The sequence below is a fragment of the Pseudomonas sp. VA159-2 genome (genome assembly GCF_024126635.1).
GTDB classification, from domain to species: Bacteria; Pseudomonadota; Gammaproteobacteria; order Pseudomonadales; family Pseudomonadaceae; genus Aquipseudomonas; species Aquipseudomonas muyukensis.
Genome location: NZ_JAMYBV010000012.1, coordinates 1 through 115,343, shown reverse-complemented (window position 1 = coordinate 115,343; position 115,343 = coordinate 1). Strand labels below are relative to the sequence as shown.

The window sequence follows — 115,343 nt, the reverse complement described above, 5'->3', positions numbered from 1 at the left end:
GTGTTCGGCTTCTTGCTGTCCACCACTGGCGCCATCGCCTTGCTGGTGTACCTGGTGATCGCCGTGTCGCAGTTGCGCATGCGTGCCCGCGCCGAGCGTGAAGGGCGCAGGCTGGAGTTGCAGATGTGGTTGTTCCCGTGGCTGACCTGGTTGGTGATCGGTACCATCCTGGTGGTGCTGGGCTACATGCTGTTCAGCGATGCCTATCGCTACGAAACCTTGATGACGGCCGGGGTTACCCTGTTCATCTTGCTGGTGTCGCTGACCCAGCGGCGCAACCGGGTCGGCGTGCTGCTCAACACCTGAACGCCCGCCATGCACCGCGTTGGCGGGTTCGCCAGCAAGGCTGGCTTGCTCATTGGCGTAAGGGGGGCGGGGCGCTACCATCGGTCTGCGCTGCCTGCCCAACGCCAACCAATACAAGGACGCCCATGAACGACTCCCTGCAACACCGCGCCGCCCCCGACGGTATCTGCTACGGCTGCGGCTGTGCCCACCCCAGCGGCCTGCATGTGCAGAGCCACTGGGACGCCGACGGTATCCACCTATTGTGCCGGCATACTCCGGACGCGACCTTCACCGGCTGGCCCGGGCTGGTCTACGGCGGCCTGCTGGCGATGCTGGTCGACTGCCACTCCAATTGGGCCGCCATGGCCTACCACTACCGCGCCGAAGGCCGCGAGCCGGGCAGCCTGCCGCGCATCGACTGCGTCACCGGTCAACTCGGGCTGACCTACCTCAAGCCCACGCCGATGGGCGTCGAGCTGCTGCTCAAGGCGCGCGTCGAGGGCGAGCTCGGGCGCAAGAGCCGGGTGATCTGCGAGGTCTGGGCTGGCGATGTGCTGACCGTGCGCGCCGACTCGGTATTCGTGCGGGTCGACACCGAACAACTCAAGCTACAGGCCCATCGACAGGGCCAGCGCTGAGCGTCAGGTCATCTCCAGGGCCGCCCCTTGTTGAAAACCCCTACAGCCTACTGTTGAAAAGTCCTATTCGGCTGCCTGTTCGCTGGGAATAGTCTTACCCAGCTTTTGCAACAGTCTGTCATTGGCGCTCTCGATTTCCTTACTGCGAACCCATTCGACCTACGAGTGCGGTCGCTTTCTTGATGAGCCGCTCAGACATTTCCCGCGCTTTGCCGTGATCAGCGATGTTCGCCGATCACCCCAGCGCGAGCGCAGCCAAGGAGCTTTTCCATGCGTGTCCGTTTCAATCGCAAGACGTTGCCGCTGGTCGGCATGCTCATGATCATGGGCGGCTGTGCCAGCGTGGTGGTGCCCACCGAACAGGTCGAGCTCACCCGCAGCGCCGTCCATCGCGCCGTCGCCGCCGATGCTACCCAATACGCGCCGCTCGAGATGCGCGCGGCCCAGGACAAGCTCGGTGCCATGGACCGTGCCCTGGGCGAAAAACAGTACGAACAGGTACGTACCCTGGCCCAGCAGGCCGAGGCCGATGCCCGCCTGGCAGAAACCAAGGCCCGGGCCTCGCGTACCGAAGAGCAGTTGAACACGGCGGAAAAAGGCATCGATGTGCTCAAGCATGAACTGCTGAGCGAGCCGAATGCCGTGCCGACCCAGCCTGGCCAATAAGGAGCCGAACATGTCGAAACGTTATCTGTTGCCGGCCATGACCGTGCTCGCCCTGGTGATCGGCGGTTGCGCCGCCACCCCGGAACATCCAGGCCTGGTGCAGGCCCGTGAGGCCTTCACGGCGTTGCAGGGCAAACCGCAGGCGCACCGCATGGCCGCCCTCGAGACCCAGCAGGCGCAAGCCGCGCTGGGCAAGGCCGAGGCGCTGTCGCTGAGCGATCGCAAGGCGCCCGAGGTCGAGCAGTTGGCCTACCTGGCCAAACGCCAGATCGAGACGGCCGAAGCCACCATCCGCCTGCGCCAGGCCGAGGCCGGCATGCGCGGGATCGAGGCCCGTCGCGCCGAGGCACGCCTGCAGGTGCGTACCGCCCAGCTCAATGCGCTCAAGGCCCTCAAGGGCCAGCAGAGCGAACGCGGCACGGTGGTGACCTTCGGCGATGTGCTGTTCGACAGCGGGCGTGCCGAGCTGCGTGGCCGCAGCCATGACGATATCCAGCGCTTGGCGCAGTTCCTGCGCGACAACCCCGAGCGCCAGGTGCGGATCGAAGGCTTCACCGATTCCACCGGCGGCGACGCGCTGAACCTGCGCTTGTCGGAGAACCGTGCACTGGCCGTGGCCCGTGCGTTGCAGCGCCAGGGGGTGGCGCCTGGGCGTATCGCCACCAGCGGCTATGGCAAGGCGCACCCGGTGGCAAGCAACGGCGATGCCCATTCGCGCCAGCTCAACCGGCGGGTGGAAGTGATCATCTCGCAAGGGGCGCAGGCAGTGCGGGCCCGTTGAGTTCCGCCACAGGCGACCCGGCACGTGCCGGGTCGCCTTTTCATTTGCAGCGCCCGGGCTGGGCTGGCATTGTCGCAGGCAATCCGGCTGCTCGACAGGATGTTGCCATGCCCTACCAGATTCGCCCGGCCCGCGGTGACGACTGCGTGGCCCTGAGCCAGGTCGGCCAGGCCACCTTCGCCCTGGCCAGCCCGCCCGACAGCGCGCCCGCGGCGCAGCGACACTACATCGCGCACAACCTGCAGCCCGAGCATTTCCAGGCCCACCTGCGCGACCGGCACAAGCGCCTGCTGGTGGTGGAGCAGCTGGGCCAGGTGCTGGGCTACAGCATGCTCGACCTGGCGCCCAGTACCCTGGGTATCGCCGACGCCGACCTACTGGTCGAGATATCCCGTTGCTATGTCATGCCCTGTGCCCACGGGTTGGGCGCGGCGCAGCAGCTGCTCGAGGCGACCCTGGCCCAGGCGCCCGGCGCGGTGCGCTTGACCGTCAACGAAGGCAATGCCCGGGCGATCCGCTTCTACCAGCGCAACGGTTTTCGCAAGGTGGGGGAGGCGATCTTTCCCTGCGGCGATGAGCGCCACCGTGACTGGGTGATGGTCAGGACGCCTGCGGCCGATTAGATTGAACCCTTCCCATTGCCAAGGCGCGACCATGTCTGAGCTCAACGCATTCCCCATCACCGGCAAATGGCCGGCCCGCCACCCGCAGCGCCTGCAACTGTATTCGCTGGCCACGCCCAACGGCGTCAAGGTGTCGATCATGCTCGAGGAGATCGGCCTGCCCTACGAGGCGCACAAGATCAGCTTCGACAGCGAGGAGCAGCTGAGCCCCGAGTTCATCTCGCTCAGCGCCAACAACAAGATTCCGGCGATCCTCGACCCTGCGGGGCCGGGCGGGCAGCCGCTGGCGCTGTTCGAGTCGGGCGCGATCCTGCAATACCTGGCGGAAAAGAGCGGCCAGTTGCTCAGCCACGACCCGGCCCAGCGCTACCTGACCCTGCAGTGGCTGATGTTCCAGATGGGCGGCATCGGGCCAATGTTCGGCCAGGTGGGGTTCTTCCATTTTTTCGCTGGCAAGGCCTACGAGGACAAGCGCCCGCGCGATCGCTACGTCAACGAGTCCAAGCGCTTGCTGGGCGTGCTCGACCGTCATCTGCAAGGCCGCCAGTGGATGGTCGATGACTACAGCATTGCCGACATCGCCATCTTCCCCTGGGTGCGTAACCTGGTGGAGCGCTACAACGCCCGGGACCTGGTGGAGTTCGAGCGTTTCAAGGAGGTGCAGCGCGTGCTGGCAGCCTTCCTCGAGCGTCCAGCCGTGCAGCGTGGCCTGAAGATTCCGGCCTAAGGGGTTGGGTTGGGCTTGTCGGGGCCGCTTCGCGGCCCTTTCCGACCGGTCCGACGCCTCGGCAAGGCCGCTCCTGCAAGAGGCCCAGGCTGCCTGTAGGAGCGGCAAGTCCTCAAAGGATCTGGTTCAACAACCAGTACAAGCCTCCTGCCAGCAACATCGCCGCCGGCAGCGTCAGTACCCAGGCCATCAGCAGGTTCACCAGCGTGCGCCGCTGGATCCCCGAACCATTGGCGACCATGCTCCCGGCCACGCCCGAACTCAGCACATGGGTGGTCGACACCGGCAGGCCGAACAGGTCCGCCGCGCCGATGGTGCACATCGCCACCATCTCCGCCGAAGCCCCCTGGGCATAGCTCAGGTGGGTCTTGCCGATCTTCTCGCCCACCGTCACCACGATGCGCCGCCAGCCGACCATGGTGCCCAGGCCCAGGGCGATGGCCACCGCCACCTTGACCCACAGCGGGATATAGCGGGTGGCGTCGTCCAGCTGGCGCTTGAACAGCTGCACATGGCGCCGGGTGTCGGCGTCGAAGGCGAGCAACTGCTGCTTGTCGAGCAGGCGGATCGCTTCGCTGGTCAGGTACATGTCGTTGCGCACGTTGGCCATGGCCTCGGCCGGGACGCGGTTCAACGAGCCATAGCCTTTTACCTCCTCGCCGATCATGCCGGTCAGCGCGGCCAGGGCCGGGACCAGTTCGGTGCTGGCCCGGCCCTGGCCGATGAACGCGGTGAGGACCTGGCGCGGATCGGCCGGGGCCGGTTCCGGCGCCGCGCGCACCAGCGCCTGGCGGGTGACTTCGGCCACGGCCGAGAACTGCAGGGCCTGCTCGCTGGGCATGGTCTTGTTCAGGGCGTAGGCCATCGGCAAGGTGCCGACCAGGATCAGCATGATCAGCCCCATGCCCTTTTGCCCGTCGTTGGAGCCATGGGCGAACGACACGCCGGTACAGGTGAGGATCAGCACGCCGCGGATCCACCACGGCGGCGGGGTCTGCCCCTGGGGCGCCTGGTACAGCTCGCGGCGCTTGACCAGCGCACGCAGGGCCAGCAACAGCAGGGCGGCGCAGGCGAAACCGATCAGCGGCGAGAACAGCAGGGCATAGCCGACCTTGCTGGCCTGGGTCCAGTCCACGCCGCTGCTGCCGTCACGCCCGTGCATCAGCGCGTTGGCCACGCCCACGCCGATGATCGAGCCGATCAGGGTATGTGAGGACGACGCTGGCAGCCCCAGCCACCAGGTGCCGAGGTTCCAGATGATCGCCGCCAGCAGCAGGGCGAAGACCATGGCGAAACCGGCCGAGGAGCCGACCTGCAGGATCAGTTCCACCGGCAGCAGGGCGATGATGCCGAAGGCCACCGCGCCGCTGGAAAGCAGCACGCCAAGGAAATTGCACAGGCCCGACCAGACCACCGCCACCGGCGCCGGCAGCGAGTGGGTGTAGATCACCGTGGCCACGGCGTTGGCGGTGTCGTGGAAGCCGTTGACGAACTCGAAGCCCAGGGCAATCAGCAGCGCCAGGCCAAGCAGCAGGAAGGGCGTAAGGGTGGTGACCGTGGTGCCGCTGGCGCTGACGTCCTGCTTGAGGCTCCAGAAGGTGTAGGCCAGGCCGGCCAGCAGCAGGCCGAAGAACAACACCAGGGTGGCACGGCCAGGCGTGTGCTTGAGTTGCGGGCGCGGGTGGCGCTGGACCAGGCCTGGTGGGTGGGCCAGGGAGGGGGTAGCCATGGGGGCTCCGGTGAGGCGGGCGTTGATGCCGAAGGCAGAAGCATAGAAACAATTCGTGACCAGGGCGTGACCTCCGTCAATGAAGGTCTTAGGCTTGCAGGGTAACGATGTCGCAGGAGCCCCCCGATGATTCGCTGCAAACGTGTCTACGAGGCCATCGAGGATCAGGACGGCCAGCGCGTGCTGGTCGACCGCTTGTGGCCGCGCAACAAGCGCAAGACCGACCTGCACGGCCAATGGCTGCGCGAGGTGGCGCCGTCCGATGAGCTGCGCAAGGCCTTGCATGCCGGCGCGCTGGACTTTGCCGGTTTCACTCGGCGTTACCAGCAGGAGCTGGCCGCCCATCCCGAACATTGGTACCCCTTGCTGGATTTGGCCGGCAAAGGCGACCTGACCTTGCTCTACGCTGGCAAGGACACTGTCCACAACAATGCCCAGGTGCTGGCCGAGTGGCTGGAGGCCGAGCTGGACCGCCGAGGGCCGGGGAGTTCCCCGGTCTGTTATGGCCAATGAGCGGCGTACCCAGCCCTGGAGCATCATGCCCCTGCAACTGACCCCGGCCAATGACAGCCACCGCACATTCGCCCGCGACCTGACCCGCCGCGCGATGCTGGCGTACTACCGTGAATTCGACTTGCTGTGGATCGAGGAGGCTTTCGACCAGGCCTGGGGCTGGCGCGAGCAGTGGCTGGTGGAGGAGGACGGCGAGGTCCTGGGTTTTTGCAGCCTCAGCCAGGACCGCCAGGCGCTGTTCATCCGCGAGCTGCACCTGTTGCCCGAGCATCGCGGACGGGGGGTGGGCAGCTGGGTGCTGGAGACGCTCGCCGGCTGGGCAGTGCAGCGTCGCTTGCCGCTGCTGCGGCTGATGGTATTCAGCAGCAACCCGGCGCGGCAGCTGTACCTGCGCCATGGTTTCGTGGAAATGGGCGCGGATGCGTGTTTTGTCCGTATGCAGCGCGCGGTTGCAGGGTAGGCCCAGCGTGAAAGGCCAAGCCCGCGCCCACGCGTTTCAGGCTATTGCTGGCGCACCCGCGCCATCCGCCCCTGTGCCACCGTCGCCTCCAGCACCGGCCCCTGCACCGGCAACAGATCACCGATCAGCAGGTTCTGCAGCAGTGCCTTGCCAGCGAAGGTGTTGCCGCCCAGCCACACATCGTCCACCCCTTCGACCCGTACCAGGGCCTTGCCCACCTGGCCCAGGCGATTGCCGCTGACCAGCAGCGGCCCAGGTTGGCGCGTGCTGTTGCGCAGGCTCAGGGCATATTCGGGGGTATTGCCGATGCGGTTATCCACCAGGGCCATGCCGGTCACCTCGGCGGCATCTATCGCGCTGCCCTGGCTGCTGGCCAGTAGATTGGCGTCGATCAGCAAGGGGGCTGCCGCGCTGGGGGCCAGGTTGCGCAACTGAATGCCGTTGCCACGGCTGTCGCCGATCCGGTTGCCGGCCAGCAGCACCGCGCCGCGCTGGTCGCTGATCTCGATGGCGGCCTTGGCCGCGCCGAGGATCAGGTTGCCCTCGAGCAAGGCGCGGGTCTGGCCGCGCAGGCGCACGCCGCTGTTGTTGTCGATGCCGCGCACCTGGTTGTCGCGCAGGCTCAGCTGGCTGTCACGGGCGTCGATGGCGTACTGCTGGGACTGCTCGAAGCGGCTGGCGCTGATGAGCGCCTGGCTGTGCTGCAACTCCACCGCGCTGGACAGTTCGCTGAACTGGCTGGCGTCCACCCACAACGTGGCCGGGCGGGTGCCGGCCGGTTGCTGGGTGCTGAGCGCGGTCGTCAGGCCGCGGGACAGGTTGGCGTTGTAGCCCAGGCGCAGCAGGCGCGCGTCGATCAGCTGGGTGTGGCTGCCAGCCCAGGCCACCACGAACGGTCGCCAGGCCCGCTGGGTGGCGCCGGGCAGGTCGCCGCGCTTGCTGGTCAAGGTTGCGCGCTGCACGCCCAGCCAGCCCTGATTGATCAGCGCGGTGCCGGAGAAGCTGTAGAGGTAGAGGTGGGTGTCCTCGATCAGCAACCCGGCGTCGGCACCGATCAGCAACGGATAGCTGAGCAGGTAGCCGTCCTTGTAGCGCTTGAGGATGCGCGGGTCGTGCAGGGCGTCATGCAACTGCGCCAGGGTGATGCTGCCGCCACGCAGCACCACGGCCTGCGGGTGGTGCGCCTGGTAACCGGCGATGGCACGGAACAGGCCGTTGTTGACGAAGGGCTCGAACGGCCAACTGCCGGCCTGGGCCGAGAACATCGGCTGCAGGCTGATGCTGGCGCGGCCGGCGGGTTGCGCGCGGGTGACCGGCGCCAGGGCCACCGCGGCGCGGGCCTGCTGGCGCAGTTGGGCGATGTATTGCTGGTGCTGGGCCGGGTCGATGGGCTCGACGCTGGGGCTGGCTTGCGCGGTGCCGGCCAGCAGCAGGGCGGCCAGGTAGGTGAGGGCGAAGCGGCTGAGCGGTGCCATGGGGGCGTCCTTGTTCAAGGCAGGTGGGGGTAGGCCGGCTTCAACGGGCCGCCAACCTGGCTGTAGTCGTCGACCTCGCCCTGTTCGCTGTCGTACAGCTGGCGGGCCAGGCGGTGCTGGGGCTGGCGGGCGAGAAACGGGATCAGCCAGGCCAGCTTGTAGGGGGCGACAGTGGCCTGGCTCCGGCCCTGGAGTTCGGCCAGGGTGTCCGGTTCGAGCACACTGCGGGCGGCGAAGCTGGCCAGTTGCTCGAGGGTGCGCTGGTCGGCCTCGGTCCAGGCCAGGCCGTTGGCCCGGGCCGACTCGCTGAGCAGCACCAGCGGCACCAGGGCGTACTGGCTGTAGTTGGCGGCCAGCTTGCCGCGCGCCACTTCCAAGGGCAGGTAGGCATAGTCGTCGTGGCGCACGGCCTGGGCCAGGCCGCGGCGCAGGTTGCCATCGGCCCACTGGATGAAGTCCTCGCGGCCCACCAGCATGCCGGCGGCGGCCACGGCCCAGGCGGCCCAGTAGTCGTGGTTGTTGAAATACACCCTGGTGGCGTGGCGGCGTGGCGCGTACTCGGCAATGACCTGTTCGCCCAGGCGGGTGAACCAGCGCTGCTGCGCCGGGCTGAGCGGGCGCTTGCCGTCGGCCGCCGCCTGGGTCAGCAGCACTGCGCCGGCCATGGCCGCCAGCGCCCATTTGCGCGCGGCCATGCCGCTGGCCGAGGCGTCGGGGTCGAGCAGGGCATCGGCTTGCGCCCAGCGTTCCAGCCACTGGTCCTGGCAGGCCAGGGCCAGGTTGGCCTCCTGGGGTTTTTTCGCCCGCTGGAAACGCTTGCCGGCGTAGATCAGGCCGCCGATGTATTGCTTGACCTGCTTGGCGATGCGTTCGCTGTCGGCGTCGGGGCTGGCACGCAGGGTCGACTTGCTGGCGTCGCGCTGGTCGTACTTGCTTTGCAGGCGCAGGCTGCCGGTGTAGGGCGCGGGTGCTGCTTTGTTGCAGGCAAGGCTGCGGTAGTCGTCGATCATCGCCGATTGCGCGGTGGCGCGGGGCGGCCAGATCGACTGGGCGGCGTGGGCCTGGGGCGTGAGCGGCGCCAGGGCGAGGGACAGCAGCCAGGGGGCCGCCCTGCGGCCCAGCGTCGCCAAGCCGGCTGCTGCAGGGATAGCTGCGGCTACGACCAGGGGCTTCACAGGCATAGCCGCGTCTGCACTTCGGTGGCCGCGGTGCCGGCCTTGGTCGGCTCGAGGAACACCGACAGCAGGTTGGCCCCGGCGAACTCGGGCGCCTTGCTCAGCTCCAGGTAATACTGGCCGCCGCTTACCGCCGCTTCGCGGCGAAACCACACCTTGTCACGGGCCCCGTTGTCGTAATAGACGATGATGTAGAAGTCGCGCACGTTCTTGTCGCTCAGGCGGATATCGAGAAAGCCCGCGTGCAACGACTGCCGGGCGCTGCCGGCATTGCTCAGCAGCTCGATGCGCTCGCCCACCTTCAGTGCCGGGCGTTGCAGCCTGGACCCCAACACCTCGCTGGACGCCTTGCAGCCGCCCTGGATCGCCGGCACCAGTTGCCGGTACATCAACGGCGAGTCCAGCCGGTAGTTGGCCGGCAGCTCCCAGATCAGCAGCTTGGGCGGCGCCTCGGGCTTGTAGTCGGCCGACAGCAGGTACTCCAGCAGCGAGCCGTCCTCGCCGACCCCGGGCAGGGCATAGTTGAGGATGTCCACGCCCAGGTACTGCTTGAGGTAACCGTCGAAATTGAACTGCTTGCTCTCGTCCTCCCGGGCCGCGGCGTTACTGTCGCCGACCAGGATCACCTCGGGGTCGGGCGCCTCGTCGAACAGCGCCTCGCTGCTGTCGGCCACCGGGATGGTCTGGTAGCCGCGCACATACTGGAAACCGTAGTTGTTGCCGCAGATATAGCTCAGCGCCAGGTTCAGGGTGCCGTCCTTGGGCACCATCACCCCCGGCTCGGTGCGGTACTGCTTCTTGCGCAGCCCGGCGTAGAACGGCTGGCGGCGGACTTCCTCGGCCAGCAGTTGCGCCGTGGCCTCGGCGCCGGTGGGGGTCCAGTGGTGGTCGCGGCGGAAGAAATACTCGCCCTTGGGCGGCGTGCGCACCAGTTGCATCATTGGCGCGACCAGCGCGCCACCCTGGCGCAGCTGGCCCAGGTAGGCGTCGAAGTTGCGGCTGGCACTGGTATGGTCGAAGCCATGCAGCTGGTCGGGGTAGAGCTTGTCGCGATGCATCAGCCCGCGGGTCGGCTGGATGGCCATGGCCACCTGGATGCCCTGGCGGTGGAAGGCGGCCATCAGGCGGGCGAACTCCGGGCGCATGGGCGCGGGGATACCGAAGTCGTTGGTCAGGTCGACCATCGAGCGGAACAGCCAGCGCTCCTTGCCCGGGACGATCTGGCGCATCAGCTTCATGCGCCCTTCGGCGTAGCGCTGCGGCTCGGCCAGCGCCGGGCAGACCATGCATTGCAGGTTCGCGCAGGCGCCGCTTGCGGCGGCCTCGGCCGCCTGGGCCGGCAGGCTCGACAGCGCCAGGGCGCTCGCCAGGCCGAATCGAAGGAGGGGACTCATGGGCGGCTCACTCGGTCGGGTCGATGCTGTTGGCCAGGCTCAGGCTGCGGTTGCCCGGCAGCAGCACGTAGCTGTAGGAACGGCCTTTCTTGAGGAACAACTCGTCGAAGCTGGCCACCTCCTGGTTGCCGACGTAAGCGGCGAAGTCGATCTTGATCTCGTTGACCATGCGCGCGCCGGTCTGGCCGTTGGCCAGGGCCTTGACCACCTCGTGCTTGCCATCGGCGGTGCGCAGCGTGGCCTGGGCGGGGGTGAGGTTGTAGAAGGCGACCTGGGCCTTTTTCGGCTCGTTGACGTACTGGTCGGCGATCAGCCGCAACTGCTGGCCGTCGTAGACCACGGTGCTGGCGGCGTTGGCTGCCAGGTTCGGTTCGATGGCCTTGGCGCCGATGCCGATACGGTGCGTGCCGGCGGGGACGAAGCGGTAGCCGCTGAGCTGGCCTGGGGCGACCTTCTGCGGGTTGAGCTTGCCGCTGAGGCTGACGTCGACGCTGGCCGTGGACAGGTTGAGCACGCGCACGAATGCCGAGTCGGCCGGGGCCACGGCGTCGTACAGGTCGGCGTTGCCGTCGGCGGCCGCGGCGGTATGGCTGGCGACGGCCAGGGCGAGGGCGGCGAACAGGGGCGAGATTTTCATCGGGTTTCTCCTTGAAACGTCAGAAATGCGCGGGCTGGGTAGGGCCTGCGAGGGTGCCGGGACGGTGGGCAAGCAGGGTGCGTAGCGGGAACTCCCAGATCACGGTGTCTATCTGCGGGTTGCGCGATTGCTCGCTGGCGAGGAACTGCTGCATCGCCTCGAACGGCCCACGGGCTTCGACGGCGATGCTCAGCAGGTCGCGGTTGAGCGCTTCCTTGAGAAAACCAACGAAGTTCCAGTCGTCGATCTTGCTGTAGCTGGTGCCCACCAGCAGCAGGCTCTGGCGCTGCTCGGCGAACAGGTCGTCGCTGCTTTGCGCGGCCTTGAGGGTTTCATACAGCTCGATGGTGCTGGCGCCGAATTGCGGGGCGAGGCGGGCATGGTCGAATTGCAGGTAGTTCATCAGGTCGCCCTTGACCTGCTTGGTGCCGGCCTGGCGCGACACGTACACCTGATCACCGAGCAACTGCGGGCGCTGGCGCGCCAGCTCGTAGGCCGACAGGCGCGCGCCGTCCGGGCTCCAGTGGGTATCGGACTTGAGGAACAGGCGCGGGCCGGCCAGGTTGCGCAGGTACGCCTCGCGCAGCGGCACCACATCCAGCTGGCGGGCCTGCAGGTCGGCGACGAAGCGGTCATAGAGGCTCTGCACCCGTGGGTCGAAGGCCCGCGCGGCGTGGGCGGCGTAGACATCCAGCTTCATCGGCAACGGCAGCAGCAGCAGATGCTTGCCGCGCGCGGCCAGTTGCCGTTCGATGTCGGCGATCTGCGCCAGCTGGCTGTCGAGGTTGGCGTCCAGGTCGTTGGGCACGCGGTATTCCTGGTTGCTGTAGAGCCAACCCTGGTTGCCCAGCACCACGCCCTGGGTGCCCTCGCCGAACAGCTGGAACTGCGCATCGGCCCACAGCGTGACCGAGGGTTCGCGCAGGAAGAAACGCTTGTCGTAGGCCTGCTCGAACCTGCGCAGCAGCTTGCCGTCGACGAACAGGTGCCAGGCGTCGCCCTGGGTGCGGGCGAAGCTGAACACCGGCGGCAGCGAGTAGACGAACATCGCTGCCAGCACCAGGGCGAAGATCACACCATTGGCCTTGCTGGCCGAATTCATCACCGGATACACGGTGTTCTCCTAGAACTGGAAGTACAGGAACGGCGAGAACGAACTGGCCGCCAGGCTGCTCAGGGCCAGCAGGAAGCCACCCCACAGCAGCAGGCTGTGCAGCACGCCCACGTGACGCATGAAGTAGCCCTGCTGGTTGCCGGCGTAGAAGCGCAGGTTGTTGAGCCCGGCCAGCAGCAGCCAGGCGACTGCCACCAGGGCGAAGGCCATGGCCATCTTCGAGGCGCCGAGCACGTACAGCTCCAGCGAGCCGAGGCCGTTGAAGCCGAACAGCGCCTGGTAGATGGCCAGGCTGTGGCGCAGGTCCATGGTGAAGAACAGCGGCATGCTGAGGATGACCAGCAGCGCGGTGCGCAGGTTGCGCCCCAGGTGGTAGGGGGTGTTGACCTTGGTGGCCAGGCCGAACTTGCGCTCCAGCACCATGCCCAGGCCGAAGAACAGCCCCCAGCAGATGAAGGCGAAGCTCGCGCCGTGCCACAGGCCCGACAGCAGCATGGTCCAGACCAGCGCCGGCAGGGCGCCGGCCACGCGCTTGCGCACCAGCGGCATGTACACGTAGTCGCGCAGGAAGTGCGCCAGGGTCATGTGCCAGCGCGACCAGAACTCGGTGATGCTCTGCGACACATAGGGCTGGTTGAAGTTTTCCGGGAAGCGAAAGCCCATCATCAGTGCCAGGCCCAGCGCCATGTGGCTATAGCCGGCGAAGTCGAAGTACAGCTGCAGGGTCGAGACCAGCAGGCCGAACCAGGCATCGCTGAACTGCAAGCTACCCTCGCCGATGAACAGCAGGTTGATCGGCGCCAGGCGATCGGCGATCAGCACCTTCATGATGAACCCGAGCATGAAGCGACAGACGCCCAGGGAGAACAGCTCCAGCGAGTGGCTGCGCTGGCGCAGCTGCGGCGCCAGTTGGCTGTAGCGCAGGATCGGGCCCGCCACCAGGTGCGGGAACAGCGCGACGAAGGCGGCGAAGTCGATGAAGCTGCGGGTGGGCGTGGCATCCTTGCGGTAGATGTCGACGATGTAGCTCAGCGCATGGAACACGTAGAACGAGATGCCCAGCGGCAGGAAGATGGTCTCCAGGGTCCAGGTGTTGATGCCCAGCGGCGCCAGCAGCACGGCCAGCATCTCGGCGCCGAAGTTGGCGTACTTGAAGTAGCCGAGGGTGGCCAGGTTGCCGGCCACGCCAAGCCACAGCAGGCGCAGGGCCCCGCGCTTGCCGCCGGCGTCCAGGCGCGCCTTGATGGCCAGGCCGAAACCGTAGTTCCAGGCGGTGATGGCGACGAACAGCAGCAGGAAGTCCGGTCGCCACCAGGCATAGAAGATGTAGCTGGCAGCGACGATCACCAGCGAACGCCAGCGTGGCCGGGCCAGGTAGTAGAGGGCCAGGAACAGCGGCAGGTAGAGGAACAGGAACACGTTGGAGGCGAAGATCATGCTGGGCGGCCCTCAATAACTGATCACGATGCCGACGCTCAGCTGGTAGTCGTCACCGGTGTTCAGTGCGCTGCCGGCGTTGAGGTAGCTGGCGCTGACCAAGGTGTTGACGTCCAGGCGCTTGCCGTCGAGGGCCACCGGGAACATTTTCCAGTAGTAGTTGAGGTCGATCATCTGGCCGACGTTGTCGCCCTTGCCCTGGCCGGTGGCCAGCGCGTCCTGGCGGCGCGCGCGGTAGTCGGCGCCCATGCGGATCGGCAGCGTGCCCTGGGCGTCGCGCAGGTTGAGCTGGGTGACCCGCAGGTCCAGCGCGCTGCGTGGCGTCGGCTGGGTCTGCAGGGCCAGGCCGTAGTAGCTCAGGTTGCGCAGGTCGAGGGCCACGAACGAACTGGTCAGGCGCGTGCTGTACGAGCCCTGGCGGGTGATGCGGTCGGACTGGATCGGGTTGAGCCGGAAGCCATCGTTGTCGTCGCCGGGCTTGTCGGTGAGGCCGCCGCGCAGGGCGAGGCGCGGCGTCCACGGCAGGGTGTCGAAGCGCTTGCCGACTTCGCCGAGCGCCGCCCAGCCACGGCTGGAATGGCCGGTGCTGGTGACGCCGTTGCCGGCGGTGTTGTCCATCGTGCCGTCGAGCGCCGCCAGTTCCAGGTGATAGTCGCTGTCCAGTGGCAGGTGCTCGCCCTTGAAGAACAAGCCGTAGCGCCAGCCCTTGAAGTCGTAGCGATCGTCGCTGTCGTGGTCGCTGCGGTCGTTCTCGTGCATCAGGCGCACGCCGACCTGGTTGTTGCTGCTCCAGCGGTAGGCGTACTGGCCCATCAGGTAGAGGGTGCGCGCTTCGCTGGCCGGCAGCGAATTGACGTCGGTGTTGTAGTTGTGGAATTTCTGGCCGACGGCAATGAACGCGTCGCTGAAGCTGTCCTGGTAGTTGAAACGCAGCGATTCCAGGCTGTCGTCCCACCAGATGCCGTAGTCGTCGTTGAAGCGCTGGCGGCCGAACGACAGCGAGAAGCGTGGGTCGTCGCCGATCAGGTTGCGCTTGACGTACAGCTCGCGCAGCTCGGCGTACCAGCCTTCGGCTTGTTCGCGGGCGTTGTTGTTGGTCGACTCGTTCGCCAGGTTGCTCGATTGGCTGGAATCGTAGTTCAGCCACAGGCGGCCATAGACCATCCACTTGGCCCAGCGTTTTTCCGGCCAGTACCAGGCGAACGATGGTTCATAGCGCAGGCTGTAGAAGCTTTCGCGGTCGCGGCCGACCTGGGAGTCCTCGGGGCCGTAGCCGGTTTGCACGGTGAGCTTGTTGAAGAATTCCGAAGTGATCACCGGCTCGCCGCCGATGGCGGCCAGGCGGACCGGCGCGCGGCTGTCGGCCTCGGGGCCGGTGACTTCCTCCAGTGCCAGCGCCGCCGGCAGTGGCGCCAGGGCGAGCAGGGCGCCGAGCAGGGGATGGTGCGCTTTCACAGGGAGGCCTCCTTCAACAGATCGCCGCGCGCGGCCAGGGCGCGCTCGATGTCATCCTTGGGCAGGGTCTTGTCGAGCCGTTTGAGCAGGCCGCGGGCGCGGGTCTCGCCCAGGTCCAGGGCGATGCGGGCATAGGTGTAGGCCTTGACCGGGTCATGGCAGATCGCCCGGCCGCGCAGGTGCACGGTGGCCATGCGGTACCAGGCCGCGGTCGAGCCTTGCTCGGCCTGCTGGCGCCAGATGCGCAGGGCGCGCTCTTGGTCGGGTTGGTCGAGGCCGCCCTTGCTGTACAGGTCGCCCAGCAACAGTTGGGCATCGGGGTAGCGGGCCGCGATCAGTTCGTCGATCAGCCCCTGGGCTTTTTCCGGGTCCAGGGTCAGCCAGTTGTTGACCATGTAGAACGACGCCTCCAGTGCCTTGGCCTGGGTCGGCGCCTTGGCCCGCACCTGGGCGATCAGTGCCTGGGTTTGCTCGGCGTTGTGCTCGGTGGGGTTGGAGATCATGAAGTTGGCCTTGGACACCAGTGCCGGCAGATAGCCGCGAGCGACGGCGTTGTCCAGCCAGCGCTGCGCCTCGGCGATACCGGCGGCGCGCAGCTTGTCGTTGGCCTGGTCGCGGGCGATCTGCGCGGGTGTCGGTTCCTGCTTGGGGCCCATGGCCTGGCCCAGGCGCTGCTCGCGCTCGGCATCCAGTTCGGCGCGGGTGACGCTATGGATGTTGTCCACCAGAGCACCGACGCGCTGCACGATTTCCACCGCCAGGCTGGCCATTTCCGGCTCCAGTTGGCGGGCAAAGGCAAGGAACGCGCTGTCCTGCTGTGCGCCGAGGAAGCGGTAGTAGCGGTCGACGGCGCGTGGGTCGATGCGCGCGGCTTGCTGGTACCAGCGTTCGGCCGCGCCGCGCTCGCCCTGGCGCTCGGCGACCACCGCGTGATACAGCTCGGGTCGGCAGTTGAGCAGGCAGCTACGTTCGTACAGCGCTAGCAGTTCGGCGGCACGCGCACCGTGGAACAGTTGCGGGTAGACCAGGAACACTTCCAGGCTGGTGCTGGTGCTGCGTGGATCGAGATCGTTGGGGTAACGGTCCAGCGCCTGGCGCATCCAGGCCTCATGGCGGCGCTGCAAATTCGGCGTGCGATCGAGCAGGCGCGCCAGCGACGCCAGTGCCGGGACCTGCCCGTGGCCGTCGGCGAAGGCCTCCTGGTACAGGCGGATGATGTCCTCCCGGCTGGCACCGTCACTGCCGGCCAGCACGTCGCCGAGCAGCTGCTTGGCGGCCAGGTCACCGCGCTCGGCGAGCACGCGCAGGTCGGCGCTGACGTTGGCATTCGGGTCCTTGTACAGGGCGTAGCGCACCTGCTCCAGGCTCTGGCCGGCGCAGACGCTGCCGGCCCAGGCCAGGCCCAGGCCGGCCAGTAGCAGGCGCGGGGCGTTCTTGGCGTTCATGGACGGCCCTCAGTTGCCGCTGCCGAACGGCAGGCCCAGGTACAGGTCGACGGCGACGGCTTTCTGGTAGGCCGCCGCGGGCAAGGGCTGGTCCGGTTGGATGGTCAGGGCCAGGTTGCGGTTGACCTCGTCAGAGCGGGCGTCCACCACCTTGCCGGAATAGTGCTGGTCCAGGCCGAACACCTGCAGGTCCACCGAGCGCACGCGGCTGACATCGGCAAGCTTGTCGAACGGCACGTTGGCGCGCACGAACAGGCCCTGGTCCTTGGGTAGCAGGTGCATCAGCGGTGCGGCCTTGTAGCCGAAGCCGTCGAGGGGCGGCGAGGGGTAGTAGACCTGGCAGTCGCACGGGCTGTTGATCACCGTCTCGAGCGTGGCGCGTCCCAGCAGCGCCTGCATGTCGGCAGGGGCGAGGTCGGCCAGGGCCTTGATGTCCGCCGGTGTGGTGAGTTGGGTGGCCAGTTGCGTGGAGATGCTCGCCAGCGGCTGGCCGGCCTGCACCTCGGTGGCGCCGGCAGGCAGCAGGTATTTCACATAACCGTTGTCCGGCATGCTGATCACCTGGGCGTTGGTCGCCACGGTGGCCTGCAGCGCCGGGATGCGCAAGAACAGCAGGTAGCTCTTGTAGCCGACGAAGCCTAGCGCGGCGAGGCCCGCCGCGGTGTACAGCGCGGTACCGGCCAGGGCCTTGAAGCGCTCGCCCGGGGTGCGCGCGTGGGCCTGCTTGTGCTTGCGCTCCTTGATGTAGTTCTCGCGCTGCATCACGTTGAACAGGCCGTTGATGTCGGCGATCTCGCCAGACAGGTAGGCGCTGATCAGGTAGCGCAGGATGTCGCGTTTCTGCGCGTCGAGGTCGACGAACTGGGCACCGACCTCCTGGCCGCGTTGGGAGACGATGCGCACCTTGGCGTCGATCGACAGGTCGACCTGGTTCAGGCGCAGCTGGATCGAGGCGTCGTACAGCGCGCCGATGGTCAGCGGCGCGCCGTGCAGCAGGCCGATGCCGCCCAGCGAGATATCCTGCAGGTCGGCCGTGAACGGCTCGCGGCCGTTGCCGGACAGACTTACCCGGGCGTTCATCCGGGTGCGCACGTACTGCCGCTCGTCGATGGCTTCGTGGACGATGTTGGCCGCCGTCTTGCCCGGGGCCGATGGGGTGTTCGAAGTACTCATGGCAGGCGCCTTTCCTTAACGTTGCGTGAGTTCCAGCAGGACGGTGATGACCCCGAAGAAGATCGCGATCGACGCGCACAGCATCGCCTTCGAGGACCAGCGGTTCAGGCGCGCGTCGAAGTCGACGCTGCCGTTGGCCAGGGTGGTCTGCTGGCGCGTCCAGCGTTGCTGGTCCATGTGGAACAGCGCGTAGACCTTCATCAGCGAGCCGACGATCTGGTTGTAATAGAGAACGAACGGGTACATCGGGCTGACCGGGTGCCCGGCGAAGACGAACAGCACCGTCACCAGGCTGCGCGAGACCAGCACCCAGAACAGGTACACCAGCAGGTACTGGATGCCGAACACCAGGCCGGCCACCAGCGAGGCGGTCAGGCCCATCAGGCAGGTCCACATCGACACCCGCTGGTCGAGCAGCACGTACAGGGTGAACAAGCCCAGGCGGGCGCGGCCGAGCAGGGCGGTGGCGCGAAAGTTCTGCCGCAGCGAGTTGCCGTACCAGCGGAACATCAGCTGGCGGGTGGCCACCCAGAAGCTGTCGCTGGGTGGGTGCTCCACGGTCAGGGTGTGGCTGTCGGGCACGTAAAAGGTGTCCCAGCCGGCGCGCATCAGGCTCAGCCAGCTCGACTTGTCGTCGCCGGTGAGGAACTGGAAGCGGCCCAGGCGCCAGTGCTCGAGAAAGTCCGCCTCGACATCGCGGATGAACGTCGGGTCGGTCATCACCCCGGCACGGAAGAACGACAACCGCCCGGTGAGGGTCAGCACCCGGTGCGACAGGGCCATCGAGCACATGTTGATGTGCCGCTGGACGAAGCGCATCGAGTGCCACTGACGCATCCAGCGGCTGCCCTCGACTTCGCAGAACTCGTTGGTGGTCAGGCCGCCGACCCTGGGCAGCACGGCGAACAGCTTGACCGCCCGCTCGACGCAGCCGGGCAGCATCATGGTGTCGCCGTCGACCACGCCGACCACCGCGTCGTCCAGCGGCATCTGCCGCGACAGCGCGCGGAAGGCGTGGGCCAGGCCATCGCGCTTGCCGGTGCCGCGGGCGCGGACGATCACCAGGTCGATGTCGTCGCGCTCGCGCACTTCGTTGCGCAGGATGTCCTTGATGAACTGCTCGTCGCCTTTCTCGACGATCGAGGCGATCACCGTGCACGGCACCTTCAGCCGCTGCACCTCCTGGAACACCGACTGGTAGACCTTGAAGGTGGTATGGGTGGGGATGCGGAAGCTGGTCACCACCATGAACAGGTGCGCCGGCAGCGCCGCGTCGCCCAGGCGTTCGACCTGGCGGCGCAGGCGCGGGAAACGCCAGTGCAGGAAGTACATGCCGCGCAGGTAGTGGACGATGGCATTGCCATAGCGCCACAGGCCCAGGGTGCCGATGATGAAGATGAACAGGTGGTGGTTGGGGTCCAGGTACTGTGGCGCGACCATCTGCGAGGCCAGCGCGATCAGCCCGGCGAGCAGCGCCCAGGCGCAGAAGCGGGCGGCCGCGCGCAGGTGGGCCGGGGCCGCGAAGGGCCGCTGTTGCTGTCGATCCATGGCGCTGTAGCTCCTGTTGTCGGGTACCCGCCACGGCCGTGGCGGGGGGCGGCGTGGTTTACCAGCAGATGCCCTGATGACGGGTGTCGCTGGTGCCGTTCATGAACCCGACCAGGTCGACCACCTGCTTGCCGCTGCCGGCATCCAGGGCGCGGGCGAAGCGCTCGTCGTTGTTGCCCAGCACGATCACCTCGGCGTCGTCGATCACCTGTTGCAGGTCGCTGCGCAGCAGCGCGCTGACGTGGGGGATCTGCTGTTCGATGTACTGGCGGTTGGCGCCATGGCGGCGGGCGTGCTCGACATTGGCGTCGTAGATGCGCAGCTCGTAGCCCTTGCCGATCAGTTGCTCGGCCAGGGTCAGCAGCGGGCTTTCGCGCAGGTCGTCGCTGCCGGCCTTGAAGGCCAGGCCGAGCAGGGCGATGCGCCGCTTGCCGGGGCGGGTCACCAGCTCGAAGGCCTGGCGTACCTGATTGCGGTTGCTGTCCATCAGCGAGGCCAGCAGCGGGTGGGCGACATCCAGCTGGCCGGCGCGGTAGGTGAGGGCGCGTACGTCCTTGGGCAGGCACGAGCCGCCGAAGGCGAAGCCCGGGCGCAGGTAGTAGCGCGACAGGTTGAGCTTGTGGTCCTGGCAGACCACGTCCATCACCTCGCGGCCATCGACGCCGGAGGCCTTGGCGATGTTGCCGATTTCGTTGGCGAAGCTGACCTTGGTGGCGTGCCAGACGTTGCAGGTGTACTTGATCAGTTCGGCGACCTCGACCGACTTGCGGATCACCGGCGCGTCCAGGCCCTGGTACAGCGCCTCGAGCAGGTCGCCCGAGGCGCTGTCGAGTTCGCCGATCACGGTCATGGCCGGGAAGTCGTAGTCCTGGATCGCGGTGCTTTCGCGCAGGAACTCGGGGTTGACCGCCACGCCGAAGTCGATGCCGGCCTTCTTGCCCGAGGCGCGTTCCAGGGTCGGGATCACCAGGTTGTTCAGCGTGCCCGGCAGCACCGTGCTGCGCACCACCACCGTGTGGCGGCTGGCCTTGTCGCGCAGGGCGGTGCCGATCTCGCGGCACACGGCCTGCATGTACGTCAGGTCCAGGTCACCGTTGGGCTTGCTCGGCGTGCCGACGCACAGCAGCGACAGTTCGCTGGCCAGGATCGCCGCCTGCACGTCGGTGGTGCCGCGCAGGCGGCCCTGGCGCACGCCGTCGAGCAGCAGTTGCTCCAGGCCTGGTTCGACGATGGGGGAGCGTCCCTGGTTGATCATGTCGATCTTCGCCTGATCGATGTCCACGCCCAGCACCTGGTGCCCCCGTGCCGACAGGCACCCGGCGCAGACCGCACCCACATAGCCAAGTCCGAAGATACTGATGTTCATAGGTCCCTCTCCCCAGGCGCGGCACACGGCCGGCCGAGATATGCCGTTCATGGAAGTTGGTAAAGACAGACGCGCAGGATCAAGCCGCGCTTGGATATGGCGAAGCAGGCTGGTTCTTGGTGGTCTTTTTACATCCTAATGAGGTTTTTCTTAGTGGGGCAAGTGTTGTTTGGTTGTTGTTTGGTTTATTTGTTTTTTCTTGGGTTTTTAGTTTGAAAATCGTTATAAATCAATTGATTAAAGTTTGTGAGAAGTTCGGCGTCAAAAAAATGATTACCCTGTTTGTGTCGATATATTGGCGTCAAAGTCGGAGTGGGAGTCTTGTTCAAGGGGTTGCTGGCTTTTTGCGACTGGTCTTTTTAGCGATGTTTTTAGAGGTTCTATGTGGGCGCTGATGTAAGTTGTGATGTTGTTGAAGGGGCGATCGCGTGAGGGCGGCGAGGGGGTTGACGAAAGTCTTGCAGCGCCTGTGAGACCGAGCGCCGCCCGCGCGGCGCATCGCGACGCAAGGCCGCTCCTACATTTGTTTCGGGCCAGTTATGCCTGTGAAAGTTTCGGCGCCTGCCTTGGTGCATGTCGTGAGTCGTGTGGGGCAGCGTCAGCGCCCACCCTGAAACCGCGGCGTTCCAACAGGGCGGACCAGGTAATGGCGCAGAAGAGATTGGCCCGAAACAAATGTAGGAGCGGCCTTGCGTCGCGATGCGCCGCGCGGGCGGCGCTCGATCTCGTAGGCGCTGCACTACTTTCGGCGAACCTCCCTCGATCCCACCTCCCAATCCAAACCCAATCCCAAACCATGACTTGCATCGATTGGATCCAAAAGGCATAGTGCCCAGCGACCAAGCAAGCATTCACACGGGTGCCGGATGCGCCCGTGTTCCACTCATGCAAAGGAGGCAATGCAGATGAACGGATTCGGTCCGCGACTCAGAGAAGAACGCGAACGCCTGGGCCTGACCCAGCGCATTTTCGGCGACATCGGCGGCGTCGAGCCCAACGCCCAGGGCAAGTACGAAAGCGGCGAGCGCACGCCGCGCATGGACTACCTCGCGGCCGTGGCCAACCGCGGTGTCGATGCCCTCTATGTGCTCAGCGGCGTGCACACCCCCGCGCCGCTGGACAGCCTCACCGCCGACGAAGACCGCCTGCTCGGCGCTTTTCGCCGTTTGCCCGAGGCCGACCAAGCCGCCGTCTGGCACCTGCTCAACCGCCTGGCCGGCGAAACCGCTGGCCAGGATGCCCTGCGGATCCGCCGTCCCGACCGCCAGGCATATTTCCATGACGCTTTGCGCTAGGTTGGTTGTGAAAAATTTTGTTAAGGTGGCGGGATCCAATCGCCCCACTGACGAGGTGTCTGCTTGATTAGGGTCCTGGTGGTCGACGATCACGATCTGGTGCGTACAGGCATCACCCGCATGCTGGCCGACATCGATGGCCTGCAGGTGGTGGGGGAGGCGGACTCCGGCGAGGCCGCCCTCAAGCTTGCCCGTGAGCTCAAGCCCGACGTGGTCCTGATGGACGTGAAGATGCCCGGCATCGGTGGCCTGGAGGCCACGCGCAAACTGCTGCGCAGCCACCCGGACACCAAGGTGGTCGCGGTGACCGTCTGCGAGGAGGACCCGTTCCCCACCCGGCTGCTGCAAGCCGGTGCCGCCGGCTACCTGACCAAGGGCGCGGGCCTGGACGAAATGGTCCAGGCCATCCGCCTGGCGTTCGCCGGCCAGCGCTACATCAGCCCGCAGATTGCCCAGCAGTTGGCGCTCAAGTCGTTCCAGCCGCAGGGGTCGCCGTTCGATGCGCTGTCCGAGCGGGAAATCCAGATTGCGCTGATGATCGTCGGCTGCCAGAAGGTGCAGATCATCTCTGACAAGTTGTGTCTGTCGCCCAAGACCGTCAATACTTACCGTTATCGAATCTTCGAGAAACTCTCGGTCACCAGCGACGTCGAACTGACCTTGCTGGCTGTCCGTCACGGTATGGTCGACGCCAGTCTGTAAAAGCACACCTCATGTCTCAAACCTTTGACGCAAGCGCGTTCCTGGCGACCTGCAGCGGTCGCCCGGGCGTGTACCGGATGTTCGACGGCGAAGCCCGCCTGCTGTACGTGGGCAAGGCCAAGAACCTCAAGAAACGCCTGGCCAGCTACTTTCGCAAGGCCGGCCTGGCGCCGAAGACGGCTGCCCTGGTGGCGCGCATCGCCCAGGTCGAAACCACCATCACCGCCAACGAAACCGAGGCGCTGCTGCTCGAGCAGACGCTGATCAAGGAATGGCGGCCGCCTTACAACATCCTGCTGCGCGACGATAAGTCCTACCCTTATGTGTTCCTCTCCGACGGCCAGTTCCCGCGTCTGGGCATCCACCGTGGCGCGAAAAAGGCCAAGGGCCGCTATTTTGGCCCGTACCCCAGCGCCGGCGCCATCCGCGAGAGCCTGAGCCTGTTGCAGAAGGCTTTCTCGGTGCGCCAATGCGAGGACAGCTACTACGCCAACCGCACCCGCCCGTGCCTGCAGTACCAGATCAAGCGCTGCAAGGGCCCCTGCGTGGGCCTGGTGGAACCGGCCGAGTACGCCGAGGACGTGCGCCACTCGGTGATGTTCCTCGAAGGCCGCAGCCAGCAGTTGGGCAATGAGCTCAACGCCGAGATGGAAACGGCGGCCATGGCCCTGAACTTCGAGAAGGCCGCCGAGCTGCGCGACCAGATCGCCTTGCTGCGCCGGGTCCAGGACCAGCAGTACATGGAAGGCGGTTCGGGCGATGTCGATGTGATAGCCGCCTTCGTCAACCCAGGCGGCGCCTGCGTGCACCTGATCAGCGTGCGCGGCGGGCGGGTGCTGGGCAGCAAGAACTTCTTCCCCCAGGTGGGCATCGAGGAGGACGTGTCCGAGGTCATGGCCGCGTTCCTTTCCCAGTACTACCTGGGCAACGCCGAGCGCGAGCTGCCCGGCGAGCTGATCGTCAACGTGCTGCACGAAGACTTCGCGACCCTCACCGAAGCCGTGCAGACCCTGCGCGGCCGCGAGCTGAGCATCAGCCACCGGGTGCGCGGCACCCGCGCGCGCTGGCAGCAACTGGCGGTGACCAACGCCGAGCAGGCGCTCAACGCCCGCCTGGCCAACCGCCAGCACCTGGCCGCGCGCTTCGAGGCCCTGGCCCAGGCGCTGGGCCTGGATGACGTGCCGCAGCGCCTGGAGTGCTACGACATCAGCCATTCCAGCGGCGAGGCCACCGTGGCCAGCTGCGTGGTGTTCGGCCCCGAGGGCCCGCTCAAGTCCGACTACCGCCGCTTCAATATCGAAGGCGTCACCGCCGGCGACGACTACGCCGCCATGCATCAGGCGCTGATGCGCCGTTACGGGCGCATCAAGGAGGGCGAGGGCAAGTTGCCCGACGTATTGCTGGTGGACGGCGGCAAGGGCCAGTTGAACATGGCCCGCGACGTGATGCAGGCGCTCGGCCTGAGCGATCTCACCCTGCTCGGCGTGGCCAAGGGCGTGACCCGCAAGGCCGGTTTCGAAACCCTGTACCTCAACGATGTGGCCCACGAGTTCACCCTCAAGGGCGATTCCCCGGCGCTGCACCTGATCCAGCAGATTCGTGACGAAGCCCACCGTTTCGCCATCACCGGCCACCGCGCGCGGCGCGGCAAGGCCCGGCGCACCTCGAGCCTGGAAGACGTGGCCGGGGTAGGGCCCAAGCGCCGCCGCGACCTGCTGAAACATTTCGGCGGCCTGCAGGAGCTCAACCGCGCCAGTGTCGACGAGATCGCCAAGGCCCCTGGCATCAGTAAAAAGCTTGCCGAGTCGATTTATGCCAGCCTGCATAGCGAGTAGAATGCCGGGTTCAACCCGCAGCCAGTCGTACCGATGAATATTCCAAACCTGCTCACCGTTCTACGCGTCCTGCTCATCCCGATCTTCATCCTGCTGTTCTATGTGCCCTATCACTGGAGCTACATGGCCGCCAGCACGGTGTTCGCCATCGCCGCCGCCACCGACTGGCTCGACGGCTACCTGGCGCGTCGGCTGCAGCAGAGCACGCCGTTTGGCGCCTTCCTCGACCCGGTGGCCGACAAGCTGATGGTGGCCGTGGCCCTGGTGTTGCTGGTGCAGGTGCACGCCAACTTCTGGCTGACGCTGCCGGCGGCGGTGATCATCGGCCGCGAGATCGTCGTCTCGGCGCTGCGCGAGTGGATGGCCGAGCTGGGCGCCCGCGCCCATGTGGCGGTGTCGAACCTGGGCAAATGGAAGACCGCGGCGCAGATGCTGGCGCTGGTGATCCTGCTGGCGAACCCGCCGCTGCTGACCTTCTGGGTGGTGCTGGGCTACGGCCTGCTGCTGGTGGCGGCGGGGCTGACCCTGGTGTCGATGGTGCATTACCTGCTGGCCGCCTGGCCGCACCTGCGCGAAGGTTCGGAGCAGAAGTAAAAGTTTTTTTGAATCAAGGGGTTGACGCCATTCTGTAAATCGCTAGAATGGCACCCATCACGACGCGGGAATAGCTCAGTTGGTAGAGCACGACCTTGCCAAGGTCGGGGTCGCGAGTTCGAGTCTCGTTTCCCGCTCCAAATATTGGCTCAAAGAATTCCATAGAATTCTTTGAGCTCTCGAAAAAAGACGCTTCGGCGTCTTTTTTTCGTTCTTGTCAAAGCCATCTGTCGGTTTTACTGTCAATCAATCAGCCAACCCGGATCACCCTCGACCAAGGTTCCGCCATGGCTGGTGGTGTCTCCCTCCCTTGCCGCCGGTTGGCCCTCGATGATCGTGCTGCCAGCACCGGTTTCGATGATAGCGCCACAACTGATTCGGTCGCCGACGCGCGCTATTGCCCTGCCATCCACGAATGCTGCGCTTGCGCCTGTTTCTACGGTGCCTTCGCCATGGATAGGGCAACTATGACGATGGCCTACGAGTACGATGGGTTTCATTTACGCTTTCCTTTTTTTAGTTGAACAGGGGCTTGGTCGAAGGCCTCTGGCGGGGGCGGTGCTGCCCGGACATTGAAGAGGCGGCACACGCCGTACCAGCAGAGGGCAAGGCCGAGGTTGTAGGGGAACAACACGGCCCAGAACGGCAGTTGCCAGTTTTTCTTACCCTGCATTTCTCCGGGCTCGCCGGTTCGCCAGGGGGCGTAATGGCGCCAGGCTTCTGCCGGAGTCAGGCAGATGGCATGAAGCGGCCGGTGCCACCAGTTGGGTTCGCCGGGAGGTGGGAGTTTGGCCGGGCCGTGGTTCATGAACTGGCGAATGTATTCCCAGACTTCTGCGACGTGTTTGAAGCCCGGTTCGGTAGGCTCGTTGCTGTCGACCCAGAGGCAGTCTTTTTGGTGAAGGCTGCCGTCTTCTCTGTAGGGAGCAAACGCAAGTGCATAGGAAGTACTGAAGGATGCGCCACCGTACTCAGTGCGTTTGAAAACGCCACCAGCGATAGCACTCCACTCGAAAGTGATTAGCTTTTTTCCTCGCTGGTAGTGGATTTTTTTGGTTGCGCGGTTGAAATAAAATCCGGAGAGATTCTTTATAAAATAGATTCGATAAAGCAAGAAGGGGAGAAAAATGAAGGGTGAAAGTGCCATTGTAGCTATGAAAGCAAGGTCGAGGGTGCCGAGGTTTAATATTTTGATTGATAGAAAATTTGGGTAAATGCCAATCATTACTCCGATGATTAATGCGGTATACAGTTTCCCCATAAAAACGGAGTCTGTTACCCAGGGGTTTCGTAGGCATAATGTATCTCCAGAGAGACTTGCTAATTGTCCAGTAATGGCGGGTTTGTATCCGGAGCTCGAATTTATATTGAGTGCCCAAATAACTGACATGATTAGCGCTCGAGATGAAAAATTGAATTAACCTCATTTCCTTCATTCAAGCCTTGGTTGGAGATATAGGCTAGATGCAGTGAGGCATGGTTTTGGTTGTTAATCGTGTTCTTGAAATTCAAAATTAAGCCGGCGCCTATAACGTAGCAAACAGCAGTAAGTGGAAAGACGACCATTTCTCCGTCTTCACGAAGGCTGCTCAAACTAGCTGACCATTCGCTTGTGCCTACGATAAAGCCCGGTAGGAATACTGTGAATTCCACGGTGGGTTGTGGGGTGGTGACTTCGTTATGGGTGATAGCGGTCCAGTTTGCTGGCGCCCAATAATTATTTTCATGCCAACCGCTGTCGACCCCGGTTATACCAAAGGATTGCGCCTCTTCTGCAGATATTAACCTTGGTCCGTAATGCACATCGTGCCAAGCTTTGAGTTCTTCTTGAGTTGAAGGAAAAGCGGGGGAGTTTTTTTTCATGATCCAGAACGATTTCGGAACGCACCTCTCCATCGTTTTTACGATTGCCGAAAATGCTCCGCGCTGCCCAGAACTCAATAGGAGAGTGCAGGTGCGCATGTGCCTGGGCGTGAAGGTATAAGCCTCCGACAATAATCGCTATTCCGAGAAGCACTAGCCCAGCTGCGGCCCACCCGGCAAAGGGCACTACTGATGTAGCTCCCGCAACTGCGAGTCCCGCCTCAAGGGCGACCACAGAACCAGCGGCCATCGTCAGTCCAGCGCTAGCTGTATAGACAGTGGCAGTTAAATTACCGTTGTTGTACTGGCGAAACGCTTTTAAGCCGTCTGAGACTATGCCAAAGCCAATTGCAGGGTAGCCTGCTAAACGAGCAAACAGATTACTGCTCAAGAACTTGACCACCCCGTTACCAAACGCCATCCCCGGCGCTGTCGCACTCAATCTCAGCATCACGGCTTGCTGCGTTTTCCTCACGCTGACCAATGTCGCCGCGGCCGCACCGATCACACCGAAAATCGATGCCGCAAACCCGGCGGTGTATTCTGGCGCATTGCTTTTCTGCAGGCTGTTATAAGCCGTCTTCAGCGAGATCACGTTGAACCACAGCATCCCGGCGTTCAGACCACCGCCCCCGCCCGATGTAAGCAACCCGAGAAAGTTGGGTTTAACCCGCGCAGTGGTGGTCAACTCAACCGCCACCGTCCGATTGCCCGAAATACGCAGCTGCTTCATTTCCTCAACCTGCGCCATGCCGTTCTTCAAATACCGCTCCACTTCCTGGCTGAACGGGTTTTCCCGGATGGCCTGGTCGGTGATCTGGTAACGCGCCGCCAACAGCCCCAGCGCTTTCTCGGCATTGGCCTCACGTGCCGCCAGCAATACTTGCTGACGCAGGGTATGGCTGGCATCCCAGCGGGTGTGACCACGCAGGCGTTTGAGCACCACGGCGTTGACGGACTGGGCAGTGAGATCGGTGATGTCGGCAATGGCCGGAAAACGCCCGGCCAGCCCTTCGATCACGTTGTTGGCCGCGCCCAACAGGCTGCCGACCGCATCGGCTTTGTCCTTGAAGGGGTTGAACGGCGCCAGGGCGGTGTAGAGCGGGCTGGTGTCGGCCCATACCCAGCCCATGCTCTGGCTGGACAGGTAGCGCTCGCGCAGGTGGTAGTCTTTCAGGCCCTGGTAGCGCAGCTCCCGGTAATGTCCTTCGCCGTCGTACTCATGAATGACCAGTTTTTCGCCCTGAGGACCTTTCATGAACACGTAGATGTAGCCTGGGCGCAGCGCGCGCAGGGTGTAGGACGAGTGCTGCAGTGGGGCGAAGTCTTGTTCCAGATTGAAGCCTGCGCTTGCGTAGCGGCAGGCCGGGGCATCGCCCGTACGCGGCACGATGGCATAGCGCACCGGCAGGATGGGCACGCGTGGGCTGCAGGCAGTGCCGGAGGTGGCGCTGTTGGCAGAAACGTCGGTCATTTACGCTGCCTTTTGGTTGAGCGTATTGGGGGTTGCTCGAAGGCCTCAGGCGGAGGCGGTGCTGCCCGGACATTGAACAGGCGACACACGCCATACCAGCAGAGGGCGAGGCCGAGGTTGTAGGGGAACAACACGGCCCAGAACGGCAGTTGCCAGTTTTTCTTGCCCTGCATTTCTCCGGGCTCGCCGGTTCGCCAGGGGGCGTAATGGCGCCAGGCTTCTGCCGGAGTCAGGCAGATGGCATGAAGCGGCCGGTGCCACCAGTTGGGTTCGCCAGGTGGCGGTAGATTGTCTGGGCCATGGTTCATGAAATGGCGAAGGTATTCCCAGACTTCGGCGACGTGTTTGATGTCGGATTCAGTGGGTTCATTGCTGTCGACCCACAGGCAGTCCTTCTGGTGGAGGCTGCCGTCTGCTCGGCGAGGGGCGAAGGCGAGTGCGTAGCTGGTGGTGAAGGACGAACCGCCGGATTCGATGCGTTTGAAAAGGCCGCCTGCTGTGTTGTGCCAATCAAAGACCAAAGTCTTACTCAAGCGTTTGTAGTAGATTTTTTGGGTGGAACGATTAAAATAAAAACTTGATAAACTTTTGATCAGCCATATTCTATAAAGAAGGAATGGAAAAAATATGAAAGGTGTAATTATCATCCCGGTTAATAGTAAGGGGTCGCGTGAGAGGTGCTCCCACGCATTGTTGGAAAATAAGAATGGGTAGAATCCGATTGCTAAGCTGGATGTGATTGCGCAATATAATTTTCCCATAAATACTGAATCGGAAACCCAAGGGTTTGTTAGGAGTAATGTTGTTTTTGATGTGCTTGACACCTGTCCTTTAATGGCGGGTTTGTAATTTGAGTTTGAAGAGGAATCGAATAGCCAGAAGATTGACATGTTACCGCTCGAGTTGAAAGGTTGAAGTGATCTTGGTGTCTTCTTTTAATCCTTGGTTGCTACTGTAAGATAGGTGTAGTGAGACTTGGTTGTTATGTGTGAGTGTTTTTTTAAAGTGCAAGACTAAACCGGCTTCTGTGACCAAGCTGGTGGGGGATGTTGGAAATACATCAATTCCGTTGTCATCACGATGACTGCTGAAACTTCCGGACCACTCGCTAATTCCTATCGCAAAGCCAGGGAGTAGTACTGTGAATTCAGCGGTTGGCTGAGGCGTTACTACCGAGTTGTTGGTGATGTCTGTCCAATTTGGTGGTGACCAATCGTTGCTCTGATGCCACTTGGTGTCTATACCAGTTAGGCCAAGTGAAAGAGCTTGCTCTGCCGAAATTAGCTTTGGTTCATAGTGCTCAATATGCCAGGCTCTGATTTCTGCTTGCAGCGAGGGGAATGCTGGAAGCTTTTTATCATTGTCCAGAATTATATTAGGATGCGCTTCGCCATCGTTTATACGATTGCCAAAAACGGAGCGGGCTACCCAAAGCTCAATCGGGCGATGAAGGCGTTCATGTGCCTTGGCATGAAAGTACATACCTCCAGCAATGATCGCTGTGCCTGCGAGCACCAATGCAGCTGCGGCCCATCCGGCGAAAGGAATTATCGACGTAACCCCTGCGACTGCTAGTCCGGCCTCGAGGACGACGACGGAGCCAATAGCGATGCTCACTCCGCCGGCCAGTGTATATCGGGCCGAAGTTAAATCGCCGTTAGCGGATTGACGTTCTGCTTTAAATAAATCAGAGAATAGTCCAAGCGCTATTGCAGGGTATCCCGCTAATCGCGCGAAAAGATTACTACCCAAGAACTTTACAATGCCGTTGCCAAAAGCCATACCCGGCGCTGTCGGGCTCAATCTCAGCATCACGGCCTTTTGCGTCGCCCGGACGCTAACCAACGTCGCCGCAGTCGCACCGATTACACCGAATATTGACGACGCAAACCCCAGTGTATATTCCGGGGCAGAACTCTTCTGTAGGCTGTTATAAGCTGTTTTCAGTGAGATTACGTTGAACCACAGCATTCCCGCGTTCAACGCTCCGCCACTGCCCGACGTCAGCAGCCCGAGAAAATTGGGTTTTATGCGCGCGGTGGTGGTCAGCTCGATCGCTACCGTGCGGCTGCCCGAGATGCGCAGTTGCTTCATCTCTTCAGCCTGGGCCATGCCTTTGTTCAAGTACTGTTCCACGGCCTGGCTGAACGGATTATCCCGAATGGCCTGATCAGTGATCTGATAGCGCGCCGCCAATAACCCCAATACCTTCTCGGCATTGGCCTCACGCGCTGCCGCCAGTACTTGCTGACGCAGGCCGTGGCTGGTGTCCCAGCGGGTATTGCCACGCAGGCGCTTGAGCACCACGCTGCTGACCGCCTGCGCGGTGAGTTCGGTGATGCCGGCAGTGGCCGGGAAGCGGCCGGCCAATCCTTCGATCACGTTGTCGGCCGCGCCCAACAGGCTGCCGACCGCATCGGCTTTGTCCTTGAAGGGGTTGAACGGCGCCAGGGCGGTGTAGAGCGGGCTGTCGTGCTGGTCCAGCCACTGTTCCAGGCGTTTGAAGCGCCGGTCTCGGTCTTCGGTACCGGGTGTCGGCTGGCCCATCGGGTAAATCAGCAGGGCCAGGGAGATTTCCAGGCCACGGGCCGAGATGCGTTCGTCGCGGTCATAGCACGCCAGTGCGGCGGCCAGGCTGTAGGGGTCATCGATATGCGCGGCTTCGGCCGTGGCCAGCCACGCGTCGTGATCATGACTGGCTTGCAGGGCAAGGTTGCGCAGGCCTGCAATGCGCTGCTCCAGCTCATCGCGTTCGGCAAGGAACTGCAGGTATTTGTCGGTATCGATGCGCAGCGCCAAGCGCGCACCGTTCGGGGAATAGTCCTCGTGAGTGAGCGCCCGATAACGTGCCTCGGCCGGGGGGAGAGGGCGTCCGGTGCGGGTGGACTGCAGCCTTGTCTCGACCACTTCTGTAGAGGGCATATCCGCCGGGTACATCGTCTCCAGTGTTTTGTTCAGCAACAGGGCGACCAGGTTGCGATGGTGAAAATCGCGGCTCTGCTGACTGAGCCGTTCGGCATCGAGCTGGTAGCACGCCGGTACGCCTGCCTGCTCGGCGCCTTGCGCGGGCTTGGTGTGTTCGAGCTGCTCGGCGGGCAGGAGGTCGCGCAGTTGGTGCTGGTAGGCCGAGACCGACAGGCTCAGGTCCAGGGCCATGCCTTCAGCATCAGCCAGCGCCATCACCACCGGTATTTTCGGCTGGGTGCTGGGATAGTCACGGGCAATGGCGTTGAGCCTGCCGACGGACAAGGTGGTTGTGGGTGCGTGGCTGCTCCAGGTCAGGGACATACGCCGGCTTGCCGGTTTGTAGTCTTCGACCCAGTTTTGCAGCGCACTGAGCGGCAGTACATGGGGCTGGGTAGAGGGGGCCGGATTGCCGGCAATCAGCTCGGCCATGTCCAGCTGGCGCATATGCCGTTTGCGCAGGGCTGCTGAAGCGGTGATGCGGGCAGTCGTGGCGTTGGTCCACAGGTGCGGGCTGTAGCCGATCCACACTTCCTTGGCAGTGTCCGGGCTGGTGTCGGCCCATACCCAGCCCATGCTCTGGCTGGACAGGTAGCGCTCGCGCAGGTGGTAGTCTTTCAGGCCCTGGTAGCGCAGCTCCCGGTAATGTCCTTCGCCGTCGTACTCATGAATGACCAGTTTTTCGCCCTGAGGACCTTTCATGAACACGTAGATGTAGCCTGGGCGCAGCGCGCGCAGGGTGTAGGACGAGTGCTGCAGCGGGGCGAAGCCTTGTTCCAGGTTGAAGCCTGCGCCTGCGTAGCGACAGGCCGGGGCATCGCCCGTGCGCGGCACGATGGCATAGCGCACCGGCAGGATGGGTACGCGTGGGCTGCAGGCGGGGCCGGAGGTGGCGCTGCCGGCGGCAGTATCACTCATGGTTGGATTCCTTGATTTGGACCAGTGCGTGCAGCTCGCGAAGACGGGCCTGGGGCGACTCGTTGAGGTTGGTGTAGATCTTCGTAGCCTGGTCACTGCTCATCAGCCACATGTGCCCGGCCATCAGCCGAATGAACTGACCTGCACTTTCCTCGTCGCGAAAGTTGAGGGACTTCAGCTGCGGCAACAGGGCTTCAATCCATTCCCTAATGGCGGCTAACGTTTGGGCGGCATGGGGTGGCATGGCCAAGACTTCGTGCGCCAGCGTGAGGATGAAGTGCTCGCGTATACCTGCGTGCAGCCGGTCCAGTTCATGTACGCGAAGGCGCAGCGGTGCTTGCGATATCAGGCGGGCAGTAGTCGGGGGGCGTTCGAGGGTTTTCCATTCATGGGCCGGCCCCCAGTTGACTCGCCAGGCCAGTGACGACACAGGCCCAAGCCAGGTGGCGCGATGATCGTCGTCCAATGCATCGAGCCAGGCTGCAAGATGATCCGGCTTTAAATAAAAATTAGCTGCTCCCTGATCCGGGAGCGTGACCTGGGTAAGGCTGGTGAAATGGTCCGCTAGCACTGCGAGGCAAGCGTCACTATCCAGTGCTATGGCCCCTCCAACGGGCATCCAGGTGGTGATTGCATGGGCAAGCAGTTCGGGCGCTTCTGAAACGTCGACCAGCAAAGGGCCAAATTCGTGGCGGTCGTCCAGCGCGCTGCGCTTCCATAGCCATGCATGTTGAGTATTTCGGCTGACGTTATGGATAAGGTCGAGTATTGAGGGGGCATAGGCCGGCACCAATTCGCCTTCTTGCGGTATGGGCCGGTAGGCCCAGTACTCGAGCTCGCGGGTCATGAGCAGCATGAAGCGAAAGGGATGTCCGAGAGGTTCGCCGGACAGCTGCGAGGGTGTTGTATTCATTGGACTGGCCCTTTGATACAGCGGCAGTCGGTCAACGGGCAGGTGCCATCGGGGCGCCGCCCGCATAGCCGCTCCAGAGGTTTGCCAGTGATGGGTGCGCTGCTGATGGAAAAGGGGTTGGTGCTACCGCTTGGAGATTGGAGCAGGACGCCGTTGATGTGTATGGTCGGGCTGTCAAGGGTGATGCCCTTGTCATCAATCCGGATGGAGCCTCCAGGCCCTTGGATGATTACAGCTTCCGCTGTTCGAAGGTCGTAGCGTCGGGTGCGCCTGCGGATTTCCAGTCCCGCCTCCAGCTCTGCATGGCCCTCGACCTGCTGCTCAAGATTGCCGCCGACGCTGATGTGGTGATTGGCTGTGATCCGGTCGTGGCGATGATTGCCGACGGCCTCTATACGGTCTTTGGCGATGTTTATTTTCTGATTTCGGCCTATATCGACAAACGTATCCTGGCCAATCCGGACCCGCTCATCATTGCCCACCGTTTGGCTGCGGTCATGCCCGATACTGAGTGTCTCGTCATGATCGACCTGTTCACTGCGGTCATTGCCGACGAAAGTGGTTTCGTTGTGTTTGACGACGTTGTTCTGGTCCTTTTGCGCATGGATAAACACCTCCTGGCGGCCCAGCTCATCCTCGAACCGCAGCTCGTTGAAGCCATCGCCCTTGTGGGTCTGGCTCTTGATGGTCATGCGGGTCTTGTGGTCGGGCAGGTCGTAGGGCGGCAACTGGTTACCACAATAGGTGCGCCCGGTGATCATCGGCTGGTCGGGGTCGCCGTTGACGTACTGGATGATCACGTCCTGGCCGATACGCGGGATAGCCATCGACCCCCAGCTGCCACCTGCCCATCCCTGGGATACCCGCACCCAGCAGGAGCTGAACTCGTCGTTGTTGCTCTCCCGGTCCCAGGGAAAGCTGACCTTGACCCGACCCCATTCGTCGCAATAGATCTCCTCACCGGACGGCCCGACCACGGTGGCCATGTGAGGACCGTCGACGCGGGGCTTTTTGAGCGGAGCAGGGCGCCACTCGGTTCTGCCGGGCACAAGCTGCGCGGTTTGCTCGTAACGTGTGCTCTGATCGAGGCCGGCGGCTTCTTCCTGCAGGCTGGTGAACTGGCTGCCCTTGTGAACCACGCTGTTCACGCGCCAATGCGCATTCAGATCATCACGTGGGTGGCCTGTGAGCGTGAAGCTGAGCCCAGGCTGCAGCCTTACGTCATCGCCCTGCACTTGCGCAATGCGCACATCATGGCGCAGGGCAGTGATCCGGTTTTCGGTGAACGGTTTACCCACGGCATCGCGTTTGTAGCGGCCGGGGTAGTCGAAGCGTTCGTACTCGGTGGACTGGTGTTCCAGGAAAGGGCCGCAAGCACGGTGTTCCTGGCGATACGCCGGGTGAGTGAAGGTGTAGTCGCGCTGGACCTGTCGCGAGGTTCGTACCTGCTCGCTGTAGCGCAAGCGCCGAAGGCAAGGTGTGGCCTGATCACCGCCACTGTTGGATTGATACAGGACGGTGTTGGGGTCGAAAACGTCCTCGCTATCGAGGAAGCCTTCGTCATCGTTATCGGTCTTGAGCGCCCCATGGCTGATCAGCCCAAGGGATTGCAACTGATCCGTGATGATCAACTTATGTAGTTTTGCACTGTGCTCGAAGCGATAGACGAAGCTCTCTTCAGCCGCCAGGCGGGCGATGAAGTCGAGGTCGGTCTCGCCCGCTTGCACACAGAACTCGCGCACCTGGTGGTCCAGGCTCGCGCGAAGCTCGTATTGATCGATGCCCTGACGCTGGAGCATCAGCTCAAGAATCTGCGGGACGGTCTTTTGCTGAAAGATGCGCCAGTTCGAGCGCAGTCCGGCGCGGGCCAGTATGGGCTCGACCAAGGCGTGGTAGTAGGTACGGAAAAAGCCGCTTTCACCCTGGCTGAATCGGCTGACCAGCCCATGCACGTGGCGCAGTGGACCTTTGCCATCCCAGATCGTGAATACGATGGGTTTATCCAGCAGTTGGCCGAAATCGATGTCGGGCTCGAAGCTGATCAATTCCAGCTCGAGAGTGAAAGGCGCGCTGATTTCTTCCTTGAGTTCAAACGACACCACTTCAAACTCGGCATTGCCAACGAGTGGCTCGAAGGTGTACCGCAAATCAGATTGGCTGGGCATGAAAAGTCCTTACGCCGTCTGAGAGTTCAAACGCCCCCGGCAGAGCCTGCCTGCCAGGGATGTTCAGCCGGGTTAGACGACGGGTTTACGCCAGTCGTCGGAGCCTTCGGTGCCTGCGGTGACGTGTGTCCAGGAGATCTTGCGGTATGACATCGATACCTCGATCAACTGGGTGAAGTCGGCGTTCTCCTTGTTTTGTGCATGAGGCAAGGTGGTGTTGATGTCGACGATGGTGGCGTCCTCCAACTTGGTGGTGAAGAAGTGCTCCTGCTTGCCCTCAACCGAAGTGCGATACCAGTTGACTTCAACAGTCGGCAGCATTTCGCCGCTGGACAGGGCCTGATACATCAGCGGTGTCGCCTTGTTCAGGGCGCTGGTGAAGATGAAGGGTTTGTGGACCCGTTGGCCTGCAGGTTGGCCACTTTGCGGGTCGGTAGGTACGGTCACCTGGTGCTTGATCTCCTGCACCAGAATCTCGTCTTCGTGGCCCTCGACAAACACGTTGCCGACCGAATCGGAGGTGAAGGCGCCCGCGGTGATGTTGCCTTGGGTCTGGCCTTCGATCTTGATGTAAGCGGGTGTTGGCATGACAGTTTCTCCTGCGTCCATGTGGATAAGCACGCGCATAAGCGGCAGCGTGGCCATCGGAGTCGATGGGCTTTTTCTGCGCGGCAAACGCCGCGTCAAATCGTTGAATACGGTTGTGCCGACTGCCGGCGGTTCACTGCTGCAAGATGCCATTGAGCGACTCCAGCACTTCTGTGGTTATCAGGTGCAGGCGGTAGCTGTAGAGGCCGTAGGCCGTGGCCATGGCAATGGCGGAAATCACCAGCGGGCTCCACCAGGGCCATTGCCGATTCATGCGGAAGTTGCGCGGGGCAACGTTGGTGTAGGGGTCGCAGACCGTTGTCGGCGTGGGCCCTCGTAGTTCACGGATGATTCCGTGGAGTTGGTGAATAAGGGTGTTCAGCGTCTCTGCGCCTTTGGGCGCGAGGGCGTACTTGCCTTTGAGCCCCAGGCACAGGGTGAAGTACATGAACTCCAGCACGTCCTTGTAGCGCTGTGGTTCTTGCATCAGGCGCGAGATAACGGTGAAGATCTTTTCGCCGCCAAAGGTTTCGCTGTGGAAAATGCTGAGCAGGGGCTCCTGGCTCCAGAGGCTTGCCTGGCCCCATGGCCGTTCCATCACGGCCTCATCGATGAACAGGCACAGGCCGTATGAGTACGCCAGAAGTTGCGTGGTCTCGTAGCCGTGCTGGCGCATCTCTTGCTGGATGTTTTCAATCTGGTTGCGTACCTGTTGGTGCACTTCCTTGATGTTGGGCAAGGTATCGAGCGTGCGTAGGCGCATGACCAGTCCAAGCAACGGTGTGGCTGCGTCCAGCATCAGGTTGTCGTAGCCGCCCCGTAGTTGAAAGTCGGGATCGGCGGGGTAGCCCTTGTAATCAGGAGCGGGCTTTGGTGTGGTTGCCTCGCAGGCCACGGTCCCAGTGGGTAAAGACTTCCCAAGCATCGATGGCAACTGCTCAGCTTGAGCTGATGGGGTTTCATTGTGTGCGAGGTTGCTCTCTTGCATCTCATTCACTCCTGATCGCCCAGAACTGCAACTCGAGCCCAGGGAACTCCCCCGCGATATGAATCCCGAAACCGTTGGCCGTCTTCATGCAGACCCAGGCCGGGTCGCGGCGATCGAGCTCGAAGTAGCTGAAGCCCGCATGGAAGGGCAGATCGCGAGGGGCCACAGGCAGCGGATTTAGCGCAATGCCGGGCAATTGCTTATGCACCAGGTCATTCAAGGTCTCCAGGGATGTGACCTTGGCTTTCTGCAGGAACAGCCGGCGCAATGTTGGTGGTGGCAGGTCCGCGCGCACGGCGAGAATGAAGTCCGCGTCATCGATCAGGCGGCGGTCTTCGAGCGTTGTTGTCATCACGCCGTAATCCAGCGCGTCTAGCGGCAGCGAGATGGCTCGCGGTTGCAGGACCGTTCCCAGGGCGCGGCGTAAAATGTCCTGCAGTGGCTTGAATGACGTGCGCAAGGCGGTGTGCTGATAGGTGGGGAATTCTGGAGGCAGCCGGCTTTCGTCGGTGAAGGTCACGAACTCGCCACAGGCCTGGCTCATATGCAGGTACAACTGCTCGGGGTGTGTCTGCCCCTGCCTGGCCAAGTGCTGGAAGCACGGCCACCAGCGGTTCATGGCCTGCAGCAGGTTGAAGTCGCGGATGTCGGCAATACCGGACTGGCCCGATGCGCCTATCCGGCTAGCCAAGTTGCGCGAGCGTTCGCGCAGGGTATTGGTGATCTCCTCGAGGTAACGCTGGAGTGCCGGCACCGCCCGTACCGAGACGCTGGTCGGGTAGAACCCCTCATCCAGTTGCAGGCTGCCATCGGGGCGCCGCTCCAGAATACGTGTGACGGCCAGGCGGGTGTAGGCGCTGCTGTCGTCGGCCTTGCGTTTGAGCTGCAGGTTGGGTACCGCCAGGTCGACTTGGACCAGGTCACCGTCAGGGCTGTGGGTGTCCTTGATTTCCTGGGCCTGGGCGCTGTAACGGAAGTTGGCGGCGTTGTCGGGCCAGCTCACCTCGCGGCCGCCATCGGTACGCAGCGGCAGGCACAGGTAGATCTCGCTGTCCTTGGCGCCGTCGTCCTCGATCATCAGGGGTAGCGGTGGTGGCAGGTCGGCCGGGATATCGAACACCGTACCGTCCGGCATGACACCGCGCGCACGGGTTATCGCGATCTTGCCGAGGCTCAGGTACTCGTCATTCAACTGCAATTCGCTGAAGCCGTAGAACGCAGCATTGAGGCTGCCGAGGCGTTGGTGCAGGGCTGCTTCGCTGGCCCGGGCCGCCTGTTGGAAATGCTGCGGTTTGACGAACAGGCCTTCGGGCCACAGGACAGGGTTACGTGAACTCATGAGCGCTCCGTGTCAGCGTGAGTAAGTGTGGCCATCAGTCTTCTTCCTTGAGCAGGACCTGCGTGTCGTTGAGCAACACCGACAGGATGAGCTGGTGGCCGCGAGGGGGGATGCGCAGCACCTGGCTCCAGGTGGCGTTTTCCTGGCTGCGGTAGTCGGCGATCACCGCGACGAAGCGGGTCTCGGGTTCGATGGGCGCAAAGGGGATGAACTTGAACTGGCCAGGTCGTACCAAGTAGTCGTCATCGCGGATGTAGGTGCTGCGCAAGGCCTTGGCTGGGTCCTTGTCCAGCAGTTCGTAAACGCTGTTGCGCAGCAGAGAGTCGTCGCGCAACTGCAGGATCTTGATGGCCATGGGCGTGGCGATGGACTCGGCGGCCCAGGCGGTGTCGTGGGGGAGGCTCAGCACCACGGTCGGATCTTCGTAGTGGCCGGGCGTGCTCTCTTCCATGGGGGAGCGCGGCAGATCAGCGTCCTCAATCACTGGCATCGCGATGGGCGACATTGCCGGGAACTGTTCCTGAAGGTATTCGAACAGGGCCCCGACTTTTTCGGTCAAGGCGTAAGGATCACCGGCGCTCAAGCTGACCGCGTAAGGGTTGGGGGCCAGCGCGCCTGGCTGCTCCTCGACCGGCACCTCGACGCTGTGAGGGTTACCGTTGAGCGTCGGGCTGGCGTTGATGCTGAATGCAACTTGGGTGGGGTGTTCCTTGGGTGGCCCGACGGGCACCGAGGGATCCTTGATCACCTGGCCGATCTTGCTCAGAGACGTGCAACCCGAAAGCCCTATCAGCACAGTCAGTAGACCGGCCACGAATGAGTAACGCGTCATGGGTGTGCTCCCGCTTCCAGGGACTGCAAAGGATCGACTTGCCCAGTACCGGTGCCCGCCACTGCATCCAGCGCAGCCAAAGGGTCATTGCCAATGCCTGGGTCGAAGACCGAGCAGATTTCAACGGCGACCTCACGGGCGGTTGAGGCGGGTTGCCAGGCTTCGGCGGGTGCATCGAGTAGCCAGTGATCGAGGGATCGCTGATCAGGGCTGAACAGATCCTCCAGTGAGCGCACATCCGCCTGTGAGCGTTGAGCGAGCAGCCGCAAAGCGCCAATGCGCAGTTGGTCACCTTCGAGCAATCGCCTTGTGTTGAGTGGCCCCACGCTGTCGAAGTTGTCGTTCAGGTAGGTGCGCTGGCAGCAGTCGATGACGCAGAAATCACCCTCGATCCAGCGAATCTCGCAGTGGATTGGTGCAACTGTCTGTTCACGGTCATCGATCAGCCAGGTGGCGCCCGCACTGCCGATGGTGCCGCCGCTGTAATCGAACTGGTGTCGGGCCGTGACGTTGTGCTTCAACTGCCCAAGGTTGGTGATGCTCAAGGTCAATAGGCTCATGAGCGCCCCCGGAACCGTACGACAGGGGCGATCTGGCAGTGACGATCAGCGACGAAGCTGGTCCAGCCCAGGTAGGCGCCCTGGCTTGGGTGCAGGCAAAAGGGCGATAGGGCGTTCTGCTTGAGGCGTAGTTCCAGGTCATAGGCCAGGCCATCGCGCAACAGGAAGTCGATCAGTGCACGCAAGCGATTGAAGTTGATGCCGCTGGGCAACAGGGCATGCAATTGTTCCTGGTCGAGTTCGCTGATCACGATGGTGAACTTGCTGCTGCGCGTGCGCGTGCGGCTGCCGACCATGAAAGAACTGCCCAGCTCGCCGTTGCTGCGCCCCAGGCTGACCAGTTGCCTGGCCGTGGTGGTGACCGAGCGGGTTTCGAATTCGCGGATGTGCACCTGCTTCAAGTCGAAGCAGTGGGCGATGATGCCGGCGACGGTGCCCGGCGCACGGCTGCGACTGGCGATGACACCGGCGAAGCTGAGCAGCCGGCTCCAGGGCAGTGCCGTATCACCGCGCAGCTGTTTGTCGTTCAAGCCGAGCAGGGCAAAGATGTACTGGGAGAACCCATCACCGGCACCGGGCTGGAAACGAATGTAGTAGCGGTACTTGCGCCAGATGCGGTGCAGCAGGCTGAGCAGGTAGTGATTGAAGAAGTCGAAGAACGCCGGCCGTACACCGATGCCCTGTGCGTGTTCATACGCGACCTGATCAAGGTAATAGGTGGGCAACGGCGAGTCGGTGCCATGCAGGCCCATGAACGTGGTGTACACGCGATAGCGGTCTGCTTCCCCAGGGATGCGTTCGGCCTTGTATACGTCCGAAACCGGGAAGGTCAGTCGTGGGTCACAGGCCAGGCGCACGCGCTGTCGGGTGCCCGGATCTGGCCAACGCGGTTCCAGGTCATCCCCGTGCAAACCGTGTAGGCGTTCCAGCAACTGGAAGAAGTTGTACTGGTGCGCCTCGGCGAGCAGCTTGTCGGCTAGATCAGCGGTTGCTTGCCGGTCTGGATGGGCCATGTGTAGTGCTCGTTGTTGGTGATGTTGATCACTTCCAGTTGATGGAAGGAATTGATGCTGGCGTACAGGGCGAAGAAGTGCGCGAGCACGCAACCGAACAGGTACAGGTCGCCCTCGCAGAGGAAAGCGGCCTGATCCAGCTTCAGCCGTGTTCGTAGCCCGCGAATGGGTTGGCCCTTGATTAGCCAATCCAGAGGCTGGGTCTGAATATCCCGAATACCTTCGAGGCGTTTTTGGGTGGTGCGCGTCTGCTGCAGGTCGTGCAAGGCCACGAAGTCATAGGCGCGAATGACCGCTTTCAGCGGTTCGGATGAAAGCAGCGACAGGTAGTTGAGCGACATGTTGGAGATCAGGGCCCACTGCAACTGGCCGTCCAGTACCGGTCGATAGGGGCGGGTTGGCGCACAGATATTGGTGTACGTCACCAAGGGTGGGGTGGCTTCAGTGAGGGCATTGATGTCATTGATGCCCAACGCCAGTGGCAGGTCGCGGTTGGTGCACGTCAGGTCGATGGATGCGGTTTCCAGCTCGCCGATGTAAGCGTTGGCATCCGCTCGTACGAAGGCTATGCGGTGGGTGACGCCACTGCCACGCAGTGAGTCTTCGAGGCTGTAGCGGTAATACAAGGCCGTGCGGCCTTGAACATGCTCGATCTCATGGGCGAACGATTCGAAGGGGCGGAAGGTGCGCAGGTGTTCGCCGGTGCTTCCGTCGGTTGTCGTACGGGTACTGATCACCCGATCGACACTGAATATTTCATAGGCGTGCCGCTCTTTGCCCCTGGGTATCAGGTCGGAAGGGGCGAGCCGGTTGGAGAGGTCGATCGGTTCGGCGCTGTGGCTGAACAGGTTTACAGCTGGGGTGCAGAACAGGCTGAAGTCAGCCTTGCTGATGCGTAGCGAGGCAGGTAGCTGGCGGCAGAATTGAAACTCGAGGCCCACCTGCGCAGTGGCTTGAGCGGGCCAGACTTTCTCCAGCCCGGTTACGCTGAAGAAGTGGAAGCGCTTTGGGAATACAAAGTACTCCTGCAAGGTCCGATAGCCGTCGAAGACGTTCTGTGGGTAAGGCAGCAGCCCTTCGTTTGAGCTGAAGCCTGGGAAGTGGATGCTGCTGGCTGGCAGCCGGTGGACCTCGCCATTGATCGTCACGGCGACATGCTTGAGGTATTGAGCGATCCATAGATACAGGGTGCGTGCAGTCTGGGTATCACCACCTAGGTGAAAATCCAGGCTGTCGCAGCCGAGGGTGTTCATGGGGCGCTCGACCAAGGTGCTGAGGTCGATGCGTACCACCGAACTGTCGAGTGTCTGGGTGGCGCTCACCGATTCGATCTCGAACGGATGGATGTCCACCGCCATGCAGGTGCGAAACTCGCATGGCACGCCATCCACGGGTTTGGAGAACAGCGATGAGCCTTTGGCAATGCGTTGCGACTGGCTGAGCGCTTGCTTGCGTGGCGTGAACTGGATGATCGTGGCGCTCGGCAGCGGCCGCAGGTAATTGGGCCACAGCAGCTGCAGCATAGGGTGCGTCAGCTCTGGCAAGTCATCCTCCAACTTCAGGCGCAGCTTGGCCGTGAGGAAAGCAAAGGCTTCCATCAGGCGTTCGACATCCGGGTCGCTGCCACCCTTGCCGAGCAGTCGGGCAAGCTGTGGGTTGTCTTTGGCGAAGTCGTTCCCCAGCTCATGCAGGTAACGCAGCTCTTCGCTGAATCGATCCTTGAGTGACATCGGTCACCTCACTCGGGTATGGCGGCTATGGCCGTTGACCAGCAGCTCCAGTTGCAGCTGCTCCTTGTGGTTGTTGACCTGCACCTGGCAGTCCAGCCTGAAGTGCAACTCCAGCGGGGCGTGACAATCGGGCATGGCCTTGAGCGAACGCACGTGCACGCGCGGTTCGAAGTGCCGGAGGGTGCGGCGAATGTCGGTGCTGACCTGCTTGAGCAAGTCGCCACTGCTTGCGTCGTACCCATTGAAGTCACGCAGCCCCAGCTCAGGGCTGCTTTGTGAGCAGCCCTGGCGCGCGTTGAGCAGCGTTTCCAGGTGACGCTTGATGGCGGCAAACTTCTCGGCAGCGTTCTCTTGCCGAGAGGGCGTGCGACGTTCAGGCTGATCCGTCACCAGGCGATCAAAAAAACCACTCATTGGGTATCAAGCCGACCGACCAGGGAAATCTCGAAATTCGCGCCCATGTATTTGAAGTGCGGGCGCACGGCGAGCGAAACCTGGTACCAGCCCGGGTCGCCGGCAACGTCCGACACCTCGATCCTTGCCGCACGCAAGGGGCGTCGGCTGCGCACATCAGCGGAAGGGTTCTCCTGGTCGGCGACGTACTGCTTGATCCATTTGTTCAGCTCGGACTCAAGGTCCTTGCGCTCTTTCCAGCTACCTATCTGCTCGCGCTGCAGCACTTTGATGTAGTGGGCCAGCCGGTTGACGATGAACAGGTAGGGCAGCTGGGTACCGAGCTTGTAATTGGTCTGCGCCTGCAGCCCTTCCGGGGTCTTGGGGAAATTCTTTGGTTTTTGTACCGAATTGGCCGAGAAGAACGCGGCGTTGTCGCTGTCCTTGCGCATGGTCAGGGCGATGAAGCCCTCTTCGGCCAGCTCGAATTCCTTGCGGTCGGAAATCAGCACTTCGGTCGGGATCTTGGCCTGCAGTTGCCCCAGGGACTCGTACAGGTGCACCGGCAGGTCTTCGACGGCACCACCCGACTGTGGGCCGATGATGTTCGGGCACCAGCGGTAGCGGGCAAAGCTGTCGTTGATGCAGCTGGCCAGCAGGAAGGCGGCGTTGCCCCACAGGTAGTTTTCGTGTCGTCCGGCGATGTCCTCGGCGTAGTGAAAGCTCTGGGCGGGATTTTCCTGCGGATGATAGGCAGAGCGGAGCATGAACCGCGGGCCGCACAGTGCAGCGTGGCGCGAATCCTCACTTTCACGGAACGCACGCCACTTGGCATGCCGTGGGCCGGCGAAGATGTCCTTGATCTCTTTCAGGTTGGGCAGCTCTTCGAAGCTGCTCAAGTTGAAGAACTCGGGGGATGGGGCTGCGAGGAAGGGCGCGTGCGACATGGCACCAACGGCCGCCATGTAACTCAGCAGTTTGATATCGGGGGAAGCAGGCCCGAAGTTGTAGTTGGCGACCATGGCCGCAACCGGTTCGCCACCAAACTGGCCGTAACCCGCCGTGTAAACGTGCTTGTAGATGCCGCTGCAGGTGATGTCGGCCGCATTCTCGAAGTCATCGAGCAAGTCGTCCTTGCTGACGTGTAGGATTTCAAGCTTGATGTTCTCTCGGAAGTCCGTGCGGTCGACCAGTAGTTTGAGGCTGCGCCAGGCGGATTCAAGTTGCTGGAATTCGGGATGGTGCAGGATGGCATCCATCTGTTTGCTCAGTACCCGGTCCAGCTCTGCAATCATCTGATCAACGCGATGTTTGTTGATTAGTTGGTCTGGATCATTGCTTTTGAGTATTTCCGCAATGAAGGCGGATACACCCTGACGAGCAACTTGGTAGCCCTCTTGTGCGGGGACCAGTTTGGTCTCGGCCATGATCTGGTCGAGCAGGGTGGCGTTACTCAGTGTCTCGCCCGTCGTTTCAACGGCGACTGTAGTGCTGGTTGGCCTTGGCATGGGACGCTCCGTTGTCTCAGTCTTCTTTTGGTGCCTCAAGCACCAGGTCCAGTTCTGCGGCGAGTTGTTTGCGTGCTTGCTCGTTGTTCAGCAAATGCTGCAACTGCTTGCGAAACGCGGGCACGTTGCCCAGCGGGCCCTTGAGGGCGACCAGGGCTTCGCGCAACTCCAGCAGCTTGTTCAGCTCCGGCACCTGGCGGGCGACGCGGTCGGGCCCGAAATCGTTGATCGACTTGAACTGCAGGCTGACCGCCAGCTCTGCATCGGGGGCAGTACAGAGCAGGGAAGGGACGCTCATGGCCAAGCTGACCTCGGCGTCGTTCAACACGTTGTTGAAGCTGTGTTTATCGATACGCATGACCGCACGGTCTTCCAGGGCGCGAGTGTCATCCAGGCCAAAATCACCCAGCAGCAACATCTTGTGCGGCAGCTCTACTTCGGCCTGTTCATCGCCAGTGGCGGGTACATACTTGATATTGATGCGCTCTTTGGGTGCAACGGATCCTGTGGATTTTGACATGGCAGAATCTCTAATTTGTTGGTGAGGTAGTTCTGGTTAGTGCTTGGTTGGTTTGGAGTTTGTTGTGTAGGAAATTTCCATGATTTTGATTTTGGAAATAAACAAGTTCGCAGCGCGTGTTGCGGTTCTCTAAAAAACAATGCCTTCGATGTTGTTATGTAGTCGAGTGCAAAAATGTAAGAAAGTATTTGTTTGTGTTTGGTGATTTTTATGGGATAGGCTCTCGCCGGATTATGTTTCGGGGGTGGCCGGTAGTGGGTTTTGTAATCCATTGTCTGAGTAGGGCATATGTACTATTGAGAGGAGAGCATTCGCAATGTTTGGTAAGAAAACGTATGGCGTAAGTCTCTCGTTGATACTCGGTTGCATGCCGATGTCCGCGTATTCCAATCAGGATTGCCCCCGGATAGTGTCTAACCTTGAGCGCCTGGCTTGTTTCGACAAATCAGCCGGAACCCCTGCTCATCTTGGACCGGTGCAGTGGTCTTTGCCCGAACAAGGCTCGCCCACGTTGCACCGTGTGATGATCCATGAGGCGGGGCGGGCGGCAGATAACCTGATGTTTCGTCTGAGTGCTACAGAGCATGGGCTCATGATCGGCGCACCTGCGATCGCTTCGGTCGCGCCGCATCCCTACTTGGTGATCAGCTGTGTGCAGAACATCTCCAGGTTGCAGTTGGTCGCTGCGCAGCCGATCAATGCTGGATGGGTGAAGATCCGACTGCGGGGTGAGCGTGACGCGACGGCCCCTACCCCCTGGCAGGTCACTGAGAACGGTCAGGTACTTGACGCTGGTAGAGGCTTGCCAGGCATCGAGCAGATCAAAAAGCTGATCGGAGCCCAGCGCATCCTGGTTGAAAGCGACAATCCAGCCGTTGATGGGCTGGTCTTCGATGCTCAAGGCCTGGACCCGCTCATCGGCGAGGCGCGCAAAACATGTCGCTGGTAGCGCAGGTCGACGCGCAGGAAATTGCCCGGCTGCTCGCTCCCATCGACGCGGATGCGCCTGCCGGCCTGTTCGATGTCGAGGACGAAACCTATCAGGCCATTGACCAGGAAATGGTCAAGCTGGGCGGGCTGCAAGAGTCTTCCATCGACTGGCCCTACATCGAAGAAGCGTCCCGCCAGTACTTGGGTGAGCAGAGCAAGCATTTGCGCATCGCCGCGCACCTGAGTGTCGCCTGGCTGCGCAGCCGGTGCTGGGAACGCTGGGGTTTTACCCTGGCAATGCTCGCCGGCCTGGTTGAACAGTATTGGCAAAGCGCATACCCGAAACCCGGCCCTAAAGGCTTGCTGGGCAAGCGCAAGCTGGTGGCCCTGATGCTCAAGCGTTTGATCGAGGCGCTGCCACGGCTGGACCGTTTCACGTATAGCCCCGCTCATGCGGCGGCAGCCCAGGACGCGTTGCAACGCTTGCAACAGCAACAAGCTGTCGCGCAGTTGGATGAAGCGGTCCTGGGCGAACTACAACGGCTGCTTGGCAAGTACAGCGAGCTTGCCAGCGGCGTGGGCGAATCGGCCTCGGCTGCAACTATCAAGCCTGCACCGCTGGCCGATGTCATCGCGACACCGATGCGTCGCGCATCGCCTGGCAACGCGCGTGAGTCTCGAAGGGCCATGCTGGCCATGGCCGAGCAGATCAATCAGCAAGACCCGTACGACCCGACCGGCTATCAGCTACGCCGGTTCGGCGTATGGGCCCATATCCAGGCGGCGCCGCAAGCCAAGCAAGGTAACCGCACAGAGCTGATGGCAGTACCACAGGATATTGCCGGTGATTATGAAGATGCCATTGCGGGCACCGCGATTGACGCGGCCTTGCTCATGCGGATCGAAAAGAGCGTGACGGCTTGCCCCTACTGGATACGCGGCAGTTTCCTGGCGGCAACCGCCGCCACGCGGCTGGCCATGGGCGAGGTGGCTGAGGCTATTCGTGCTGCGACCGCGCGCTTTGTGCAGCGTATGCCAGCCCTGCAGCAGCTGTGTTTCAGCGACGGCCGGGTATTTGTCGATGACCAATGCCTGGGGTGGCTCAAGGGGGCACAAGGCGCATCCGAGCAGGGCGCGGCCGTCCATGAGTTTGTCAGCCTGCGCGAGGAACTGCTCAGCCAGCTGGAAACGGGTGGTGTCGAGCCCGTTCTGCTGCGGTTGCAAGGGATGCACGCGCAGCTCCAAGCCCCCCGTGAACGCTGCCATACCACCGTTATCGCAGCTGACCTGCTGGCCGCTCGGGGCGTGTCCTGGCTGGCCCGCGATTTGTGCGCGGGTGTAGCCAGAACGATGCAGGAAACCACCGCCAGCACTTGGGAGCCAGAGGTGTTTCAGCGCCTCCAGCAGTATGCGGCACCGTACATGCAGACTGATCCGAACAAGGAACGGGAGTCACGATGAATCAACTGTGGAAGCACCTCAAGCGATGGGGCTTGCCCCTGGTGACCCGTATCGGTCTGGCCATGCCGCTGCTGCTCGGATTGGGTGCTGCACTGGTGCTCGTTGCCATCTGGTGGCTCGGCCCGCAATGGACGTGGCGTGAACAGCAGCCGTTGGCCAGCATGGCCCATCGAGGGCTGGCCAGTCTGGTGCTGGTACTGGTACCACTGCTGTGTTGGCTCGTTGTGCTGCGCAGACGTTATCGCCGTCTGCGGACAGAGCGCGATCAGGCAGTGGCCACAGAACTGGACCGAGTACTGCCGTTCGTTCAGGCGCAAGAGAAGGCGTTGGACCAAGGGCTTTCGCGTCTCCTGCATAATGCTGGCGGGCGACGCGCCTTGTACCGATTGCCCTGGTACCTGGTGCTGGGCGAGCAGCACGCAGGCAAGACCAGTTTCATCGACCGTACCGAACAAAATTTTTCCCTGACCCGTATCGACAAGGCACAGACGCGCGGCCGACAAGCACAAGCGCTGGCCTACCCGATTGGTTGGTGGGTCAGCAACGACGCGGTGATCATCGACCCGCCGGGTGCTTTCATCAGTCAACAGCCGCGGCCAGGTTCGCCAGCCGGTGAAGTCGGCGCATCGCAAGTGCCGGGCGCGCCGGCCAGGTTGTGGCAACACCTGCTGGGTTGGCTGCTGCGCAACCGCAGCCAGAGAGCCCTCAACGGCGTGTTGCTGGTTGTCGACCTGCCCGCGCTATTGCATGGCACGCCGGAACAGCGCGTTGCCCTGGCGCATGTGTTGCGTACACGGCTGCACGAGGTGAGCAGTCAACTGGGCTCGCGGCTGCCGCTGTATGTGGTGTTGACCAAGTTCGATCTGCTGGAGGGTTTTGACCAGCTCTACGCCGGGCTTCCCGTTGCCTCGCGGGAAAAACTGCTGGGTTTCACCTTCAAGCTGGAGGCGATGGGGGCGTTCGACGCCTGGCTGGACGAGTATGGCGATCATTACGATCGATTGATCAGTCAGTTGTTTGAGCAGGTGCTGGACCGACTCGATACGTTGGGCGGTGCGCCACTGCGAGCGCGTCTCTTCTCGTTGCATGCCCAGTTGGTCGGGCTGCGCCCGATTCTGCTGGGCTTCCTGAAAGAGACACTGGCAAGCGACCGCTTCACCACGCCTGCCTTGGTACGTGGCCTGTATTGGTCTTCGGTGGTACAGCAAGGCGACATGCTCAATGCGTTCGTTCGTGAGGCGGCACAGCCCTACAAGACCAAGCTGCCATTGCTTGAAGGCAAGGCGCAGGGCAAGGCGCTGGCCTACTTCATCCAGCACGCATTCGGGCGCGTCATCTATCCGGAATCCGGACTTGCCGGGGACAACATCAGAGTGGCGCGCAGTAAGCGCCAACTGCTCTGGGTCGGGTCTGGCGTAGGCGTCCTGGCGTTGTGTGTCGGCATCGCCAGTTGGCAACGCTACTTCGATATCAATGGCGCCAAGGCCGCCAACGTGCTTGCCAAGAGCCGGGAATACAGTCATCACGAAGTCGACCAGCGCCTGGACCCGACCGGGCGCAACCTGTTGCAGCCATTGGACCAGATCCGCGACGCAGTGTCGGTGTTTGGCGACTATCGGGCCGCGTGGCCGGGCGTCGCTGATTTAGGCCTGTATCAGGGGCGCGCCATCGGTCCTCGCGTTGATGAGGCCTACCTTAGCTTGCTTTCCAAGCGCTTCCTGCCCGCCTTGGCCAGTGGGGTAGTCGATGCCATGGATGCGGCCCCGCCAGGCAGCGAGCAGCAAATGGCTGCCCTCAGGGTTTACCGAATGCTGGAGGACCGCCAGAACCGCCGGCCCGAATGGGTCGAGGACTGGATGGCCCGTCGGTGGCAGCAAAAGTTCCCAGGCCAGGGGCAATTGCAACGCGACCTGATGCGGCACCTGAAGTATGCCCTGGCCTATGCCGATACTGATCTGCCCCAGTACCGCCAGCGTATTGCCGAGGTGCAGCAGACCTTGCGCAGGGTCCCGCTCGCAGAGCGGGTCTATGCAAGCCTTAAACAGCAGGCCGGGGAGCAGTTGCACAGCGGCTTGGACTTGCGTCTTCAAGTCGGGCCGGCCTTTGATGTGGTGTATCAATCGTCTGCCGGCGCCAGGCAACATGATGATGCCTTGTTAGCGCCGATGCTCACCGCCAAGGGCTTCAAAGAATACTTCCTACCCCGCAGTCAGCGGTTCGCTGAACTGGCGATGGTCGATGAGTGGGCGTTGGGCGAGCGCGGCCATCTGGATTACTCGAATGCCGACCGTGAGGCGCTGGCAGAACGGCTTCGTAACCTGTACAGCGCCGACTTTATCGACAGTTGGCGGCGAGCATTGAATGCCTTCTCGGTGGCTGATTTTCGCGACCTGGATCACGGGGTTTCGATTCTGCAGCAGTTCACCGGGCCTGCGGCCCCCTTGCATCGGTTGCTGGATACCGTGAGGGACAACACCGCGCTTTCATCCGCTGTGGGCGTCGATGTACCCGAGGAGACTGAGGAGCTGCGACCGACAACCGGCAGGCCAGAGCAGCAACAGGCGTGGGCAATTCAGCGTGCCTTTGCAGGGCTGAGCGCGATGCTGCGGGCAACGGGTGAGAAGCCCAGCTACTACGACGAAACCCTTGGCGCCATTGGCGCAGTCCATGACTACGCCAAGGCGGTGCAGGGCAGCCCGGACAGAGGCAAAGCAGCACTTCAGGCCGTGCATCAGCGGTTCTCGATGACCGGGCATGACCCTATCAGCACCCTGCAACGCGTTGCCACCGGCTTGCCAGAGCCGATCAACCACCAGGTCAGGAAAGTGGCCGAGCAAACGGCGCAAGTGCTCAATGTGGAGGCCCTGCGCGAGCTTGAACGGCGTTGGGATGCCGAGGTGTACAGCTTCTTCCAGCAGCGCCTGGCTGGGCGCTATCCCTTCGTGGTGAAAGCCCCCGATGCCTCGCTGGATGACTTTGAGGCGTTCTTCGGGCCGAAAGGGCGGCTGCAGCAGTTCAACGATCAGTACCTGAAGGTGTTCCTGAAGGACAACCGTGAAGCCCTGCAGGCCGGCCAGCAAGGGCACTCGTTGATTCGCAGCGATGTACTCGAACAGCTGGAGCGGGCAGACCTCATCCGCGAAACGTTCTTCGATCAGCGCGGCAACCTCAGCGTGCAGTTCAGCATCGAGCCGTTGGGGCTTAGCGCTAACCAGCGCACAAGCGTGTTGGACCTGGATGGTCAGTTGATTTCCTATACCCATGGTCCGCGCCAGATCACCGGTATCGTCTGGCCCAATACCTTGGGGCAGCAGGTGCGCAGCAACCTGACCTTGCTCAGGCAGAACGGCAATAGCAGCAGCCTGGAGTATCGAGGGCCGTGGTCGATGTTCCGCTTGCTCAGCCGTGGCTCGCTCAATGGACGCACGGCTACCAGCGTGGACCTGAGTTTCCGCACCGGAGAGGGTGTGATGCGCTATCGGCTGAATGCCGAAAAGGCCTTTAACCCCATCACGCAAGAGCCGTTCAAAGGCTTCAAGCTACCGCGCGGTTTGTTGCAGCAGCCACCCAGGCTTGCACAAGCCTGGTAGACCGACAAAGGCTGCGGCTTGTGCACAGTACGCCTGGGCAGCTGGTTGGTCCCCGTGGCGATGATCATCCGGCAAGCGCTGCTCGCAATCGCTTCCCAGCATAGAAGAAGAGGCCCAAAGGCCTCTGTCTTCCCACACTTGGACGCTACAGCGGCGCGCCGGAGCTCGCTTCAGGCGCCGAGGTCAGATGGATCGCCGAACACAGCAGGCGCAGGGCGATGCGGTCGCGTTCCGGCAGGGCGCGGAAGTGCTCGAGCAGGTTCGACTCTTCTGCACTGAGCGGGTGGCAGGAGGGGGTGGCGCGGCCCTGGGGCAGTTTGCGTAAGAGCTGGATCAGGTAGTTATTCTTGAATGCCATACATCACCTTGCTTGTGTCTCCATCCCTGGGCGATTGCTCTGTGTCCTTGCGTGGGCGCGATGCCCAGACAAACACGTGGCGGAATTTGCAGTGTAGAGGCATGTAGCCATGCCCCGCATCCCGCGCATCATTACATTTGTTTTCCACACCCGCTGGCCAGGTTTCATGCAGCGCGGTGCAGCGAGCAAGAAACAGAGTGTGCTGCCCATCGCCCTCCCTGAAAGTGCTGTTGCCAACCCAACAACCCTTTCAGGATGAGGACCGATCATGCAATTGACAGGCAAGGTAGCCATTATCACCGGTGCCAGCTCGGGTATCGGTCACGCCGCCGCGCTCTTGTTCGCCCACCAGGGCGCACGGCTGGTGCTCAGTGCGCGACGGCAGGCGGCGCTCGAGCAATTGCTCGAGACGCTGGGGCGTGAAGGTTATCCATCGGCGGTGGCGGTCGCGGGGGACATCAACGACCCCGGCCTGGCCCAGGCGCTGGTGGATACCGCCCAGGGGCATTTCGGCGGCCTGGACATCGCTTTCAACAATGCCGGGACCCTGGGCGAGCTGGCACCGTTGCCGGCGTTGTCGCTCAGCGCCTGGCGGCACACCCTCGACACCAACCTCACCAGCGCCTTTCTCTGCGCCCAGGCCCAACTGCCGGCACTGCAGGCCCGAGGTGGCGGTGCGCTGGTGTTCACCTCCAGCTTCGTCGGCCACACCCTGGGCATGCCTGGCATGGCCGCCTACGCGGCCAGCAAGGCGGGGCTGATCGGGCTGACCCAGGTCATCGCCGCGGAATATGGCGCCCAGGGCATCCGCGCCAATGCGTTGTTGCCGGGTGGCACCGACACGCCCATGGGCCGCAGCGTGGCGAACAGCCCCGAGGCGTTGGCGCAGGTGGCGGGGCTGCACGCGCTCAAGCGCCTCGCGCAGCCGCAGGAGATCGCCGAGGCGGCGTTGTTCCTGGCCTCGCCAGCGTCAAGCTTCATGACGGGCGCGGCGTTGCGGGTGGATGGCGGGATATCGATTGTGCGCTGAGCGGGCAAGCGGGCGTACCTGAGCATGGCGAGGCGGCTGGCAACGCCGCCTCAACCCGTATCGAGGTTGCTGGTACAAGAAGGGCCGCCATGCGGCCCTCGGGGTGGAGGTCAGTCTGCCTGCTTGGGTGCGAAACGCAGGATGCCGCAGGCGATCACCGCCGACAGCAACGAGCCGAGCAGGATGCCGATCTTGGCGGCGTCGACCTTGTCGGGCTGGCCGGGGAAGGCCAGCTCGCCAATGAACAGGCTCATGGTGAAGCCGATGCCGCACAGCATCGCCACGCCGTAGATCTGCAACCAGCTGGCGCCACGCGGCTTGCTGGCCAGGCCGCTTTTCACCGCCAGCAGGACGCCGGCGAACACGCCGAGCTGTTTGCCCAGCAGTAGACCCAGGGCAATGGCCAGGGGCAACGGGGCGAAGATGTCGGCCCAGCCCAGGTCGCCGAACGAAACCCCGGCGTTGGCAAAGCCGAAGGCCGGTACGATCAGCAAGCCCACCCAGGGAGCCAGGCCGTGTTCCAGCTTGAGCAGCGGGCTGGCCTCGCGGGCCTTTTCAGTGCCGGTGCTGTAGGGGATCAGCAGCGCGCCGACCACCCCGGCGATGGTGGCGTGCACGCCCGACAGCAGGGTCACGTACCACAGTGCGGCGATGCCCAGCAGGTAGGGCCACAGCGCGACCACGCGCAGGCGATTGAAGGCCAGCAGCACGGCGATGATAGCGGCGGCGCCAGCCAGCGCCAGCAGGTCGATCGACGAGGTATAGAACACCGCGATGATCGCCACCGCGCCCATGTCGTCGATGATCGCCACCGAGACCAGCATCACTTTCAGCGACAGCGGCGCGTGGCGCCCGAGCAGCGCCAGGGCGCCGACGGCGAAGGCGATATCGGTGGCGGCGGGGATCGCCCAGCCGCCGGCCAGGCCGGGCTCGCCGCGGGACACAGCCAGGTAGATCAGCGCGGGAACCGCCATGCCCATCAACGCCGGCAGGGCCGGCAGGCGGCGTTGCTCCCAGCTGGCCAGGCGGCCGTCGACCAGCTCGCGCTTGATCTCCAGGCCCACCAGCAGGAAGAAGATCGCCATCAGGCCATCGTTGATCCACATGTGCACGGTCATCGGGCCGAGCTTGTCGGTCAGGGTCGGCCCCACGGGCAGGTGCAGCAGGTGCAGGTAGGCCTCGGCCCAGGGGCTGTTGGCGATGACGATGGCCAGGGCGGCGGTGAACATCAGCAAGACGCCGCCGGCCGCTTCGGTGGCCAGCAACTCGCGCAGCATCGAGCGCTTGTGGGGTAGGGGGGCATGCATGGTGCGGTCCTCGTTCATGACGTCGCCCTCGCGAAGGCAGCGGCGCGGCGGGCAACAGGCACGGCGAGACGATGGCGCCGATTGCGACGGGCCACTGCGGCGATGAGCGAGAAGAAGGATGGGTAAAGCGGCGCGGCAAGCCATACCGTGAACACACGGGACGGAAAGCGCCATGGGGATAGCAGGCATGCGTGCAACATGGTCGAGTCTCACGGAAAACAAATGAATGTTCTCCGTATTCGGGAAGGGCTCCCGGGCGCACGCAGCACACGCCAGGCGCACATTCTAGCGATGCGGATGGGGCTTTGCCTCGGTTATTTGCGTCCAAATGTTGCCAGGCGCGCTTGTCAGCCCATCGGCGCTTGCGTAGCATCGACCGCCAGGAGATGGCATTCCTCCTTGAACCGCCTTGGGCTTTGCCTACAGAGCCTAGTGCTGATGATGCCTGCGCCAACCCCCAGTGGAGGGGTGCGCAGGCGCTTGCCTGTCTCTCCATGGGGGTCTTAACGACCTTTGCTGGAGCTTGTCGATGTACCTGTCCTTATTTTCCGTTGTCGTCGGTGGCAGTGCCGGTTGCGTGCTGCGCTGGTGGTTGGGCCTGCGCCTGAATTCGCTGTTTGCCGGCATGCCCATGGGCACCTTGCTGGTCAACCTGGTCGGTGGCTTGATCATTGGTGCGGCGATGGCATTGTTCCTGCGGTTTCCCAACCTTGACCCGGCCTGGCGCCTGCTGATCACCACCGGTTTCTGCGGTGGGCTGACCACGTTCTCGACCTTTTCCGCCGAGGTGCTGTCGATGCTCATGCATGGCCGCGCCGGCTGGGCGATGGCCACGGTGCTGGCGCATGTGCTGGGTTCGCTGTTGATGACCTTCGCCGGGTTCGCCTTGGTGCGCTGGCTGGGTTGAGGTTGGCGCTGCGCGCGAGCACGGCGCCAAGCTCGGTAATCACGGCCGGCACATCAAGCGCTGGCGCTCGTAGTTCACCGCCCTGTCCCGCTCCGGCAACTGGTAAGGCGCCGTGCAGTGCTGCTCGCCCCACTTCAGGCTCAGCTCGCCCTGGTCCTGCTCCAGCAGCACCAAGGCCTTGCCGCTTGGGTCGGCAATCGCCAGCTGGCGGCCTTCGGCATCTTCCACCGAGGCGCCGAACGGCAGCGGCTGACCGCTGCCATCGAACAGCTCGAACTGCACGCGACGCCCGCTCTTGCCGGTGTAGCGGGCCAGCACCACGGCGCCGCGGCGCGGTACCAGCTGCTGGGTGGCGTTGTCGATCTCGATGTCGCCGCCCAGGTCGCGGGTGTCCAGGCTGATCCAGTTGACCCGGTACGGCTGGGCGTTGGGGATCACCGCATAGCCGTTGCGCCCGGTTTCCACGCCGCTGTAGCTGCTGATCTTCGCGCCCTTCACCCCAGGCACCTGGGCCAGGGCGAAGGTCTCGCTGACGGTCTGGCCGAGGTTGATGCCGCCACGGTGGGCCACCACCGCGCCGGCCAGGTTGAGGTTCTGCGAGTCGTAGCCACGGCCCTGGCTGTAGCCCAGGCTGATGTCGGCCACCGAGGTGCGGGTGTTCAGGTTGGCCGAGGCCGAGCTGCCGCTGGTGCGGCTGTGGCCGCCCTGGATCGAGTAGAAGGTGTCGCTGGTTTCCGACAGGTAGCCGTTGACGCCGGCTTGGGTGGTGTCGTTGCCTTTCTGCGTGCTGGTGGTGACGAAGGCACGCGGCGCGCGCACGCGGCTGCCCAGCGGGAACGACACCGAGAGGTTGAACTGGGTGTCGTCGCTGGTGGGGCCGGCGTTATCCAGGTCCTTGGTGTGGCTGACATCGAGGTTGTAGGTGACCTCGCCCCAGTTGTTGCTGTAGCCGGCCGACAGGCTCTGCGAGCCGCCGCGGTTCCAGTAGCGCTGGTCGATGGCGGTCAGGTACAGGCTGCCGAACTCGCGGTTGCGCCCTAGGCTCTGGCTGATGGTCAGGTCGGTGCGGGTCTTGGAGTTGCCGCTGCGCCGGCGCACGTCGGTGCTGAGGTCCTCGATGTGGTTGGTGAGGGTGCGAAAGCCTTCGGTGGAGTAGCGGTAGGCGGCCAAGGTGAAGTTGGTGTCGGTGCCGGTGAAGGTCTTGGCGTACAGCGCCCGCAGGCTGTTGCCCTGGGTGGTCTGGCCCTGGGCCTTGCTCGAGGAATGGGTGACGTCGAGGGAAAACGCGCCCAGCAGGGTATTCAGGCCGCTGCCCACGGCCAGCGCCTTGTAGTCGTCGGTGGCTTGCAGGCCGAGCACGCCGGTCAGGGTGTTGGACAGGCCGTAGGCCAGCGTGCCGCTGAGCATCTGCGGCGTGGCCAGGCCCTCGCTGTTGCTGTTGTAGCGCCCGGCGGACAGGCTGTACTTGACCTGGCCGTTGCGCACCATCAGCGGCAGGCTGGAGAACGCCTGCACGCTGACCCGGCGGCGACCATCGGCCTCGATGATGGTGATCTCGAGGTCGCCGTTGGAGCCGCTGGGGTAGATGTCGCTGATCTCGAACGGCCCGGGCGGCACGCTGGTGGTGTACAACACGTAGTTGTTCTGGCGGATTTCCACGGTCGCGCTGGTCTGGGCCACGCCACGCACAACGGGGGCGTAGCCGCGTTCGCTGTCGGCGCGCATGCCTTCGTCCGAAGCCAGTTTCAGGCCGCGGTAGCGCACGCTGTCGAACAGGTCGGCGTCGCTGAAGATCTCGCCGGCGCTGAACTGGCCCTTGAGCGCGGTGACGTCGTGCTGCAGGTAGCTGCGGTTGCTCTTGAAGGTATCCGGGCGGCCGGTGCCGCTGCTGAAGTTGGACTCGTTGCGCAGCCGCCAGCCGCCCAGGTTGAGGCCATTGCGCAGGCTCAGGTTGTTGGCGGTGCGGGTCTGCTCGTCGCTGCTGCTGCGGCTGGTGTTGAACTGATAGTTGATGAACGCCGCGGAGACACCCTCATCCCACAGCTGTGGGTCGACGTAGCCGCGCAGGCCGCGCTTCATGGCCAGCTGCGGAATGCTCGCGGCCAGGCGCAGGCGGCTCGAATCGAAGCTCAGGCTGGCCTGGTCGATCAGCGTGGGCAGGTCGTGGCAAGCCTGCGCGGTGTCCAGGCGCCCCTGTGCCCTGAGCTTGTCCATGTCGATGCCCAACTGCTCGAGCAGCTCCAGGGTCAGGCAGGGTTCCACCCGCCCGGTCTGGTCGTTGCGCTTGAAGTCGATGTCACGCCGGCCCACCAGCACCTCGTTGCTGTACAGGTCGACCCGGTAGTTGCCCGGCAGCACACTGTTGGCCGACAGCAGCAGCTGCAGGTCGACCGTCGATTGCGCGCCCTGCAGGAAGGTGGTGTTGAAACCCTGCAGTTGCGTGTCGGCGTCGGCGGCGGCCAGGCCGGGCAGGGCGGCGCCGATCACCAGCGACAGGGCGTTGCGTTGCCAGGTCGGGCGGGGCGTGCTGCGCTTGGACGCGCGCGCGCCTGCGTCGGCCCCGCGGACGGGGCGGGCTGCGATGGACAGAGACATACGAGGAACCTATTTCATGTCCCGGCACGGGCTGGGCACGGGGAGGCCGCACGCAAACCGGCGCGCGAGCTAGGGCGCGACGGTTTTCAGAAGGCGATGGTGGGTTCTGCGGGCTTGGCGTTCGCCGGCTGGGCGTTGTCTAGACGCGCCGAATATTTATGTTGTGCGCCATAGTCGTTGATGTTCTTGAAGGTCAGGGTCAGCGAACTTTGTGTCGGCGAAAGTGCGCTACCCAGGGTTTTTTGCGCACCGGGCGCAATCATGGTCGAGTCGGCGCTGAAGACCGTTTGTTTACCCAGCTTCAGTTCGATATCGGCCATGGACACGTGATACAAACTGGGGTTCTTCACGGTCAATTGCGCTTTGCCCGCGTGCGCGGTGAGTTGCCAGACCAGTTGTTCCGGTGCCAACAAGGCATTACCGGGCAAGTTGGCCGGGCGGAAGAAAATCTTGATGCGTTGGCGTACCGCCAACTGCAAGGTATTGGCTTGGCCACTGGCTTGTGGAATTTCCTGGACATTCAGCCAGACCACTGATTCGCGATCGGTCGGCAGGCCTTGGCCTTCATACAGAATGCGCAGCAATTGCTCTTGCTTGGGCAGTACCCTGGCCAGCGGCGGGGTAATGGCGAACGGCACTTGCGCCAGTTCGCTGTCGCCACCATCGACCCAGGATTGCACCAGGACTTCCTGGTTGCCATTGCGCACGGTGACGTTGGCTTCCTTGTGCGCGCCGTCGAACACGACGCGGGTGGCGCTGAGGGAAATGCTGGCGGTTGCCTGGGCGGCGGCGAGCATGCCCAGCAAGCCGAGCACGGGATACACGGAACGACGCAACATGGTCGGGCACCTTGCGGGATGAACAAGTGGCGAGGCTTTGCAGCCTCGCGCATGGGGCACCTGCGGGGCGATTACTCGTACTGCAGGATGAACGGCAGGGTGGCGTCACCACGACCGGCGGTGGCGGTGCCGGCAGCGCCGGTGGTCACGTAGGCGGCGGAGAAGCTCAGGGTGGCGTCGCCGCCCTCGGCACCGGTGCCGTGCACGTCGCTCTGGATCTTGGCGGTGGCCGCCGAGCTCAGGTCGATCAGGTTGCCGGCTGGGTCGAGCAGGGCGATACCGACGTTGGCGGCGGTGCCGGTGCCTTTGGTCAGGGCCAGGACTTTCTTGCCAGTCACCAGGCCCGAACCGCCGCTGTTGGCGTCAAAGACCATGGACACCTTGGTGCCGACGTTGCAGTTGACGTTGAGGTTGAAGTCCTTGCCGGTAACGCGGCCCGATGCCGGGTTCTCGGCGGTGCCCATGTCCTTGATCGAGACAGTGCCCATGTCCACGGCGATGACGCGGTCGGCATTGGCGCCGTCGACCGAGCAGGCGTCATTGTTGATCACGCCGGTGAAGGCGATCTTGCCGCTGCCGCCTTTGGTCGGACCGGTAGGTTCGGCGGCGAAGGCGCCGGCGGAAGCGGCGATCAGCGACAGGGTCAATGCGGCCAGGGAGAACTTTTTCATTTTGATGTCCACGCGATTATTGGTAAGTGCTGCATGTGAAATGCACGCTTACGATAAGTCGCGTGGGCTTATTACCACATCAGACGAATCTGAATGCTAGCCGGGTGCCATTGTTTCAATTGAACACATTGCCCGCCAGGCAATAGGCCAACAACTCCTGGTCACTATTAACCTCAAGTTTGCGCATGGCCGAAACTTTCTGCGCGCTGATGGTTTTGGTACTGCGGTTTTGGCTGCGGGCAATTTCACTGACACTTTGTCCGGCCACGAACAGGCGCAATATTTCAAACTCCTTGGGCGACAGGCTCTCCACCCGCTGATCGAGCGCGGTGGTGCAGGCGATGACCGAGTTGCGCGCAGGGGCTTGCGAGCGGTAGGGATTGTTGCGAGCGACGGCATTGAGGGCTTTTTCGATTTCGCCGTGCAACTGGCTTTTCTGGATGACGCCGTCCACCCCCAGTTCGTGCAGCCGCGTGAGGATCAGCGGGTTGGAAATCATGGTCAGGACCAGGATTCGTATCGCCGGGTAGTGGCGCTTGAGGTAGTCGATCAGTTTCAGGCCGTCGCCATAGGGCGAGTCGGCCGGCATGTTGTAGTCGGAGATGACCACGTCTACCGCTTGCGCTTCGAGCAGATCGATCAGCCCTTGCGAGCAGACCGCTTCGCCGACCACGCAAAAGCGCGAGTCACGCTCGACCAGTTCGCGCACGCCGAGCAGCACGATGGGGTGATCGTCGGCGATGATGACCTTGAGTTTTTCCATAAAAGACGACCCGTTAGCCGGTGCGGATGGGAGGGGTGTTTCCATTGGTGTTGAGCGCTTGGGGGATTCTATTGGAGTGTGGCCAGGAGTGCCGCCAGCCTGGCCAGCACCTCCTCCACGCGCCCGGCCAGGGGCGCATCGAGTGGCGCGCCAAGCAGGGCATTTTCCAGTGCGCAGCATTGCTCGGCCAGGGCTCGGGCCTGCACGGCGCCCAGGGCGCCGGCGATGCTGTGCAGGCGCTCGCCCAGGCGCTGGCTGTCGTGCTGTGCCAGGGCCTGGCGCAGATGATCCATGTCTTGCTGCAAGGTACTGACGAACAGCGCGCGCATGGCCGGCGATAGCTGCACGGTGTCGGCTGGCACGGGCGCCTTCGGTGCGACCAACGTCTCAGGTGCGTCGCGGCTGGGGCCGTCGGCCAGGTTTGGCTGGCACAAGCGCACCAGGTGGCTGCGCAAGGTTTGCAGGCTCAATGGCTTGACCATCCAGGCATTCATACCCACCTCGAGGCAGCGTTGGCCTTCCTCGCGCAATGCATTGGCGGTGACGCCGACGATCGGCAACTGGGCATCGTGCTGGCGTAGCGTCCTGGCCAGTTCATAGCCGTTGATCAGCGGCATGTTCACATCGGTCAGCACCGCGTCGAACAGGCCGGGCTGCCAGCGTTGCAGGGCTTGCTCGCCATTGGCCGCGAGCACCGTGGTGCAGCCCAGCGCTTCGAGCTGTTCCTGAAGGATCGCCTGGTTGATCGGGTTGTCCTCGGCCACCAGGATATGCAGGCGCAGGGCGGCGCGTTGTTGTTGCAGCGCTTGCTGGTCATCTGCCGCGCCGCCCTGGCGCACCAGGGCAATGAGCCGGGCAATGGCGCGCACATCGTGCATGTCCACTTGCCAGCGACCATCGACCCAGGTTGCGGGTACGGGGCCGTCGCTGCTGGCGCAGATGCGCGTGCCTTGCCAGGGTTCGGCGTCCGGGCAGTCGAGCAGGTCCACCCGCAGGGCCTGGGCGTTGTCCTGCTCCTGCGCGGGGATCGTCAGGGTGGCGGCGATGCCCAGGCGCTGCAACCAGTCGACGCAGTGCTGGGCCAGCTCCGGTATCGGCGCGCGGACGTACACCGGGCTCGGCTCGGGCACCAGTTGCGGACAGTCGCCCAGTGCGCCCGCGGCCAGCGGCAGGCTGACCTTGAGCGAAAAACTACTGCCCAACCCTGGCTCGCTGACCACCTTGATCTGCCCGCCCATCATCTGCGCCAACCAGTTGCAAATCGGCAGGCCCAGGCCCGCGCCGCCCTCGCTGGTGGCATCCATGACCTGATAGAACAGCTCGAAGAGCCGGGCCTGTTGCAGCTCGGAAATCCCGATGCCGCTGTCGGTCACCTGCCATTCCAGGCTGACCTGGGTGGCGTCGATCGCCAGCACGCGGGTGCGCAGCACCACTCGGCCGGTGTCGGTGAACTTGATGGCGTTGCTCAGCAGGTTGTTGAGGATCTGGCGGATGCGTATCGGGTCGCCGACCACCTGCGCCGGCAGCTGTGCATCGGTGCAGGCATATAGCAGCAAGCCCTTGCGCTGGGCAAAGGCGCGATAGGTGCGCAGGGTGTCCTCGAGCATGTCCAGCGGGCAGAACGTCACGGGCTCCAGGGCCATTTGCCCAGACTCGATCTTGGACACGTCGAGCACGTCGCTGATCAGCTGGAACAGGGTCGCCGAGGAACGCTGGATGGTGTGCAGGTAGCCCTGCTGGCGGCTATCCAGCGGGGTCAGGCCGAGCAGTTCGAGGGTACCCAGCACGCCGTACAGCGGGGTGCGGATTTCATGGCTCATGGTCGCCAGGAACAGGGTCTTGGCCTGGTTGGCGGCGTCGGCGGCGCGGCGTGCGTCTTCCAGTGCCTGGGCGTCCTCGACATGGCGGGTGACATCGCTCAAGGCGAGCAGCTTGACCTCCTCGCCGTGATAGCGGGTCGAGACGAAAGCAACCTTGAGGTGGCGGCCGTCGATCTGCGCGTGATGCTCGCCGCTGCGGCTGTTGTCCAGTTGCGGCGCGAGCCTCTTGATCAGCTCGCCGTTCCCTTGCCACTGCTGGGCACATTGGTTCTCCAGGAGCACGGCATGGTCGGCGTTGCGCACCACGCACAGCCCGGTCGGGGCGGTATCGATGACCACCCGGCTGAAGGCCTCGCTCTCGGCGATGGTTTCGTGGGCCGCACGGGCGGGCAGGATGACCCGTTGCTGGTACCAGCGGATGGCCACCCGGCCCAGGCCGAAGAGCACCAGGAAGGTGATGGCGAGGCTGGCCAGCGACCAGAACGCGTAGCGGAAGAAGTGCTGGTAGGTCACGGTGTAGACCGCGCTCCAACCGCCGTTTGCCTGCTCGTGCAGACGGAACACCAGGCCGTTGGCCTTGAAGTTCAGGCCTTCTTGCAAGTCGGCCAGCGGCAGGGACTCGCCGATCAGGACGCTACCGGAGGGGGCGAACAGGGTGAAGCGGTCATATACGGTCCAGGCCATGATGCGTTCGAAATCGTTGATCTGGGCCAGGTCGACCAACGACGCCACCTGGAAGCGTCCGGCGCTGGCCCGCGCCGGGTCCTGGGCAATACTGGCAAACGCCAGTACCCGCGCCGGCGAGGCCTGGTCGGGATGGGCGACGTAGCTGCGCCAGAGGACCACGTCTTCCTGCGCCCAGGCAGCTTCATCGGGCAGGCGTGCGGCCACCTGGCCGATCACCGCCACGAAGGGTTCGTTGCCACTGACCGTCTGGCCGCGGCCACGGCCGGCGGCGGGCACGGCGATGTCGTAGTGCATTCCCGGCGAGAACAAGATCACCTGGGGCGAGCGGTAGTGGGCAGCCGACCAGAAGCTGCTGTAGAAGGCGGCAAGGTTCGCGCCCTGGCTGAAGATGCGCAGCATCTGGCTGCTATCGACGCGCTGGTGGTCGAGCTTGACGCTGAACGGCAGGGTGAACGAGAACGCCTGGCCTTCGTAGATTTCCGGGCCTTCCGCGGCCAGGGGCGTCAGTGCGGCCTGCAGGGGGCGGTGCCGCTCGAGCAGCTCGCCCTCGACGCTTTGCCGCACCAGGGCTTTCAGGAAGGACTCCTGCTCGCGGATGTTCTCCATCAGGCGGGCGAAGTGAATGTTCACCGTGTCATGGTGTTCGTCGACCAGCCGCTGGACCGACCAGATGCTGAAAGCCACCAGCAGCAGGGCCAGCCCCAGCAGTGCGGTCATGCCTTTGTTAAGGCGCAGTGAGCTGCGGGCAAGGTTTTCCAGCAGGGCGTTGTACTGTTTCATGGGGGCAGCGGAGTCCGAAAGGCCTGGGAGGCGTCGATATCAAATGGATATTACCTCCGAAGTTCGGCCTTCACAGGGGTAATGCGGATCAATAGGCCGCGGGCGGGCCATCGCTGTGCAGCAGGTGCTGGAACTGCTCGGCCGACACGGCGTGGGAGATCAGGAACCCCTGTACCTGGTTGCAGTCGACCTTGCGCAGCATTTCCAGCTCCTGGGGCGTCTCGACCCCTTCGGCGACCACGGTGAGGCCAAGCTTGCGGCCCAGGGCGACGATGCTGGCCAGGGCCGAGGCCAGGCTTTCGCTTTCATCGCAGCGCTGCACCAGCGCGCGGTCGATCTTGAGCTCGGTGAAGGGTGTCGAGACCAGGCTCATGTAGGAGCTGTAGCCTTTGCCGAAGTCATCCTGGGACAGGCCGAAGCCCTTCATGCGCAGGCGGCAGGCGCCAGCGTAGAAGTTGCTCAGGTCCTCGGGGATCGAGCACTCCATCAGCTCGAAGCACAGCTTGCCGGGCACCCCCTGGTGGTGCAGGACGAAGGCCAGCAAGCGGTCGGCCAGGTCGTGGCTGTTGAGCAGGTGGGTCGGCAGGTTGATCGACACCGGGATGTCATAACCCTGTTCGCGCCAGCGCACCTGGGCGTCCATGGCCTGCTTGAGCATTGCCCACAGCAGGCGCTCTTCCAGGCCGAAGGCGTTGAGGGTCGGCAGGAAGGTGCCAGGCAACAGCACGCCTTGTTCCGGATGCATCCAGCGCACCAAGGCCTCGGCGGCGACGATGCGGCCGTTGTGCAGGGATTTCTTGGGTTGGAACCAGGCCTGGAAGGCGCGGTTGTTGAGGGCGTCGACCAGGGTCTGGCGGTCGAACTCGAGGGCCGCCGGGGCGCTTTGCGTGGTGGCCTGGCGGCGCAACTGCAACTGGTCGATCAGGCTGCGCAGGGCGGCGGGTTCGACCGGCTTGGAAATCAGCCCGAGCACATCCACGCCCAGGTTCTTGGCCACCAGGCTGGCGGCCATGAGCATGCGCCGCGAGGCGGCGCTCATGATCGCCAGGCCCGGCTTGTGGCGCAGGCCGGTGAGGTGCTGGATGAACTGCACGCCATCCATGCCCGGCATCAGCAGGTCGGTCAGGACCAGGTCGAAGTCACGCAGGCGCAAGCGTTCCAGGGCTTCCTGGCCATCCCGCGCGGCCTCCAGGTGGAAGCTGCCCAGCTCGCTGAACAGGTGCTGCAGGTACATGTGCTGGAACGGGTGGTCTTCGACGATGAGGATGTTAAAGGGCTTCAAGACGGCTACCTCGATACGGGGCCAGGCAGTTGAACAGGGCTTGCAGGTTGAATGGTTTGATCAGGCAGCGGTCCATGCCGGCGGCCAGGCACAGTTCTTCCTCGCCGCGCAGGGCGTTGGCGGTGGCGCCGATGATGGGCAGGGTGCAGCCTTGCTGGCGCAGGGCCCGAGCCAGGGCGTAGCCGTTCATGCCGGGCATGTTGACGTCGCTCAGCACCAGGTCGAAGCGCTCGTGCTGCCAGGCATGCAGGGCCTGCTCGCCATCGCCGGTCAGGGTCACGCTGCAGCCGAGTTCCTTGAGCTGGTCGCGCAGGATCAACTGGTTGATGACGTTGTCCTCGGCGACCAACACGTGCAGCCCGAGCGGCTCCGGCGCGTCGGCGTGCGTCAGGGTTTCGCCGCGCGCACGGTGCAGGCCCTGGGCTTGGCTGACGGCGTGATGCAGGGCGCCGAGGTCGGTGAGGTTCACTTGCCATTGGCGTACGTCTTCGCGGGCCTCCCAACTGCCGAAGGCACTGGCCAGGATGCGTGGGCCAAGCCATTGGGCCAGCAGCGGCTGCTCGAGGCTGCCGGGGTGCAGTTCGAGCAACAGTTCGCAGGTTGCCGGGCCGGTAGTGGGCGGCATGCCCACCTGGGCCCGTGCGCCCCAGCGGCACAGCCAGCCGGCGAAAGTCTCGGCCAACTCGTGGATGGGCGAGACCACATGGATGCGCTCGGCCAGCAGGTTGAAGGGCGCAAGGGCAGGGGCGCTGGCGGCCGAGGTGACTTCCAGGGGCAGGGTCAGGCTGAAGCTGCTGCCCAGGCCCAGCTCGCTGACCAGGCGCAACTGGCCGTTCATCAATTGTGTCAGGCGCTGGCAGATGGCAAGGCCCAGGCCGGTGCCGGGCACCAGCTGGGTATGGCCTTCGCTTTGGTAGAACGGGTCGAAGATGTTCGCGTGGTCCTGCTCGGCAATGCCCTTGCCGGTGTCTGCCACCTGCCACAGCACCGAGCAGCGCTCGCCCTCGCGGTTGAGCAGCCTGGCGCGCAGCACCACGCGGCCACAATCGGTGAACTTCACGGCATTGCTCAGCAGGTTGTTGAGGATCTGGCGGATCCGGTTGACGTCGCCGATCAGCCGCTCGGGCAGGTGCGGATCCAGGCAGCCATAGAGCTGCAGGCCCTTGTTTCTGGCTGCGGCGCTGTAACTTTGAATCACTTCCATGGCCAGTTCCGCGACGCTGAACTCGCTGCGCTCCAGGGCCAGTTGGCCGGCCTCGATCTTCGACACGTCGAGCACATCGCAAATCAGTTGCAACAACGTCGCCGAAGAGCCTTCGATGGCTTGCAGGTAGTCGCGTTGCTGCCCATCGAGGGTCGTGCGCGACAACAGCTCCAGGGTGCCGAGCACCCCGTACAGCGGCGTGCGGATCTCGTGGCTCATGGTGGCCAGGAACTGGGTCTTGGCTTCGTTGGCGCTGTCGGCGGCGCGCCGGGCATCCTCCAGCGCCGCCTCGATCTGCTTGCGCGCGCTGATATCGCTGAACACGCAGAGCACCACGTCCTCGCCCTTGTAGCGGGTCGGTGCGCAGCTCAGGTAAAGATGGCGGCCGTCGCGGGTTTCGAAGTCATCGCCGCAGGCGACACAGGGCTCGGCGAAGGCCTGTTCGATCCAGGCCGCGCTGCGCGAGACCCGGGCTTCGCCCAGCCACTGCTGGGCCAGGCGATTTTCCAGCACCACCTGGCCGTCGCTGCGGCGCAGGACGCACAGCGCCACCGGCGCGGTCTCGATCACGTCGCGGTTGAACAGCTCGCTTTCGACCAGGGCGCGGATGCGTTGCACCGTCGGGCTGATGAAGCGCTGTTCGAAGCGGCGTATCAACAACAGCATCAGCCCGATACTGAGCAGGCAGAACAGCAGGGCGCCGACAATCTGCAACCAGAGCCCGGAGAGGATGGCGAGCAGGTCGATGGCATACACCAGTTGCCAGTCCGACGACATCAACGGCTTGTTGATGACCAGGTACTCCGGCAGCAGCCCTTGGCCGACGAAACCGAAGAAGTCACTGCCCTGGTGGGCGAGCAGCAACTGGCTCAGCGCCTGGTCGGAGCTGTTGCTGAACACCAGCATGCCATCGGCGTTGTACATCATGAACTTGCCCGACGTCGCATCGTCCAGGGTCGGCGAGACTTCGCGGCTGTCGATCTCCAGCCCCAGCCAGCCGGAGTCTGGGTCGCGCTGGTCGAGACGCTGGAAGATGTACAGGTGCGTGTGCTGCTCGTCCTGGTCGGCCAGCCACAGTTCATCGACCGCCGCGGGCTGGCGCGCCTGTTCGCCCTGCAAGCGCCGTAGCAGGGTGGCAGAGGGGGTGTGGGCATGGGCGATGGCGCTGTACAGCCAGCGTGCCTGGCCCTGGGGGCCGGCGCCGACGTACAGCAGGTTGACCTGTTTGGCGCGCAGGTAGTCACACATGCGCGGGGTCAGCCACAGGCTCCATTGCTTGCCTGGCTTGTCGCCCAGCAGCAGGTGCACTTCCTCGCTGGGAATAGTTGCCATTGGCAGCTTGCCCGGCGTGGTACGGGCAATGGCGGTGAGGCTCAGGCTTTCCAGCAGCGCTTCACGGTTGGTGAAGAAGGTGTGCGCCTCGGCGATCGCACTGCTCATGTAGCCGCGGCGCTTGGAAATGTCGGTATTGAAGCTGAGCAGCAGGAAACTGTAGGCGCCGCCGAGGATGCCCGCTGATAGCACCAACGCCAACAAGCGAAGCAGGTGGCGCGCCGCTTCGGGGTTGGAGAGCAGGGGGTTGATCTGTTGCAGGTAGGTTTTCAGTCGCATCGGGCGACTTTAGGCGGGGGGATGGCAGGACGATATCAGACGATCCTTAAAGCCAATTGCGTCCCAGTGGCTCAGGTAGAGGTCTTTCGTTGTTCGCTTTGTGATGGGTGTCACACCGGCCTCCGTGTCCAGTACCGCTTATCGGATAGGCTGGGAGGTACAGGGTTCACCAGGGAGAAACACGATGGGCATCAAGGCATTTGCAGTGTGTGTAGTGGCCTGTCTGGGGTGGGGGGCGCAAGCGCAGGCAGCCACGGCTATCGGCTCGGGCGTGCTGCAGTTCACCGGCAGCATCGTCGAGTCTTCCTGCCGGGCAGAGGCTGGGGCCATGGGGCTACGGGTGGCGGATTGCCCTTCGATGGCGCAGCGTAGCCAGGTCGATGTCCAGCGCGCGGATCGCCAGGCCGAGCAGGTGCAGGCGATACGGGCTGATGCGCGGGGTGAGCTGTATCGCCTGGTCGATATCAAGGGGCAACCGCTGGCCCAGGGCAATTATGTGGTGATTTTGACCGCGCCTTGATGATCAGCCTGGCACCGGCAAAGCCGGTGCCATCCACCGCAGCGCCTGGCTCGCCAGCAAGGCTGGCTCCTACTGCGATCAGCGTGTGCCGTCGCGGCGTTTTTTTGCCGGTAGTTTAGCTTTCGGCGGGCAGGCCGGCTTCGGCAGCCAGGCGCTCGCGCTCGGCCTTGCAGATGTACTTGGGCTTTTTCGGGGCGAGCTTGGCGCTCGCCTTCTTGGCGTGGGCTTTCAACAGCTGGTTGATCTTCTTGCGGCGGTTCATGTGCGTCCTCTGCCCACGGTCATGTGGGGGCGGGGATTGTACATGGGCTCAACGGCGATAGTAGCGGTAGTCTTGCTGGTAGCGGTGGTGCATGGCCCGCTCGTGGTGGCGCTCCCAGTAGCGCTGGCGCTCTAGCTCGCGACGATGCTGTTCGCGGCGCCATTGCTCGCGTCGCCACTGTTCGCGGCGCCAGTCGTCACGCCGGTCGTGCCAGCGCTCGTCGTGGCGGTAGCGATCGTCATGGGCGAGCAAGGTGGTCGCGGGCTGGGCAGTCAGCTCGGCAAGGTCCGGCCAGGGGCTGGCGGCGCGGGTGGCGGCTGCGGGTTGCTGGAGGTGGATGAGCGGTGCTGCCGCTGCCGAACCCGCTGCCACGAGGGCGAACAGGCCGAAAAGCAGCGTGCGCGGGGAAAGGATGGTCATGGACGGGGCAGCCTCTGCGGAACAGTGGGTCGATGGACGGAGAAATAGACCGCGCCCGTGGGAAAAGTTCGAAGCCTGCCGCCTGGGCGCGGGCACCCCGCCACCGCTGGTACCGTTGCCTAATTGGTCACCAGCAATTCCGGCCCCAGGTAGTCGTTGATCTGGTCGATGTCATCATCCCCCAGGCTGCCCACCGTCGAGGCCAGGCGCAGGCGCGCCATCAGGTAGTTGAGCTTGGCCTCGAACAGGTCGTGGCGGGCGACGAACAGCAGTTCCTGGGCATTGAGCACATCCGAATTGGTACTGGTGCCGCCCAGGGTGAAGCCCTTGCGCGTCGACAGCAGCGAGCGCTCGTTGGAGGCCACCGCCTTTTCCAGCGCGTGCACGCGCAACGCGCCGCTCTGCACGCCACGGTACTCGCGGGTGGTGCCGCTGATGACTTCCTGGCGGGTGGCATCGAGCTCGTCCAGGGCCTTGGCGCTGTTGGCGCTGGCCTGGCGGGTCAGGGCGCTGACGCCGCCGCCACTGTACAGCGGAATGTTCAGCTCCAGCCCGATCGAGCTGTAGTGGTTGCGCTGGTTCAGTTCGGAGATCGACTGGCTCTTGCCTGCGGTATAGCCGGCGACGAAGTCCAGGGTCGGCCAATGGCCGGCGCGGGCACGCTTGACCTCTTCCTCGGCCAGCGCGTAGTTGTGCCGGCGTGCGTGGATCAACGGGCTGTCGGCCTGGGCCTTGGCCAGCCAGGCCTGGAGGTTGTCCGGCAGCAGCGGCGGGGTGGCGAAGTCGGCCTGCAGGGTGGTCAGCGCGTCGGGGGTTTCACCGATGTACTCGGCGAGCTTGCGCCGGGCGTTGACCAAGTTGTCCTGGGCCTCGATCAACTCGGCTTCGGCCAAGTCGCGGCGGGCCACCGATTCGTCGATGTCGGTGACGGTGCCGTCGCCCAGCTGCAGGCGCCGTCTCGCCGAGGCCAGCTGTTCCTCGAACGCGCCCAGCTTGGCCTTGGCCAGGGTGATGGTCTCGCTGGCCAGGAGCACGTCGAAGTAGCTGTCGGCCAGGCGCACCGCGGCGTCCTGGCTCTTGGCATCGAACACCGCCACGCTGTAGTCGGCGCGTTGCTGGCCCTGGCGGTACTCGGCCATCTTCTGCTTGTTGAACAACGGCTGGCGCAGGCGCACGTTGGCCCCGGTGGAGTCGTAGTCCAGGTCGTTGTCGATGCCGTTCTGGCGCTGGCTGCCGTTGATCTTGTTGGCATAGGCCGACGCGTTGATCTGCGGCAGCAGGCCGGCCTGGCCGATGGCGCGGTTCTCGGCCCCGGCTTGCTGTTCGTGCACGGCGGCGCGGTAGATCGGGCCCTGGTACTGCAGCAGGTCCCAGGCTTGCTTGAGGTCCATGGCGCCCGCTGGCAACGACAGCGCCAGGGCGCACAGGCACAGGCAATGACGGTTCATTTCATTGCTCCTTGAACGCGGCATCCACGCGTTCGAGCATGGGTTTGAGCAAGTAGCTGAGCAGGTTGCGCTCGCCGGTCTTGATGGTCACGGTGGCGGGCATGCCGGGGCGAATGTGGTTGCTGCCCAGCAGCGCCATGCCGGCGCCGGTGACTTCCACCTGGGCCAGGTAGAACGGCTGCTTGCTTTCCTCGTCGAGCAGGCGGTCGGCCGACACGGTCTTGACCCGCCCGGGGATGTTCGGTGTCTGCGCGTGGTTGAAGGCGGGGAAGGCCAGGTCCACCGGCAGCCCGGGGGCCATCTTGTCGATCGCCTGCACCGGGATCATCGCGTCCACCTGCAGCGGCTGGTCGAGCGGGATCACCTCCATGATCTTGCTGCCGGGCTGGATCACCCCGCCGACGGTGGCGATGCCCAGGGCCTGGACCATGCCGTCGATGGGCGAGCGGATCACCGTGTGGCTGACTTCGTAGTCCAGGGCGCGCAGGCGGTCGGCCAGGGTGGTGCTTTCCTTGGCGGTGTCGGTCAGTTGCGACTGCACCTCCTTGAGGTAGTCGTGGCGGCGCTGGAGGATGCGCAGCTTGATCTCGGTGGTCTGGCTGCGCGCCCGGGCGATGTTGTTGAGGTTCTCGGCCTGGCCGGCGGACAGCTCGGCGTTGCTGCGCTCGAGTTCGAGCAGGCGATTGCGCGGCACATAGCCTTCGGCGGCGAGCATGCGCGTGCCTCGCAGTTCCTGGTCGAGGAAGCTGATCTGCGCGGCGCGGGCGCCATACACCTGTTGCAGGCCCTTGAGCTGCACCGCCGAGGCGGCGAGGTTTTCCTCGAGGATGCCGACCTCGCCGGCCAGGCCGGCGCGGCGGGTGTCGAGCAGGTGTTGTTGCAGGGCCATGGCCGCGCTCAGGCGCGGATCGCCGGCGTAGTGCTCGAGCAGCGCCGGGTCGAAGCGGATGCTGGCGCGGTCGTCGCGCTCGGCCTCCAGGCGGTTCTCCACGGTCTTGCTGACGATGTACTGGGCGCTGACCGCGCCTTGCTCGGCGATGGCGGGCAAGGCATCCAGGCGCACCAGCTCCTGGCCTTTTCGCACCACCTCGCCCTCGCGCACCAGGATCGCCTCCACGGTGCCGCCGGTGAGGTGCTGCACGGCCTTGCGGTTGCTGGTGACCTTGACCGTGCCGGTGGCCACCACCCCGGCATCCAGTGGTGCCAGCCAGGACCACAGGAGGAACCCGCCGAAACCGGCGAGCACCAGCCACAGGCCCCAGCGTGCGGGTTTACCGACGTCCAGGTCGATCACTTCGCCGGCGTCGGGGCGAATCATCTCGGTGTGCGGGCTCATCTGCATGGTCGGTTACTCCCGTACCTTGACGGCGGCCAGGGGCGCTGCGGCGCCGCCAGGGATGACGCTGGCGGTGCGCAGGGCGGCGAACACTTCGTCGCGGGTGCCGAGCATCTGCACGCCGCCGTCACGCAGCATCAGCACCTTGTCCACGGCGCACAGCACGTTGGGCCGGTGCGAGATCAGCACCACCGTGGCGCCGCGCGCCTTGAGTTCGGCCAGGGCCTCGACCAGGGCCTTTTCGCCGAGGTCGTCGAGGTTGGCGTTGGGCTCGTCGAGCACCACCAGGTTGGGTTCGCCATACAGCGCCCGGGCCAGGGCGATGCGTTGTTTCTGGCCGCCGGACAGCGGGCTGCCGTCGGCGCTCAGGCGGGTGTCGTAACCCTGGGGGAAGCGCAGGATCATCTCGTGCACGCCGCTGCTGCGGGCGGCGCGGATCACCGCGTCGCTGTCCACTTCGGCGAAGCGCGCGATGTTCTCGGCGATGCTGCCCTCGAACAGTTCGACGTCCTGGGGCAGGTAGCCGAGCCAGGGGCCGAGTTCGGCCTTGTTCCAGGTGAAGATGTCGGCGCCGTCCAGGCGCACCTTGCCAGCCTGGGTCGGCCACACGCCGACCAGCAGGCGGGCGAGGGTGGACTTGCCCGAGGCCGATGGGCCGATGACACCGAGGCTTTCGCCGGGCGCCAGGGCCAGGCTGACCCCGCGCAGGATGGTATTGCCGGTGCCGGGGGCGCCGGCATACACGTTCTCCACCGCCAGCATGCCCACAGGGCGCAGCAGCGACATGCTCGGTGGGCGCCGTGGGTACTCCTGCAACAGGTCGTTGAGCCGGCCCCAGGCCAGGCGACAGCCGAGCAGTTGCTTCCACGAGGCGATCACCTGCTCCACCGGGGCCAGGGCGCGGCCGGTGAGGATCGAGCAGGCGATCATCATGCCGGGGGTGATCTTGCCCTCGATCGCCAGCAGGGCGCCGGTGCCGAGGATCAACGATTGCAGGGTGATGCGCACGAAGCGCCCGGTGCCGCTGATCAGGGCGGCGCGGTCGGAGGCCAGGCCCTGCATGCGCAGGATGCGCAGGTGGCTGTGGAACCAGCGCTGGCTGATCGCCGGGAGCATGCCCATGGCCTCGATGACCTCGGCGTTGCGCAAGTTGTTGTTGGCGTAGTTGGCCGAGGCGAGGGCGGCGTTGTTGGCTTCGGCCAGGGGCTGCTGCGTGGCCTTCTCGGTCAGCCAGGCCAGGGCCACCAGGATCAGCGAGCCGATCAGCGTGACCAGCCCGAGCAGCGGGTGGATCAGGTAGGCCACCAGCAGGTAGATCGGTGTCCAGGGTGCATCGAAGAAGGCGAACAGGCCGTTGCCGGTGAGGAACTGGCGCACCTGGGCCAGGTCCTGCAGGGCCTGCCCGGGGCTGCCACCGGCCCGGCTCAGGTTGCGTTCGAAGGCGGCGCTGAACAGGCGCCGGTTGAGGTCCATGTCCAGGCGGTTGCCAACCCGGATCAGCACCCGGGTGCGAACCATCTCCAGGGTGGCCATCAGCAAGAACAGCCCCACCACCAGCACCGTGAGCATGCCCAAGGTGGTGACATTGCGGCTGACCAGCGCGCGGTCGTAGACCTGCAGCATGTAGATGGCGGGCGTCAACATCATGACATTGATCACGCCACTGAACCCGGCCAAGGCATAAAAACTGTGTCGAAGGCGAAACAGTGCGTCGGCCAGTTCGGAACGGGTAGCTGTTTGCCTGGACATTAGCGCCGACCTCCCTCTGCGAAAAACCGGTCGCCGTTGCGGCGGACTGGCTGAAAGCCTCGTGGTTGACGGTCTGCAGGCGGTGTGACGCTCTTTTGGCGCGTTAGCCGAATTCGCTGCGGCGTATTCCACTTACCGGCAGCGTAGGTGGCTTAGAAACATTTTGTAATATCGTTTTGCTCTAAACGATCCTCCAACTTCCTATTAAAAACAGTTAGTTGAGAAGCGTTAGCGATGAGCGAAGTTTTTTATTGACGTAATATTGACAATTTTTTTTGTTACAACTTTAGTCTTATTCAGTTCGTGGGAATTTTTGTCGCGCTGCTGTCGTCCCTGCGCCCCCGAGCCCTGCCGACATTCCTGTAGGAGCAGAACATGGCCCGATCCCTGTTCTTTTTCCGAGTGAATGGGTCCTACAGGAAGTTCGCCTCATCCTCGCGCAACCACGGGCCACCCAAGGCCCGCGGCCAGCCACGCCCCAGCGGCTGATGCTGCGTGGCGCGCTTGCGCGCCCGCGTTCGCCTCGCCACGACGTCACCTTCCACCGTGCATGCCTTCGGCCAGACGCGGCGCGCCCGCGTGTGCCCCCACCACAAGATCGAGGTCAAGCCAAATGGCCAATTTCAACAAGTCCGACCTGGAATTCATCCTCAAGCAGATCTTCATCGCCGAGGCCCATGCCAAGGGCATCAGCCTGGTTGAGCTGCTGCCCAACAGCCAGGTGCCGTTCGGCCTGCGCAGCGTCGATGGCAGCAACAACAACCTGGTGGCCGGGCAAAGCGAGTTCGGCGCCTCGGACAATGCCTTCCTGCGCCTGCTGGATGCCCAGTACCGGGCGAGCTACGCCGGCACCGGCACCCTGAGCGACAGCCAGCCACGGGTCATCAGCAACCTGATCGTCGACCAGACCGCGCACAACCCGGCGGCGCTCGAGGCCAATGGCGGTGCCGCGCCGGTGCTCAGCCCCGGCCTGGATGGAGTGTTCGGTACCAACGACGACAAGGAGGTGTTCTTCATCCCCAACGTCTCGCCGGATGCCGGCCTGACCGCCAGCTTCAACGCCTGGATGACCTTCTTCGGCCAGTTCTTCGACCATGGCCTGGACCTGGTGACCAAGAGCAGCAGCGCCTTCGTGTTCATCCCGCTGCAGCAGGACGACCCGCTGTTCAACCCGGCCAGCCCGACCAACTTCATGGTCCTGCCGCGAGCCGTGCGCGACGCCCAGGGCGGGCAGACCAACACCACCTCGCCGTTCGTCGACCAGAGCCAGACCTACAGCTCGCACCCCTCGCACCAGGTGTTCCTGCGCGAGTACGCGCTCAACGCCGACGGCGACCCGGTGGCCACCGGGCGCCTGATCACCAACCGCAGCCTGGGCGCCGATGGCAAGTTCGGCACCCTTGACGACGGCAACGGCGAGAGCGGCGGCATGGCCACCTGGGCGGTGGTCAAGGCCCAGGCCCGCGACGTGCTCGGCATCGACCTGACCGACGCCAACGTGCACAACGTGCCGCTGCTGGCCACCGACGACTATGGCAACTTCCTGCGCGGACCCAATGGCATGCCCCAGGTGGTGATGCGCGTGGGCAACGGCGCCGATGGCATCGCCGGCACCGCCGACGATGTCACCACCCTGGTGGAAGGCAACCGCGCCGCGCCCATCAGCCTGTTCAACGCGGTGGGCACCGGCCATGGCTTCCTCGACGACATCGCCCACAACGCCGAGCCGGTGTCGCTCGGCGGTGTGCTGCAGGCCGACGGCGACAGCGCCATTGGCAATGCCCAGGCGGTCGGTGCGGGCGGCAACAACCTGACCTACGACAACGAGCTGCTCGATGCCCACTACATCGCCGGCGATGGCCGGGTCAACGAGAACATCGGCCTGACCGCCGTGCACCATGTGTTCCACTCCGAGCACAACCGCCTGGTGCAGCAGACCAAGGACACCGTGCTCGGTGCCGGCGACGTGGCCTTCCTCAACCAGTGGCTGCTGACCCCGGTCGCCGCCATGCCCACCAGCGCGGCCGAAGTCGCCGCCCTGGCGTGGAACGGTGAGCGCCTGTTCCAGGCCGCCAAGTTCGGCACCGAGATGCAGTACCAGCACCTGGTGTTCGAAGAGTTCGCCCGCACCCTGCAGCCGCAGATCGACGAATTCCTCGCGCCCAACGGCTACGACACCTCGATCAACCCGGCGATCCTCGCCGAGTTCGCCCATGTGGTGTACCGCTTCGGCCACTCGATGCTGACCGAAACCGTCGACCGCTTCGACCCGGCGTTCAACCCGGTGCTGTCCGACCCCGACAACCCCGACCAGCAACTGGGCCTGATCGCCGCCTTCCTCAACCCGCTGGCCTTCGCCGGCAGCGGCGCCACCGCCGACCAGGCCGCCGGGGCGATCATCCGCGGCGTGACCCGCCAGGTCGGCAACGAGATCGACGAGTTCGTCACCGAGGCGCTGCGCAACAACCTGCTCGGCCTGCCGTTGGACCTGCCGGCATTGAACCTGGCCCGTGGCCGCGACACCGGCATCCCCTCGCTGAACGAGGCGCGCCGCGAGTTCTACAGCATGACCGGCGACAGCCAGCTCAAGCCGTACATCAGCTGGGTCGACTTCGCCGACCATCTCAAGCACCCGGCCTCGCTGGTCAACTTCATTGCCGCCTACGGCACCCACGCATCGATCACCTCGGTCAGCAGCGTCGCCGACAAGCGCGCCGCGGCCATGGCCCTGGTGTTCGGCGGCCCCGGCGCGCCGGGCGATCGCCTGGACTTCCTCAACGGCACCGGCCCCTGGAGCAACGTCAGCCGGGCCGGCAAGGACGGGGTGCTGGGCACTGCCGACGACATTACCGGGGTGACCATCACCGGGGTCGATGCCATCGACTTCTGGGTCGGCGGCCTGGCCGAGGAGAAGATGCCGTTCGGCGGCATGCTCGGCTCGTCGTTCAACTTCGTCTTCGAGACCCAGCTGGAGGCCCTGCAGAACGGCGACCGCTTCTACTACCTGTCGCGCACCGCGGGCCTGAACTTCGGCACGGAGCTGGAGAACAACTCGTTCGCCAAGCTGATCATGGCCAACTCCGACGTCACCCACCTGTCCAACACGGTCTTCCTGACCCCGACCTTCACCCTCGAGGTCAATGCCGCCAATCAGTTCACCGGGCTGGGTGACGACGGCCGCGCCGACCCTACCGGCGGCATCATGATCAACGGCGTCGAAGTGGTGCCGCTGGTGATCCGCGACAACCCCGACACGCCGGACCCCGACAGCAACTACCTGCACTACACCGGCGAAGACCACGTGGTGCTGGGCGGCACCGCCGGCAACGACATCATCATTTCCGGCGACGGCGACGACACCCTCTACGGCGATGCCGGCAACGACTACCTCGAAGGCGGCGCCGGCAACGACGCGGTGCTCGGGGGGGCCGGCGACGACATCATCTGCGACTCGTTCGGCGACAATCGCCTGGAAGGCAACGCCGGCAACGACGTGATCGTGGTCGGCAGCATGCTCGCCGCCGGCAACCTGATCCTCGGCGGCGACGGCCAGGACTTCATCGTCACTACCGAGGACATCACCACCACCTTCGGCGGCCAGGGCGATGACTTCATCCTCGGCGCCAAGACCAACCTGCCGCCCACCGGCAACGAGGGCGACGACTGGATCGAGAAGGGCACCCAGGACGGTGCGCCGGGCGACAACTTCGCGCCGCTGCTGACCGACGACGTGGTCGGCAACGACATCTTCGTCGGCGGCGGTGGTTTCGATGAAATGATCGGCGAGGGCGGCGACGACATCTTCGTCGGCAGCGATGCCCAGGACAAGATGGACGGCATGTCCGGTTTCGACTGGGTGACTTACAAGAACGACCAGGTCGGCGTCACCGTCGACCTGAGCTTGGCGGCCCTGGCCCAGCCCCATGGCAACGCGCCGAACCAGAATGCCGGCGTGTTCAACCCGGTCGGCGCCTCGCCGGCCTCGATCCTCGACCGTTTCGCCGAAGTCGAGGGGGTGTCGGGCTCGAAGTTCGCCGACGTGCTCAAGGGCGACGACGTCGATGCGGTGACCATCCTCAACCACGGCGGCACCACCGGCAGCGCGCTGAGCAACGTGCAACTGATCCGCGGCCTGGCGCAGTTCCTCGCCGATGCCGGGTTGCCCACCAGCGGCTTCGCCACCGGCAACATCCTCCTGGGCGGCAATGGCAGCGACCTGATCGAAGGCCGCGGCGGCGACGACCTGATCGACGGCGACAAGTGGATCAACGTGCGCATCGCGGTGTATGCCGCCGACGACGTGAACCACAGCGGGCCCGAGATCGCCAGCTTCGACAGCATGGTCGAGATGATCCCGTTGATGCTCGACCGCACCTACAACCCTGGCCAGCTCAAGGCCGTGCGCGAGATCCTGCCGGGCACCTCGAGCGGCGGCGCGGCGTTCGACACGGCGATCTTCTCCGGGGTGCAGGCCGATTACCAGGTTACCCAGGACACCCGCGGCACCGCCGACCTGGCCGACGATGTGTGGACCGTGAGCGACTCGGTGGCCGGGCGCGACGGCGTCGACACCCTGCTGCATATCGAGCGCTTGCAGTTCGCCGACGGCCAGCGCGTGCTGGTGCCGGGGCAGAACCTGCAACCCACCGGCAGCCCGACCGTCAGCGACGGCAACGGCGGGGCGATTACCGTGGGCGACATCCTCAGCGTGAGCATGGCCGGCGTGCGCGATGGCGACAACGTCGCCCTCGGCAACCTGCAGGGCACCCTGGCCAACACCTCGGTGTCCTACTACTGGCAGTTCGAGGCCGACCCCGGCAGCGGCGTGTTCGAGGACATCATCCTGCTGCCGGCCGGCGACCTGGCGTTCCAGAGCGCCGATGGCACCGCGTTCAAGGTCTCGCCCGACCTGGTCGGCCTGAGCCTGCGGGTCAAGGCGATCTACCAGGACGCCCATGGCACCACCGAGATGCTGTTCTCGGCGCCCACCTCGGTAGTGGCGGCCGGCGCCCCGGTGGTGCCCACGGCGGCCACCCCGGTGGTCGATGCCAGCGCCGGCGGCGCCGGCCTGCACATGGTCCGCTCCGACCTCAACTTCATCCTCGCCCAGATCAAGCTCGCCGAAGCCGACGCGGCCGGGCAGGACATCCTCTCGCTGGTCCCCAACATCCGCGCGCCGCTGGGCCTGCGCGCGGTGGATGGCTCGAACAACAACCTGATGAACCTCAACGGCAACGACCACACCGAGTACGGCGCTGCCGACAATGTCTTCCCGCGGCTCACCGACCCGGTGTTCAACCCCGCCGAGGGCGCGCCGGCCGGTTTCTTCGGCCCCGGCTCGCCCGCCATACCGGGCACCTCGTACCAGCAGACCAGCGGCGCGGTGTTCGATTCGCAGCCGCGCACCATCAGCAATCTGATCGTCGACCAGACCGCGCACAACCCGGCCGCCTACGCCAGCGCCTATGACCCTGGCGCCAACGGCACGCTCGACTTTGGCGCGCCGGGCAGCGACGACGTGCTCAAGGACGGCGTGCGCATCGTCACCAGCCCGGGCATGGACGGCGAATTCGGCAGCAGCGACGACAAGGACGTGTTCCTGTTCGAGAACACCGCGCCGGACGCCGGCCTATCGGCACCGTTCAACGCCTGGATGACCTTCTTCGGGCAGTTCTTCGACCATGGCCTGGACCTGGTCACCAAGGGCGGCTCGGGCACGGTCTATATCCCGCTGCAACCGGACGACCCGCTGTACGTGCCTGGCGGCCACACCAACTTCATGGTGCTGACCCGCGCCACCAACCTGCCGGGGCCCGATGGCATCCTCGGCAATGGCGACGATATCCACGAGCACACCAACACCACCACGCCGTTCGTCGACCAGAACCAGACCTACAGCTCGCACCCGTCGCACCAGGTGTTCCTGCGCGGCTACGTGCTGACCGACAGCGGCCCCATCGCCACCGGCCGGCTGATCACCAACCGCGACCTGGGCGGCGACGGCAAGTTCGGCACCGGCGATGACCACGAGATCGGCGGCATGGCCACCTGGAAGGTGGTCAAGGCCCAGGCCAGCGATATCCTCGGTATCCGCCTGACCGACGCCGATGTCGACAACGTGCCGCTGCTGGCCACCGACGCCTACGGCAACTTCATCAAGGGCCCCCATGGCTACCCGATGGTGGTGATGAAGGGCGCCGACGGCAAGGGCGGTACCGCCGACGATGTGCTGGTCGAGGGCAACCCGCTGGCGCCGATCGACCTGAGCAACGCCGTGCGCACCGGTCACCAGTTCCTCGCCGACATCGCCCACAACGCCGTGCCGGTGTTCAGCGCAGGCGTGCTGGCGCCCGACGCCGACAGCGACGTCGGCAATGCCGTGGCGGTCAACCCGCAGACCGGGGCCAACCTGGCCTACGACAACGAACTGCTGGATGCCCACTACATCGCCGGCGACGGCCGGGTCAACGAGAACATCGGCCTGACCGCCGTGCACGCGATCTTCCATGCCGAGCACAACCGCCTGGTGGCGCAGACCCAGGACACCGTGCTGGAGGCCAACGACCTGGGCTTTCTCAACGAATGGCTGCTCACGCCGGTGCAGGCCTTGCCGACCAGCCAGGCCGAGATCGACGCGCTGGTATGGAACGGCGAACGCCTGTTCCAGGCGGCCAAGTTCGGCACCGAGATGCAGTACCAGCACCTGGTGTTCGAGGAGTTCGCCCGCACCATCCAGCCGCGGGTCGACCTGTTCTTCGCCCCGACCCAGGTCTATGACGTCGACCTCGACGCCTCGATCGTCGCCGAGTTCGCCCACACGGTGTACCGCTTCGGCCACTCGATGCTGACCGAGACCGTCGACCGCTTCGATATCGACTTCAAGACCATCGGCGACCCGGCCAGCAGCGACCCCAACCAGCAACTCGGCTTGATCGCCGCGTTCCTCAACCCGCTGGCCTATGCCGCCAGTGGCGTGACCCCCGAGGAGGCGACCAGCGCCATCGTGCGCGGGGTAACCCGCCAGGCCGGCAACGAGATCGACGAGTTCGTCACCGAGGCGCTGCGCAACAACCTGCTTGGCCTGCCGCTGGACTTGCCGGCGATCAACATCGCCCGTGGCCGCGACGTCGGCATCCCGTCGCTCAACGCCGTGCGCCGGGAAATCTTCGGCCAGACCGGCGACACCCAGCTCAAGCCGTACAGCAGCTGGGTCGACCTGGTGCAGCACCTCAAGCATCCCGAGTCGCTGATCAACTTCATCGCCGCCTATGGCACCCACGGCACCATCACCTCGGCGACCACGCTCGAAGGCAAGCGCGCCGCGGCCATGCTGCTGGTGTTCGGCGATGACGGCGTCAATGAACCGAGCGACCGCCTGGCCTTCCTCAACGGCACCGGCGCCTGGGCCAACGTCAACCTGGCGGGCAAGGACGGCGTGCTGGGCAATGCCGATGACCTCAAGGGCGTGACCGTCACCGGGGTCGATGCCATCGACCTGTGGATCGGCGGCCTGGCCGAACGGATCACGCCATTCGGCGGCATGCTCGGCAGTACCTTCAACTTCGTGTTCGAGAACCAGATGGAGAAACTGCAGGACGGCGACCGCTTCTACTACCTGGAACGCACCGCCGGCCTGTCGATGAACGCCGAGCTGGAAAGCAACTCGTTCGCCAAGCTGATCATGGCCAACACTTCGGCCACCCACCTGCCGGGCCTGGTGTTCTCCGACCCGGGCTTCTACCTGGAAGTGAACCAGGCCAAGCAGTACAACGACGGCCTGGGCAACGCCGACCCGCTGGGCGACAACGGCGAGCAGGTGGTGTTCCGCGACAGCCCGTTGACGGTGGGCCCCGACAGCAACTACATCCGCTACGCCGGCGACCAGCACATCGTGCTTGGCGGCAGCAACGGCGATGACATCCTGGTGTCCAGCGAAGGCGACGACACGGTCTGGGGCGATGGCGGCAACGACCGTATCGAAGGCGGCTATGGCAACGACCAGCTGCGCGGTGGTGCCGGCGACGACATCATCAGCGACGTCGGCGGCGACGACAACATCCAGGGCGGCGACGGCAACGATGTGCTGCACGGTGGCAAGGGCGTCAACCTGATCATCGGCGGCTTCGGCAACGACTTCATCGTCACCGGCGAGGATGCTTCCGAAGCCATAGGCGGGCAGGGCAACGACTTCATCCTCGGCAGCAAGGCCAACGAGCAGGACATGGGCAACGAGGGCGACGACTGGATCGAGAAGGGCACCTCGGACGGCGCCCCCGGCGACAACTTCGACCCGCTTGGCAACGACCCGGTCATCGGCAACGACGTGTTCATCGGCGGCAACGAGAACGACAAGTTCAACGGTGAGGGCGGCGACGACATCATGGTTGGCAGCCTCGGCTTCGGCGACCGCTACATCGGCGGCTCCGGCTACGACTGGGCGACCTTCAAGGGCCTGGCCCAGGGCGTGACCGTCGACTACAGCGACCGCTTCTTCGATGTGCCGCCGGTCCCTGGCTCCGGCGCCTCGGCGCTGGTGCGCTTCGACATCATGGAGGGCCTGTCGGGTTCGGCCCATGGCGACTTCCTGCGCGGCGACAACGAGGACGCCACCTCGCTGCCCACCGCCGGGGCCAACGGCAGCGTGCTGACCAACATCGGCCTGATCAACGGCCTGGCCAGCCTGCTGCAGCCCGCGGCGACGTTCTACGACGGCGGCAACATCATCCTCGGTGGCAGCGGCAGCGACCTGATCGAAGGCCGCGGCGGCGACGACATCATCGACGGTGACAAGTGGCTGAACGTGCGTATCAGCGTGCGCGCCAACAGCGACGGCACGGGGGCGGAACTGGCGAGCTTCGACAGCATGGAGCCGATGGTGCCGCTGATGCTCAAGGGCACCTACAACCCCGGCCAACTGGTGATCGTGCGCGAGATCCTCACGGGTACCGACAGCTACGACACCGCGCTGTTCTCCGGGATCGCCAACGACTACCGCATCGTCGTCGAGGGCAACACGGTGATCGTCACCGACACCGTGGTCGGCCGCGACGGCGTCGACCGCCTGACCGGCATCGAGCGCCTGCAGTTCGCCGACAGCGCCCAGGCATCCGGGGTTGGCACGGCGCTCAACAACGGCCCGACCGGGCACCTGGCGATCGTCGATGCGGCCAGCGGCCTGCGCGACGATACCCCGGTGGCCGGGCAACTGCTGCGGGTCAGCAACCTGGCGGTGCACGATGCCGACAACCAGGGCGCCGGCAACCCCAGCGGCGCGCTGAGCGGGCCGGTGTCCTACTACTGGCAGGTCGAGACGATCCCCGGCACCGGCGTCTACGAGGACATCACCTTCGTCGCCGCCGGCGAGGTCTCGCGGGCCATCGGCAGCACCTATCGGGTGGCGGACGACGTCGCCGGCCTGAGCATCCGCGTGCGCGCGGTGTACCAGGACGCCAAGGGCACGCTGGAGATCGTCGACTCGTCGAGCAACAGCGCGCCCAGCGCGGGGCCGACCGTGACCGGGCTGCTGGCGCAGAACCAGGTGCTCACCGCCAACCCGGCCAGCATCGTCGATGCCGACGGCATCAGCGCCGCGCCGTTCACCTTCCAGTGGCAGACCAACAATGGCGGGGGCTGGGTCAACGCGCCCGGCGCCACGGCCAGCACCTTCGCCCTGGGCCAGGCCCAGGTAGGCTTGAACGTGCGGGTGCTGGTCGGCTACGTGGATAACTTCGGCGTGGTCGAAAGCGCGGCCTCGGACATCCTCGGGCCCGTGGCCAACGTCAACGACGCGCCTACCGGCACGGTGCTGATCAGCGATACCACCCCGGACCTGGGCCAGTTGCTGACCGCGCAGACCGGCGGCATCGCCGACCTGGACGGCCTGGGGGCGTTCAGCTTCCAGTGGCAGCAGGGCCTGGCCGGCAACTTCGTCAACATCCTCGGCGCCACCGGCGCCACCTTCACCCCGGGCCTGCTGCAAGGCGGCCAGCAACTGCGGGTGATCGTGCGCTACACCGATGGCTTCGGCGCCCAGGAGACGCTGACCTCCGCGGCCACTACCGCGGTGCGCCTGCTACCGGGCGTCAACCTGCTGGGCACCGGCGGGGCCAACACCCTCAACGGCAGCGTCGGCAACGACGTGCTCAATGGCCTGGGTGGCAACGACACGCTCAATGGCTTCGGCGGCATGGACCAACTGCTCGGCGGCGCCGGCAACGACACCCTCAACGGCGGCGATGACGATGACATCCTCAACGGCGAGGACGGCAACGACCTGCTCAATGGCGGGCAGGGCGCCGATGCCATGAACGGCGGTGCCGGCAACGACACCTTCGTCGTCGACAATGCCGCCGACACCGTCATCGAGGCCGCCGGGGGCGGGGTGGACCTGGTGCAGACCAGCCTGGCCAGCTACCTGCTGGGCGCCAACCTGGAGAGCCTCGCCTACACCGGCAGCGGCGACTTCAGCGGTACCGGCAACGCGCAGGCCAACACCCTCACCGGCGGGGTCGGCAACGACACGCTCAACGGCGGTGCGGGGGACGACCGGCTGGTGGGGGGCGCGGGCAACGACACCTACGTGGTTGACTCGCTGCTGGATGCGGTGGTGGAGGCCGCCGGTGGCGGGATCGACACGGTGCTGACCTCGCTGTCCGCCTACACCCTGAGCGCCAACGTCGAGAACCTGACCTACACCGGTGTCGGCAACTTCATCGGTATCGGCAACGGCTCGAACAACGTGATCACCGGCGGGGGCGGCAACGACCTGCTCAGCGGCAATGCCGGCGACGACACCCTCAACGGCAACGCCGGCAACGACACCCTCAACGGCGACGGCGGCAACGACCGTTTGTTCGGCGGGCTCGGCGCCGACACCTTGGTTGGCGACGGGGGCGACGACAACCTCGATGGCGGCGATGGCAACGATACGCTCAATGGCGGTAACGGCAACGACACGCTGCAGGGTGGTGCGGGCAACGACAACCTCGAGGGTGGGGTCGGCAGCGACCTGCTGGTGGGCGGCGAGGGCAACGACACGGTCCTGGGCGGTGGCGCCAACGATACGTTGCAGGGCGGTAACGGCGATGACTTCATCGATGGCGGTGCCGGCGACGACACGGTCAGCGGTGGCGCCGGCAACGACTCGCTGGTGGCCAGCAACGGCAACGATATCTTCCAGTTCGCCGCAGGCTTCGGCACCGACCAGGTGTTCGGCTTCGATGCCGCCCCGGCGGGGGGCCAGGACCGGCTGGATATCGTCGCGCTCAACATCACCGCGGCGACCTTCGCCGCCAGCGTGACCATCGCCGAAGTCGGCGCCGATACCTTGATCAGCTTTGGCGGGCCAGACTCGATCCGCCTGGTCGGGGTCGGGGATGCCGGCACGGTGACGGCCGCGGACTTCATCCTGGCGAGCTGAGGGGCGCCAGGCATGAGCAAGGGGAGCGCAAGGAAGCGCTCCCCTTTGTCGTGTCGGCGCCTGTAGGCGCCGGCCTTGCCGGCGAACACCAGCATAGCCGGTGCCAAGCGCCTCAATTCACATAGCTGGGCACGGTCCAGGCACCGTCCCTGAACCCCCGGCAGCGCACATAGCCGGCCCGGTAGGTCAGCACGAAGCGTGTGCCGTCCCAGGTCCAGAACGCCCGCTTCATGCAGTCGCCGCGCGGGCTTTGCATCTGCCAGGAAGCAAGGGTGGCCCGCGCGCGGTCGAAGCGGCTGCCGGCCTCGGTCACCAGGCGGGCCAGGTAGGGTGGCCGGTCCTCGGCGACCCAGAACCCGGTCGCGGTGTTGTAGCTGTTGGCCGCGCATTGCGTGCTGACCAGCAGCCGGTGTTCATCCAGCCGTTCGATCACCAGGGGGCCGGCGTGCAGGTCGGGGCAGGGCTGATGGGGTGACAGCGCGCTGGCCAAAGCTTGGCGCAGCGCCGGGTCGTCGGCCAGGCGGGCATCTACGAGGCGGGTGTCGACCAGTGGCGGATGGCTGATGGGCGGCGAGGCACGCTCGGGCCCCGGCACCAGGTCTTCGTCCTCGTCACCGCGCCTGACCGCGGCGCTAGGGGTGCCAAGGCGCTCCTGCAGTTCGTCCATCTTCAGCAGCGCGGCGGTCGCGCCCGCCCCGGACAAGGGCCAGGCGTGCCCGAGCGCATCGACGAAGCGGATCCTGGTGTTGCCCGCCAGGGCATCGACCAGGCGTCGGCTGGCGTACTCGTCGAGCACGAAGTCCCGCGGGCCATGCTCCGTCGCCGAGCCGACCAGTTCATCGTCCAGCACCAGGCTGACCGGGCTGGTCGGTGGGTCGCCGGCCAGGTCGGCGAACAGCAGGTTGGCGCTGAAGGGCGTGCGCGGGCCGGCTTGGCGATTGAGCGCCAGGCTGATGCCGTCGAGGCTGTCGCCGGCTGAATAACCCATGGCCACGCAGGTGCCGGTCCTGAAACACACCAGGTCCCAATCCTTGTGGGAGAACTCGACGCCCTCCCTGGGCACCTGGGCCTGGGCAAGGGTGCCGAGCAGCAACAGGGGCCAGCACAGCGCGTGCAGTTTCATCCGTGCTCCGCGCAACGCACAGGCCTTGAGCAAATGTCCTGGCACTGTCACTTCACCTGGCCGTTATACACCACGCTTGCCGAGCCCTCTTTCTTGATCGTCAGGGTGTTGCCTTCGGCCAGGCTCTCGACCATTTCCGAGCAGCCGTCCACCTGCTGCTTGCCATCGACCTGTTCGGCGCTGCTATCGAAGCTGAATACGTAGGTGGAGGCGGGGCAGGCATTACCGCCCTCGCCGGTGGATATCACCAGCACATAGCGGGAGGGGCCGAATGCGTAGGCTTTTTCGAGGGTGACGTACCCCGTGTATTCAGGCTCTTCGACGATGGCCGCCATGAGGTTTACCACGCCGGCACGGGACGGGTAGTTCAATGCGCTGCCCGTGCCCATCTGCTGCAAGGTGAACGGCCCGGTACCGGCATCGCTGACGGGCAATGGCGCATAGGTCACGCTCGGTGCCGCAGGGATTCGTTCACCCTTGCAGTCAGTGTCCTTGGCGCATTGGCCGGTGAGCGCAGTGGCCTGTTCGGCCTTGTCGCAGCCGCTTAGGGCCAGGGTGAGCAGGGTCAAAGCGAGCAGTCGCTTCATTGACGAAGTCCTTTTCGGGGGGATGGCGGCGTGCAGTATCACCAATCCCATGGGGCTTGTCGTGTGCCGAAAGGCAAAGGCGACTAGGTCGGGCTGGCGAACACGTCCTCGATAAAGCGTTCGATGGACTGCTGCTCGAGGATCTCGATGGAAAAATGCCCGAAGCGCTTGGGCAGCCAGAGGATGCGCGCGCCGGCCGGCGATTGCAGGTCGGCGCGGGCCAGGGGCTGGCCGTTCTCGTCCTCGGGCTGCACGCCGGCAGCCAGCAGTTGGTCGTAGGCCAGCTCGATGTCCGGGGTCGAATAGCAGTGGCGGTAGATCATGCCCTCGCCGTGCTGGTCGAGCAGGGTCTTGAGGTTGCCGGCCAGCGGCTGGACCAGCATGAAGCGCTCCTGGCCCAGGCGCGCCACCGCGTAGCGCACCTGCAGGCCGCGACGTTCCCAGACCTGGACGGTGGAGATCTGGGCACCGAGAATCTGCTGGTAGTAGGCGCAGGCGGTTTCGAGCTGGGCGACCAGTACATCCACATGGCTGAACTTGAGCTGCATGGCAGGGCTCCTGAAGGGCGCTCAGTATGCAAACGCTAGCTTTGTTTGCCTGCCCCCTTGTTGGGAAAAAGCTTGGCGAATTCCACGAATGACTCAACGAATTTTGGATCGAACGAGGAGGTGTCCAGACTGGCAAAGGAGGAAGACCGATCAATATTCCAGTGCTGGAACACTTCCTTCAATTCACTCCATTGGGTTTTTGCGCCGAATGCATTCAGGTAGAAGTCGCCGAATCGAATCGCATGAATTCTATCCGAGCATTTCAGCGCTTCGCTGGCGTAAGACTTGCCGAGGGTGAATGCATATTTGGCGCACGCCCCCAGAAGGCCGATAACGAGGAGCGCCTTGAGTGTTATCAAGATCAGGACGGTCAGCAGAATCTGGGCCTGCTGGTCGATGTGAGTGAGGTTGTAAATGCCAAAACCGATACCGGCGATCAGTGATAGAAAGCCGATGCAGTACCAGCCGTAGCCCAGCCATCGATCCCGCCGCTCTAGCGTTTTAAGCGAGTCGATGGCGACCTTGATGTAATCGGCCGCGTTGATTTTCAGCGCGGTAGCCACCTGTTCGGCTTCCTTTTCCAGCTCCTTGCGTCGCTCGCTAAAAGCCTGGACCGCCGTTGTCACCTGCCCGCAAATAGCGTCCAGATCCTGGTTGGGCTGGATGATGGCGTGGATATCCTGAAGCGCCAGTGGCGGCGGGGTGTTATCAATGATCACTGGTATGATGAGCATTCTGCCCGTTTCAGAAGCATAGGCCCGGGCCGCCCCTACTTCGGTCAGCACGTACTTCGAGTTTTCAGTATGTTTCGATATCACAACGATAAAAATCTCAGCCGCTTTCAGCCGATGTGTCAGCGTTGCGCGCCAATCGGTACCGGCAACGAGCGAGTCGAGATCGTAACTGAGCGTATGGCCCAGTGTTGCTAGGCGCTTGGCGAGGTCCCTGACGAAAACTTCGTCAGCTCGTTGGTAGGAAATATAGATGCTTGCCATAGCGTGTTGAGAACCTGATCGTGATGGCTCGATTCTTCCGGACGACGGTTTACAGGCGGGTCGGATGAAACGTCCTTGTTCATGGAAAATGTCTGGCCGAGCGATTGCACGCCGTAGCTGCAGCTAAGTGTCAGTTGGCCACCATACGGGGCAGTCAACAGCCTGTCCAGCGTGAGGATAGGGGCATGCGGGTGTTCGATCGTTGGTGAGGCAGTTCAATCAACGCACCCGCTCGCGGCTCTGTACCGCCAGGTCCAGCGCCTGGCGCATATCCAGCCGCGCCGAACGCCCCACGGCGCTGTCATCCAGCTGGTAGCCCCGCTCCGAGGGCAGGATCGGCGCGGTCAGGTCCTCGGCATCCATGGCTTCGAAATCGTGGCTGTCGCCGATGCTCATGGCGCTGCGGCGCAGCAGCATGCGCAGCTGTTCGGGTTGCAGTTGCGGGTTGATCGACAGCATGGCCGCCACCAGGCCGGCGACCATGGGCGTGGCATAGGAGGTGCCGCAGTGCACCGCGCCTTGTTCGCCGCGCTGGCGCGTCGAGGCCTGGGCGCAGGCGGCGGCGGTGATGTCCACCCGCCTGTCGATGTTCGAGCGCTGGCGTTTCACCGCATAGGCCGGGTCCGCGACCGCGAGGCCGTGCTCGCTGTTGCGCTGGTGGCCACCGACGACCAGCAGTTGCTCGGTGACGAACGAGGAGGGCAGGCGATATTCATCGCGCCCCGAGAAAGACGCGCCATTGCCTGCCGAGTTGACCACCACCACGTCGGGGTGGGCCTTGCGCAGCCACAAGAAGAACTCCTCGAGCAATTCCTCGTAGCCGCTCATGGCGATGTTCGAGCGCAACAGCGAATCTACCGTGTCGCCCTGTACATCGCGGGCCCCGACACGGTGGATGCCCCAACTCCAGTTGAGTACCCGCGCGCCGTCCTGCACCAGGTTGACCGACGCTGCGATGTTGGCGGTGATGCCGGCATCGCTGTTGCGCTCGACGATGACTTCGAAGCCGCCGCTGTGCTTGTCCAGGCCACGCAGCAAACCGGTGTTGCCGCCTTGGTCCCAGGCGGCGGCGAGGACACCGGCCACCGTGGTGCCGTGACCGTCCGGGCGGCCGGCGTCGCGGGCATACACACAAGTACGCGGCGGCGCGCACTCGCCCAGGTAGTCGGCGAAGTCGGCACTGTCGAAGTCGACGTCGCGCTCGATCACGCCGATACGTATCGGTTGCGCCAGCAGGCCTGCTTGCGGCGCGGGGACCCGTTCACGGTAATAGTGCACGGCATCCAGGAAGCGGTTTGCCGCCCATTCGTCCGAGTCCGCTGGCGGCTTGTTCGTTTGCGTCGCGGGCGCGGCTTCCTCGGCCGCCGATTCCTCGACCACCACCGCGTCGACGCCGGTCTCGCTGCCCAGGCGCAGCACCAGCGCGTCGCGCTGCAGCAGGTCACGGGCAGGCAAGCGCAGTTGATACAGATTGAGCGGTGCGATGCTGCCTACCACCTGCGCGCCGTACTTGGCCGCCAGGCGCTCGGCTTCGCGGCGGCCATCGTGATGTTCCTCGATCAACAGGCTGACCAGGTCGACATAGGTGCTGAGGCCGTCCATGTTCGTTGCCACCTCGTGTGGCCCGGCAGCCAACACATGGTTGTTGCGCAGGCTCAGCCAGACCGCGTTGCTGACGCGTTCGTCGTCGATCAGCCATAGCGGTGCGCTGCTGTGCTGCCTGGCGTCCAGGCGCAGGCGCAGCGTATCGCCCTGGCGCTGCACGCTTTCGGCGGGCAGCGCCGCATCGCCCAGGCGCAGTTGCGGCGTTTGCCCACGCATCCCGCGCACGCTCAGGCACCAGTCCTGCGTCTGGCTTTGCAGCAGGTCGGCGCAGCGCTGCAGACGTTCAACACGCAGTGGTGCTTCGGCGGCGGCGAAGCCGGGCAGGCAGATCAGGGCGGCGAGGGCTGCGCAACGTAAGGGCATGGGTGGGTTTCCTTGCCGGTGGCACTGCTGTTGCGACCGCCGTGGCAAGGGTTTCGTTCAGCTGGTTTGGCAGAAGGGCAGTTGGCTTGGGGGTGAGGGGCCTGGCGCGCCTGTTCTGCGGCCAAGTGAGTGCGATTGCAGTATCCTGCGTGTCCCTGACTGGAGCTGCCCATGGCCAAAGATATCGACAACCCCTGCGTTTCACTCTGCCAGCTCAACAGCGAGCTGTGTGTGAGTTGCGGGCGTACCCGCGAGGAAATTCGCAAGTGGCGGGGGATGAAGCGCCCGGAGAAGATGGCCACGGTGCAGCGGGCGGCGGTGCGGTTGAAGGCGGTGGTTAAGAAGCATGCTCGGCGGGGTGGGTAGTGGGCTGATGGGCGGAGGGTGTTCGCCGTGAGGGATGTGGCGCCTATGAGATCGAGCGCTGCCTCTGTTGTAGCGAACCAATTGCCAATACCATTGATGCACACCTTCGATCAAAGCCGTGGAGCCCCAGGGTGAGCATCAACTTCGACCTGAACGACCTCAAGGCCTTCCGCGCCGTCGTCGAGCAAGGCAGCTTCCGCCGCGCCGCCGATACCGTGCGCATCACCCAGTCGGCCCTGAGCCGACGCATCGACAAGCTCGAAACCGCCCTGGGGGTGAAGCTATTCGAACGCACCACCCGCAAGGTTGCGCTGACCAATGTCGGCCGGGCCTTCCTGCCCCAGGTCGAACGCCTGCTCGATGACCTCGACCTGGCCCTGCTCAGCATCGGCGACGGTGGCGCGTTGCGCACTGGCACCCTGACCATCGCCTGCGTGCCATCCGCGGCCTACTACTTCATGCCCCACGCGATCCGCGCGTTCCATGGCCAGTATCCCAAGGTGCGGATCAGCCTGCTCGACGCCTCGGCCAACGAGGTGAGCGCCGCGGTGGCCTCGGGCGAGGCGGATTTCGGCCTGAGCTTCACCGGCAACCTGGCCCCGGAAATCGCCTTCAGCCCCCTGCTGGAGGAGCGCTATGTCATCGCCTGCCGCCAGGACCACCCCCTGGCACGGCAGGCGGTGGTCACCTGGGCCGAGGCCTACAGCCACGACTACATCACCCTGGGCAAGGCCTCGGGCAACCGCCTGGTGCTGGACCGCGCCCTGGCGGGCATGCAGGTGGAAAAACAGAGCCTGTGCGAGGCGCAGCATGTCACCACTTTGCTGGGCCTGATCGAGGCGGGGGTGGGGATCGCCGCCGTGCCGTCGATCGCCATGCCGCTGGGCGCGCACCCGATCCTGGCCCAGGTGGCCCTGGTGGAGCCGCAGGTGACCCGGCAGATGGGCGTGCTCAAGCGCCGCGGGCGCACCTTGACGCCCGCGGCGCTCGAGTTCGAGCGCTTGATCCGGCAGTTGCCGGGCACTTTAGCGGGGCACTGAATCCAGGCCGGTGGCCTGCACGGTGCCTTGCACCTGGGGCGAGGCCAGGTAGTCGAGCAGTTGCCGCGCCTCGGCGGGGTGCTGTGCGCTGGTGGGGATGCCGGCGGCGAAACGGGTCACCGACTGCACGTCTTCGGGCAGCTTGCCGGCGAAGGTCACGCCGGGCACCGGCAGCAGTTCGGCCACCTGCTGCAAGCCCATCTGGTAATCGCCCTTGGCGACCACCGAGGCCACCGGGAGGCGCTCGATCATCGTGCCGCGCGGGGCCAGTTGCGCCTGGATGCCGAGCTTTTCGAACAGCTGACGCTCGACATACACCCCGCTGGCGCTGTCCGAGTAGGCCACCGAACGGGCGGCCAGCAAGGTCTTCTTCAAGGCGGCCGTGGTGCTGATGTCTGGCTTGGGTTCGCCGGCCCGCACCACCAGGCCGATGCGTGAGTCGGCCAGTTCCACCCGCGAATCGGCGGCAACCTTGCCCTGGCGGATCAGTTCATCGAGGGCGTAGCCGACCATGATCACCACGTCGGCGGGCTCGCCCCGTTGCAGGCGATTGGGGATCGCCTGCGGCGCCTTGCCCATGGACGGACCGAGCACGGTGGTCAGGGTGTTGCCGCTGGCGGCGGCGAACTGCGGGCCGAGACGCTGGTAGGCGGCGGTGAAGCCGCCCGAGGTCATCACCCTGAGGTCGGCGGCCAGGGCGACGCCACCCGGCGCGCTGACGGCCAGGGCGAGCGCCAGGAGTCTGTGCAATGGCTTCATCGTCGCTCCTCAGGCCGGCACGGTCGCAGCACGCACGGCCAGGCGGCGGTACAGCACCAGCGTGGCGGCGAACGCGCAGCAGGCGGCGACCATCATCCAGTAGGCTGGCGCAGCCTTGTCGCCGCTGAGGTGAATCAGCCAGGTGGAGATCGCCGGGGTGAAGCCACCAAACAGCGCGGTGGCCAGGCTGTAGGCCAGGGAAAAACCGGCCACCCGCACCTGCACCGGCATGATTTCGGTCAGCGCCGGGATCATCGCGCCGTTGTACAGCCCATAGAGGCAGGAGAACCACAGCAGCACTTCGAGCATGTGCCCGAAGCTCGGCGCCTGAGCCAGGAATTCCAGGGCCGGGTAGGCCGTCAGCAGGGTCAGCAGCGACATGGCCAGCAGCAGCGGCTTGCGTCCGAAACGATCACTCAGAGTGCCGCCGATGGGCAACCAGATGAAGTTCGATACCGCCACCAGCAGGGTCACCAGCAGTGCATCGCGGGTGCTCAGTTGCAGCACGGTCTTGCCAAAGGTAGGGGCGTACACGGTGATCATGTAGAAGGCGGTGGTGGTCATGGCCACCATCAGCATGCCCAGCAGCACCACGCTGGCGTTGTCCAGCAGGGTGCGCAGCACGGCCTGCATGTCCGGGCGATGCTGGCGCGCGGCGAACTCCTCGGTCTCGGCCAGGTTGCGCCGCAGCAGGAAGATCACCGGGATGATCATGCAGCCCACGCCGAACGGCACGCGCCAACCCCAGTCCGCCAGCTGTGCCGGCGCCAGCCATTGGTTCAGGGCAAAGCCCAGGGCGGCGGCGACGACGATCGCCACCTGCTGGCTGGCCGACTGCCAGCTGGCGTAGAAGCCCTTGTGCCCGGGGCTGGCCATTTCGGCCAGGTACACCGACACGCCGCCGAGTTCGGCCCCGGCGGAGAAGCCTTGCAGCAAGCGCCCGAGCAGCACCAGCGCGGGGGCCCACAGGCCGATGCTGGCATAGCCGGGCACCAGCACGATCAGCAGGGTGCCGCTGGCCATGATCCCCAGGGTGACGATCAGGCCCTTGCGCCGGCCGATATTGTCGATATACGCGCCCAGCAGCACGGCGCCCAGCGGTCGCATCAGGAAACCTGCGCCGAATACGGCGAAGGTCATCATCAGCGCGGCGAACTCGTTGCTGGCAGGGAAGAAGGCGGCGGCAATATAAGTGGCATAGAAGCCGAACAGGAAGAAATCGAACTGTTCGAGGAAGTTTCCGGACGTGACCCGAAAGACCTGGGCGGCCTTCGACTGGCCACGGGGCGCAGGCTGATGCATGGGGTTCTCCAGCGTTTTTTGAACTTATTTGTAAGTGCTTGTAACTGGAGATTCTGGGTGAAAGCGTGCCCGAGGATAATCGTTGTTTTTGCATGTATTGATGCACTTTCGCGATCAATCCTGTTGTGGCAGCCAGCCAGGCGCCTATCGCGATAGCTTCTAGACTTGCCCAGACACTGGCTGCCGGTGGAGAGCGGCAAATGCGTAAACTGTGGCGCAAATACCTGGACCTGCTGGACGCCGACCTGAGCACCAAGGTCTTCGACAATTTCAAGAACCTGCTGGTGTGCGGCCTGCTGTTCGCCGCCGGCACCGAGGCCATCCATGGCAATCACCAGATCCTCCTCGGCCTGTGGGCCTCGAGCCTCACCGGCTGGGGCCTGATCATCGTCTCGGCGGTGCTGTTGCTGCTCAACATCAGCGATACCTTGCACCGGCTGGCCAAGCTGCCTTACCACAGCGTGCTGCAGGTGCTGCTGTGCGTGCTCTACCTGGTGCTGGCGTCGCGGGTGGTGGAGATCGTCTGGAGCTTTCGCGCGGAGTAGGGCGCAAGGCTGTGGTGCTATCCATGGTGCCCGCAGTGCCGCCATTGCTACCTGTGCCTGGCGGCGGATTCTGCTAGTGTACGCCGGCCGCCAATGACCATGCGGCGCAGGTGATGTGCAGATGACAAGGACGGTTGCAGTGAACGATACCCCTTCGCTACTGAGAAAAATGCTGCTTTGGGCCCTGGGGCTGGTGGTGGTGCTCCCCGTCATGCTGCTCGCAGGCTATGCCTGCCTGGCGGCCATGATCATCATCCCGGCCATGTCCTTCGAGCGGCTCGATGATCCTTGGGCGTATCACCTTGCCCGTTTGGGCGCGGTTGTCGTGGTGGCCATGGGCTTGCTCGGCCTCAGGGCCGGAGGTCGGCTTTACCGACACTTTCTGCGCAGTACCCGAGCACCGGCGTGGGCACGTTCTGCCTGGCTTGGCCTGGCCTGCGGCACTACGGCAAACCTGGTGTTCCTGGGCTGGTTGCCCAGGCTCGAGCAGCATGAACTGATCCTGCTGGGGTGGCCGCTGCTGGGCAGCGTGGCATTTGCCCTGTTGCTGCTGGGCGCCAGGCAACGCCGTCACCCAGCCCTGGGCTGAGGCGATTGGCTGGCCTTACAGCCTGACGGCAACACTTGCCGGCAAAAATCCCGGATAATGCCGGCCATTTATCCGTCCCGCCCGCTTTCTGGTACCCCGCGCATGGAAATCAAGGTCAATTTTCTCGACAACCTCCGTCTGGAGGCCAAGTTCGACGACTTCACGGTGATCGCCGACCAGCCGATCCGTTACAAGGGCGACGGCTCGGCGCCGGGGCCGTTCGACTACTTCCTGGCCTCGTCGGCGCTGTGCGCGGCGTATTTCGTCAAGCTGTACTGCCAGACCCGCGACATCCCCACCGACAATATCCGCCTGTCGCAGAACAACATCGTCGACCCCGAGAACCGCTACAAGCAGATCTTCAAGATCCAGGTCGAACTGCCCGAGGACATCAGCGAGAAGGACCGCCAGGGCATCCTGCGCTCCATCGACCGCTGCACGGTGAAGAAGGTGGTGCAGACCGGCCCTGAGTTCGTCATCGAGCAGGTCGCCAACCTCGACGCCGACGCCCAGGGGTTGCTGATGCCGATGTCCGACAGCGCCACCTACATCCCCGGCAAGGACTTGCCGCTGGAGCAGACCATCGCCAACCTGTCGGCGCTGCTGGCCAACCTGGGGATGAAGATCGAGATCGCCTCGTGGCGCAACATCGTGCCCAACGTCTGGTCGCTGCACCTGCGCGACGCGCAGTCGCCGATGTGCTTCACCAATGGCAAGGGCGCCACCAAGGAAGCGGCGCTGGCCTCGGCGCTGGGCGAGTTCATCGAGCGACTGAACTGCAACTTCTTCTACAACGACCAGTTCTGGGGCGAGGAGATCGCCAACGCGCCGTTCGTGCACTACCCGAACGAGCAGTGGTTCAAGCCCGGGCCCAAGGATGCGCTGCCGGCCGAGATCCTCGACGAATACTGCCTGGAAATCTTCAACCCGGACGGTGAGCTACGTGGTTCGCACCTGTACGACACCAATTCGGGCAACAAGGAGCGGGGCATCTGCTCGCTGCCGTTCGTGCGCCAGTCCGACGGCCAGACGGTGTACTTCCCGTCCAACCTGATCGAGAACCTCTACCTGAGCAATGGCATGAGCGCCGGCAACACCTTGCCCGAGGCCCAGGTGCAGTGCCTGTCGGAGATCTTCGAACGGGCGGTCAAGCGCGAGATCCTCGAAGGCGAGCTGTGCCTGCCGGACGTGCCGCAGGCGGTGCTGGCCAAGTACCCGGGCATCGTCGCCGGCATCCAGGGGCTGGAGGAGCAGGGCTTCCCGGTGCTGGTCAAGGACGCCTCGCTGGGCGGTGAGTTCCCGGTGATGTGCGTGACCCTGATGAACCCGCGCACCGGTGGCGTTTTCGCCTCGTTCGGTGCCCACCCAAGCTTCGAGGTGGCGCTGGAGCGCAGCCTCACCGAATTGCTCCAGGGCCGCAGCTTCGAGGGCCTGAACGACCTGCCGCAGCCGACCTTCGAAAGCCACGCGCTGACCGAGCCGAACAACTTCGTCGAGCACTTCATCGACTCCAGCGGCGTGGTGTCGTGGCGCTTCTTCAGCGCCAAGGCCGATTTCGAGTTCGTCGAATGGGACTTTTCCGGCCACGGCGAGGACTCCAACGCGCAGGAGGCCCAGACCTTGTTCGGCATCCTCGAGGCGCTGGGCAAGGAGGTGTACATGGCCGTCTACGACGACCTCGGTGCCACCGCCTGCCGCATCCTGGTGCCGGGCTACTCGGAGATCTACCCGGTCGAAGACCTGATCTGGGACAACACCAACCGCGCCCTGAATTTCCGTGCCGACATCCTCAACCTGCACAGCCTCGACAACCGCTCGCTCAAGCTGCTGCTCAAGCGCCTGGACAACGCCGAGGTGGACGACTACACCACCATCACCACGCTGATCGGCGTCGAATTCGACGACAACACGGTGTGGGGCCAGTTGACCATCCTCGAGTTGAAGCTGCTGGTGCACCTGGCGTTGCAGCGTTTCGACGAGGCCAAGGAGCTGGTGGAGATGTTCCTGCAGTTCAACGACAACACCGTCGAGCGTGGGTTGTTCTACCAGGCGCTGAACGTGGTGCTGGAAGTGGTGCTGGACGATGAGCTGGAGATGGCCGACTACGAGGCGAATTTGCGTCGCATGTTCGGCAACGAGCGGATGGACGCGGTGCTCGGCTCGGTGGACGGCAGCGTGCGCTTCCATGGCCTGACCCCGACCAGCATGAAGCTCGAAGGGCTGGACCGTCACCTGCGCCTGGTGCAGAGCTACAAGAAACTGCATGCCGCGCGGGCGAAGGCGGCAGGGCTGTAACCACAGGCTCCACTGCAAACCACGAAGGGCCGCTTGTGCGGCCCTTCGTGCGAATGCCGTTATTGCGGCAACTGCGCCTGGGCGCGGGTGCAGGCGTCGTCGAAGACCTCGTTCAGCTTTTTCGCCAACGTGTTCTCGATGACGGCGGCCGTCAGCAGGCCTTGGCTGAAGCCGATGCTTTGCGCCTTGGCCTCAGCCAGCTGCTGGTGGTTTTCCGCTTCGGCCATGTCGCCCAGGTAGTGGGCAGCGCGATAGGCGTAGCGCTCGGGGAGTGCCAGCTGTTCGAGGGCCGTCAATGAGAGGGCGAACTGTTTGGCGGCGGCGGGTTTCAGGCTGAGGTGCTCGAACTGGAGCAGGCTCAGGCGATCGGTAGTCAAGGCGAATCTCCGTTTCTTTGCGGGAACACCCGGTTACTCTCCTGCGTTTTGCCGCGTAACGGAAGGGGGCGTGGGGAAATGCAGCGAAAAAAGCTGCATTGCCTTTGGGGCGTCGCTCGCAGGGGAGCTGGGACGTGAGGGTTTTTGACCGCGGGGAGGCTGCCAATAACCCTCTCACCCAAATAGCTTGAAAGGGCTCTGGCAACGTGGCCCGCCAGGGGCGGATGGCGGGGCACCTTAGCATGGCTGAGCGGCAGGCGGCCCGGGTGCTGCGTGCGCCTGGCGCATCTATGCTGTGAGGCGGGGCATTCAGCCGATGGAGGTGGATCATGGGCACGTTCACACGGGGTTCATTGCTGTTGCTGGTGCTGGCCACGCCGGTGCTGGCGCAGACCGTCACCCCGCTCAAGGGCCAGAGCAGCCAGCAGTTGCAGCAGGACATGGCCGATTGCAACAGCCTCGCCAGCAGTTCGAGCAGCAGCGACCCGCATGTCGGTGGCCGGGTCAAGGGCGCCGCGGCCGGGGCGGTAGCGGGCGCGGCCGGCGCCCAGGTGCGGGGCAACCAGCATGAGGCGGTCTATGACCGGGCCAGCGACGATGCCAAGCAGCAGTACCGGCAGAACCGCGCCGGCGAGGTGGCGGCGGCCGGCGCCGCGGTGGGCGGCATGCGCCAGCGCCAGGAGCGCCGGCAAGACCGCCGCGGCCAGGACGAGGCCCAGGCCAGCGCCTACAGCGGCTGCTTGCAGGGGCGGGGTTACCAGGTCAGCCCTTGAGCTCGGCCAGGACCTCGGCGGCAGTGGTGACCTTGCCGAAGTGGTGCTTCCACAGGTCGATGCCCAGCAGGCCGGAGCGGTCCAGCGACGAACCCATGGTCAGGTCGCTGACCAGGGTCGGGCACAGGCCGGCGTCGAACAGGGCGAAGCCTGCGGCCAGCACGCAGGTTTCGGTCTGCAGCCCGCACACCAGCACGCGCTCGACGCCCAGGCCCTTGATGTAGGCGAGGGCCTCGGCGCTTTGGCCGTAGCCGTGCTTGACGAACACCTTGTCGGCCTCGACCAGGGCCACGTCCTCGCGGGCTGGGTGCCAGCCGAGCTGGCGCTGGAACGGGGTGACCTGCTCGTCATGCAGCTCGATCGAGGCGAGGGTGGGGATGTGGGCCGAGAGGACGCGGATGCCATCGACCAGCTTCTCGGAAGGGCTGAAGGTGGACTGCACGTCGACGATGAGCAGGACTTGGTGCATGGCGGGTTCTCGGACCAGGTTTAAGGGCCGGCGAGTATACCGTCGTGCCCGGCTGTCGTGGCACCCATGGGGTCGGCCTGCTGGCGCTCCAGCACCTTGCCCGTCGTGTCCACCAGGCTAACAACCAGGACCTACCAGGCATGGCCACGTTGCAACAAATGTGGGGCGGATTCATCCGCGCTGCGCCGCGCGGGCGGCGCTCGATCTGATGGGCGCTGCATGGCGAACGGCGGGCACCTCTGAACGCCAACATTCCGGCCACCCTCTGCTACCCTTGAGCCTCAGCACCGAGGCTGAAATCCGTCGCTCGCTGTCCAGCGTTCACCTCCCAGGCTAAACCCTCATCGCGCGGTACGACCCTATCGGGAGGTGCGCATGCGCACGCGACTCTCATGCGTTCTGGCAGTGATGCTATTTCTGCAGGGAGCGCCCGTGCTGGCGCAAACCCCAGACCCAGGGCCGCCCGGCCCCGACGCGGCCAGCACCCAGGACCGCGTGTTCGACCAGGCGCAACTCGACCAGATGGCCGCGCCCGTCGCGCTCTATCCCGACCCCTTGCTGGCCCAGGTGCTGATGGCCAGCACCTACCCAGGCGAGGTCGCCGAGGCGGCCAACTGGTCCAAGGCCAACCCCGACGCCAAGGGCGACGCCGCGGTCAAGCAGGTTGCCGGGCAACCCTGGGACCCCAGCGTGCAGGCGCTGGTGGCGTTTCCCCAGGTGCTGGCCGTGCTCGCCCAGGACCCGGTCTGGGTGCAGCGCCTGGGCGATGCCTTCCTGGCCCAGCCGGACGACCTGATGAACGCGGTGCAGCGCCTGCGCCACAAGGCCCAGGTCGCCGGCAACCTGCAAAGCAACCCGTACCAGAGCGTCACCGTGCAGGCGCCGCCACCGGCCACCACCCAGCCACCGCCGGCGGCCAGCAACTCGACCATCATCATCCAGCCCGCCGACCCGCAGACGGTCTACGTCCCGGCCTACAACCCGACCACGGTTTACGGCACCTGGTCCTATCCGGCCTCGCCACCGGCCTATTATCCGCCGCCGCCGGCCTATTACCCGGGGTCGGCGCTGTTGGCCGGGCTGGCGTTCGGCACGGGGGTGGCGATCATCGGATCGCTGTGGGGCAACTGCGACTGGCATGACAACGACATCGACATCGACGTCAACCGCTACAACAACATCAACGCCAACAACCGCATCGGCAACACCCAGAACAAATGGCAGCACAACGCCGTGCACCGCGACGGCGTGCCCTATCGCGATGCCCGCAGCCGCGCGCAGTACGGCCGCCAGCTCGACGGAGCGCGCCAGCGCGCGGCCTATCGTGGCGACGATGCCCAGCGCGCCCGGGCCCGGCAGCAGGCCCTGGACTCCATGGACCGGCATGGCCTCGAACGGCCCGCCACCAGCAACCTGCAGGCCCGCGACCGGGTGCGCCAGGCCCAGGCCGAGCGCGACAACCCAAGGGCGGCGCAGCGGCCGGGCCAACGGGGCCCGCGCGATGGCCAGGCTCGCCAGCCGCTGGCCCAGCAACGCCAGAATGCCGGGCGGGCGCGCAACAATGCCTTCGCGGGCGTGCGTGCGCCGGCCGGTAGCCGCGCCCAGGCCGACCGTGGCCGCAGCAGCCAGGCCTTCGCCCAGCGCGCCACGCCCTCACGGGCGATGGGGCAGCCGGTGTCGCGGCCGTCAGGGGCGGGCATGCGCCAACGGGGAGGGGGCCGTCGATGAACAACCATCTACCGATCGCCTGGTTGCTGGCGGCAGGCCTGGCCTGGCCAAGCCTGTTGCCGGCGCAGGAAATGTTCGCCAGCCCCGGCCAGGCGGTCGAGGCCTTCGTCGCCGCGCTGGCCACCGAGCCGCCCGACGAGGCGCGCTTCAGCCAGTTGCTGGGCGATGACTGGCGCACCTATATCCCCCGAGGCGGCGTGCAGCGCCGCGATGTCGATACCTTCCTGGCGCAGTACCGCGAGCAGCATCGCCTGCAGCTGAGCGGCGAACACCGTGCGTTGCTGGCGGTGGGCCACGAGCGGTGGACGCTGCCGATTCCCCTGAGCCAGGGCGCCAACGGTTGGCATTTCGACCTCAAGGCCGGCAGCGCCGAGATCCGCGCCCGGCGCATCGGTCGCAACGAGCTGGCGGTGCTGCAGTCGCTGCTCGCCTACCATGACGCGCAAATGGAGTACGCCAGCCAGGACCGCAACGGCAATGGTGCCCTGGAGTATGCCCGGCGAATCTTCAGCACCCCCGGCGAGCATGACGGCCTGTACTGGGCCGATGAGCGCGATGGCCAGATCAGCCCGCTGGGCCCGTTGTTCGGCGAGGAGAAGGGCGGTGAAGACTGGTACGGCTATCACTTTCGCATCCTCGACGCCCAAGGCCCTTCGGCGCCCGGTGGCGCCTACGACTACCTGATCGGCGAGCGCATGGTGCGTGGTTTCGCCTTGGTCGCCTGGCCTGCGCGTTACGCCGACAGCGGGGTGATGAGCTTCATGATCAGCCACGAGGGGCAGGTGTTCGAAAAGGACCTCGGCCCTGACGGCGAGCAGGCGGCCCGGGCGATGCAGCGCTTCGACCCGGACAGCAGCTGGCAGGCGGTGGCGCTCGGCGCCGAGTAGGGGCGCGGCCTTGGGCCGCGAAAACGGGCGCAACGCGCGCCCGGCAATGCCAGATGACGTGGAGACGCTATGCCCCATGACGGCAGCCTGTTGCAGGCCACGGTGGTATTTTTGCTGGCGGTGGTGGTCCTGGTGCCGCTGGCCCAGCGCCTGAAGCTGGGCGCGGTGCCGGGCTACCTGTTCGCCGGCATCCTGATCGGTCCCGCGCTGCTGGGCCTGATCGACAACCCCGACAACGTCGCGCGGCTGTCGGAGATGGGCGTGGTGATGCTGCTGTTCGTCATCGGCCTGGAACTGTCGCCGCGCAGGCTGTGGACCTTGCGCCGGGCGCTGTTCGGCATCGGTTCGCTGCAGGTCGGCCTGACCGCCCTGGTACTGGGCGTGCTGGCCTGGCTGCTGTTCGACCAGGCACCGGCCAGCGCCTGCGTGCTCGGCCTGGGCCTGGCGTTGTCGTCCACCGCCTTCGGCTTGCAGGTGCTGGCCGAGCGCAAGGAACTGGGCAAGGCCCATGGCCGCCTGGCGGTGGCCATCCTGCTGTTCCAGGACATCGCCGCGATCCCCTTGATCGCCGTGGTGCCGTTGCTCGGCGGCAGTGTCAGCACGGCGGACGACGGCGCCTGGCCGGTGCTGGCGGTGGTGCTGGGGCTTGCCGTGGTGATCGTCGCTGGCCGCTACCTGCTGCGCCCGGTGTTCCGCTGGACCGTCGGCTGCGGCCTGCCTGAGCTGTCCACGGCCACGGCGTTGCTGGTGGTGTTGGGTACGGCCTGGGTGATGGAGCATGTCGGTGTGTCGATGGCCCTGGGCGCGTTCCTCGCCGGGGTGCTGATGGCCGAGTCGGAGTTCCGCCACGAGCTGGAGTCGCAGATCGAGCCGCTCAAGGGTCTGTTGCTGGGGCTGTTCTTCGTCGGCGTGGGCATGGCCGTCGACTTGCGCCTGTTGCTGGGCATGCCGCTGCAGGTGCTGGGGCTGACCCTGCTGTTGGTGGGCATCAAGCTGCCGTTGCTGTTCGGCCTGGGCCGCCTGGCTGCAGGCCTGGACCGCGCCCAGGCGCTGTGCCTGGCGGTGGTGCTGGCCTCTGGCGGCGAGTTCGCCTTCGTGGTGTTCAAGCTGGCGTTGCAGCATCAGGTGCTGGCCCAGCAACTGCACGACCTGCTGGTGCTGGCCATCACCCTGTCGATGGCGGTGGTGCCGCTGGTGATGATGGCCCTGGCCCGGCAACTGCGCCCTGCGCCACCGGCCGCGCCCGGGCAGATCCCCGAGGTGGAGGAAGCGGCGCAGGTGGTCATCGCTGGCATGGGCCGCCTGGGGCGGGCCATCGCGCGCATGCTGCGGGCCGAGGGCATCCGCCTGGTGGCCCTGGACGCCTCGCCACGGACCTTGGAACGTGGCGCCGCCGATCTGTACTACGGCGATCCGTCACGCTCGGAGGTGCTGCGTGCGGCCAAGGTCGGCGAGGCCGCGCTGGTGATCGTCGCCGGCGACGACGCCCAGGCCAACCAGAAGACTGTCGATGTGCTGGCGCAGCTGTACCCGCAACTGCCGGTGATCGCCGCCGCCCGCGACCACCGCGATGTGCTGCGCCTGCTCGATCTAGGGGTGAGCCCGGTGCGCGAGACCTTCCACTCCAGCCTGGAAATGGCGCGGCGGGCCTTGATCGTGCTGGGGCGCAGCGAGGCGCAGGCGGCGGCCTGGCTGCAGGGTTACCAGCAGCAGGAGCGCGCCGGGCTGCTGGCGCAGCACCGCCAGGGGCGCTTGCCGGATGAGGATGGGCCGTCGGCGGGGGACCGCCAGTAGGGTGTGCACAATCGCGGAGGTGGAGCATGCAGTCGGGTTTCAAGCTGGACAGCGTCCTGTCGCGGGGGCTGCTCGATGTATTGATCAAGGCGGGGCTGGTGGCCGCGCTGGTGATCTTCGCCTACCAGGTGTTCCAGCCGTTCCTCGAGCTGATGCTCTGGGCGGTGATCCTGGCGGTCACCCTGTACCCCTTGCAGCGCCGCCTGCTGCGCACGACGCGCCTGCGCCAGGGGCATGCGGCGACGCTGCTGGTGGTTCTGGTGCTGGTGGTGCTGCTGGTGCCGATCTACCTGGTGGTGGCGTCGATCGGCGAGTCGCTGGAAAGCCTGGTCGGGTTGCTCAAGAGCGGCGCTTGGAGCGTGCCGCCACCGCCGGACGCGGTGGCCGGCTGGCCGCTGCTCGGGACGAAGCTGCATGCCTTGTGGCTGGCCGCGTCGCAGAGCCTGAGCGGGGTACTCAACCACTACCTGCCCGACCTCAAGGGCGCCGGGCGCGTGGTGCTGGGCGCCGCCGCCAGCGCCGGCGGCGCCTTCTTGCTGTTCATCGGCGCGGTCCTGGTGTCCGGGGTGATCATGGCCTTCGGCGAGCAGGGCCAGCGGGCGGCGCAGCGCATCGCCACGCGCGTGTCGGGCGAGGCGCGCGGCAAGCCGATCGCCCAGCTGTGCACCGCGACCATCCGCGCCGTGGCCCAGGGGGTGATCGGCATCGCTTTCATCCAGATGCTGCTGATCGGCGTCGGTTTCGTGCTCAAGGGCGTGCCGGGGGCGGGCATGCTGGCCATCGTCGTCCTCATGCTGGGCATCGCCCAGGCGCCGGCGACCCTGGTCACCCTGCCGGTGATCGCCTATGTGTTCAGCACCGAGGGCTTCACTGCCATGACCATCCTGTTTGCCGTGTATACCTTCGTCGCCGGCCTGGCCGACAACGTGCTCAAGCCGCTGTTGCTGGGGCGCGGGGTGGATGTGCCGATGCCGGTGGTGCTGATCGGCGCCCTCGGCGGCATGGTGGCCAAGGGCGTCATCGGCTTGTTCCTCGGCCCGGTGATCCTGGCGGTGACCTACAACCTGTTCTGGCAGTGGGTCGACCAGCAGGTGCCCGAGCGCCCCGATGGGCCGGCGGCGTGAGCCCGCCGCGGCCATGGGCGGATCGTTGCGCCGCGGGGCGCTGAGCCTGTTGGCGATGCTTGCCGGTTGCACCCAGGTCGGCCCGGATTTCACCCCGCCGCAGGACCCGTGGCTGGCCGGCTGGCATACCCCGCTGCTGGCCCAGGCCACCGCCAGCGGCGCTGTCGACCTGCGCCAGTGGTGGGCGCTGTTCGCCGACCCGACCCTCGATGCGCTGATTGCCGAGGCCGATGCCCATAACGGCGACCTGCAGGTCGCCGGCTTGCGCATCGTCGAGGCTCGCGCGCAACTGGCCATCGTGCAGACCGGGCGCTACCCGCAGTTGCAGCAGTTGCGCGCCCAGAGCCTGTATCTCAAGCAGGACCAGTCCGCTAGCCCGAGTGCCCGCGATGCGGTGTTCTGGCAGTCGAGCCTGGGCTTCGAGGTTGCCTGGGAGATCGACTTCTGGGGCCGCTTCAGCCGCGCCATCGAGGCGGCCGACGCCGCCTATTTCGCTTCCCGGGCCAACCATGCCGATGCCCTGGTGCTGCTGCGCGCGCAGGTGGCCGACACCTATTTCGGCCTGCGCACCGCCGAGGCGCGGCTGGACATCGCCCGCGACAACGCCCGGCGCCAGGCGCGCAGCCTGCAGATCACCGAGCGCCTGTTCCGGCACGGCGAGAACGACGAGCTCGACTGGCAGCAGGCGCGCACCCAGCTGCTGGCCACCGAGGCGACCATTCCTGAGTTCGAGAACCAGCTCAACACCTTGCGCAACACACTGTGCGCCTTGCTCGGGCGCCCGCCCGGCGCGCTGCCGGAGCTGGCCACAGGCCATGGGCAGCTGCCGCTGCCGGATCGCGCGGTGCTGCGCGAGGTGCCCGCCGAGCTGCTGCGCCGGCGCCCGGACATCCGCGCCGCCGAGCAAGCGGTGGCGGCGCAGTCGGCGCTGGTCGGGGTGGCCGAGGCCGATCTGTACCCGCAACTGAGCCTGCTCGGCAGCCTGGGCTTGAGCCTGGTGTCGTCCAGTCGGCTGCCCGACAGCTTCGATATCGCCGCAGGGCCCGCGCTGCTGTGGAACCCGTTCGACCATGGCCGGCGCAAGAACGCCGTGCGGGTCGAGGACGCGCGCCTGCAGCAGTTGCTGACCCTGTACCACCAGCAGGTGCGCGACGCCGCGCGCGAGGCCGACGACGCCGCCAGCGGCCTGGTGCGTGCCTTGCAGAGCGCGGCCATTCGCGAGCGGGCGTCCCAGGCCGCGCAACGTTCGCTGGCGCTGGCCAGTGCGCAGTACCGCGAGGGCTTCGCCGATTTCCAGCGGGTGCTCGATGCCCAGCAGTTGCTGTTGCAGCAACAGGACGGCTACCTGGTCAGCCGTGGCAACGCGGTCAGCAGCCTGGTGGCCTTGTACAAGGCCCTCGGCGGCGGCTGGCAGCGCCAGGCCGCGGCCATCGACCGGCCAACCCGTGAACAGATGCAGCGGCGCACCGACTGGGGCGAGCTGCTCGATGAACAAGGTGAGCGCGAATGACTCAAGCCCAAGCCCCTGACCGGGGCATGCGCTGGATCCTCCTGGTGATTGCCGTGAGCCTGCTCTGGTACCTGCTGGCCGACCGCTTCACCCCCTATACCCAGCAGGCGCGCCTGCAGGCCTATGTGGTGGCGGTGAGCGCCGAGGTGGCTGGGCAGGTGCGACGGGTGGCGGTGGGCAACAACCAGCCGGTGCGGCGCGGTGAGCTGCTGTTCGAGCTGGACCCGGCGCAATACCACATCGCCCTGGCCCGGGCCGAGGCCGACTACGAGGCGGCGCGGCGCCAGGTGGGCGCCCACAGTGCCGGCATCGAGTCGGCCCAGGCCGCGCTGGCGGCGGCCGAGGCCAACGCTCGCAAGGCCCGCCAGGATGCCGAGCGCCTGCGGCGGTTGTATCAGGAGGATCCAGGCACGGTGTCGGTGCGCCGCCTGGAAGGTGCCCAGGCCAGCTACGAGCAGGCGCGCAGCCAGGTCGCCGCGGCCCGCGCCGAAGTCGAGCGGGCCAAGGAGCAGGAGGGCGGCAGCAGCGACGACAACGCCCAACTGCGCAGCGCTGCGGCCAACCTGGAGAAGGCCCGCCTGGACCTGGCGCGGACCCAGGTGCGCGCCGATGCCGACGGGCGCATCACCGACCTGCGGGTGGATGTCGGCCATTACGTCGGCGCCGGCAGCCCGGTGCTGACCCTGGTTGCCACCCATGACCTGTGGATCAGTGCCGACATGACCGAAAACAACCTCGGTCGCCTGCGCAGCGGCACGCCGGTGCTGGTGGTGCTCGATGGCCTGCCTGGAGCGGTGTGGCGCGGACGTATCCGCAGCATCGGCCAGGGTGTCAGCACCGGCCAGGCGCCGCCGCCAGGGCAACTGCCAACGGTGCAGAACAGTCGCGAGTGGTTGCGCTCGGCGCAGCGCTTCCCGGTGATCGTCGAACTCGACCCGGACCAGGCGCTGGAGGCCTCGCAGTTGCGGGTCGGTGGCCAGGCCGAGGTGATGGCGCTGCCGGGGCAGGGCAATCCGCTGAACCTGCTGGGGCGCGTGTTCATGGCCGTGATGAGCTGGTTGTCTTATGCCTATTGAGCTGCGCCGGCGACGGGCCTGGCGCTTGGCCTGGGGCGCGGCGCTGAGCCTGGCGGCGAGCTTCGGCATGGGCCTGCCGGTACCGATCCTGGCGCCGGTGCTGTGCGTGCTGTTGCTGGCCATGCGCACGGCGGCCTTGCCGTTGCGCCTGGCGCCGGTGCTGGCGGTGCTGGTGCTGTTGAGCTGCGGCAGTGGCCTGCTGCTGATTCCGCTGCTGCGCCATGCGCCGCTGACCGGTGTGCTGCTGGTGGCGTTGGGGCTGTTCTGGGTGTTTCGCTATGCCCAGCGCGGTGGCAACGGTTTGCTGGCCAACCTGCTGGTGATCGGCCTGACCTTGGTTGCTGGCGCAGGCACCCGCGATTTCGAGTTGGCGTTGTCGGTGGTCGAGGCCATGGCCAAGGGCATGTTGCTGGCGGTGCTGTGCACCGCCGTGGCCCACGGGCTGTGCCCGGAGCCTGCGCATGCCCCCGCGCCCGCCCAGGCGCCCAGCGTGGTGGCGGACGCCGGCTGGATTGCCTTGCGTGCCACCTTGATCGTGATGCCGGCCTTCCTGCTGGCGCTGGTGGCGCCGGATCGCTTCATGCCGCTGATCATGAAGGCGGTGAGCCTGGGGCAGCAGGTCGATGGCACCGAGGCGCGCCAGGCGGCCCGCGAACTGGTGGGCTCGACGCTGCTGGCCGGGGGCCTGGCGATGCTGCTGTGGGGGGCGTTGAGCCTGTTCGTGCACCTGTGGATGCTGTTTCTCTGGGTGCTGCTGGCTGCGCTGTGGCAGGCGCGGCGCCTGCAACGGCTGGTGGCGACCCGGCACAGCCCGGCGTACTGGGTCAGTTGCCTGACGACCTTGTTGATTCTGCTCGGGCAGTCGGTGCAGGACAGCCTGGCGGGGCAGGATGTGTATCGCGCGTTTGCCGTGCGGCTGGGGTTGTTCGTGCTGGTGTCGTTGTATGCCAGTGTGATGTTGGTGTGGATCGATGGGCGTAGGCGGGGGGTGGGGGGGTGACAGTGGCGCTCAGCCGCGCGTCGAGCGCGCATTCGCCGCGACGTCTGTCACCTCTTGCGGCTGCTCCGCGCGCAACAAGGCCAGTCGACGCTGTTCATACGCTTGCAGGCTCAACCCCTGGCGCTGCAGGGCTTCAAGCTGCAGCTGGCGGCTTTCCTCGGCGCTGTAGGGACGCAGTTCGGGGTGGTTGGCACAGCCACTAAGCACGGCAATGCCGAGTGCGGTCAGGACGGCAAGCAGCAGGCGGGCGCTGGTATTCATCGGGACGCTTCCGGGGTTCAGGATTCAGGGGCCGAATCGATGAACCTAGGTTATTGCCCAAGGCCAAGCCTGAGAAATTGCTGTGCTTGATAGTGACTATCGAGCTGGGCGTGAAAGCGCCAGCGGGATGTCCCGCGCTGCCTGCTTCGCCAGCTAGGCTGGCGCCTACAGGCCGCAGGACGGCGCGGTCGCGGTAGGCGCCGGCCTTGCCGACGAACACCGGCGCAGCCGGTGCCATGCTGCGCAGTGGCTTAGAACCGGTAGTTCACGCTGGCCTCGAGCGTCCGTGGCGCTCCGGGGGTGATCAGATCCACCGAACCATGGGCCGAGGCATAGTAGTCGCGATCGAAGGCGTTCTTCAGGCGCAACGCCGCGTCCCAGTGCTCCACGCTGTACAGCAATGCGGCATCGAACGTGGTGTAGCCGGGCATCACCACCTGGTTGTCCAGCGCCGTGTAGCGTTCGTCCACATAGTTGGCGCCCGCGGCCACGCGCCATTCAGGGGTGAGGGTGCGCACCAGCCAGACGTTGGCGCTGTTGCGTGGGGTCAGGGTCGGTACCTGGCCCTCGTTGGCCACGCCGTTGGTCTTGCTGTTGGACTTGGTGATCTCGGCGTCGAGGAAGGCATAGCCGGCATAGATCTGCCACTTGTCGCTCAACTGCCCGCTGAGGGTGGCCTCGAAACCGTCGGTGCGTTGTTCACCGGCCAGGATGGTGAGGTTGGGATTGCTCGGGTCGGCGGTCTTCATGTTGGTGCGTTCGAGGCGGAACACCGCAGCGGTCAGCGACAGGCGACTGTCGAGCAGGTCCCATTTGGCGCCCACCTCGTAGTTGGTGGTCTCCTCGGGTTCCAGGCCGGCATTGGTCGGCGATACCGCGAACACCTCGCCTGAAGGCTGGTAGCTGCGGCTGACCGACACGTAGTAGGACTGCACCTGGTCAGGCTGGTAGACCAGGCCGGCGCGTGGGCTCCAGGTCTTGTCGGTGCGATCGAGGTCGACGTTCTGCACCCGGGCGTCGTTGTACTCCTGGCCGAAGATGTCGTAGCGCACGCCCAGCAGCGCCTTCCACTGCGAGCTCAGCTCGATCAGGTCCTGCACGTAGAAGCCGCTGGTCTGCTGGTAGTTGGTGCCTTCGGAGGACAGGTTGGCGGCGTGTTCCGGCACTGCCACCAGGGCGTCGCGGTACACCGGCACACGCGCGACGTTGTTCTGGCTGTAGACACGCTGGTATTTGTCCTGGAAACCGACCTCCACACCATACAGCAGGTTGTGCTGCATGCCGGCCAGTTGCGCCTGCTGCTTGAGCTCGGTCTGGTTGAACACCCCGGACTCGTCGCGGGCCACGTTGCCGCGATTGAGCTTGACCAGCAGTTCACCGTCGGGCGCGGTGACGAAGCGTGTCGGGCTGCTGTCGGCCAGGGTGTTGTTGCGGTCCAGGTCGTAGCGGTAGTAGCGGCTGGTGTTGCTCAGGGTGAACGCGTCGTTGATGCGGTAGTCCAGGCTGGCGGTAAACGAGAACACTTCGCTGCGGGCGTAGTCCTGGGAGGCGTTGCCCGAGCCGAAGCGTTTGTCGCGGCTGACGTCCACTGGACGGTTGCCCAGTGCGGGGATGCCGAAGTCGATCAGGCGCTTGTCGTACAGGTAGGTGGCGCCGAGGTTCAGTTCCAGGTCGTCGGATAGCTTGAAGTAAGCCGAAGGGGCGATGGCCTTGCGGTCGATGTAGCCGTCGTCGCGGAAAGTGTCGCTGTCTTCGAAGGCGCCGGTGACCCGATATGCCTGATTGCCCTGCGGGTCGGCCCAGCCGCTGTCGAACTGGGTGCGGCGCTTGCCCTCGCTGTCGAAGCTCACGCCGACTTCCTGCTTGGGGGCGAAGCCCGGTTTCTTGCTGATGCTGTTGATCAGCCCGCCCGACGAGCCCCGGCCATAGAGGACGGCGGCCGGGCCCTTGATCACCTCGACCCGCTCGACGTTGGACAGGTCGCGAAAGTACAGGGCGTCGTCGCGGATGCCATCGACGTACATGTCGCCAATGGCGCTGAAGCCGCGGATGGTCACCTGGTCGCGCTGGCCGTCGCCGTTGGACAGGCCGACACCGGGCACGTTCTTGAGCACGTCTTCCATGGATTGGGCGCCTTGGTCCTTGATCACGCTCTCGGGCACCACGTTGACGGTCTGCGGGATATCGCGCAGCGGCGCGTCGATCTTCAGCGCGCTCCTGCTCTCGCTGGCCTTGTAGCTTTGCTGTTCGTAGGCGCTGGTTACCGGGGTCGCGGGGAGGGCCAGCGGGGCCTGGCTTTCAGCGTGGACGGCAGGGATCACTAGCAGGCCCAGCACCGACAGGGAGGCTGGGGCAACAGACTTTTTTGCCATGGAATGCGACTCATTTGTTGTTATGAGGCGCGAATGGTAATTCTTCTCAAGTGTAAAGCAAGTGTAAAGGATACATATTCATAAAAATATTTTGTTTGTGTCGTTGGTATTCATATGAATGTTATTCGGGCAGCGAGAGCCTTGCAGTGCATTCGGCGAACACCCACCCTCACGCACCTTGCAGAACACGGCTTCAACGCGGCATATACCCCAACTGCCACGCCCGCGGCACGAACAGTGTCACCAACGCCAACACACACGCCAGGCCGCTGCTGGCTGCCAGCGCCAGCAAGCCTAGCCGCAGCTCCAGCCAGGCACCCAGCGCCGCCCCGAGCAACATGCCGCTCCAGGGCACCAACTGCACCCGCCAGCCATGGCGCCGCTCGCCCAGCAGCCAACGCCCCAGGCCACGGCCAAAGCGCGACAGCGCACCGGTGACGTAGGTCAGCCCGATGGGCAGGCCGTTCACTTGCTCGACCACGGCATTGAGCATGCCCATGGCCAGGATCGCCGCCACCAGCGCCGGCAGCGACAGGCTCGACGGCCAGGCCGCGGCACCGGCCAGCAGGGCCGCGACCACCAGCAACAGGGGCGAGGCACGCCGCCCAAAGCGCCGGGCCAGCAGCACGCCGAGGGCGTTGCCCAGCACGAAACTCAGGATCGCCAGGGCCAGGCGCGCCATCAGCGCCAGGTCCGCCTGGCTGATCGCCACCGCCAGGCGGGTGGTGTTACCGCTCATGAACGAAACGAAGTCGCCCAGCGCCAGCAGGCCAATGGCATCGGTCATTCCTGCCAGCACCGACAAGCCCGCCACCAGCCCCAGGCCGACCCGCCCACGCAAGATTTGCAGCCTGGCCCGGCGGGCGCTGTGCAGGGAAGGGGCGGTGGGCAACATGAGCAAGGTCTCCGTGATCGGGATCTCGATGTTATACCCGCAGTCAGGCCTGGCGCATGACCTTGCGCATGACCACGCAGGGCAGTTCGAGCCCGAACGGCGAGCTTCACGGCTGGTCAAGCCTCCGCGAACGTGCCGGTACGCACCGCGCCACCGCGCTGGTAGCGGGTAATCAGCACGCCGCTGGGCGAGGCGACCGACTCCACCAGGGTGAACGCCGCGGCCTGGGCGTCATCGCCGAACAGGCGCTTGCCGCGGCCGAGCAGCAGCGGGTGTACCAGCAGGTACAGTTCGTCCACCAGCCCGGCGGCCAATAGCTGGCGCACCAGTTCGCCGCTGCCCTGGGTCAGCAGGGGTGGGCCGTCTTGCTGCTTGAGCGCTTGCACCGCCTTGGGTACATCGGTACCAAGGGCATGGCTGTTGTGCCAGCCTACCGAGCCGGGGTGGTGGGTGGCAACGTGCTTGGCCACGCCATTGAGCAGGTCGGCCATGGGCCGGTTTTCCGAGTCGCTCCTGACCTGCGGCCAGTAGCCGGCGAAGATGTCGTAGGTGCGCCGCCCCAGCAGCAGTTCGAAGGGTTGGCTGAACAGGGCTTGCATGGCCTGGCCGAAGACCTCGTCGGCGTAGGGCGGCAGCCAGCCGCCGTGCCTGAAACCGCCGCTGGTGTCTTCCTGCGGGCCGCCGGGGGCCTGCATGACGCCGTCCAGGGTGATGAAGGCGGCAACGATGAGCTTGCGCATGGGGAGTGCTCCGCGGGTGGATGTGCTGGGTAGTCGAACGGTGCGGGCTGGAATCGACAGGAACCTTGAACGATAGCCTGGGCTCAACCGTTGCACGGGACTGACCGCGGAGGTGGACGATGGACAAGGTGACAGGGCGCTGCCTGTGTGGGCAGCTAAGCATCGAGGCGTGCGGCGAGCCACGGCGGGTCGGGCTGTGCCATTGCCTGGATTGCCGCAAGCACCATGGCGCGTTGTTCGGCGCTTCGGCGATGTTCGCCGAGGGTGCCGTGCAGGTCACCGGCGAGGCGACGACTTATGCGGGCAGGCATTTTTGCCCGCGGTGCGGGTCGTCGGTGTTCGCCCGCAGCGGCGATGAAGTGGAGGTGCACCTTGGCGCGCTGGATGAGCCTGACCGCTTCAGGCCGACCTACGAGCTGTGGGTGATACGGCGGGAGGCCTGGTTGCCGGCGTTCGCCGGCATGGCGCGGTTCGAGCGCGACCGGCCGGCTCCTTAGGCGCCAGCTCGCTGGCGAACCAGGCGACCCGGTGGATGGCACCGGCCCTGCCGGTGTTCGCCGGCAAGGCCGGCTCCTACGGCGACCGCGCCAGGGCCAATGGCTGGCCCTGCCGGTGTTGGCTGGCCCAGGGCGGGCGTTACAGCCAGTAAGTCACCGCCCACCAACCCAGGCCACCCATGACCAGGGTATAGGGCAAGGCCATCCACACCATCCGCCCATACGACAGGCGAATCAGCGGTGCGATCGCCGAGGTCAGCAGGAACAGGAACGCCGCCTGGCCATTGGGCGTGGCCACGCTGGGCAAATTGGTGCCGGTGTTGATCGCCACCGCCAGGGTCTCGAAGTGCTCGCGGCTCATCGCGCCGTTGACGAACGCCTGCTTGACCTCGGTGATGTAGATGGTGGCGACGAACACATTGTCGCTGATCGCCGACAGCAGGCCGTTGGCCAGGTACAGCATGCCCGGCTGCTGCTCGCTGGGCAGCGCCAGCACCCAGGCGATCAGCGGGCTGAACAGTTGCTGCTGGTGGATCACCGCGACCACGGCGAAGAACACCACCAGCAGCGCGGTGAACGGCATGGCGTCCTGGAACGCTCGGCCCAGGCGGTGCTCGTCGGTGATGCCGGTGAAGGCGGTGATCAGCACGATCACCAACAGGCCGATCAGCCCGACCTCGGCGATGTGCAGGCCCAGGCAGACGATCAGGATCAGTGCGGCCAAGCCCTGCACCACCAGGGCCACGCGCTGGGCCTGGGTGCGCGCGGCATCGTCCTCGGCGGCGTAGGCGGCCAGCACCTGGCGCACCGGCTCGGGCATCAGCGTGCCGTAGCCGAACAGGCGCAGCTTTTCCAGCAGTACGCAGGTGACCAGGCCCGCGGCCAGTACCGGCATCGACACCGGGGCGACCTGGTGGAAGAACTCGGCGAAGTGCCAACCCATTTCATGGCCGATCAGCAGGTTTTGCGGCTCGCCCACCAGGGTGCACACGCCACCCAGCGCCGTGCCCACCGCACCGTGCATCAGCAGGCTGCGCAGGAAGGCACGGAACTGCTCGAGGTCTTCACGGTGCAATTGAGGGATGTGCTGGTCGCTGTCCAGCGCGCTGTCTTCGCGTGGGTTGCTGCCGGAGGCGACGCGGTGGTACACGGCGTAGAAGCCCACCGCCGCGCTGATGATCACCGCGGTCACGGTCAGGGCGTCGAGGAACGCCGACAAAAACGCCGACAGCACGCAGAACAGCAGGGCCAGCATGGCCTTGCTGCGCACGCCGAGGAGGATCCGCGAGAACAGATACAGCAGCAGTTCCTTCATGAAGTGGATGCCGGCGACCATGAACATCAGCAGCAGGATCACCGGGAAGTTGTGCTGCAGCTCTTCATACAGGGCCTCGGGCGTGGTCATGCGCAGCGCCAGCGCCTCCAGCAGCAGCAGGCCACCGGGCATCAACGGGTAGCACTTGAGCGCCATGCCGAGGGTGAAAATGAACTCGATCACCAGCACCCAGCCGGTGACGACCGGGCCAAGGGTCGCCAGCAGCAACGGGTTGAGGAGCAGGAACAGGCAGATGACGGCCTTGTACCAACGCGGCGACTGGCCCAAAAAGCTGTGGGCGAGGGCGCCGGTCAGGGAACGGGACATGAATTTGTATCCTTTTGATTCAGCAGTGGCGCAAGGTGCCCCATCAGGGCGCGGGGTGCAAGGGATCCAGTCCCGCTTTTGGCACATGCGCGGCCTTGCGGGTGCGCTAAGATTCTGACTTGTGAATCCTTTCCCCAATGGAGTGCCGTCCGTGACCGAATACACCGCGTTCAAGGTTGAACTGACCGACAACATCGCCCACGTACAGATCAACCGCCCGGAAAAGATCAACGCCATGAATGCTGCGTTCTGGGAGGAAATCGTCGAGATTTTCCAGTGGATCGACGATACCGATGCGGTGCGCGCGGTGGTGATCAGCGGCGCCGGCAAGCATTTCTCCTCTGGCATCGACCTGATGATGCTGGCCTCCCTGGCTCAGCAACTGGGCAAGGACACCGGCCGTAACGCCCGGGTGCTGCGCCGTACCATCTTGCGCCTGCAAAGCTCGTTCAACGCCGTGGACAACTGCCGCAAGCCGGTGCTGGCGGCGATCCAGGGCTACTGCATCGGCGGCGCCATCGACCTGATTTCGGCGTGCGACATGCGCTATTGCGCCAGCGACGCGCAGTTCTCGATCAAGGAAATCGACATGGGCATGGCTGCTGATGTCGGCACCTTGCAACGTTTGCCGCGTATCATCGGCGACGGCATCCTGCGCGAGCTGGCGTTCACCGGACGCATGGTCGATGCCCAGGAGGCGTTGCGCATTGGCCTGGTCAACCGCGTCTATGATGACCAGGCGGCGCTGCTGGACGGGGTCTTTGCCATCGCCCGCGAGATTGCCGCAAAATCGCCGATTGCCGTGGCCGGCACCAAGGAGATGCTCAGCTACATGCGCGACCATCGCATCGACGATGGCCTGGAATACATCGCCACCTGGAACGCCGCCATGCTGCAGTCCGAAGACCTGCGGGTGGCCGTGGCCGCCCACATGAGCAAACAGCAACCGACGTTCGCCGACTGACCGGGTTGGCGGGCGCCTTTTAGGCTCTGTACGAAAAGCCTTGATACTCGTTCATGCTGCGTTGAAAACCGCCTCGCAATGCTCATGTACTCCAGTACACTGCGCTTGCTCGGCTGTTTTCGCCTTGCCTGACCTTCGTCTCAAGACTGTTCATACAGAGCCTAGGAACCCGAACCATGTCAGCACGCTGGACAACCGCAGTACTCGACCCGCAGATCACCGGGGGGCTCGCCGTCGCCCGTAGCCCGGAAGGGTTTTTGATGGACGGCAACGGCGCGCTGTTCCCCCGCGAGTGGCTCAAGCGCCAGGATCTCGATGTGCTGTGCGAGCACGGCATCGGTCACTTCGACGGCCAGCCGGTGTTCCTGCTCGAACTGCGCGGCGCCACTGAAGTCCCGGGTTGTGCCTGGCAGGGGCTGCGTCGGTTCATGCTCGAAGGTGACTTCGACACCTACAGGGTGCTGGGTTATGCCGCGCAGATTGGCACCTGGGCCCGCGAGCATCGCTTTTGCGGCAGCTGCGGCCAGGCGATGACGCAGATTCGCTGGGAGCGTGCGATGTATTGCCAGGCCTGCGACTTGCGCAGCTACCCGCGTATTTCGCCGAGCATGATCGTGCTCATCACCCGCGGCGACGAGGTGCTGCTGGCGCGTTCGCCACGCTTTGTCAGTGGGGTCTACAGCACCCTGGCCGGCTTTGCCGAACCGGGTGAATCGGCGGAGGAGTGCCTGGTGCGCGAGGTGCGTGAAGAGGTGGCGGTCGAGGTGAAGAACATTCAGTACGTGGGCAGCCAGTGCTGGCCGTTTCCGCATTCGATGATGCTTGGGTTTCATGCCGAGTATGCGGGGGGGGAGATTGTCATGCAGGCGGATGAGATCGAGGATGCGCAGTGGTTCAGTGTTCACGACTTGCCGCCGTTGCCGGCGGGGCGGTCGATTGCGCGGTATCTGATCGATCTGTATGTGGCGCGGCGGTTGGGGTTGGTGGAGCCTGTTTTGCCTGCCTGATGCTGGTTTGGTTGTTGTGTTGGTGGTTTTGATGGGGGGCGCATTCATTTGCGATGTAGACGCGTAGTCAATGAATGCGCATATAACTTTCAAAACCCACGTTCTGGAAGTCAAAGTCAAAGTCAAAGTCAAAGTCAAAGCTAAAGTCGGTAGGCGTGGGTATTCACAGATGTAAGTGCATTCATTTGCTATATCGACGCTTAGTCACCTTTCCGCCCTTACGGCCATCCCTTTCAAGGTCTTCGGTAGAATCCGCTGAAATCCAGTCAGGAAGACCCGAGCG

At 64.8% G+C, this 115,343-nt stretch carries 93 protein-coding genes, 1 tRNA gene, 1 pseudogene and 1 riboswitch (1 of these 96 running past the window's edge); of the genes and pseudogenes, 38 read left to right on the top strand and 57 right to left on the bottom strand.

What is annotated here, in order from left to right:
• The 6 genes from NJG22_RS14195 to NJG22_RS14170 form a co-directional block, all read left to right on the top strand.
• On the top strand, positions 1-306 hold the end of the coding sequence (locus NJG22_RS14195; RefSeq protein ID WP_253095345.1) for an amino acid permease. It extends 1,080 nt beyond the left edge of the window; 306 of the gene's 1,386 nt are visible here — the last part of the coding sequence; its start codon lies off the left edge, out of view; its stop codon occupies positions 304-306.
• Between the two features lie 125 nt (positions 307-431).
• Complete coding sequence (locus tag NJG22_RS14190) at positions 432-926, top strand: PaaI family thioesterase (RefSeq protein WP_253095343.1); 495 nt, start codon at positions 432-434, stop codon at positions 924-926.
• Positions 927-1,196: 270 nt separating this feature from the next.
• Entirely contained in the window at positions 1,197-1,592 is a 396-nt protein-coding gene (locus NJG22_RS14185) for a DUF4398 domain-containing protein (RefSeq protein ID WP_217853786.1), read from the top strand.
• Positions 1,593-1,602: 10 nt separating this feature from the next.
• Positions 1,603-2,373, top strand: a complete 771-nt coding sequence (locus NJG22_RS14180; protein ID WP_253095341.1) for an OmpA family protein — start codon at positions 1,603-1,605, stop codon at positions 2,371-2,373.
• Between the two features lie 107 nt (positions 2,374-2,480).
• Positions 2,481-2,996, top strand: coding sequence for an N-acetyltransferase (locus NJG22_RS14175; protein WP_253095339.1), 516 nt, complete (start codon positions 2,481-2,483; stop codon positions 2,994-2,996).
• A gap of 31 nt (positions 2,997-3,027) precedes the next feature.
• Positions 3,028-3,723, top strand: a complete 696-nt coding sequence (locus tag NJG22_RS14170) for a glutathione S-transferase N-terminal domain-containing protein (RefSeq protein WP_253095337.1) — start codon at positions 3,028-3,030, stop codon at positions 3,721-3,723.
• Between the two features lie 112 nt (positions 3,724-3,835).
• Here NJG22_RS14170 and NJG22_RS14165 read toward each other — a convergent pair whose 3' ends face one another.
• Positions 3,836-5,452, bottom strand: coding sequence for an inorganic phosphate transporter (locus tag NJG22_RS14165; protein ID WP_253095335.1), 1,617 nt, complete (start codon positions 5,450-5,452; stop codon positions 3,836-3,838).
• A 126-nt stretch (positions 5,453-5,578) separates the two neighbouring features.
• Between NJG22_RS14165 and NJG22_RS14160 the strand changes: the two genes are divergently transcribed.
• A complete protein-coding gene (locus NJG22_RS14160) occupies positions 5,579-5,965 on the top strand; it encodes a DUF488 family protein (RefSeq protein ID WP_217853791.1) in 387 nt (128 codons plus the stop codon).
• A gap of 25 nt (positions 5,966-5,990) precedes the next feature.
• The gene (locus NJG22_RS14155; protein WP_217853792.1) at positions 5,991-6,425 is read left to right on the top strand and encodes a GNAT family N-acetyltransferase; all 435 of its coding nucleotides are present in this window, start codon (positions 5,991-5,993) and stop codon (positions 6,423-6,425) included.
• Between the two features lie 41 nt (positions 6,426-6,466).
• Here NJG22_RS14155 and NJG22_RS14150 read toward each other — a convergent pair whose 3' ends face one another.
• From NJG22_RS14150 to NJG22_RS14100, 11 genes are read right to left on the bottom strand one after another with little or no spacing between them, the layout of a single operon-like run.
• A complete protein-coding gene (locus NJG22_RS14150; RefSeq protein ID WP_253095334.1) occupies positions 6,467-7,900 on the bottom strand; it encodes a right-handed parallel beta-helix repeat-containing protein in 1,434 nt (477 codons plus the stop codon).
• 14 nt (positions 7,901-7,914) lie between these two features.
• A complete protein-coding gene (locus NJG22_RS14145) occupies positions 7,915-9,030 on the bottom strand; it encodes a polysaccharide lyase (RefSeq protein WP_253095333.1) in 1,116 nt (371 codons plus the stop codon).
• Positions 9,031-9,071: 41 nt separating this feature from the next.
• Positions 9,072-10,469 carry an alginate biosynthesis protein AlgX gene (locus NJG22_RS14140; protein WP_253095332.1) on the bottom strand — a complete coding sequence of 466 codons (1,398 nt, stop codon included), beginning with the start codon at positions 10,467-10,469 and terminating at the stop codon, positions 9,072-9,074.
• Positions 10,470-10,476: 7 nt separating this feature from the next.
• Positions 10,477-11,106 (bottom strand): alginate O-acetyltransferase AlgF, encoded by a 630-nt coding sequence (locus NJG22_RS14135; protein ID WP_253095331.1) that lies wholly within the window; start codon positions 11,104-11,106, stop codon positions 10,477-10,479.
• 19 nt (positions 11,107-11,125) lie between these two features.
• Positions 11,126-12,208: an alginate O-acetyltransferase gene (locus NJG22_RS14130; protein ID WP_253095330.1), complete on the bottom strand. Its 1,083-nt coding sequence runs from the start codon at positions 12,206-12,208 to the stop codon at positions 11,126-11,128.
• 21 nt (positions 12,209-12,229) lie between these two features.
• The gene (locus NJG22_RS14125) at positions 12,230-13,657 is read right to left on the bottom strand and encodes an MBOAT family O-acyltransferase (RefSeq protein ID WP_253095329.1); all 1,428 of its coding nucleotides are present in this window, start codon (positions 13,655-13,657) and stop codon (positions 12,230-12,232) included.
• Between the two features lie 12 nt (positions 13,658-13,669).
• The gene (locus NJG22_RS14120) at positions 13,670-15,112 is read right to left on the bottom strand and encodes an alginate export family protein (RefSeq protein ID WP_253095328.1); all 1,443 of its coding nucleotides are present in this window, start codon (positions 15,110-15,112) and stop codon (positions 13,670-13,672) included.
• Positions 15,109-16,557 (bottom strand): sel1 repeat family protein, encoded by a 1,449-nt coding sequence (locus NJG22_RS14115; RefSeq protein WP_253095326.1) that lies wholly within the window; start codon positions 16,555-16,557, stop codon positions 15,109-15,111. Before NJG22_RS14115 ends, NJG22_RS14120 begins: the two co-directional genes overlap by 4 nt.
• A 9-nt stretch (positions 16,558-16,566) precedes the next feature.
• Positions 16,567-17,730, bottom strand: a complete 1,164-nt coding sequence (locus tag NJG22_RS14110; RefSeq protein ID WP_253095324.1) for a PilZ domain-containing protein — start codon at positions 17,728-17,730, stop codon at positions 16,567-16,569.
• Positions 17,731-17,745: 15 nt separating this feature from the next.
• Positions 17,746-19,278 carry a glycosyltransferase gene (locus tag NJG22_RS14105; RefSeq protein WP_253095322.1) on the bottom strand — a complete coding sequence of 511 codons (1,533 nt, stop codon included), beginning with the start codon at positions 19,276-19,278 and terminating at the stop codon, positions 17,746-17,748.
• 58 nt (positions 19,279-19,336) lie between these two features.
• Positions 19,337-20,644 carry a UDP-glucose/GDP-mannose dehydrogenase family protein gene (locus NJG22_RS14100; protein ID WP_253095320.1) on the bottom strand — a complete coding sequence of 436 codons (1,308 nt, stop codon included), beginning with the start codon at positions 20,642-20,644 and terminating at the stop codon, positions 19,337-19,339.
• Positions 20,645-20,700: 56 nt separating this feature from the next.
• Here NJG22_RS14100 and NJG22_RS14095 point away from each other — a divergent pair, with 56 nt between their 5' ends.
• The 6 genes from NJG22_RS14095 (at position 20,701) to NJG22_RS14070 (ending at position 25,210) form a co-directional block, all read left to right on the top strand.
• Positions 20,701-21,039 (top strand): hypothetical protein, encoded by a 339-nt coding sequence (locus NJG22_RS14095; RefSeq protein ID WP_253095318.1) that lies wholly within the window; start codon positions 20,701-20,703, stop codon positions 21,037-21,039.
• Positions 21,040-21,549: 510 nt separating this feature from the next.
• Entirely contained in the window at positions 21,550-21,939 is a 390-nt protein-coding gene (locus tag NJG22_RS14090) for a helix-turn-helix domain-containing protein (protein WP_134692132.1), read from the top strand.
• 63 nt (positions 21,940-22,002) lie between these two features.
• A complete protein-coding gene (gene uvrY, locus NJG22_RS14085; RefSeq protein WP_054892718.1) occupies positions 22,003-22,641 on the top strand; it encodes a UvrY/SirA/GacA family response regulator transcription factor in 639 nt (212 codons plus the stop codon).
• Between the two features lie 11 nt (positions 22,642-22,652).
• The gene (gene uvrC, locus NJG22_RS14080) at positions 22,653-24,476 is read left to right on the top strand and encodes an excinuclease ABC subunit UvrC (protein WP_253095316.1); all 1,824 of its coding nucleotides are present in this window, start codon (positions 22,653-22,655) and stop codon (positions 24,474-24,476) included.
• Positions 24,477-24,509: 33 nt separating this feature from the next.
• Positions 24,510-25,070: a CDP-diacylglycerol--glycerol-3-phosphate 3-phosphatidyltransferase gene (gene pgsA, locus NJG22_RS14075; protein ID WP_194791160.1), complete on the top strand. Its 561-nt coding sequence runs from the start codon at positions 24,510-24,512 to the stop codon at positions 25,068-25,070.
• A 64-nt stretch (positions 25,071-25,134) separates the two neighbouring features.
• Positions 25,135-25,210, top strand: a tRNA-Gly gene (locus tag NJG22_RS14070).
• Between the two features lie 102 nt (positions 25,211-25,312).
• On the opposite strand, the gene NJG22_RS14065 is transcribed toward NJG22_RS14070, so the two are convergent.
• The 17 genes and pseudogenes from NJG22_RS14065 to tssB all read right to left on the bottom strand — a co-directional run bounded on the left by NJG22_RS14065 (position 25,313) and on the right by tssB (position 44,838).
• A complete protein-coding gene (locus NJG22_RS14065; protein WP_082120393.1) occupies positions 25,313-25,570 on the bottom strand; it encodes a PAAR domain-containing protein in 258 nt (85 codons plus the stop codon).
• The gene (locus NJG22_RS14060; RefSeq protein ID WP_253095314.1) at positions 25,567-26,460 is read right to left on the bottom strand and encodes a hypothetical protein; all 894 of its coding nucleotides are present in this window, start codon (positions 26,458-26,460) and stop codon (positions 25,567-25,569) included. Before NJG22_RS14060 ends, NJG22_RS14065 begins: the two co-directional genes overlap by 4 nt.
• A gap of 2 nt (positions 26,461-26,462) precedes the next feature.
• A pseudogene (locus NJG22_RS14055) lies at positions 26,463-28,407 on the bottom strand (toxin VasX).
• The gene (locus NJG22_RS14050) at positions 28,404-29,297 is read right to left on the bottom strand and encodes a DUF6708 domain-containing protein (protein WP_253095312.1); all 894 of its coding nucleotides are present in this window, start codon (positions 29,295-29,297) and stop codon (positions 28,404-28,406) included. The pseudogene NJG22_RS14055 and the gene NJG22_RS14050 overlap by 4 nt, the downstream one beginning before the upstream one ends.
• Position 29,298: 1 nt before the next feature.
• Positions 29,299-32,289: a T6SS effector BTH_I2691 family protein gene (locus NJG22_RS14045; RefSeq protein WP_253095310.1), complete on the bottom strand. Its 2,991-nt coding sequence runs from the start codon at positions 32,287-32,289 to the stop codon at positions 29,299-29,301.
• Positions 32,282-33,202, bottom strand: a complete 921-nt coding sequence (locus tag NJG22_RS14040) for a DUF4123 domain-containing protein (protein WP_253095308.1) — start codon at positions 33,200-33,202, stop codon at positions 32,282-32,284. Before NJG22_RS14040 ends, NJG22_RS14045 begins: the two co-directional genes overlap by 8 nt.
• Complete coding sequence (gene tssI, locus NJG22_RS14035) at positions 33,199-35,367, bottom strand: type VI secretion system tip protein TssI/VgrG (RefSeq protein WP_253095306.1); 2,169 nt, start codon at positions 35,365-35,367, stop codon at positions 33,199-33,201. Before tssI ends, NJG22_RS14040 begins: the two co-directional genes overlap by 4 nt.
• Before the next feature lie 72 nt (positions 35,368-35,439).
• Positions 35,440-35,955, bottom strand: coding sequence for an Hcp family type VI secretion system effector (locus NJG22_RS14030; protein WP_102682902.1), 516 nt, complete (start codon positions 35,953-35,955; stop codon positions 35,440-35,442).
• 133 nt (positions 35,956-36,088) lie between these two features.
• The gene (icmH, locus tag NJG22_RS14025) at positions 36,089-36,943 is read right to left on the bottom strand and encodes a type IVB secretion system protein IcmH/DotU (protein ID WP_253095304.1); all 855 of its coding nucleotides are present in this window, start codon (positions 36,941-36,943) and stop codon (positions 36,089-36,091) included.
• Between the two features lies 1 nt (position 36,944).
• The gene (gene tssK, locus NJG22_RS14020; protein ID WP_253095302.1) at positions 36,945-38,282 is read right to left on the bottom strand and encodes a type VI secretion system baseplate subunit TssK; all 1,338 of its coding nucleotides are present in this window, start codon (positions 38,280-38,282) and stop codon (positions 36,945-36,947) included.
• Positions 38,283-38,316: 34 nt separating this feature from the next.
• Positions 38,317-39,114: a type VI secretion system lipoprotein TssJ gene (gene tssJ / locus NJG22_RS14015; protein WP_253095300.1), complete on the bottom strand. Its 798-nt coding sequence runs from the start codon at positions 39,112-39,114 to the stop codon at positions 38,317-38,319.
• The gene (locus NJG22_RS14010; RefSeq protein ID WP_253095298.1) at positions 39,111-39,674 is read right to left on the bottom strand and encodes an FHA domain-containing protein; all 564 of its coding nucleotides are present in this window, start codon (positions 39,672-39,674) and stop codon (positions 39,111-39,113) included. The genes tssJ and NJG22_RS14010 overlap by 4 nt, the downstream gene beginning before the upstream one ends.
• Positions 39,671-40,687: a type VI secretion system baseplate subunit TssG gene (gene tssG, locus NJG22_RS14005; protein ID WP_253095296.1), complete on the bottom strand. Its 1,017-nt coding sequence runs from the start codon at positions 40,685-40,687 to the stop codon at positions 39,671-39,673. The genes NJG22_RS14010 and tssG overlap by 4 nt, the downstream gene beginning before the upstream one ends.
• Positions 40,651-42,417, bottom strand: coding sequence for a type VI secretion system baseplate subunit TssF (gene tssF, locus NJG22_RS14000; protein ID WP_253095294.1), 1,767 nt, complete (start codon positions 42,415-42,417; stop codon positions 40,651-40,653). The genes tssG and tssF overlap by 37 nt, the downstream gene beginning before the upstream one ends.
• A 3-nt stretch (positions 42,418-42,420) precedes the next feature.
• The gene (gene tssE, locus NJG22_RS13995; RefSeq protein ID WP_253095292.1) at positions 42,421-42,831 is read right to left on the bottom strand and encodes a type VI secretion system baseplate subunit TssE; all 411 of its coding nucleotides are present in this window, start codon (positions 42,829-42,831) and stop codon (positions 42,421-42,423) included.
• Positions 42,828-44,318, bottom strand: coding sequence for a type VI secretion system contractile sheath large subunit (gene tssC, locus NJG22_RS13990; protein WP_253095290.1), 1,491 nt, complete (start codon positions 44,316-44,318; stop codon positions 42,828-42,830). Before tssC ends, tssE begins: the two co-directional genes overlap by 4 nt.
• A gap of 16 nt (positions 44,319-44,334) precedes the next feature.
• Positions 44,335-44,838 (bottom strand): type VI secretion system contractile sheath small subunit, encoded by a 504-nt coding sequence (gene tssB, locus NJG22_RS13985; RefSeq protein ID WP_253095288.1) that lies wholly within the window; start codon positions 44,836-44,838, stop codon positions 44,335-44,337.
• Between the two features lie 316 nt (positions 44,839-45,154).
• Between tssB and vasI the strand changes: the two genes are divergently transcribed.
• Genes vasI through tssM form a run of 3 tightly spaced genes read left to right on the top strand, consistent with a single transcriptional unit; the run spans position 45,155 to position 50,819 of the window.
• Complete coding sequence (gene vasI, locus NJG22_RS13980) at positions 45,155-45,787, top strand: type VI secretion system-associated protein VasI (protein ID WP_253095285.1); 633 nt, start codon at positions 45,155-45,157, stop codon at positions 45,785-45,787.
• Positions 45,775-47,229, top strand: a complete 1,455-nt coding sequence (gene tssA / locus NJG22_RS13975) for a type VI secretion system protein TssA (RefSeq protein ID WP_253095283.1) — start codon at positions 45,775-45,777, stop codon at positions 47,227-47,229. The genes vasI and tssA overlap by 13 nt, the downstream gene beginning before the upstream one ends.
• Positions 47,226-50,819: a type VI secretion system membrane subunit TssM gene (gene tssM / locus NJG22_RS13970; protein WP_253095281.1), complete on the top strand. Its 3,594-nt coding sequence runs from the start codon at positions 47,226-47,228 to the stop codon at positions 50,817-50,819. Before tssA ends, tssM begins: the two co-directional genes overlap by 4 nt.
• Before the next feature lie 145 nt (positions 50,820-50,964).
• Here the strand turns inward: tssM and NJG22_RS13965 are convergent, their stop codons facing one another.
• Positions 50,965-51,177, bottom strand: a complete 213-nt coding sequence (locus NJG22_RS13965; RefSeq protein WP_253095279.1) for a hypothetical protein — start codon at positions 51,175-51,177, stop codon at positions 50,965-50,967.
• A 109-nt stretch (positions 51,178-51,286) separates the two neighbouring features.
• On the opposite strand from NJG22_RS13965, the gene NJG22_RS13960 reads away from it, so the two are divergent.
• Both NJG22_RS13960 and NJG22_RS13955 read left to right on the top strand, forming a co-directional pair.
• The gene (locus NJG22_RS13960; RefSeq protein ID WP_253095277.1) at positions 51,287-51,436 is read left to right on the top strand and encodes a hypothetical protein; all 150 of its coding nucleotides are present in this window, start codon (positions 51,287-51,289) and stop codon (positions 51,434-51,436) included.
• A gap of 9 nt (positions 51,437-51,445) precedes the next feature.
• A complete protein-coding gene (locus tag NJG22_RS13955; RefSeq protein WP_253095275.1) occupies positions 51,446-52,207 on the top strand; it encodes an SDR family oxidoreductase in 762 nt (253 codons plus the stop codon).
• Positions 52,208-52,317: 110 nt separating this feature from the next.
• Here NJG22_RS13955 and nhaA read toward each other — a convergent pair whose 3' ends face one another.
• Complete coding sequence (gene nhaA / locus NJG22_RS13950) at positions 52,318-53,514, bottom strand: Na+/H+ antiporter NhaA (protein ID WP_253095274.1); 1,197 nt, start codon at positions 53,512-53,514, stop codon at positions 52,318-52,320.
• Between the two features lie 373 nt (positions 53,515-53,887).
• Positions 53,888-53,969, top strand: a riboswitch (Fluoride riboswitch).
• Positions 53,970-54,043: 74 nt separating this feature from the next.
• Between nhaA and crcB the strand changes: the two genes are divergently transcribed.
• The gene (gene crcB / locus NJG22_RS13945; RefSeq protein WP_217853825.1) at positions 54,044-54,421 is read left to right on the top strand and encodes a fluoride efflux transporter CrcB; all 378 of its coding nucleotides are present in this window, start codon (positions 54,044-54,046) and stop codon (positions 54,419-54,421) included.
• Positions 54,422-54,460: 39 nt separating this feature from the next.
• On the opposite strand, the gene NJG22_RS13940 is transcribed toward crcB, so the two are convergent.
• The 7 genes from NJG22_RS13940 to NJG22_RS13910 all read right to left on the bottom strand — a co-directional run bounded on the left by NJG22_RS13940 (position 54,461) and on the right by NJG22_RS13910 (position 66,673).
• Positions 54,461-57,016 carry a fimbria/pilus outer membrane usher protein gene (locus NJG22_RS13940; RefSeq protein WP_253095272.1) on the bottom strand — a complete coding sequence of 852 codons (2,556 nt, stop codon included), beginning with the start codon at positions 57,014-57,016 and terminating at the stop codon, positions 54,461-54,463.
• Between the two features lie 86 nt (positions 57,017-57,102).
• Positions 57,103-57,855: a fimbria/pilus periplasmic chaperone gene (locus tag NJG22_RS13935; protein ID WP_253095270.1), complete on the bottom strand. Its 753-nt coding sequence runs from the start codon at positions 57,853-57,855 to the stop codon at positions 57,103-57,105.
• Between the two features lie 71 nt (positions 57,856-57,926).
• A complete protein-coding gene (locus tag NJG22_RS13930; protein ID WP_253095268.1) occupies positions 57,927-58,526 on the bottom strand; it encodes a fimbrial protein in 600 nt (199 codons plus the stop codon).
• Between the two features lie 115 nt (positions 58,527-58,641).
• Entirely contained in the window at positions 58,642-59,289 is a 648-nt protein-coding gene (locus NJG22_RS13925) for a response regulator (protein ID WP_253095417.1), read from the bottom strand.
• Positions 59,290-59,357: 68 nt separating this feature from the next.
• Positions 59,358-62,576, bottom strand: a complete 3,219-nt coding sequence (locus NJG22_RS13920) for a hybrid sensor histidine kinase/response regulator (protein WP_253095266.1) — start codon at positions 62,574-62,576, stop codon at positions 59,358-59,360.
• A gap of 88 nt (positions 62,577-62,664) precedes the next feature.
• Positions 62,665-63,858: an EAL domain-containing response regulator gene (locus NJG22_RS13915; protein WP_253095264.1), complete on the bottom strand. Its 1,194-nt coding sequence runs from the start codon at positions 63,856-63,858 to the stop codon at positions 62,665-62,667.
• Entirely contained in the window at positions 63,845-66,673 is a 2,829-nt protein-coding gene (locus NJG22_RS13910; RefSeq protein WP_253095262.1) for an ATP-binding protein, read from the bottom strand. The genes NJG22_RS13915 and NJG22_RS13910 overlap by 14 nt, the downstream gene beginning before the upstream one ends.
• 184 nt (positions 66,674-66,857) lie before the next feature.
• On the opposite strand from NJG22_RS13910, the gene NJG22_RS13905 reads away from it, so the two are divergent.
• Entirely contained in the window at positions 66,858-67,193 is a 336-nt protein-coding gene (locus NJG22_RS13905) for a hypothetical protein (protein WP_253095260.1), read from the top strand.
• Between the two features lie 115 nt (positions 67,194-67,308).
• Here NJG22_RS13905 and NJG22_RS13900 read toward each other — a convergent pair whose 3' ends face one another.
• From NJG22_RS13900 to NJG22_RS13880, 5 genes are all read right to left on the bottom strand, one after another.
• Complete coding sequence (locus tag NJG22_RS13900) at positions 67,309-67,455, bottom strand: DUF2986 domain-containing protein (RefSeq protein WP_217853834.1); 147 nt, start codon at positions 67,453-67,455, stop codon at positions 67,309-67,311.
• Between the two features lie 48 nt (positions 67,456-67,503).
• Positions 67,504-67,875: a hypothetical protein gene (locus NJG22_RS13895; RefSeq protein WP_253095258.1), complete on the bottom strand. Its 372-nt coding sequence runs from the start codon at positions 67,873-67,875 to the stop codon at positions 67,504-67,506.
• Between the two features lie 119 nt (positions 67,876-67,994).
• On the bottom strand, positions 67,995-69,323 hold the full coding sequence (locus NJG22_RS13890) for a TolC family outer membrane protein (protein ID WP_253095256.1): 1,329 nt from the start codon (positions 69,321-69,323) through the stop codon (positions 67,995-67,997).
• A gap of 1 nt (position 69,324) precedes the next feature.
• On the bottom strand, positions 69,325-70,665 hold the full coding sequence (locus NJG22_RS13885) for an HlyD family type I secretion periplasmic adaptor subunit (RefSeq protein ID WP_253095254.1): 1,341 nt from the start codon (positions 70,663-70,665) through the stop codon (positions 69,325-69,327).
• A 6-nt stretch (positions 70,666-70,671) separates the two neighbouring features.
• Positions 70,672-72,408 (bottom strand): type I secretion system permease/ATPase, encoded by a 1,737-nt coding sequence (locus NJG22_RS13880; RefSeq protein ID WP_253095252.1) that lies wholly within the window; start codon positions 72,406-72,408, stop codon positions 70,672-70,674.
• A 613-nt stretch (positions 72,409-73,021) separates the two neighbouring features.
• Between NJG22_RS13880 and NJG22_RS13875 the strand changes: the two genes are divergently transcribed.
• Positions 73,022-83,827, top strand: a complete 10,806-nt coding sequence (locus NJG22_RS13875; protein ID WP_253095250.1) for a peroxidase family protein — start codon at positions 73,022-73,024, stop codon at positions 83,825-83,827.
• Positions 83,828-83,939: 112 nt separating this feature from the next.
• On the opposite strand, the gene NJG22_RS13870 is transcribed toward NJG22_RS13875, so the two are convergent.
• The 5 genes from NJG22_RS13870 to NJG22_RS13850 all read right to left on the bottom strand — a co-directional run bounded on the left by NJG22_RS13870 (position 83,940) and on the right by NJG22_RS13850 (position 89,048).
• Positions 83,940-84,950 (bottom strand): DUF1176 domain-containing protein, encoded by a 1,011-nt coding sequence (locus NJG22_RS13870; RefSeq protein ID WP_253095247.1) that lies wholly within the window; start codon positions 84,948-84,950, stop codon positions 83,940-83,942.
• A 47-nt stretch (positions 84,951-84,997) separates the two neighbouring features.
• Positions 84,998-85,537, bottom strand: a complete 540-nt coding sequence (locus tag NJG22_RS13865; protein WP_253095245.1) for a hypothetical protein — start codon at positions 85,535-85,537, stop codon at positions 84,998-85,000.
• Between the two features lie 83 nt (positions 85,538-85,620).
• The gene (locus tag NJG22_RS13860) at positions 85,621-86,085 is read right to left on the bottom strand and encodes a VOC family protein (RefSeq protein ID WP_253095243.1); all 465 of its coding nucleotides are present in this window, start codon (positions 86,083-86,085) and stop codon (positions 85,621-85,623) included.
• Between the two features lie 35 nt (positions 86,086-86,120).
• On the bottom strand, positions 86,121-87,080 hold the full coding sequence (locus NJG22_RS13855; RefSeq protein WP_253095241.1) for a toll/interleukin-1 receptor domain-containing protein: 960 nt from the start codon (positions 87,078-87,080) through the stop codon (positions 86,121-86,123).
• Positions 87,081-87,299: 219 nt separating this feature from the next.
• Entirely contained in the window at positions 87,300-89,048 is a 1,749-nt protein-coding gene (locus tag NJG22_RS13850; RefSeq protein WP_253095239.1) for a S8/S53 family peptidase, read from the bottom strand.
• Between the two features lie 171 nt (positions 89,049-89,219).
• Between NJG22_RS13850 and NJG22_RS13845 the strand changes: the two genes are divergently transcribed.
• A complete protein-coding gene (locus NJG22_RS13845; RefSeq protein ID WP_253095237.1) occupies positions 89,220-89,414 on the top strand; it encodes a DUF1289 domain-containing protein in 195 nt (64 codons plus the stop codon).
• A 131-nt stretch (positions 89,415-89,545) separates the two neighbouring features.
• The gene (locus NJG22_RS13840) at positions 89,546-90,454 is read left to right on the top strand and encodes a LysR family transcriptional regulator (protein WP_253095235.1); all 909 of its coding nucleotides are present in this window, start codon (positions 89,546-89,548) and stop codon (positions 90,452-90,454) included.
• On the opposite strand, the gene NJG22_RS13835 is transcribed toward NJG22_RS13840, so the two are convergent.
• Entirely contained in the window at positions 90,440-91,213 is a 774-nt protein-coding gene (locus tag NJG22_RS13835) for a substrate-binding domain-containing protein (protein ID WP_253095233.1), read from the bottom strand. The two genes, NJG22_RS13840 and NJG22_RS13835, sit on opposite strands and share 15 nt — an antisense overlap.
• Before the next feature lie 9 nt (positions 91,214-91,222).
• The gene (locus NJG22_RS13830; protein ID WP_253095231.1) at positions 91,223-92,515 is read right to left on the bottom strand and encodes an MFS transporter; all 1,293 of its coding nucleotides are present in this window, start codon (positions 92,513-92,515) and stop codon (positions 91,223-91,225) included.
• Between the two features lie 200 nt (positions 92,516-92,715).
• On the opposite strand from NJG22_RS13830, the gene NJG22_RS13825 reads away from it, so the two are divergent.
• The 3 genes from NJG22_RS13825 to NJG22_RS13815 all read left to right on the top strand — a co-directional run bounded on the left by NJG22_RS13825 (position 92,716) and on the right by NJG22_RS13815 (position 95,944).
• Positions 92,716-93,060: a hypothetical protein gene (locus NJG22_RS13825; protein ID WP_253095230.1), complete on the top strand. Its 345-nt coding sequence runs from the start codon at positions 92,716-92,718 to the stop codon at positions 93,058-93,060.
• Between the two features lie 139 nt (positions 93,061-93,199).
• Complete coding sequence (locus NJG22_RS13820; RefSeq protein WP_253095229.1) at positions 93,200-93,649, top strand: hypothetical protein; 450 nt, start codon at positions 93,200-93,202, stop codon at positions 93,647-93,649.
• A 102-nt stretch (positions 93,650-93,751) separates the two neighbouring features.
• A complete protein-coding gene (locus NJG22_RS13815; RefSeq protein ID WP_253095228.1) occupies positions 93,752-95,944 on the top strand; it encodes an OsmC domain/YcaO domain-containing protein in 2,193 nt (730 codons plus the stop codon).
• Between the two features lie 59 nt (positions 95,945-96,003).
• On the opposite strand, the gene NJG22_RS13810 is transcribed toward NJG22_RS13815, so the two are convergent.
• Complete coding sequence (locus tag NJG22_RS13810) at positions 96,004-96,321, bottom strand: hypothetical protein (RefSeq protein WP_253095227.1); 318 nt, start codon at positions 96,319-96,321, stop codon at positions 96,004-96,006.
• A gap of 329 nt (positions 96,322-96,650) precedes the next feature.
• On the opposite strand from NJG22_RS13810, the gene NJG22_RS13805 reads away from it, so the two are divergent.
• Positions 96,651-97,094, top strand: a complete 444-nt coding sequence (locus tag NJG22_RS13805; RefSeq protein ID WP_217848417.1) for a YMGG-like glycine zipper-containing protein — start codon at positions 96,651-96,653, stop codon at positions 97,092-97,094.
• On the opposite strand, the gene NJG22_RS13800 is transcribed toward NJG22_RS13805, so the two are convergent.
• On the bottom strand, positions 97,084-97,563 hold the full coding sequence (locus NJG22_RS13800; protein WP_253095226.1) for an isochorismatase family protein: 480 nt from the start codon (positions 97,561-97,563) through the stop codon (positions 97,084-97,086). The genes NJG22_RS13805 and NJG22_RS13800 overlap by 11 nt on opposite strands.
• A 375-nt stretch (positions 97,564-97,938) precedes the next feature.
• On the opposite strand from NJG22_RS13800, the gene NJG22_RS13795 reads away from it, so the two are divergent.
• The 7 genes from NJG22_RS13795 (at position 97,939) to NJG22_RS13765 (ending at position 106,682) form a co-directional block, all read left to right on the top strand.
• Entirely contained in the window at positions 97,939-99,291 is a 1,353-nt protein-coding gene (locus tag NJG22_RS13795; RefSeq protein ID WP_253095225.1) for a DUF3300 domain-containing protein, read from the top strand.
• Positions 99,288-100,178, top strand: coding sequence for a DUF2950 domain-containing protein (locus NJG22_RS13790; protein WP_253095224.1), 891 nt, complete (start codon positions 99,288-99,290; stop codon positions 100,176-100,178). The genes NJG22_RS13795 and NJG22_RS13790 overlap by 4 nt, the downstream gene beginning before the upstream one ends.
• A 69-nt stretch (positions 100,179-100,247) precedes the next feature.
• Positions 100,248-101,972, top strand: a complete 1,725-nt coding sequence (locus NJG22_RS13785; protein WP_253095222.1) for a monovalent cation:proton antiporter-2 (CPA2) family protein — start codon at positions 100,248-100,250, stop codon at positions 101,970-101,972.
• Positions 101,973-101,998: 26 nt separating this feature from the next.
• Positions 101,999-103,096 carry an AI-2E family transporter gene (locus tag NJG22_RS13780; RefSeq protein WP_253095220.1) on the top strand — a complete coding sequence of 366 codons (1,098 nt, stop codon included), beginning with the start codon at positions 101,999-102,001 and terminating at the stop codon, positions 103,094-103,096.
• A 13-nt stretch (positions 103,097-103,109) separates the two neighbouring features.
• Positions 103,110-104,606, top strand: a complete 1,497-nt coding sequence (locus NJG22_RS13775; RefSeq protein WP_253095415.1) for an efflux transporter outer membrane subunit — start codon at positions 103,110-103,112, stop codon at positions 104,604-104,606.
• Positions 104,603-105,682 carry an HlyD family secretion protein gene (locus tag NJG22_RS13770; RefSeq protein ID WP_253095218.1) on the top strand — a complete coding sequence of 360 codons (1,080 nt, stop codon included), beginning with the start codon at positions 104,603-104,605 and terminating at the stop codon, positions 105,680-105,682. Before NJG22_RS13775 ends, NJG22_RS13770 begins: the two co-directional genes overlap by 4 nt.
• Entirely contained in the window at positions 105,672-106,682 is a 1,011-nt protein-coding gene (locus NJG22_RS13765; protein ID WP_253095216.1) for a DUF2955 domain-containing protein, read from the top strand. The genes NJG22_RS13770 and NJG22_RS13765 overlap by 11 nt, the downstream gene beginning before the upstream one ends.
• A gap of 9 nt (positions 106,683-106,691) precedes the next feature.
• On the opposite strand, the gene NJG22_RS13760 is transcribed toward NJG22_RS13765, so the two are convergent.
• From NJG22_RS13760 to NJG22_RS13745, 4 genes are all read right to left on the bottom strand, one after another.
• Complete coding sequence (locus NJG22_RS13760) at positions 106,692-106,943, bottom strand: hypothetical protein (protein ID WP_253095214.1); 252 nt, start codon at positions 106,941-106,943, stop codon at positions 106,692-106,694.
• A gap of 251 nt (positions 106,944-107,194) precedes the next feature.
• Positions 107,195-109,315, bottom strand: a complete 2,121-nt coding sequence (locus tag NJG22_RS13755; protein WP_253095212.1) for a TonB-dependent siderophore receptor — start codon at positions 109,313-109,315, stop codon at positions 107,195-107,197.
• A gap of 193 nt (positions 109,316-109,508) precedes the next feature.
• The gene (locus tag NJG22_RS13750; protein WP_253095211.1) at positions 109,509-110,210 is read right to left on the bottom strand and encodes a YoaK family protein; all 702 of its coding nucleotides are present in this window, start codon (positions 110,208-110,210) and stop codon (positions 109,509-109,511) included.
• 116 nt (positions 110,211-110,326) lie between these two features.
• The gene (locus NJG22_RS13745; protein ID WP_253095209.1) at positions 110,327-110,950 is read right to left on the bottom strand and encodes a dihydrofolate reductase family protein; all 624 of its coding nucleotides are present in this window, start codon (positions 110,948-110,950) and stop codon (positions 110,327-110,329) included.
• A gap of 119 nt (positions 110,951-111,069) precedes the next feature.
• On the opposite strand from NJG22_RS13745, the gene NJG22_RS13740 reads away from it, so the two are divergent.
• A complete protein-coding gene (locus NJG22_RS13740; RefSeq protein ID WP_253095207.1) occupies positions 111,070-111,447 on the top strand; it encodes a GFA family protein in 378 nt (125 codons plus the stop codon).
• A 139-nt stretch (positions 111,448-111,586) separates the two neighbouring features.
• Here NJG22_RS13740 and nhaB read toward each other — a convergent pair whose 3' ends face one another.
• Positions 111,587-113,089 (bottom strand): sodium/proton antiporter NhaB, encoded by a 1,503-nt coding sequence (nhaB, locus tag NJG22_RS13735; RefSeq protein WP_253095205.1) that lies wholly within the window; start codon positions 113,087-113,089, stop codon positions 111,587-111,589.
• 151 nt (positions 113,090-113,240) lie between these two features.
• Here nhaB and NJG22_RS13730 point away from each other — a divergent pair, with 151 nt between their 5' ends.
• On the top strand, positions 113,241-114,053 hold the full coding sequence (locus NJG22_RS13730; RefSeq protein WP_253095203.1) for a crotonase/enoyl-CoA hydratase family protein: 813 nt from the start codon (positions 113,241-113,243) through the stop codon (positions 114,051-114,053).
• A 176-nt stretch (positions 114,054-114,229) separates the two neighbouring features.
• The gene (gene nudC / locus NJG22_RS13725) at positions 114,230-115,060 is read left to right on the top strand and encodes an NAD(+) diphosphatase (RefSeq protein ID WP_253095201.1); all 831 of its coding nucleotides are present in this window, start codon (positions 114,230-114,232) and stop codon (positions 115,058-115,060) included.
• Positions 115,061-115,343 lie beyond the last annotated feature (283 nt).

Excerpts from the sequence above, each read along its gene's own strand:
- NJG22_RS14190 (WP_253095343.1), top strand. The coding sequence starts at position 432 with ATGAACGACTCCCTGCAACACCGCGCCGCCCCCGACGGTATCTGCTAC.
- NJG22_RS14185 (WP_217853786.1), top strand. The coding sequence starts at position 1,197 with ATGCGTGTCCGTTTCAATCGCAAGACGTTGCCGCTGGTCGGCATGCTC.
- NJG22_RS14180 (WP_253095341.1), top strand. The coding sequence starts at position 1,603 with ATGTCGAAACGTTATCTGTTGCCGGCCATGACCGTGCTCGCCCTGGTG.
- NJG22_RS14175 (WP_253095339.1), top strand. The coding sequence starts at position 2,481 with ATGCCCTACCAGATTCGCCCGGCCCGCGGTGACGACTGCGTGGCCCTG.
- NJG22_RS14170 (WP_253095337.1), top strand. The coding sequence starts at position 3,028 with ATGTCTGAGCTCAACGCATTCCCCATCACCGGCAAATGGCCGGCCCGC.
- NJG22_RS14165 (WP_253095335.1), bottom strand. The coding sequence starts at position 5,452 with ATGGCTACCCCCTCCCTGGCCCACCCACCAGGCCTGGTCCAGCGCCAC.
- NJG22_RS14160 (WP_217853791.1), top strand. The coding sequence starts at position 5,579 with ATGATTCGCTGCAAACGTGTCTACGAGGCCATCGAGGATCAGGACGGC.
- NJG22_RS14155 (WP_217853792.1), top strand. The coding sequence starts at position 5,991 with ATGCCCCTGCAACTGACCCCGGCCAATGACAGCCACCGCACATTCGCC.
- NJG22_RS14150 (WP_253095334.1), bottom strand. The coding sequence starts at position 7,900 with ATGGCACCGCTCAGCCGCTTCGCCCTCACCTACCTGGCCGCCCTGCTG.
- NJG22_RS14140 (WP_253095332.1), bottom strand. The coding sequence starts at position 10,469 with ATGAGTCCCCTCCTTCGATTCGGCCTGGCGAGCGCCCTGGCGCTGTCG.
- NJG22_RS14135 (WP_253095331.1), bottom strand. The coding sequence starts at position 11,106 with ATGAAAATCTCGCCCCTGTTCGCCGCCCTCGCCCTGGCCGTCGCCAGC.
- NJG22_RS14130 (WP_253095330.1), bottom strand. The coding sequence starts at position 12,208 with ATGAATTCGGCCAGCAAGGCCAATGGTGTGATCTTCGCCCTGGTGCTG.
- NJG22_RS14125 (WP_253095329.1), bottom strand. The coding sequence starts at position 13,657 with ATGATCTTCGCCTCCAACGTGTTCCTGTTCCTCTACCTGCCGCTGTTC.
- NJG22_RS14115 (WP_253095326.1), bottom strand. The coding sequence starts at position 16,557 with ATGAACGCCAAGAACGCCCCGCGCCTGCTACTGGCCGGCCTGGGCCTG.
- NJG22_RS14110 (WP_253095324.1), bottom strand. The coding sequence starts at position 17,730 with ATGAGTACTTCGAACACCCCATCGGCCCCGGGCAAGACGGCGGCCAAC.
- NJG22_RS14105 (WP_253095322.1), bottom strand. The coding sequence starts at position 19,278 with ATGGATCGACAGCAACAGCGGCCCTTCGCGGCCCCGGCCCACCTGCGC.
- NJG22_RS14100 (WP_253095320.1), bottom strand. The coding sequence starts at position 20,644 with ATGAACATCAGTATCTTCGGACTTGGCTATGTGGGTGCGGTCTGCGCC.
- NJG22_RS14090 (WP_134692132.1), top strand. The coding sequence starts at position 21,550 with ATGAACGGATTCGGTCCGCGACTCAGAGAAGAACGCGAACGCCTGGGC.
- uvrC (WP_253095316.1), top strand. The coding sequence starts at position 22,653 with ATGTCTCAAACCTTTGACGCAAGCGCGTTCCTGGCGACCTGCAGCGGT.
- pgsA (WP_194791160.1), top strand. The coding sequence starts at position 24,510 with ATGAATATTCCAAACCTGCTCACCGTTCTACGCGTCCTGCTCATCCCG.
- NJG22_RS14065 (WP_082120393.1), bottom strand. The coding sequence starts at position 25,570 with ATGAAACCCATCGTACTCGTAGGCCATCGTCATAGTTGCCCTATCCAT.
- NJG22_RS14060 (WP_253095314.1), bottom strand. The coding sequence starts at position 26,460 with ATGTCAGTTATTTGGGCACTCAATATAAATTCGAGCTCCGGATACAAA.
- NJG22_RS14050 (WP_253095312.1), bottom strand. The coding sequence starts at position 29,297 with ATGTCAATCTTCTGGCTATTCGATTCCTCTTCAAACTCAAATTACAAA.
- NJG22_RS14045 (WP_253095310.1), bottom strand. The coding sequence starts at position 32,289 with ATGAGTGATACTGCCGCCGGCAGCGCCACCTCCGGCCCCGCCTGCAGC.
- NJG22_RS14040 (WP_253095308.1), bottom strand. The coding sequence starts at position 33,202 with ATGAATACAACACCCTCGCAGCTGTCCGGCGAACCTCTCGGACATCCC.
- tssI (WP_253095306.1), bottom strand. The coding sequence starts at position 35,367 with ATGCCCAGCCAATCTGATTTGCGGTACACCTTCGAGCCACTCGTTGGC.
- NJG22_RS14030 (WP_102682902.1), bottom strand. The coding sequence starts at position 35,955 with ATGCCAACACCCGCTTACATCAAGATCGAAGGCCAGACCCAAGGCAAC.
- icmH (WP_253095304.1), bottom strand. The coding sequence starts at position 36,943 with ATGCAAGAGAGCAACCTCGCACACAATGAAACCCCATCAGCTCAAGCT.
- tssK (WP_253095302.1), bottom strand. The coding sequence starts at position 38,282 with ATGAGTTCACGTAACCCTGTCCTGTGGCCCGAAGGCCTGTTCGTCAAA.
- tssJ (WP_253095300.1), bottom strand. The coding sequence starts at position 39,114 with ATGACGCGTTACTCATTCGTGGCCGGTCTACTGACTGTGCTGATAGGG.
- NJG22_RS14010 (WP_253095298.1), bottom strand. The coding sequence starts at position 39,674 with ATGAGCCTATTGACCTTGAGCATCACCAACCTTGGGCAGTTGAAGCAC.
- tssG (WP_253095296.1), bottom strand. The coding sequence starts at position 40,687 with ATGGCCCATCCAGACCGGCAAGCAACCGCTGATCTAGCCGACAAGCTG.
- tssF (WP_253095294.1), bottom strand. The coding sequence starts at position 42,417 with ATGTCACTCAAGGATCGATTCAGCGAAGAGCTGCGTTACCTGCATGAG.
- tssE (WP_253095292.1), bottom strand. The coding sequence starts at position 42,831 with ATGAGTGGTTTTTTTGATCGCCTGGTGACGGATCAGCCTGAACGTCGC.
- tssC (WP_253095290.1), bottom strand. The coding sequence starts at position 44,318 with ATGCCAAGGCCAACCAGCACTACAGTCGCCGTTGAAACGACGGGCGAG.
- tssB (WP_253095288.1), bottom strand. The coding sequence starts at position 44,838 with ATGTCAAAATCCACAGGATCCGTTGCACCCAAAGAGCGCATCAATATC.
- vasI (WP_253095285.1), top strand. The coding sequence starts at position 45,155 with ATGTTTGGTAAGAAAACGTATGGCGTAAGTCTCTCGTTGATACTCGGT.
- tssA (WP_253095283.1), top strand. The coding sequence starts at position 45,775 with ATGTCGCTGGTAGCGCAGGTCGACGCGCAGGAAATTGCCCGGCTGCTC.
- tssM (WP_253095281.1), top strand. The coding sequence starts at position 47,226 with ATGAATCAACTGTGGAAGCACCTCAAGCGATGGGGCTTGCCCCTGGTG.
- NJG22_RS13965 (WP_253095279.1), bottom strand. The coding sequence starts at position 51,177 with ATGGCATTCAAGAATAACTACCTGATCCAGCTCTTACGCAAACTGCCC.
- NJG22_RS13960 (WP_253095277.1), top strand. The coding sequence starts at position 51,287 with ATGCCCCGCATCCCGCGCATCATTACATTTGTTTTCCACACCCGCTGG.
- NJG22_RS13955 (WP_253095275.1), top strand. The coding sequence starts at position 51,446 with ATGCAATTGACAGGCAAGGTAGCCATTATCACCGGTGCCAGCTCGGGT.
- nhaA (WP_253095274.1), bottom strand. The coding sequence starts at position 53,514 with ATGCATGCCCCCCTACCCCACAAGCGCTCGATGCTGCGCGAGTTGCTG.
- crcB (WP_217853825.1), top strand. The coding sequence starts at position 54,044 with ATGTACCTGTCCTTATTTTCCGTTGTCGTCGGTGGCAGTGCCGGTTGC.
- NJG22_RS13940 (WP_253095272.1), bottom strand. The coding sequence starts at position 57,016 with ATGTCTCTGTCCATCGCAGCCCGCCCCGTCCGCGGGGCCGACGCAGGC.
- NJG22_RS13935 (WP_253095270.1), bottom strand. The coding sequence starts at position 57,855 with ATGTTGCGTCGTTCCGTGTATCCCGTGCTCGGCTTGCTGGGCATGCTC.
- NJG22_RS13930 (WP_253095268.1), bottom strand. The coding sequence starts at position 58,526 with ATGAAAAAGTTCTCCCTGGCCGCATTGACCCTGTCGCTGATCGCCGCT.
- NJG22_RS13925 (WP_253095417.1), bottom strand. The coding sequence starts at position 59,289 with ATGGAAAAACTCAAGGTCATCATCGCCGACGATCACCCCATCGTGCTG.
- NJG22_RS13920 (WP_253095266.1), bottom strand. The coding sequence starts at position 62,576 with ATGAAACAGTACAACGCCCTGCTGGAAAACCTTGCCCGCAGCTCACTG.
- NJG22_RS13910 (WP_253095262.1), bottom strand. The coding sequence starts at position 66,673 with ATGCGACTGAAAACCTACCTGCAACAGATCAACCCCCTGCTCTCCAAC.
- NJG22_RS13905 (WP_253095260.1), top strand. The coding sequence starts at position 66,858 with ATGGGCATCAAGGCATTTGCAGTGTGTGTAGTGGCCTGTCTGGGGTGG.
- NJG22_RS13900 (WP_217853834.1), bottom strand. The coding sequence starts at position 67,455 with ATGAACCGCCGCAAGAAGATCAACCAGCTGTTGAAAGCCCACGCCAAG.
- NJG22_RS13895 (WP_253095258.1), bottom strand. The coding sequence starts at position 67,875 with ATGACCATCCTTTCCCCGCGCACGCTGCTTTTCGGCCTGTTCGCCCTC.
- NJG22_RS13890 (WP_253095256.1), bottom strand. The coding sequence starts at position 69,323 with ATGAACCGTCATTGCCTGTGCCTGTGCGCCCTGGCGCTGTCGTTGCCA.
- NJG22_RS13885 (WP_253095254.1), bottom strand. The coding sequence starts at position 70,665 with ATGCAGATGAGCCCGCACACCGAGATGATTCGCCCCGACGCCGGCGAA.
- NJG22_RS13880 (WP_253095252.1), bottom strand. The coding sequence starts at position 72,408 with ATGTCCAGGCAAACAGCTACCCGTTCCGAACTGGCCGACGCACTGTTT.
- NJG22_RS13875 (WP_253095250.1), top strand. The coding sequence starts at position 73,022 with ATGGCCAATTTCAACAAGTCCGACCTGGAATTCATCCTCAAGCAGATC.
- NJG22_RS13870 (WP_253095247.1), bottom strand. The coding sequence starts at position 84,950 with ATGAAACTGCACGCGCTGTGCTGGCCCCTGTTGCTGCTCGGCACCCTT.
- NJG22_RS13865 (WP_253095245.1), bottom strand. The coding sequence starts at position 85,537 with ATGAAGCGACTGCTCGCTTTGACCCTGCTCACCCTGGCCCTAAGCGGC.
- NJG22_RS13860 (WP_253095243.1), bottom strand. The coding sequence starts at position 86,085 with ATGCAGCTCAAGTTCAGCCATGTGGATGTACTGGTCGCCCAGCTCGAA.
- NJG22_RS13855 (WP_253095241.1), bottom strand. The coding sequence starts at position 87,080 with ATGGCAAGCATCTATATTTCCTACCAACGAGCTGACGAAGTTTTCGTC.
- NJG22_RS13850 (WP_253095239.1), bottom strand. The coding sequence starts at position 89,048 with ATGCCCTTACGTTGCGCAGCCCTCGCCGCCCTGATCTGCCTGCCCGGC.
- NJG22_RS13845 (WP_253095237.1), top strand. The coding sequence starts at position 89,220 with ATGGCCAAAGATATCGACAACCCCTGCGTTTCACTCTGCCAGCTCAAC.
- NJG22_RS13835 (WP_253095233.1), bottom strand. The coding sequence starts at position 91,213 with ATGAAGCCATTGCACAGACTCCTGGCGCTCGCCCTGGCCGTCAGCGCG.
- NJG22_RS13830 (WP_253095231.1), bottom strand. The coding sequence starts at position 92,515 with ATGCATCAGCCTGCGCCCCGTGGCCAGTCGAAGGCCGCCCAGGTCTTT.
- NJG22_RS13825 (WP_253095230.1), top strand. The coding sequence starts at position 92,716 with ATGCGTAAACTGTGGCGCAAATACCTGGACCTGCTGGACGCCGACCTG.
- NJG22_RS13815 (WP_253095228.1), top strand. The coding sequence starts at position 93,752 with ATGGAAATCAAGGTCAATTTTCTCGACAACCTCCGTCTGGAGGCCAAG.
- NJG22_RS13805 (WP_217848417.1), top strand. The coding sequence starts at position 96,651 with ATGGGCACGTTCACACGGGGTTCATTGCTGTTGCTGGTGCTGGCCACG.
- NJG22_RS13800 (WP_253095226.1), bottom strand. The coding sequence starts at position 97,563 with ATGCACCAAGTCCTGCTCATCGTCGACGTGCAGTCCACCTTCAGCCCT.
- NJG22_RS13795 (WP_253095225.1), top strand. The coding sequence starts at position 97,939 with ATGCGCACGCGACTCTCATGCGTTCTGGCAGTGATGCTATTTCTGCAG.
- NJG22_RS13790 (WP_253095224.1), top strand. The coding sequence starts at position 99,288 with ATGAACAACCATCTACCGATCGCCTGGTTGCTGGCGGCAGGCCTGGCC.
- NJG22_RS13785 (WP_253095222.1), top strand. The coding sequence starts at position 100,248 with ATGCCCCATGACGGCAGCCTGTTGCAGGCCACGGTGGTATTTTTGCTG.
- NJG22_RS13780 (WP_253095220.1), top strand. The coding sequence starts at position 101,999 with ATGCAGTCGGGTTTCAAGCTGGACAGCGTCCTGTCGCGGGGGCTGCTC.
- NJG22_RS13775 (WP_253095415.1), top strand. The coding sequence starts at position 103,110 with ATGGGCGGATCGTTGCGCCGCGGGGCGCTGAGCCTGTTGGCGATGCTT.
- NJG22_RS13770 (WP_253095218.1), top strand. The coding sequence starts at position 104,603 with ATGACTCAAGCCCAAGCCCCTGACCGGGGCATGCGCTGGATCCTCCTG.
- NJG22_RS13765 (WP_253095216.1), top strand. The coding sequence starts at position 105,672 with ATGCCTATTGAGCTGCGCCGGCGACGGGCCTGGCGCTTGGCCTGGGGC.
- NJG22_RS13760 (WP_253095214.1), bottom strand. The coding sequence starts at position 106,943 with ATGAATACCAGCGCCCGCCTGCTGCTTGCCGTCCTGACCGCACTCGGC.
- NJG22_RS13755 (WP_253095212.1), bottom strand. The coding sequence starts at position 109,315 with ATGGCAAAAAAGTCTGTTGCCCCAGCCTCCCTGTCGGTGCTGGGCCTG.
- NJG22_RS13750 (WP_253095211.1), bottom strand. The coding sequence starts at position 110,210 with ATGTTGCCCACCGCCCCTTCCCTGCACAGCGCCCGCCGGGCCAGGCTG.
- NJG22_RS13745 (WP_253095209.1), bottom strand. The coding sequence starts at position 110,950 with ATGCGCAAGCTCATCGTTGCCGCCTTCATCACCCTGGACGGCGTCATG.
- NJG22_RS13740 (WP_253095207.1), top strand. The coding sequence starts at position 111,070 with ATGGACAAGGTGACAGGGCGCTGCCTGTGTGGGCAGCTAAGCATCGAG.
- nhaB (WP_253095205.1), bottom strand. The coding sequence starts at position 113,089 with ATGTCCCGTTCCCTGACCGGCGCCCTCGCCCACAGCTTTTTGGGCCAG.
- nudC (WP_253095201.1), top strand. The coding sequence starts at position 114,230 with ATGTCAGCACGCTGGACAACCGCAGTACTCGACCCGCAGATCACCGGG.